This window comes from Mesorhizobium sp. B3-1-6 (assembly GCF_006439555.1).
In the GTDB taxonomy this organism is placed as follows: Bacteria; Pseudomonadota; Alphaproteobacteria; order Rhizobiales; family Rhizobiaceae; genus Mesorhizobium.
The window spans coordinates 112,944-227,905 of record NZ_VFTM01000004.1; the positions used below are offsets into that span (position 1 = coordinate 112,944).

The window sequence follows — 114,962 nt, forward strand, 5'->3', positions numbered from 1 at the left end:
GCCGGTCGCGCAGCAGCACTTCCTTCTCGGCATCGAGCAGCGATATCTTTATGCCCTCGACCTTGTCGGCGTGCCGCTCGATGATGGCGACGACCGTGTCGAGCGCGGCGTCGAAGTCGTTGCTGCCCCAGTAGCCCTTGAGCGCCGGATCGAACATGTCGCCCAGCCAGTGCAGGATGACCTTGCCCGACGCCTGGGAGAGCATGCGGTCGTAGACGCGGGCATAATCGTCGGGCCCCTTGGCCACCGCCGCCAGAGCGCGGCTCGCCATCATGATCGCCTTGCCGCCCTCGCCTTCGATGAAGGCGAATTGGTCTTCATAGGCGCGGATGACGTCGTCGAGCGTCTTGGCCGCAGCCGGCGCAAGGTGATCTGTCCCCGCCCCCGATGCGAGGTCGGCGCCCGGCACCGTTTTAGCCTCCGCGATCGAGCGTCGGATCAGTTCCTTCGCGCTCGCCCAGTCGAAACCCATGCCGCGCTGGGACGTGTCCATGGCCTCGGCGATGCGGAAGCCGAGCCGCCACAGATGATGGCGAAACGCCATCGTCCTGTCCCAGTCGACCGCTGGCCGAGACCAGGGATTGGTCATGGCGATGGGATCGGCAACGACATGGGCGGCGGCATAGGCGATGCGTGAAAACCGCGCGCCCATGCTCGGTTCGACCGGTTTGCCGACGAGGCGGTAGCTGACCCGGCCGCAGTTTGCCGCAGGCAAGATGATGTCCATGGAACTCTCCCGTTGCGGCCGCTATAAATGGAACGTTCCAATAAATCAAGAACCTTTATGATTCAAGGCGCCCCAGCCGGTGAAGCATCGTGTCTCTAGAGGATAATCCTTGCATTCATTGAGATTTTGAACCGCTCCAATCAATTTTTTGAATCTTATCGGAATCGCAATTGACTCTGATTTCGAACGATGATTAGAACGTTCCAATAAATTCGTTCAAAAAACACGGAGGACGGGACGAGGATGGCCAGCCGGGCCAAGGCAACGATCCTGGACATCGCCCGCGAGGCCGGCGTGTCCAAATCGACGGTGTCGCTCGTGCTGCAGGGCAGCGGGCTGATCCGGCCTGAAACCGCGACCAAGGTGCGCAAGGCGATCGAGGATGTCGGCTATGTCTACAACCGCGGCGCCGCCAATCTGCGCAAGGCCCATTCCAACGTCATCGGCATGGTGATCAACGATCTCACCAACCCCTTCTTCGCCGAGCTTGCCGTTGGCATGGAGCGCGTCTTCCAGGCGGCGGGCGTCGTCCCCTTCATTGCCAACACGGCGGAAAACCCGGTGCGCCAGGAAGAGGTGCTGAAATCGCTGATGGAGCAGGGTGTCGCCGGACTGATCGTCTCGCCGGCGCGCGGCACCACGCCGGGCGCCTTCCGCCGCATCGAGACGGCCGGAGTGCCGATCGTCTTTGCCATGCGCCGCCTGCCCGACAGCCGCATCCCGGTGATCGCGCCGGACAATCATCGCGGCGCGGTGCTTGCCACCGAGCATCTGATCCGCAAGGGCCATCGCCGCCTGGCGTTCTTCGGCGGCTCGTCCGATCTCGTCGTCTATCACGAGCGCCTGGGCGGCTTCCTCGAGGCTTGCGAAACGATCGGCATTCCGGCCTCCGACCGGCTGATCGTCGAGGGCGAGACCAGCCGCAAGGGAGGCATGGCCTGCCTGGAGACTGCGCTCGCCGCGGCCGAACCGCCAACTGCGGCACTCTGCTTCAACGACGCGGTCGCCTTCGGCGCCATGCTGGCGCTGCGTCGTCGCAATCTGGAAGCAGGAGCGGACTTTGCCGTCGTCGGCTTCGACGACGTCGCCGAGGCCGAGCACTACAGTCCGGCGCTGACCAGCGTTGCCGTCGACACAGCGGGTCTCGGCGAACGCGCGGCCCACGTCATGCTGAAGATGATTCAGTCGCGCACCACGCGCGCCGAGGACCATATCGGCGCCGTCAGCCTGGTCGTGCGGGAAAGCAGCGGCCCGGAACGCAACAGCCAGGTGGGAGACGCGGCATGAGAGTGCGATGGGGATTGATCGGCGCGAGCACGATCGCCAGACAGTTCGTGATCGATGCCATCCGCGCGCAGGCCGATGGCGAGGTCGCCGCCGTGATGAGCTCGAATCCCGAGCGCGCCAAGACCTATGCCGGTGAGAACGGCATTGCGGCCGCCGTCTCGACCCTCGACGCGCTGCTCGACGCCGACATCGACGTCGTCTACATCTCGACCACCAACGAACTGCATCTCGAGCAGGGTCTTGCTGCAATCAAGGCCGGCAAGCATGTGCTGTGCGAAAAGCCGCTGGCGCTGACCAGCGCCGATGCCCGCAAGATGGTTGCGGCAGCCAAGGCCGCCGGCATCGTCTTCGGCACCAACCACCATTTGCGCAATGCCGGCGCTCATCGCGCCATGCGCGAGGCGATTGCCGCCGGCCGCATCGGCAAGCCAGTCGCGGCGCGCGTCTTCCACTCCGTCTACCTGCCGGAGAACCTGCAGGGCTGGCGCATCGCCAAACCCGAGGCCGGCGGCGGCGTGGTGCTCGACATCACCGTGCATGATGCCGACACGCTGCGCTTCGTGCTCGGCGACGATCCTGTCGAGATTTCGGCCTTCACGCAGTCGGCAGGCATGGCCGGCGGCGGCCTGGAGGACGGTGCAATGTGCATCTGGCGCTTCAAGTCGGGCGTCATCGCGCAGTCGCATGAAGGCTTCACGACAAAATTCGCCGGCACCGGCTTCGAGGTGCATGGCTCGGAAGGCTCGCTGATCGCCACCAATGTGATGACGCAGAAGCCGGTCGGCTCGGTGCTGCTGCGCACGGCCAAGGGCGAAGAAGAATTGAGCTTCGACCGCGAGGACCTCTACGCCCGCTCGCTGCGCCAGTTCCATGCCGCGATCCGCGGCGAAGGCCAGCCTTCGGCCACTGGCGAGGACGGCATCTGGTCGCTGGCCTCCGCCGAAGCGGCTTTGCAGTCGGCGAAGACCGGCAAGACTGTTTCGATCGATCCGAAACTCGGGAGCGGAAATTGAGCAAGGTTGTTTCCGCGGCCCAGGTCGCCAGCCTGATCAAGGACGGCATGGTCGTCTCTGTGTCGTCGTCGAGCGGCCTTGGCTGCCCGGACGCCGTGCTTGCCGCGATCGGCGAGCGTTTCGACGCGGAGGGCCATCCGAAGGCGATCACCACGCTGCACCCGATCGCCGCCGGCGACATGTACGGCATCAAGGGCATCGACCATCTCGCCAAGCCGGGTCTGTTGAAACGCACGCTTTGCGGCTCCTATCCGTCCGGCCCCTCCTCCGCCGAGCCGCCGCGGATCTGGAAGATGATCGGCGACAATTCCGTCGCCGCCTACAACGTGCCATCCGGCATCCTGTTCGACATGCATCGCGAGGCCGCCGCCAAGCGCCCCGGCGTGCTGACCAAGGTCGGCCTCGACACGTTCGCCGATCCGCGTCACCAGGGCTGCGCCATGAATGCGGCGGCCAGCGAGCCGATCGTTTCGGTTGAGCAGTTCGACGGCGAGGAATGGCTCTATTTCCGCGCCATCGTCCCCAACATCTCGATCATTCGCGCCACCACGGCCGACGAGCGCGGCAACCTGACCTACGAGCATGAGGGCGCCTATCTCGGCGGCCTGGAGCAGGCGCTGGCGGCCCGCAACAATGGCGGCATCGTCATCGCGCAGGTCAAGCGCGTGGTCGAGAACGGCACGCTGAAACCGCATGACGTGCGCGTGCCCGGCGTCCTGGTCGACCACATCGTGGTGGCGCCCGACCAGCTGCAGACGACGCAGACCCCTTACGATCCGGCGATCTCGGGCGAAATCTTCCGGCCGCTGTCGAGCTTCCGCAATGCCGAGATGAACGTGCAGAAGGTGATCGCGCGCCGCGTCGCCATGGAATTGCGCGACGGTATGGCCGTCAACATCGGCTTCGGCATCTCGGCCAACGTGCCGCGCATCCTTCTCGAAGAAGGCCAGCACGGCAAGGTCACCTGGGTGATCGAGCAGGGCGCGGTCGGCGGCGTGCCGCTGCTCGACTTCAAGTTCGGCTGCGCCTCCAACGCCGAGGCGATCATGCCTTCGCCGCACCAGTTCATTTACTTCCAGGCCGGCGGCTTCGACGCCTCGCTGCTCTCCTTCCTGCAGATCGACCGCCACGGCTCGGTTAACGTCTCGAAGCTTTCGGCGCGGCCGCATGTGACGGCCGGCGCCGGCGGCTTCGTCGACATCACGGCGCGGGCGAAGAAGATCGTCTTTTCCGGCTTCTTCAATGCCGGCGCCAAGCTCTCTCTGGCTGACGGTGCCATCCGCATCGATCAGGAAGGCAAGGTCAAGAAGGTTGTCGAGGAGGTCGAGCACATCTCCTTCTCGGGAAAACGCGCCGTCGCGCAAGGCCAGGACATCACCTATGTCACCGAACGCTGCGTGATGAAGCTGACCCCCGACGGCCTGATGGTGACGGAGTTGGCGCCCGGCATCGACCTCGAGCGCGACGTGCTGGCGCAGGCCGAGATCCCGCTTGGCGTCGCCAATGACCTCAAGATGACGCCTGCGGCGCTCTATCAGGACCGGACGATCGGCCTGACGCTCAATGGCGGCGCCTCGCTCGGAGGCGCGCATGGCTGAGCGTCTCGTCACCTTCGAACAGGACGGCGCCGTCGGCATCATCACACTGCGGCGGCCGGATAAATTCAACGCGCTCGACATCCCGATGCTGCGTGCGCTCGAAGCAGCGCTTGACGAAGCGGAATTGGCCGAGGGCGTTCGCGCCGTGCTCATCGGTGGCGATGGCAAGGGCTTTTGCGCCGGCGGCGACGTCGAGGCCTGGGGGACGATGAGCGCGGCCGATTTCCAGGTGCAATGGGTCCGCTACGGCCACCGCGTCTTCGACCGGCTGGCGCGCCTGCGGCAACCGACAATCGCGGTGCTGTCCGGCCATGCGCTGGGCGGCGGGCTGGAACTGGCGGCGGCCTGCGATTTCCGCGTCGCCGAAACCCAGGTGAAGCTGGGCTTCCCGGAAACCTCCATCGGCGTCGTGCCCGGCTGGTCCGGCACGCAGCGCGCCGTGCGCCGCTTTGGCGCGCAAGTGGTGCGGCGCATGGCGCTGGGTGGCGAGATTTTGCTGGCCTCTGACGCGCTTGCGCTCGGCGTCGTAGACCGTGTCGTAGAAACCGGCAAGGCGTTCGACGAAGCGAAAGCTTGGGGAGAAAAAATCGCCGAGCGCGGGCCGCTGGCAACCGAGGCCGCCAAGCTGATGATCGGCATTGCCGAGGGCGAGGAAAACGCCGCCGCGACCGAGGCGCTGGCCAGTGGTTTCATAGCGCTCACCGCCGACCTGAAAACCGGCGTTAGCGCCTTCAAGGCCAAGCAGAAACCGGCCTTTTCGAGATCCTAGAGAAGAGACGATGAACGCACCGCTCAACATTGTCATGCCGGCCGAGGCGTCCCAGGCGCCCAAGACCTACAAGCTCCTGATCGACGGCAAGCATATCGAAGCGCGCGATGGCCGCGCGATCGAGCGCGCCAGCCCCGGCCATGGCTTTGTCGTGTCCCGCTATGCGCAAGCAGGCGCAGCGGACGTCGAGGCTGCGGTTCGGGCGGTGCACAAGGCTTTCGAGACCGGCCCGTGGCCACGCATGAAAGCATCGGAACGCGCGGCGGTTCTGCTGAAGACGGCCGACCTGATCGAGACTCGGCTGGAAGAGATCGCCCGCCTCGATGCGCTGGAATCCGGCAAGCCGATCGCCCAGGCGCGCGGCGAGATCGGCGGCGCGATCGACATCTGGCGCTATGCCGCCTCGCTCGCCCGCACGCTACATGGCGAAAGCTACGCCAATCTCGGCGACGATATGCTGGGCGTCGTGCTGCGCGAGCCGATCGGCGTCGTCTCGATCATCACGCCGTGGAATTTCCCCTTCCTGATCGTCAGCCAGAAGCTGCCCTTCGCGCTCGCCGCCGGCTGCACGGCGGTGGTGAAGCCGAGCGAGATGACGTCGGCCTCGACCTTCGTGCTCGGCGACATCCTGCTCGAGGCAGGGCTTCCTGCAGGCGTCGTCAACATCCTTGCCGGCTTCGGCGCCGATGTCGGCGCGCCGATGGTCAGCCATCCGCTGGTCGAGATGGTGTCCTTCACCGGCTCGACCCGCGTTGGCAAGATGACCATGGCCGCCGCTTCCGATTCCTTGAAGAAGGTCTCGATGGAACTCGGCGGCAAGAACGGCCAGATCGTCTTCCCCGACGCCGACCTCGAAGCCGCGGCGGATGCCGCGGTGTTCGGGGGCTTCTTCAACGCCGGCGAATGCTGCAATGCCGGCAGCCGCCTGATCGTGCATGAGGCGATTGCCGACGACTTCCTCAACGCGGTCAAGACGCTGTCCCAGAAGGTCCGCGTCGGCGATCCGCTCGACGACCGCACCAAGGTCGGCGCGATGATCTCGGCCGATCATGTGGAAAAGGTAGCCGGCTATGTAACGGCGGCGAAAACAGACGGCGGCAACGTTTTCACCGGCGGCGCCCGGCTTGCATCCAATGCCGGCCAATATCTCGATCCGACCATCATCCGTAACGTTACAGAGGATATGGCGATCGCGCGCGAGGAAGTGTTCGGACCGGTGCTGTCCGTGCTCACTTTTGAAACGATTGAAAAGGCATTGCACATTGCCAACAACACGCCCTATGGTTTGTCTGCAGGGGTGTGGAGCGCCGGCGTCGACACGTGCATGTCGGTGGCGCGCGGTGTGCGTTCGGGGACGGTTTGGGTGAATACGTTCATGGAAGGTTATCCCGAACTGCCCTTCGGCGGCTACAAGCAGTCCGGTCTGGGACGCGAACTCGGCAAGCGCGCAGTCGAGGACTATACCGAGGAAAAGACCATCCAGTTTCATCGCGGCCAGCGCACCGGGTGGTGGGTCGGCTGAGTTGGGAGACCCCGGCGGACACCCGCCGGTTATGTGTATGCAACAAGGGAGGTAGTACATGTTGCGCAAACTGCTTATCGGAACGGCTCTTGCGACGAGCTTTGCGTTCTCGGCGCATGCCGCGGACGTCAAGGAAGTGCAGATGCTGCATTGGTGGACGTCGGGCGGCGAAGCGGCTGCTCTGAACGTGCTGAAGCAGGATCTGGCCAAGGAAGGCTATGCCTGGAAGGACGTGCCGGTGGCCGGCGGCGGCGGCGACGCCGCCATGACCGCGCTGAAGGCGATGGTCGCGGCCGGCAACTATCCGACCGCATCGCAGATGCTCGGCTACACCGTGCTCGACTACGCCGCCGCCGGCGTCATGGGCGACCTGACCGAGACCGCCAAGAAGGAAGGCTGGGACAAGTCGGTTCCGGCCGCCCTGCAGAAGTTCTCCGTCTATGACGGCAAGTGGGTCGCGGCTCCGGTCAACGTCCACTCGGTCAACTGGCTGTGGATCAACAAGGCGGTGATGGACAAGATCGGCGGCACCGAGCCGAAGACATTCGACGACTTCGTGGCCCTGCTCGACAAGGCCAAGGCGGCCGGCGTCACCCCGCTGGCACTCGGTGGCCAGAACTGGCAGGAAGCCACCATGTTCGACTCCGTCGTGCTGTCGACCGGCGGTCCGGAGTTCTACAAGAAGGCGATGAACGACCTCGATGAAGAGTCGCTCAAGTCCGACACGATGAAGAAGTCGTTCGACAACCTCGCCAAGCTGGTCACCTATGTCGACCCGAACTTCTCGGGCCGCGACTGGAACCTCGCCACCGCCATGGTCATCAAGGGCGACGCGCTGGTTCAGGTCATGGGCGACTGGGCCAAGGGCGAGTTCCACGCCGCCAACAAGACCCCGGGCACCGACTTCCTCTGCTATCGCTTCCCCGGCACCGACGGCTCGGTGATCTACAACTCCGACATGTTCGGCATGTTCAACGTTCCGGACGACCGCAAGGCCGCCCAGGTCGCTCTGGCCACTGCCACCCTGTCGAAGAGCTTCCAGTCGGCCTTCAACGTGGTGAAGGGTTCTGTCCCGGCCCGCACCGACGTGCCGGACACCGACTTCGATGCTTGCGGCAAGAAGGGCATCGCCGACCTGAAGAAGGCCAATGAAGGCGGCACATTGTTCGGCTCGCTGGCGCAGGGCTACGGCGCCCCGCCGGCCGTCGCCAACGCCTACAAGGATGTCGTGTCGAAGTTCGTCCATGGTCAGATCAAGACCTCCGACGAAGCCGTGACCGAGTTGGTCAAGGCGATCGACGACGCAAAGTAAGCGCGCCTTGAACTGAGCCTCCCCTGCCCTGGCGGGGGAGGTCTCCTACCGAAGCAAGGTCCGGGATTGCTCGGGCTGGCGCGGTTCGCGCCGGTCGGTCCCGTGACAAACCGGTACTGGACAAGCGGATGAGCACAGTTGCCGAAACCCAGATCAAGCTGACACCGGAGCACGACGCCCGCCCTGGCGCGTCGGTCCGTTCGCGGCTGCAGGACCTGCTGCCGAAGATCGTGTTGGCGCCAAGCTTCGCGGCGACGATCGTCTTCGTCTACGGTTTCATCCTGTGGACGATCTATCTGTCCTTCACCAATTCCAAGACCTTCCCGTCCTATGCCATCACCGGCCCCCGCGCCTATCAGCGGCTATGGCGCTGGACCTTCGAGAGCGACCCGCCGTCGAGCTGGTACACCTCGATCACCAATATGGGCATCTTCGGCTTCCTTTATATCGGAATCTGCCTGGCGCTCGGCCTGTTCCTGGCCATTCTGCTCGACCAGAAGATCCGCGGCGAAGGTGTCTTGAGGCCGATCTACCTCTACCCGATGGCGCTCTCCTTCATCGTCACCGGCGTCGCCTGGAAATGGTTCCTCGACCCCGGCCTCGGGCTGGAACAGACGCTGCATCAATGGGGCTGGACGAGCTTCCATTTCGACTGGATCAAGAACAAGGATTTCGTCATCTACACGGTGGTGATCGCCGGCGTCTGGCAGGCTTCCGGCTTCGTCATGGCGATGTTCCTGGCCGGGCTTCGCGGCATCGACGGCGAGATCATGAAGGCGGCGCAGATCGACGGCGCATCCACCTTCCAGCTCTACCGCCGCATCGTCATCCCGCTGCTGCGGCCCGTCTTCCTGTCGGCCTTCATCGTGCTCGCGCACCTCGCCATCAAGTCCTATGACTTGGTGGTGGCGCTGACCAGCGGCGGCCCCGGCGGCTCGGCCTGGCTGCCCTCCAACTTCATGTATGAGTTCACCTTCAAGCGCAACGAAATGGCGGTCGGCTCGGCAAGCGCGGTGATCATGCTGATGACCATCACGGCCATCATCGTTCCGTATCTTTACTCCGAGCTCAGGGAGAAGTCGCGATGAGCGCCGTCACTTCACCCGCCCGCCAGGCCACAAGCGGCGTCCGTGCCAGAACGTTCAACCGCATCGTGATCTACGGGCTGCTCGCGCTGTTCGCGATCTTCTATTTGATGCCGCTCTTCGTCATGCTGGTCACCTCGTTCAAGACCATGGACGAGATCCAGAACGGCAACATGCTGTCGCTGCCGCATGCCCCGACCTTCGCACCATGGATAAAGGCATGGAGCGAAGTTTGCTCGGGCCTGACTTGCGTCGGCATGAAGGGCTACTTCTGGAACTCCATCAAGATGGTCGTGCCGGCGGTGCTGATCTCGACGCTGCTTGGCGCACTCAACGGTTATGTGCTGACCAAATGGCGCTTCCGCGGCCACACCCTGGTCTTCGCCATGATGCTGTTCGCCTGCTTCATTCCATTCCAGTCGGTGCTGTTGCCGATGGCAACGATTCTGGGCAGCCTTGGCCGCTTCGGTGTCACCCTGCAGAACGCCACCGGCTTTAATTTCGGCCTCGGCAATTCGACCGTCAATCTCGTCTTCGTCCACGTGGTCTACGGCCTCGGCTTCACCACGCTCTTCTTCCGCAACTACTACGAGGCCTTCCCAACCGAGTTGATCAAGGCGGCACAGGTCGACGGCGCCTCCTTCTTCCAGATATTTCGGCGCATCATGCTGCCCAATTCGCTGCCGATCATCGTTGTGACGGTGATCTACCAGTTCACCAACATCTGGAATGACTTCCTGTTCGCCTCAGCCTATGCCGGGTCCGGCGACGTGATGCCGATGACGGTGGCGCTGAACAATGTCGTCAATACTTCGACCGGCGTCGTCGAATACAACGTCAACATGGCGGCGGCGATGATTGCCGCGCTCCCCACACTGATCGTCTATGTCGTCGCCGGCCGCTATTTCGTGCGCGGGCTGATGGCGGGCGCGGTCAAGGGCTGACCCTATTTTCTGAAGGAACGATCATGGCTTTTCTTGAAATTGATGGGCTGAAGAAGCGCTTCGGGAATGTCGAGATCCTGAAGGGCATCGATGTCGAGCTCGAAAAGGGCGGCTTCCTCGTGCTGGTCGGCCCGTCCGGCTGCGGCAAGTCCACGCTGCTCAACACCATTGCCGGCCTGGAGCAGATCACCGAGGGCGAGATCCGCGTCGACGGCCGCGCCATCAACGACCTGCATCCCTCGAAGCGCGACATCGCCATGGTCTTCCAGAGCTACGCGCTCTATCCGAACATGACGGTGGCCGGCAACATCGCTTTCGGCATGGAGATGCGCGGCGTGCCGGTGACGGAGCGCCAGGCTGCGATCGACAAGGTGGCCAAGGTCCTGCAGATCGGCCACCTGCTCAACCGCAAGCCCAGCCAGCTTTCCGGTGGCCAGCGCCAGCGCGTCGCCATGGGCCGGGCGCTGGTGCGCGACCCGAAACTCTTCCTGTTCGACGAGCCGCTCTCCAACCTCGACGCCAAGCTGCGCGTCGACATGCGCATCGAGATCAAGCGCCTGCACGCCACGACCGGCACGACCATCGTCTATGTCACGCACGACCAGATCGAGGCGATGACGCTGGCGACCAAGATCGCCGTCATGCGCGACGGCGAGGTGCAGCAATTCGGCACGCCGGCCGAGATCTACAACAACCCGACCAACATCTTCGTCGCCGACTTCATGGGCTCGCCGGCGATGAACCTGATCCCGGCCAAGATCGACGCTAATGGCAGCGGGCTGTCGGTGGTGCTCGACCGCGAGGCGCGCCAGCCGATCGTGCTGCCCATGCCTGCCGCGCCTGCGGGTCTGTCGGCGTTCAAGGACAAGCAGGTGATCTTCGGCGTGCGCCCCGAGGCGCTGACCGACCCTGAAGGCGCCGAGCGCAACGGTTCGAACATCGCCACCGCCGACTGCCACATCGAAGTGGTGGAGCCGGCGGGATCGGATACTTTCGCCGTCACCAATCTGGGCGGCAAGGGCGTCGTGGCGCGGCTGCGGGCCGATGCCAGGATCCAGCCCGGCACCAGCACGCCTTTAGCCTTCAACCTCAGCAAGGCGGTGTTCTTCGACCCCGCGACCGAGAAGCGCATCCTCTGATGCCTGTCGCCCAAAAGTGGGTCCGGTTTTGGGGCAACGACATGCAGCAAAACAAAGATCTATGAAAAATCCGGATATCGTCATCATCGGCTCCGGCATCGGCGGCGCCACGATCGCCTCCGGCTTGGCCGGCAGCGGCGCCTCGATCCTGATCCTGGAGCGCGGCGAACCGCTGCCCGCGACACCGCATACGCGCTCGACGCGTTCCATCTTCGTCGACGAGCACTACCGCCCGAAGGAGATGTGGCGCGAGGCCGGCGGTGCTGCCTTCAACCCCGGCAACTACTACTATGTCGGCGGCAATTCGAAGTTCTTCGGCGCGGTGCTGATCCGCTACCGCAAGGAGGATTTTGCCGAGCTCGAGCATTTCGGCGGCGTCTCGCCGGCCTGGCCGTTTTCCTATGACGAATTCGAGCCCTGGTATTCGAAAGCCGAGCAGCTTTTTCGCGTGCGCGGCACGCTCGGCGAGGACCCGACCGAGCCGTTCCATTCGATCCCCTACGCCTTCAAGCCGGTGCCGGACGAGCCGCCGATCGCGCGCGCCCGCGCCGAGTTGAAGAGCCTCGGACTGCATCCGGCATCGCTGCCGCTCGGCGTCGACATCGAGACCTGGTTGAAAGACGGCAAGACGGGCTGGGATGCGTTCCCCAACACCGGCCAGGGCAAGATCGACGCGCAGACCGGTCCGCTGACCGAAGCGCTGAAGGATCCCAACATCCGGCTCGAAACCGGCGCCTATGTCGACTGGCTCGAAACCGCGCCGGACGGCAAGTCGATCGCCGCCATCCACTATACCCAAAACGGTGCGCAAAAGACCCTGTCGCCGAAGCTCGTCATCCTGTCGGCGGGTGCGATCAACTCGGCCGCCATCCTGCTGCGCTCGCCGTCGCCCAATACCAGCAAGAAAGGGGGCAAGGGGCTCGCCAACAGCTCCGACCAGGTCGGGCGCAATTTCATGAACCACAATTCGAGCGCGATGCTGGCGATCGATCCGCGCCGCCGCAACGATAGCGTCTACCAGAAGACGCTGATGCTCAACGACTACTATCTGTCCGACGGCAAGGGCGGCAAGCCGCTCGGCAATGTGCAACTGCTTGGCAAGATCGACGGCAACATGCTCAAGGCCAATGTGAAGACGATGCCGAAATTCGCGCTCGACTACATGGCCGGCCACGCCGTCGACTGGTACCTGATGTGCGAGGACCTTCCCGATCCGGAAAGCCGCATCATGGTCGACGGCAAGGAGATCGTCATGCAGTGGCGGCGCTCCAACATGCAGTCGCTGGAAGACCTGGCCAAGGTTATGCGCGAGAACCTTCGCGCCTGCGGCTATCCGATCGTGCTGTCGCGGCCCTTCGACAAGCGCACGCCCTCGCATCAGTGCGGCACGGTGAAGATGGGCAACGATCCAGCCACCTCGCCGCTCGATCCGCTCTGCCGCGCTTGGGACCATCAGAACCTCTACGTCGTCGATGGCGGCTTCCTGCCGACATCGGCCGCCGTCAATCCGGCGCTGTCGATCGCGGCGCAGGCGCTGCGCGTCGCCGACCATATCCGCCAGACGGAACTTTCTTCATGATCGGTCGGCGCCGCCCCTCATCCGCCTGCCGGCACCTTCTCCCCGTAAACGGGAAGAAGAGGGCTAGCCGCAACGCCGGCACTCATTCTGCAGCGCTGGCGATTGGCGAAAGCGCCGGCGACAGCATCCTTCTCCCCGTCACTATACGGGGAGAAGTGCCCGGCAGGGCGATGAGGGGCAGCGCCTGCGTCCACGAGGCTAGTCTCCAATGACCCGCCCCGCGGCCATTATCACCGGCGGCGCGCGCGGCATCGGCCTCGCTTGCGCCGAAGCGCTGGCGGATGCCGGATTCGACGTCCTTGTCGCCGACCTTGCCGAGAAGCCCGCCAAGGGCCTTGCCGAGAACATCGCCGCGCGCGGCGCGAAATTCGCCTATGCCCAATGTGACATTGCCGACATCGCTGGTCATTCGAGGCTGATCGAAGCCGCAACCAAAACCTTCGGCCGCATCGACTGCCTGGTCAACAATGCCGGCGTCGGCGCCGTGCTGCGCGGCGATCTGCTGGAGCTGAAGCCGGAGAATTTCGACCGCGCCTTAAACATCAACCTGCGCGGCACCGTGTTCCTCAGCCAGGCCGTCGCCAAGGCTATGCTTGCGGCGCCTGCCGGTTCAGTTAGGTCGATCATCACCATCACTTCGGTCAGCGCCGCCATGGCTTCGCCGGAACGCGCCGATTACTGCATCTCCAAGGCCGGGCTTTCGATGTGGGTGAAGAACCTGGCGCTGCGGCTCGCATCCGAAAATATCGGCGTGTTCGAGGTGCGGCCGGGCATCATCCGCACCGATATGACGGCGGGCGTTTCCACCAAATATGACGCGTTGATCGAAAGCGGCCTGGTGCCGGCAAAACGCTGGGGCGAAGGCGCCGATATCGGGGCCGTCGTGGCCGCGCTTGCCTCCGGAAAGTTCGGCTTTTCGACCGGATCGGTCATCGATGTCGACGGCGCGCTCTCCGTGCCACGCTTGTGAGGAACAATGGCTGATTACATCATTGTTGGCGCCGGTCCGGCCGGCTGCGTTCTCGCCAACCGGCTGAGCGAGGATCCGTCGAATTCCGTCCTGCTGCTCGAGGCCGGCGGCAAGGACTGGCATCCTTATATCCACATGCCGGCGGGCTTCGCCAAGATGACCAAGGGCATCGCCTCCTGGGGCTGGTCGACCGTGCCGCAGAAGCACATGAAGGATCGCGTCTTCTGGTACACCCAGGCCAAGGTGGTCGGCGGCGGCTCGTCGATTAACGCCCAGATCTACACGCGCGGCAACGCCCGCGACTACGACGCCTGGGAGAAGGAAGAGGGGCTCGCCGGCTGGGGCTATCGCGACGTGCTGCCCTATTTCAAGCGCGCCGAGAACAACCAGCGCTTCGCCAACGACTATCACGGCGACCAGGGCCCGCTCGGCGTCTCCAACCCGATCTCGCCGCTGCCGATCTGCGAGGCCTATTTCCGCGCCGGCCAGGAGATGGGCATACCCTTCAACCCGGATTTCAACGGCGCCAGCCAGGAGGGCGTCGGCTACTATCAGCTGACCCAAAAGAATGCGCGGCGCTCATCCGCCTCCGTCGCCTATCTGAAGCCGATCGGCGCCCGCAAGAACCTGACGGTCAGGACCGATGTGCTGGTCACCCGCGTCGTCGTCGAGCAAGGCCGCGCCATCGGCGTCGAGGTGGTTGATAAGCCCGGCGGCGAGAAGAAAATCCTGCGCGCCGAACGCGAAGTGATCGTCTCCTCCGGCGCCATCGGTTCGCCCAAGCTCCTCATGCAGTCGGGCATCGGCCCGGCCGACCATTTGAAATCGGTCGGCGTCACGCCCGTTCACGACCTGCCCGGCGTCGGCTCCAACATGCAGGACCATCTCGACCTGTTCGTGATCGCCGAATGCACCGGCGACCACACCTACGACAATTACGCCAAGCTGCACCGCACCCTATGGGCCGGTCTGCAGTACCTGCTGCTCAAGAAGGGTCCCGTCGCCTCGAGCCTGTTCGAGACCGGCGGCTTCTGGTACGCCGACCCGACGGCCGCCTCCCCCGACATCCAGTTCCATCTGGGCCTCGGCTCCGGCATCGAGGCCGGAGTGGAAAAACTGAAGAACCCTGGCGTGACGCTGAACTCGGCCTTCCTGCGTCCGCGCTCGCGCGGCACGGTGCGGCTGAAGAGCGCCGACCCGGCCGATCATCCGCTCATCGATCCGAACTACTGGTCCGATCCCTATGATCGCGACATGTCGATCAAGGGCCTTAGATTGGCGCGCGAGATCATGCGGCAGAAGGCGCTTGCCCCCTACGTATTTCGCGAGGTGCTGCCCGGGCCAAACCTGCAGAGCGACGCCGACCTCACCGACTATGCCTATCGCACCTCCAAGACCGATCATCACCCCGTCGGCACCTGCCGCATGGGCCATGATGCGATGGCCGTGGTGACGCCGGACCTGAGGCTGCGCGGCATCGAAGGTCTCCGGATCTGCGATGCATCGGTGATGCCGCGCGTGCCGTCCTCCAACACCAATGCGCCGACGATCATGGTCGGTGAAAAAGGTTCCGACCTCATTCTCGACCGCGAGCCGCTGCCGCCGGCCGTGTTCAAGGGCAACCAGGCGGCGTGAGGCACCGATAATGATCCGTCACTGCGTCTTTGTCCGCTTTCGCAACGACGTTCCTGAAACCGAGCGGGCGGCGATCCATACCGATCTCGAAGCGCTGCACGCCGTCATCGACGGCATGGGCAAGGTGGAATTCAGCGCCAATGTCAGCCCGGAGCCGTTCGCGCGTGGCTTCAGCCACGGCTTCACCATCGACTTTAAAAATGCCGCCGCGCGTGACGCCTATCTGGTGCACGAAGCGCATCAGCGCGCCGGCGCCCGTCTGGTCGCCGCCCTCGAAGGCGGCACCGAGGGGCTGATGGTCGTCGATCTCGAGGTGACGCAAATGTGACCGCTCGCCGGCTTAAAACCGGCAGCTGTCCGGTTCTCTTTTACCCGCCCTGGAACATATCGTTGCTTTTGGGGGATGCAAAAGGAGGACCGCCTTGAACCTCACCACCGAGCAGAAGAAAACCGTACTCGCGTCGTTCCTCGGCTGGACGCTCGACGCTTTTGATTTCTTCCTTCTGACTTTCCTGCTCACCGATATTGCAACGGAATTCCAGACCGACGTGCCGGCGGTCTCCAAAGCGCTGTTCCTGACCTTGGCGACGCGTTTCATCGGCGCGTTCTTCTTCGGCATGCTTGCCGACAGATACGGCCGCAAGCCCATTCTGATGCTCAACATCGTCAGCTATTCGGTGATCGGCGCTTTGGCCGCCTTCTCGCCCAATCTCGGCATATTCCTGGCGCTGCGCGCCCTGTTCGGCATCGCCATGGGCGGCGAATGGGGCCTCGGTAGCTCGCTTGCCATGGAGTCCATTCCGCCAAGCGCGCGCGGCATGGTCTCGGGCATCCTGCAATGCGGTTATCCGGCCGGCTACCTGCTGGCCGCGGTGGTCTACGGGCTGCTCTACGGCCAGAAGATCGGCGACTTCACCTTCGGCTGGCGCGCCATGTTCCTCCTGAGCTTCATACCGGCGCTGATCGTGCTCTTCATCCGCTCGCATGTGCCGGAATCGCCAGCCTTCGTCGAAGCGCGCCAGCGCGTGAAGCCAGGATTGCTCGAAACGCTGCGGAAGCACTGGGGCATCGCGCTCTATGCGGTGGTGCTGATGATGTTCTTCAACTTCTTCAGCCACGGCACGCAGGATCTCTATCCGACCTTCCTCAAGAAGCAGCATGGCTTCGACCCGCATACGGTGAGTTGGATCACCATCGTCGCCAACATCGGCGCCATCGTCGGCGGACTGGCCTTCGGCGCGCTGTCCGAGAAGATCGGCCGCGTCAACGCCATTACGCTCGCTTGCCTGATCGCCTTGCCGGCACTACCTCTATGGGCCTATTCGACCACGCCCTTTATGCTGGCCGTCGGCGCCTTCGTCATGCAGGTGGCGGTTCAGGGCGCCTGGGGTGTCATCCCGGTGCATCTCAACGAGCTCTCGCCAGGCGCCGTGCGCGCGACCTTGCCCGGCTTCATCTACCAGGCCGGCAATCTGGCGGCATCCTATGGCGGTCCGTATCAGGCGGGTATCGCCGAGGCGCCCGGCAGCAGCTATGGCTACGCGCTGGCGCTCTTCGCCGGTGTGGTCGCGGTCTGCATCATCATCGTCATCCGCTTCAGCCCTGAGAAGCGCGGCCAGGTGATGACCGTGTTGGACCATGAGGTTGGAGCAATTCCGGAAAAAGTGTGAAACGGTCAGGCTCGGCGACTTCGCCGCAGCCCGTCCGCAATTGCTAAAAACGAAGAGATAGAGGGCGCCGTTTCCGCGAGACGGCGCCCTCTATCCGAGCCTGAGCGCCGCGACGCCGGCAACGATGCCGAGCGCCGCGGCTGCGCGCCAGGCCGTCATCTTTTCACCCAGCGCCAGCACCGAGATCAGCATGGCGAACAGGATCGAGGTCTCGCGCAGCGACGCGACCGAGGCGATCGGCGCCTTGGTCATAGCCCACATCACGATCCAGTAGGCCGCGCCGCTGAGCACGCCGGTGAACAGGCCGGCTTTCCAGTCACGTGCCAGCACCGGAAGCGACTGCGGTCCGCGGACGACAATGCACAGCACGAGCGCCCACGCCGCATCGCAGACGAACAGCCAGGCCGCATAGCTTTGCGCGGTTGCCGCGAGCCGCGCGCCGCTGCCGTCGGAGAGTGTGTAGCTGGCGATGAAGATCGATGTGCCGAGCGCGAAGCCGACCGCGCGCAAATTGAGCTTCTCCAGATGCGCCCCGCCGCGGAACGACATGACCAGCGTGCCTGCCGACAGAAGCACGATGCCGACGATGGCGAACGGCGCCGGAACCTCACCGACCACGAAGATGCCGCCGAGCGCCGAGAGCAGCGGTGCGGTGCCACGCGCCAGCGGATAGGTCTGAGCGAAATCGCCCGCCTTGTAGGCGCCGACCAGAAAGGTGCGATAGCCCATGTGGAAGATCACCGAGGCGATGATATAGGGCCAGACTTCAGCCTTTGGCACCTCGACAAAGGGAAGTGCGAACAGCGCCGCAAATCCCATCCCGAGCGTCATCAGCGTGATCGACAGGAAGCGGTCGAGATGCACCTTGACCAGCGCGTTCCAGATCGCGTGCATGGCCGCCGCCGAGAGCACCGCCAGGAAGACGAACAGCGTCATGTCGGTTTCATCGACCTTGTCGAGCCGAAAGGCGTTTCCAGATCGATATCGACCCTGAGCGGAAAATGGTCGGAAGCCACCTCGCCGATATCGGCGGTTACCGAACGCACGCGATCGGCCAACCCGCCGCCGACGAAACAATGGTCGAGCCGTCGTTTCGCCAGCCTGCCATCGATGATCTTTTCGTGCGTGTGGAAGTCCGGCCCGGACTCGCCGGCGACCGCTACGGCATCGACGAATCCGTCGATGTAAGCGGCGCCTCGATGGTAGGGCGTGCTACCGACAATACGCCGGTATTCGGCGCTGCCCGGCTCCATGTTGAAGTCGCCCAGCCAGATCGCCGCCAACGGATTTTCCGGTTCCGTCTGGCCGTTCGTCCAGTTGCGCCGCGGCTCGTCGTCGACGCCGCTCCAAGGGCCGCCGTCGGACGGCGCGCGGCGATGCTCGGCATTAAGATAATCGATCTGCTCCAGCCGCTCCTCCGCCGCGATATGCGCCAGATGCAAGGAAAGCACCCGCACCGGTCCCGCCGGCGTGCGGATCATGCATTCCAGCGCCGCGTTGCGGGTGTTGAGCGGCCTCAGCGTGCGCCGTAGCGGCAGCGTGTGCAGCCGCGACCAGACGATCGGCAGCTTCGACAGCACCATCGTGCCGAACTGCCGCCTGCGGTTGACGACGCGGCCGTCGCGTCTCTCGCTGGCGTCCATATCGAAGGCCGGGCCGTAAGCCCAGTAATAGTCGGGCAGCAGGCTGGACAGGATCTCGGGCTGGTCGTCCTCATTGCTGCGCTGCCAGTGCCGCTCGACCTCCTGCAGCGCGATGATTTCGGCGCCGTTCACCAGCCTGGCGCAGCGGCTGAGGTCGTAGCGCCCATCGCTGCCGTAGCCGTACTGGATGTTGTAGCTGATCAGCTTCATTGATTAACCGGCTCACTTCTGGTGATCGCAGTAGCGCAATTCCAGGAAAAGTGTGAGCGGTTTTCCGTCCGGAATTGCGTCAAAACAAAGAGATAGAGTGGTTCGCGGTCTTCGGTGAACCGCTCTATCGCCCCGCCTCTTGCGTTGCAATGTGCCGCGAGGCCAAGCGGAATAGTCCAACGGAGACCAGCGAACCGCTGCGCCTAATAGGTCGTCAGTGGCTGGAAGCTTCCGGCGGGCGACGCCGCCAGTTCCGACCAGTCGATCTCCTCTTCCAGCCGGTGATAGGCCTCGTCGCCGATCGTGCCATTGCTGCGCAGTTCCTCCAACCTGTCGCGCTGCCGCTTGATGGCGTAAAGACGCAACCGGTCGTATTCCGTCGCGGCTTGTGCGTCCTCGGGATTTTCGGCAACCCGCCGCTGCGCCTCGTACTGCTCGCGCACGACGGCGGCAGCGGCCGACGTCTTGCGGCTCAGCACATCGAGCGCGGCCTGCATGATCGCCACCCGCGCCTCGGCCACCTCGCGGTCGATCGAGGTATCCCGCTCGAAGTTGAGCCGGCGCAGCAGCGGCTTGAGGCTCATGCCCTGCAGCACGAGCGTTCCGAGGACGACCGCGAAGGCGGCCAGCACGATCGGATCGCGACCGGGGAAGTCGGCCGGCAAGGCAATTGCCACCACCAGTGTCACCAGCCCGCGCATGCCGCACCAACCCACAAGCACGGCGCCGCGAAATGTCGGTGCATCGCGCCTTTCTTCCTCGCTGTCATAGCGGGCAAACCAGCGTATGACCGTGACATAGCCCGCCACCCAGACGAGACGCGCCACGATGACGACCGCAAGCACCGTTGCGGCGAAGAGAAAGGCTTCGCCTTGCCCGTCGCCGGAAAGCCGGCCGACAATCGAACGGGCCTGCAAGCCCATCAGCACGAAAGCCAGCACATTGAGTACGAATACGGCCGATTCCCAGACCGAATAGGTGCTGACGCGGCGTCGGGCCGACATGCGGCGTGGCGCGGTGCGCGCGATGGTGATGGCATAAACGACGATGGTGATGATGGCGGAAAGGCCGAGTCTGTCGGCAATGATCCAGACGGCGAAGGTTCCGGCGAACTGCACAACGGTGCTGCTGGCCGCATCCTCGATGCGCGTCAGCGTGAGCAGCGAGAAGCGGCCGAACAGATAGCCGGCGATAACGCTCCCGACCGTCGCAAGCAAGATGACGGGCACTGCGTCTTTCAGCATGAGCGTGCCGATGGCTGCCGCAACCGATATCCGGTAGATCAACAGCGCCGTGGCGTCGTTGAGCAGGCTCTCGCCCTGCAGGATCGCGGTGAGGCGGTGCGGCACCTTGAACTGATTGAGCACCGCGCTTGCCGCGACCGCGTCCGGTGGCGCGACGATGGCGCCGAGGGCGATCGCCGCCGCGATCGGCAGCCCGGCCATTTTCCAGCCGACGAAGGCAACCGCCACGGTGGTGAAGACGACGGCGCCGAGCGCCAAAAGCACCAGCGACAGGCGATAGCGCTTCAGGTCGCGCAGCGAGGTGTCATAGGCGGCATCGAGAAGCACCGGCGCGATGAACAGTGCAAGCGCCAGTTCCGGATCGATCTCGATCACCGGCGCGCCCGGCACGAAGGCAAGCCCGACCCCGGCAAGCGCCAGCAGCGACGGGTAAGGTACCTCCAGCCATCGCGATACCGCCGTCAGCGCGACGGCGATGAGAAGCAGGATCAGAGTAAGTTCGAACAGCGCCATGGCTTATCGTAACGGCGAAGCACGAAGCTTGGCAGTACCCTGAAGCAGGATACTGTTGATTTATCCGACAAGGCCTGTGGTGCCCGGCAGACCGCGCCCCGGCCGATCGACGGATTACCCTCGGCCGGCGCAAAGGCTTCGCCTGTCTTATCGGCGTCAAGACGGCCAGGCCGTCAGTGCAGGACCAGCATATCGCCCGACGAGAACGAAATATCCGCCTTGTCGCCAACGATCGGCGGCGGTGTCGTCGAGTTGTTGAAGGTGTCGAGCGACACCGTGTTGCCACCGATGCCGACGCGCACCCGGATGACCGAGCCGAGGAAATGCACTTCGGCGATCTCGCCCGAAAGGCTGGTGTCGTGCCCGGGCTGGCGCGCCAGCGAAATCGCTTCCGGCCGCAGCGCCAGCGACAGCGTATCGCCGGACTTCGAGCCATTGAGCTTGCCCTTGAGCGAGACTTCCTGGGCGTTGACCTGCACCTTGCCCGTTGAAGCGTCGGTGACCTTGCCTTCGAGCACGTTGAGCGTGCCGACGAAATTGGCGACGAACTTGGTCGCCGGCCGGTTGTAGATCTCGAATGGCGTGCCGACCTGTTCGGCCTTGCCGCCATACATCACCGCGATGCGGTCCGAGATCGACAGCGCCTCTTCCTGGTCATGGGTGACGAAGATGGTGGTGATGTCGAGCTTCTTCTGGATCGAGCGGATTTCCTCGCGCAGCGACACGCGCACCTTGGCGTCGAGCGCCGACAGCGGCTCGTCGAGCAAAAGCAGTTTGGGTTTCGGAGCAATTGCCCGCGCGAGCGCGATGCGCTGCTGCTGGCCGCCGGACAGCTGATAGGGATAGCGATCGGCCATCTGCGGCAGCTTGATCATGTCGAGCATCTCTGCAACGCGCTTGTCCGCGTCAGGCTTCGACATGCCGGCCACCTTCAGACCGAAGGCGATGTTTTGCGCCACCGTCAGGTTCGGGAACAGCGCGTAGGCCTGGAACACCATGCCGACATTGCGCTGATTGGGCTTCAGCCTGGTGATGTCCTTGCCGGCGACGACGATCTTGCCAGCCGAGGGCTCCTCGAACCCGGCGACCATGCGCAGCACAGTGGTTTTGCCGCAGCCGGATGGCCCCAGGAAGGAGACGAACTCGCCGGGCTCGACGTCGAGGCTGAAATCCTGCACCACGGTGTTGGCGCCGTAGGACTTTCGCACATGCTGGATAGACAGGAATGGCTCGGCCATGGCTTTTCTCTCAGGTCAATTCGGGCGGTTCGCCGATTTCGGCGCGAAACGGGACAGGATCTGGATCAGCGACATGCAGCCCCAGGTAATGGCGAAGGCGATGATGGCAAGTGCCGCCGGCTCGTAGGCGCGGTTGGCGCCGATGTTCTGAAGATAGGGGCCGAAGGCCGGACGGTTCAGCAGGCTGGCCATCGTGAACTCGCCGATGACGATGGCGAAGGTCAGGAAGGCGCCTGACAGAACGGCGATCAGTACATTGGGAAGAATGACCCGGGTAATGATCGTGGCCCAACCGGCGCCGAGGATTTGGGCGGCTTCCGTCAGCGTTCTGACATCGATGGTACGAAGACCGGTGTCGACGGCGCGGTACATATAGGGCAACGCCAGCGTCGCATAGCCGATCACCAGCAAGGCGCTGGCGCCGAGATCGCTGGCCAGGAAAGGCAGCGGCGAATTCGAGCCGTACATGCGGATATAGCCGAACACGATGACGATCGCCGGAATGACCAGCGGCAGCAACGTGATGAATTCGACGATCGGCCTGATTTGAGGCAAACGCAGACGGATCCAATAGGCGGCCGGCACCACGATCAGCACGCCGAGAATGATGGTGAAGATCGCGGCGACCACCGAATACAGGAACGTCGCCTGGAAGCGCGGATCGCCGAGCACGACTTGATAGGCGTCGAAGGAATGGACGCCGCGCCGCATGCGCAGCGAAAACTCGAACGTCGCCAGCAGCGGGATGAAGAAATAGGCCGTGCCGATTCCGAAGACGACCCAGGCCCAGAATTTGCCCGACTTCATTTCAGCCACCTCTCGGAACGGGTCCGGAACCAGATGTAGAAGACATTCGCCAGTCCGGTGATGACGATCATGCCGAAGGCGATCGCGTAGCCGAGCTGCGGGTTGTGCAGCACATCGCCGTTGATCTGCGAATAGAGCTTGATGGGAACGATGTTGAGCTGCGGGCCGGCGAACGCATAGGCCGTTGCGATGGCGCCGAAGGCGTTGGCGAACAGAAGGATGACGGTGCCGAGGAAGCTCGGAAACAGCACCGGTATCACCACCATACGCCAGTACTGCCACTGGGTGGCGCCAAGCGTGGCGGCGGCCTCGTTCCATTCCTTCTTCAAACCGTCGATCGCCGGCACGATGATGACCACCATCAGCGGGATCTGGAAGAAGAGATAGACCACGATCAGGCCCCACGTGGTCAGGAAATTGAAGCCCATCGCATAGATGTTGAGATTGAATATGTCGCGCAGCAGCACCGTCACGATGCCGACGCGGCCAAGCGTGGCGATGAACGCGAAGGCAAGCGGCAAGCCGGCAAAATTCGAGGCGACACCCGAGAAGGTCAGCGTCGCGGAGCGAACCCAGCTGGGCAGGCCGCCGCGCACGATGGCCACGGCGATCGCCAGTCCGGCAAATGCGCCGACGATGGCCGACCAGAAGCTGATCTTGATCGAGACCCAATAGGAATTGCTGATTGAAGGATCGCTCACCAATTGCAGAATGTTGTCGAGCGTGAACCCGCCTTCCCCGGTCTGAAACGCGCCGATGACGAGATAAAGCGTCGGCATGATCAGGAACATCAGGGTGAAGACGAAGAATGGCGCCACACCGATCCATTGCGTCGGCAGGCGAAAAGCGGTCGTCGCGTTCGGCGGCGCGGGCTTGGTGGCAACTGACTGATTTGAAAGCGATAGATCGGTCATGCGCCCGGCACCGTCTTCGAGGGAAAGCCGGGCGGCCAAGTGGCCGCCCGGTGCACTTCAAGTCTTACTTGACGTTGGCGCCAACGGTGGCGTCCCAGTTCTTGCTGATGGCTTCCTTGGCCTTGCCCTGCTCGTCGAGCGTCGGGAAAGCCGCCGAGGCATAGGACTCAGCCGGCGGCAGCTTGGCCAGCACGTCCGCCGGGATCTTGCCGTTCTTGGCGAGATCGTTGAAACGGATCGGGTGACAGTAGCCCTTCAGCCAGCCGATCTGGCCTTCGTCGGAATAGAGGTATTCCATCCACAGCTTCGCGGCATTCGGATGCGGCGCATAAGCGCTGATCGCCTGCACATAGACACCGGCGACAACGCCGGTCTTCGGCACGATCACGTCGACGGGCGGGTTGCCCTTCAGCGTGTCGCGGCCGGCAAGCGCGTTGTAGTCCCAGTTGATCAGGATCGGCGTCTGGCCCTGGGCCAGCGTCGCCGGCTTGCCGACGACCGGAACGAAATTGCCGGCGGCATTGAGCTTCTTGAAGAAGTCGAGACCAGCGGTGCCGGCGGCTTCACCAGCGGCGGCGCCCGACGACAGACCGGAGGCATAGACCGCCTGAATGGCCTGGTTCGAAGCGCGCGGATCACCGGCGAGCGCGACCGAATTGGCGAATTCCGGCTTCAGCAGGTCGGCCCAGTCGGCCGGCGATTCCTTGACCAGGTCCTTGTTCACCATGAACGACAGCACGCCGTAATAGTCGCCGTACCAGGCGCCATCGGCATCCTTGGCGCTGTCCGGAATCGAGTCCCAGGTCGACACCTTGTAAGGCATCAGCAGGCCGTCGGCCTTGGCGGTCGGGCCGAACGACAGACCGACGTCGATGACGTCGGGCGCTTGCGGGCCCTTGTTGTCCTTATTGGCCTTGATCGCCTCGACCTCGTCGCCCGAGCCGGCGTCCGGGTTGAGTTCGTTGATCTTGATTTCCGGATACTTAGCCTTGAAAGCGTCGATCACTGCCCCGTAGCCACACCAGTCATGCGGAAGCGCGATGGTGGTGAGCTGGCCTTCAGCCTTCGCGGCCTTGACGAGATCGTCCAGCGAATCCGCGGACGAAATCACCGTCGACGCAAAGAGCGCCGCGGCCGAGAGGGAAAGCACTTTCCCCGTGAACTTGAACATGTGTTCTCTCCGTTGAACTGGCGCGTTTAAGCGCCTGCGATGCGGGTATCGTTTTCGTGTGACAGCCAGATGAAGACTTTTTGAAACCCGAGCCCCGCGGCCAAAAAAGTTAACTCTTTTTAACAGACTGTAGCAATTAGCCCGCGCTTAATTTTCCGGCTAATGGTTAGTCGCCTTGCCTTTTGCCCTCCCCCTCCGCTCTGGAACGCCCCTTCATTCAACTCTTCGGCATTGAAAGCCGGCTCTCAGACGGAGCCGGCGATCGCATTTTCGAGCAGCGTCAGCGCCGCTTTCTTGGTGAGCTTGACCGGATTGCCGCCAGCGGTCGGATCGACCACCGCCATGCCGGCGATCAGTGCCTTGCGCTTCTTGTCCATTTCGAGGCCCTTGATCAGGCCCGGCAGCGCGTGCGGCACCTTCAATTCCTTGCGCAATTTGATGATCGCCTTGGCGAAGCCGTCGAAGCCGCCCTTGATGCCGCAATAGGCCGCGAGCCGGGCGATGCGCTCCTCGATGCTCTCCCTGTTGAAGGCGAGCACATAGGGCATGAACACGGCATTGGTCATGCCGTGATGGGTGTCGTAGAGCGCGCCGATCGGATGCGACAGCGAATGGATGGCGCCGAGCCCCTTCTGGAAGGCGGCGGCGCCCATGGCGGCGGCGCTCATCATATGGGCGCGGGCGAGCAGATCCTTGCCGTTGGCGAAAGCCTTGGGCAGGTTCTCGAACACCAGCCGGATGCCTTCCACCGCGATGCCGTCGGCCATCGGGTGATAGCTCGGCGCGCAATAGGCCTCCAGGCAATGGGCCAGCGCGTCCATGCCCGTGCCGGCGGTGATGAAGGCCGGCATGCCGACCGACAGCTCCGGATCGGCAATGACGATCGCCGGCAGAAGCTTCGGATGGAAGATGACCTTCTTGGTGTGGGTCGCCTCATTGGTGATGACGCCGGCGCGGCCGACCTCGGAGCCGGTTCCCGCCGTGGTCGGCACGGCGATGATCGGCGCGATCGCGTCCGAGTTGGCCCTGGTCCACCAGTCGCCGACGTCCTCGAAATCCCATACCGGCCGGGTCTGCCCGGCCTGGAAGGCGATCAGCTTGCCGAGGTCGAGCGCCGAGCCGCCGCCGAGGGCGATCACGCCGTCATGCTTGCCCTTCTTGAACACGGCGATGCCGGCGGTGAGGTTGGACTCGACCGGGTTCGGCTTCACCTCCGAAAACACGCCATAGGGAACCTTGGCGTCGTCGAGGATTTTCAGCGTCGAGGCGACAACCGGAAGCTTTGCCAGGCCGGGGTCGGTGACGAAGAGCGGGCGCTTGATACCCGCCGCAGCCAGTACGTCCGGCAGTTCCTTGATGCGGCCGGCGCCGAAGCGAACGGTGGTGGGATAGTTCCATTTGGAGATGAGCTTGGACATGTCTTGTCTTTCAAAAAGTCAGATCGCTTCACGCAGGTGATAGGATTTCGGCCTCGTCAAATTGTCGTAGCCGATGGCCGAAAGCGCCGCGCCCTTGCCGGTATCCTTGACGCCGGTCCAGACCAGCGCCGGGTCTAGATAGTCGCAGCGGTTCATGAACACGGTGCCGGTTTCGACACGGTCGCCGATGGCAATTGCGCGCCCCGTGTCGCGCGTCCAGATCGAGGCGGTCAGCCCATAGGGGCTGTCGTTCATCAGGGCGATCGCCTCCTCGTCGTTGCGCACCTTCATGATGCCGACGATCGGCCCGAAGCTCTCCTCGCGCATGACGCTCATCTGGTGATCGACTTCGGTCAGCACTTCCGGCGCCAGATAGGGCGAGCCCGGCTTGTCGTTCTCGACCTTCATGTTGATATGCGCCTTGGCCCCCTTGCGCAGCGCCTCTGCCTTCTGCTCGCGAATCAGATCGGCGAAGCGCGCCTGTGCCATCGGCCCCATCGTGGTCGCCTGGTCCAGAGGATTGCCGACGACATAATTCCTGGTCTCGGCGACAAAACCCTCGACGAACTCGTCATAGACCTTCTCATGCACATAGACGCGCTCGATGCCGCAGCAGCACTGGCCTGAATTGTAGAAGGCGCCGTCGACCAGATTGGCGACGGCATGGTCCATCTTGGCGTCGGGCAGCACATAGGCCGGGTCCTTGCCGCCGAGTTCGAGGCCGAGCGTCATGAAAGTGCCGGCGGCCGCCTTCTCGATGGCGCGGCCGCCGCCGACGGAGCCGGTGAAATTGACATGGTCGATCTTGCCCGAGCCGAGCAGCTTCTCGGTCTGGACGTGGTTCATGACCAGGTTCTGGAACAGTCCCTTCGGCAGGCCGGCCTTGTCGAAGGCTTGGCTGAAGCGTTCGCCGACCAGCAGCGTCTGCGCGGCATGCTTGAGGATGACGGCGCTTCCGGCCATCAGCGCCGGCACGATGGTGTTGACGGCGGTCAGATAGGGATAGTTCCACGGCGCGATCACCAGCACGACGCCGAGCGGCACCTTCTTGACATAGCGGCGGAAGCCGTCCTTCGTATTGGAGGCAAGCACCGGATTCAGCGCGGCTTCGGCGATCTCGACCATGTAGTTGGTGCGTTCCTTGACGCCGCCGAACTCGCCGCCATAGCGTACCGGCCGGCCCATCTGCCACGCGATCTCGGGCACGATCTCGTCGGTCATCGCAACCAGGGCTTCCAGCATCGCCAACATGTATTTGCCGCGCTCGACGACCGGCGTCTCGGCCCACTTCTCTTGCGCCGCCCTGGCGCGCTCGACGGCCGCGTTGATCGCCTGGTCGCTCGCGACCGGCCGCTCGGCATAGATCGAGCCGTCGATGGGGGATTTGAGTTTGACCGTTTCGGTCATTTCTTCCTCGCGGTTTTACAACAATCGAAATCACTTGGCTTGGCGCCGCCCCTCATCCGCCTGCCGGCACCTTCTCCCCGTATAGTGACGGGGGGAAGCTCCCGCGCTGGCGACCCGTCTCCCCGTTCTTCACGGAGAGGGTAAGGGTGAGGGGCAGCGCCGACGCTAACCCGGCCCCCTAGTACCGCTCAAAGCCCCTGTGCAGCTCCCAATCCGTGATGCGGCGGTCGTATTCGAACTGCTCCCAGCGGGCGGTGTGCACATAGTGCTCGATCACGTCGTCGCCGAAGGCCTGCTTCAGCATCTTCGACTTGGCCAGCGTCTCGGTGGCGTCGCGCAACGTCTTCGGAATCTCGGGCAGGCGCGAGGCCTGATAGGCGTCGCCGACGAAAGGCTTCTGCAGCTCCAGCTTCTCATCGATGCCGGCAAGGCCGGACGCGATCAGGGCGGCGAAGGCGAGATAGGGATTGAGATCGGCGCCGCCTATGCGGCATTCCATGCGGATGCCCTTGGTGCCCTCGCCGCACAGCCGGAAGCCGGCGGTTCGGTTGTCCTCGCTCCACATGATCTTGGTCGGCGCGAAGGTGCCGGCCTGGAAGCGCTTGTAGGAGTTGATGTAGGGCGCCAGGAACCAGGTGAACTCCTTGGCGTATTTGAGCTGCCCGGCCGCCCATTGCTGGCCGAGCGCGGACAGCGTCCAATCGGCCTTCTTGTCGAAGAACAGCGGCGTCTTGCCGTCCGCGCTCCACAGCGAATTGTGGATGTGGCTGGAATTGCCGGCGAGCCCGTAATTGTACTTAGCCATGAAGGAGATGGCCTTGCCCTCGGAATCGGCGATCTCCTTGGCGCCGTTCTTCAGGATGACGTGGCGGTCGGCCATGTCGAGCGCTTCGGCATAGCGCACATTGATCTCTTCCTGCCCAGGGCCCCACTCGCCCTTGGAATTCTCGATCGGGATACCCGCCGCTTCCATCTCGTTGCGAAGCCGGCGCATGACGCCTTCTTCCTTGCTGGTGATGCCGATCTGGTAGTCGCCGATATAGGGCGAGGCGCTGTCGAGCCCCTGCCAGTGCTTCTTGCGCGCGGAATCGTAGGTTTCGCTGAACAGGTAGAATTCGAGCTCGGAGGCGAAATAGCCGATATAGCCGCGCTCCTGCAGACGCTTGACCTGCTTCTTCAGGATGGCGCGCGGCGAGTGTGCCAAATCCTCATGGTCGTGATGGTCGAGCACGTCGCAGATGACCAGCGCCGTCTTCTCCAGCCACGGAATGCGCCGCAGCGTCGACAGGTCCGGCTTCATGACGAAGTCGCCATAGCCCTTCGACCAGCTCGCCGCCTTGTAGCCCGGCACCGGTTCCATATCGATGTCGCAGGCCAAGAGATAGTTGCAGCCATGCGTCTCGCCATGCGCGGAATCGACGAAATACTGGGCCAGGAAGCGTTTTCCCGAGAGCCGGCCCTGCATATCGACGATGCAGGCCAGCACCGTGTCGATCTCGCCGTTCGAGACCGCTTTCTTCAACTGATCGAACGAGAAATTCCCGGCCATTCCTTTGGCACTCCAGCGCTTGTCGATTGAGGGGAAACAAAACCATGGCCGGCGTTGCGCCGGCCATAGCCATGAGGCGAAGTATCAGTGGCCGGTCTCGCCGACCGCCTGTTCGGCCGCCTTGATCGCTGCCTGGCGCGCCGCGATGATGTCGCCAAGCGGCGGACCTTGGAAGCGGTTGCGCTCGAAGGCGAACCAGACGATCGCCGTCAGGATGAAGAAACCGACGGTGATATAGAGCGCCCAGTCGTTCGGCGGCTGGATGCCGATGACGAAGATCAGGATCATCGACAGGATCGAGAGAACGCCGAACAGCATGAAGACGGCGCGCCCCATGTTCCACGGGCCCATCTTGTCCCACTTTGGCGTTCCCCAGGCCATCATGCCGAGCACGATAGGCACAATGAAGGACAAAAACAGGAAGATGACCGTGCAGGATACAACGATCGTATAGGCCGAGGTGCCGGCGACCGAAACCAGGGTCGAACCCCACACGAACAGCACCGACAGGATCGAGGCCGTCCAGATCGCCGCCACCGGCGTGCGATAGGTCGGGCTGACCTTGGCAAGCGCTGCCGAGCCCGGCAGGCCGCCGTCACGCGAGAAGGCGAAGATCATGCGCGAGGCCGAGGTGACGGTGGCAAGACCGCACAGCAGCTGCGCGATGAACACGACGAGGTAGACGAACTCCTTGAGGCCGGGGCTGACGCGCTGGTCGAAAGCCCAGAAGAACACGTTCCAGCCCTGCTTGGCGGCGTCGTCCATGTTCGGGATCATCAGCACGAAGGCGGCCAGGAACAGGTAGCCGAACAGCGCCGACCAGACGACCGACATCACCATCGCGCGCGGCACCGAAGAGGCTGCCTTGATGGTCTCTTCCGACGTATGCGCCGAGGCGTCGTAGCCGGTGATCGTGTAGATCGGCAGCAGGAGGCCGAGCGCGAACACCCAGGCGTTCGAAACCGATGGCCACACACCGCCGCCGGCGTCGCCGGAGTAGTTATGGAAGGTGAAGAGGCGGCTGAAATCCCAGGTCTCGGCCGAAAGCAGGCAGACCACTGCGATCAGGATCGAGCCGAAGAAGATGAGATATCCCGAGAAATCGGTCAGTTTCGCTGTCAGCTTGATGCCGAGGTGGTTGATCAGCGCCTGGGCGCCGGTGATGACGACCAGGAAGATCATCTGGTTGGTCAGCGTGCCCTCGATGCCGAGCGCCGGTCCGAAGGCGCCGATGAAGAAGGTCCAGGTGCCGACATTGATGGCGCCCAGCACGGTGATCAGGCCGAGCAGGTTGAGCCAGGCCGTCACCCAGCCGGTGCCGCGATTGCCGAGGATCGAGCCCCAGTGATAGAGGCCGCCGGCCGTCGGATAGGCCGAGCTGATCTGCGACATGGCAACCGCGAAGGTGAGCGACACGAAGCAGCCGACCAGCCAGCCGATGCCGATGCCGATGCCGCCGGCGCCCGACGTGGCCTGGGCCAGCGAATTGATGCCGCCCGACAGGATGCAGATGATCGAGAACGAAACCGCGAAATTCGAGAAGCGGCTGAGCCGCCGCTCCAGTTCCTGGGCATAGCCCATGCTGTGGAGGGCTTTCACGTCCTCCGCCTTGTCGACGTCTGTATAACCCGGTGTCGTCATGTTGGAATTCCCCTATGGTTCTTGGCTGGCCGGTCCTGCACCTTGATGCCCGATCGACCTGAGCCGACCGGGCGATATTGCGTTTGCCGTTAGCCCGCTGTCTGGCCGACTGCTTTTTCCGCGGCCGCGATCTCCGCCGCGCGACGAGCAATGTCGGCACCGATCGGTGGCCCCTTGAAGCGCCGCGATTCGATACCGAACCACAGAACGGCCAGCAGAATGATCAATCCGATGGCGTAGTTGATCAGGATGTCGAAGGGCGGCTGGATGCCGGCATACATCAGCACCAGAACCCCGAGCACGGTGACGATGGCGAAAGGCTTTGACCAGACGCCGAGACGGAACGGGCCGAACTCCGTCCAAGTCTTGCCTTCCGCAAACAGGCCTGCCGCCACCGGCATGGCATAGGACACGTAAAGGAAGAGAGCGCAGCCTGCTGCCAACGCCGCGAAGGCCGGCGAATAGAGCGTGGCCGCGATCGACAGCACGACGCCAAGCCAGATGGCCGGGACGGGCGTGCGCCAGGTCGGCGAAACCTGCTTCCACAAAGACGACCCCGGCAGGCCTCCGTCACGCGAAAAGGCGAAGATCATACGCGAGGTCGACGTGAGCCCGGCCAGCGCGCACAGATAATTCGCCAGCACGATGCAGATGCCGAGCAGATCCTTCAGCCAGGTCGGCGCCGGCAGGTTGTTGAAGAGGTTGAACCAGGCATTGCCGCCGTCCTTTGCGGTCGCCACGAGATCGGGGCTCGCGAGGACGAAGGAGACCGCCATGACGAAGCCGAAGACGAGAGACCACAGGACTGCGTGGATCATGCCCCTGGGCACTGCGATGCGAGCATTGTGCGTCTCCTCGGCGGTGTGCGCCGAGGCGTCAAAGCCGGTGATTGTATAAAGTGGGTAAAGCAGGCCGATCAAGAAGGCCACCAGCGCCGTGCGGGCCGTCGGAACATAGCCACCGCCGGCATCGCCGGTCGTGTTGACGAAAGTCGTCAACCGCGAAAGATCGAAGCCATGCGCGCCCCAGATCAGGAAGGTCAGCGTCAGCACGACCGCGACAACGAGGATGAGGTAGCCCGAAAAGTCGGTCAACATCGTCGTCGTCTTGATGCCAAGGTGGTTGAACAGGCCTTGGGTGACGGTGATTATGACAACCGCCGTCGTCTGCTGCCAGAAACCCCAGGTCGATGTGTCCAGGCCAAGGATCGGTCCCGCGACAAGCCCGGAAAACAACAGGTAGACGCCGACATTCACCGAAGCGACGACGAAGATCAGGCCGAGCAGGTTGATCCAGGCCGTTGCCCAGCCCCAGCCGCGCCCGCCCAAGATCGACGACCAATGGTAAAGCCCGCCGGCGGTAGGATAGGCCGAACCGATTTGGCCGAGCGAAGCCGCGACCACAAGGGCGAACAGACCGCCTATAACCCAGCCGATGGTCGCCTCGAAACCGCTGCCGGTGCCCATCGCCAGCGGGAACGACGTGATGCCGCCGGCTAGAATGCAAATGATCGAGAAGGAAATGGCGAAGTTGGAGAAGCCGCTCATGCGGCGGGCCAATTCCTGGGCATAGCCCATGCTGTGAAGGATTTTTACGTCCTCCGATTTCTCTGCGTGATCTGTTGTCATGTTGGAGTTCCCCTATCGTTCTTGGCTGGCCGTTCCTACTGACTTTCCCATTGCGCGCGGTCGGAAGCCCCTGGCCTCGTCGGGCTCCAGATTCGAGAATATGCCTGTGAGCAGATCCGCCCATTTCCGCTGCCCAGCATCGCCGGCGATTTCGTCGTTGCGGATTTCGATCATCGCGCAGGCAAGGCCGCGCGAACGCGCGTGCCGTTCCAGCGTGAAATAGACGCGGTCGGCCGGCGAATAGGGTTCGTTGACGCCGACAGTGACGCCGGAGAGCCGCTGCAGCGCCGATATCAGCGGCGCCGCCAGGCGGCGATCCTCGTCATGGATGATGCCGATATGCCATGGCCGGCTCTTGCCCTTGTAGATCGGCGTGAAGGAGTGCACCGACACCAGCCGTGTCTCCTGGCCGCGCGCCAGCCGCTCGTCGATGATCCGGGCGATCGTGTCGTGGAACGGGCGCCAGGCAAGGTCGATCCGCGTGGCGCGGTCTTTGTCCGAAAGACCCGTGTTGCCCGGAATGGCTGTCGTCTCGCTGACCGGCGGAACGAGGTCCGGCGCGTCCAGCGGCCGGTTGCAATCGATGACGAGCCGCGACACACGGGTCTCGATCAAGGTCGCATCGAGCGCTTCGGCCATGCGGCGTGCGACGGGAAGCGCGCCCGGGTCCCAGGCGATATGGCGCGAAAGGTCCGCGGCCGGCAGGCCGAGCGTCCCGAACTCGGCGGGAAGGACGTTGGAAGCGTGGTCGCAAGTGATGACGAAGGGGCTAGAGCCGCCAGGGTTGGTCACCCTTACGGTTTCAGACGGTGCAAGGCTGACAGGCCGTGCTTTCTCCATGCTGCCGTCCCCTGGGGGAGCGCTGTATCGTATGTTACGTATTTTGTCTCATTGCGTCCCTGTGAATGATTTCATACAGTTTGACCGGCTTTGTCAAACGCGAATTCGGGAAAACGGCGGCGGGCGGCCAACAGGCGGGGGAAAACATGATTTCCAGCATTGCCGAACTGATCTCGGACCGCATCGGGACGATGCCGGCCGGCGAGCGCCGCGCGGCCCAGACGCTGATTGCCAACTATCCTTTGACCGGGCTGAAGACGGTCGCCGAATTCTCGGCCGCGGCCGGCGTGTCCTCGCCGACGATCTTGCGCTTCGTCGCCAGGCTCGGCTTCCAGAACTATCCTGAATTCCAGTCGGCGCTGCAGGATGAGTTGGCGGCGCAATTGCAGTCGCCCGCTTCGCGCACGCTCGATCCAAGCTCGGCCGGCGGCGCCGTCTCGCCGATGCTCGAGGCGACGCTCGACAACATGCGCGAGACCTTCCGGCACCTCACCGACAAACAGCTTGCCGACATAGCCGCACGGCTTGCCGAGCGGCGCGGCAAGACCTTCCTCATCGGCGGTCGCTTCACCGATCCGCTGGCCCGCTACATGGCCGCCCATCTCGCCATCATCCAGCCCGATGTCTATCACCTCGCCGGCCAGGAGAGCATCTGGCGTGACCGCCTGATCGACATGGGCAAGCGTGACGTTCTGGTGATCTTCGACATCCGCCGCTACCAGGAAAGTCTCGTCCGCTTCGCCGAGAAGGCGCATCACCGCGGCGTGCAGATCATTCTCTTTACCGACCAGTGGCTTTCGCCGATCGCCCGCTTCGCCCGCCACGTGATCGCCGGGCGCACCGCCGTGCCTTCGGCCTGGGATTCCTCCGCCGCCTTGTTCGTGGTCGCCGAAACCCTTATCGGCGCCGTGACCAGGCAATTGGAAGCGGCCGGCGCCAAGCGCATCCGCGATCTTGAAAGCCTCCGCTAGCGAGGCGGAAGCCGGCGGCGAAATGCAGCAAACGCAAGAGTCCGAACGGCGTCCGGACCTCACGTTACCGAGATTTAATGTGCACGATTGCGTGATAATTGCCATAAACCGCTGATATCGGGGTGTGGCGTGGCCGGTTTTCGCCCTCAGCCCGTACCGTCGAAGTGCCTGCTTCCGCTGGAATCCGGCAGACGAGTCCTGCCGCTGGAGTGTCGATGTCGAGCTGGAAACAGATTGTTGCAGCATTTGTGATTCTGGTCGCCGCCGTGGCCGCCTGGGCACGCTTTTATCCCGGCGCGCCTCAGATACTGGCGCGTTGGGGAATGGATTGGGCCATCGCCGCGACACCTCCCGCGACGGAAAGCGCCGCCGGCACCGGCCAGTCCGGACGCAACCGCGCCGGTCAGATCGTCACCATCGTCGCTTCGCCTGCCGGCACCGCCACCATCAACGACAGGCTGCAGGCGATCGGCACCGGCCGTGCCAACGCGACCGTCACCGTCAATCCATACTCGTCCGGGCGCCTCACCGAACTGCTGGTCCAGTCCGGCACGCATGTCGAAAAGGGCGATGTCATCGCCAGGCTCGATTCCGAGACGGAAGTGATCGCGCGCGACCGCGCCAAGGTGGCGATCGAGGATGCACAGTCCAAGCTCGACCGGGTAAAATCGCTCAGGGCGTCCAATGCGGCCACGCCTGTTGCCGTCGCCGACGCCCAGGTGACGCTCGCCAACGCCAGGCTGGCGCTGCGCGATGCCGAGCTCGCGCTCGAGCGCCGCTCGATCGTGGCGCCGATCGAAGGCACCGTCGGCATCCTACCGATCGCCGCCGGCAACTATGTCACCAATCAATCGGCGATCGCCACGCTGGACGACCGCTCCAGCATCCTGGTCGATTTCTGGGTACCGGAACGCTTCGCCGCCGCGGTCAAGGTTGGCGCTCAGCTGTCGGCCACGCCTCTGGCCAACCCCAACCAGGTCTATACCGGCACCGTCTCGGCCATCGATAACCATATCGACGAGAACAGCCGCACGCTGCTCGTGAAAGCGACGATCGCCAACCCAGCCGATTCGCTGCGCGCCGGCATGTCCTTCCAGATCGGCATGCGGTTCCCCGGCGATACCTATCCGGCAGTCAGCCCGCTCGCCATCCAGTGGGGGACCGACGGCGCCTATATCTGGGCCGTCGACAACGGCAAGGCCAAGCGCGTTCCGGTGCGCATCATCCAGCGCAACACCGAGACCGTGCTGATCGATGCTTCGGTCGTGAGCGGCGACATGGTGGTGACCGAAGGCACGCAGAGCGTCAGCGAAGGCGGCGATGTCCGCATCGCCGGCGAGGATCGCGCCGCCGGGACCGAGGGCTCATGAGCGGCGCCGGCGACGCCGCCGCGGGATCTGGCCTGACGGCGCTTTTCATCCGCAGGCCGGTCATGGCCTTCGTGCTCAACACGCTGATCGCGGTTGCCGGGCTTGCCGCCTTCTGGGGCGTCGAGATCCGCGAGTTGCCGGATGTCGACCGCCCCGTCATCACCGTCAACACCACCTTCGAGGGCGCGGCCGCCGAAACCGTCGACCGTGAGCTGACCGACGCGATCGAAGGCGCCGTCGCGCGCGTTTCGGGCGTCAAGTCGATCTCGTCCACCTCCTCCTTCGGCCAAAGCCGCGTCACCATCGAATTCAACGACGGCGTCGACCTCAACGTCGCGGCCTCCGACGTGCGCGATTCCGTCAGCCGGATCACCAATCAGTTGCCCGAGACTGCCGACGCGCCGCGCATCGTCAAGGCCGACGCGAATTCGGACCCGGTGATGCGGCTGGCCGTCACCTCCGACACCATGTCGGTGCAGGACATGACGGTGTTCGTGCAGGACCGCATCGAGGACGAGCTCGCCGCGGTGCCGGGTGTCGCCGACGTCCAGGTCTCCGGCGACCGCGACAAGATCTTCCGCATCGACGTCGACCAGAACAAGCTGGCGAGCCTGGGCTTCACCGTCGCCGACCTTCGAAAGGCTCTTGCCTCGGTCGCCTTCGATTCCCCGGCCGGCTCGATCACCACGACCAATCAGGACCTCATCGTTCGCACGACCGCCGACGTGACCACGCCGGAGGAGTTCGAGAACATCGTCATCGGCGGCGCGACCCGTATCCGCGACGTCGCCACCGTGACGCTCGGGCCCGATATCGGCCAGACCTCGCTGCGCTCCGACGGCAAGACCGGTATCGGCCTCGGCATCATACGCCAGGCGGAATCGAACACGCTCGACATCTCGACCGGCGTGAGGGCCGCCGTCGCCAAGCTGCAAGAGACGTTGCCCGCCGGCATGTCCATCAAGGTGACCAGCGACGACGCCGTCTTCGTCAATGGCGCCGTGCACGAAGTCGAGATCGCGCTGGCGCTGTCGGTCTCGATCGTGCTCGTCGTCATCTACGCTTTCCTGCTCGACTGGCGCGCCACGCTGATCCCCGGCCTGGCGATGCCGGTCGCCATGATCGGCACCATCGCCGCGATCTATCTCGCCGGCTTCTCAGTCAACATCCTGACGCTGCTGGCGCTGGTGCTGGCGACCGGCCTTGTCGTTGACGACGCCATCGTCGTGCTCGAAAACATCGTGCGCCGCCGCAACGAAGGCATGGGGCCCCGCGCGGCGGCGGTGCTTGGCACGCAGGAAGTGTTCTTCGCCGTCGTCGCCACAACGCTGACGCTGGTCGCCGTCTTCGTGCCGATCTCCTTCCTGCCGGGGCAGACCGGCGGCCTGTTCCGCGAATTCGGTTTCGTGCTGGCAATGTCGGTGCTGCTCTCCTGCGTGGTCGCGCTGACGCTCTGCCCCATGCTTGCCTCGCGCATGCTGACCAGCGCATCGCTTCACCATGAAGGCGGTACCGGCATCGGCGCGCGCATCGGCGGCGCCTTGCACGGGCTCTACAAGCATTGCCTGCGTCTTTGCCTCGACGCGCCCTGGATCGTTGTCCTGGCCGCGCTCATTTTCGCCGGCACCGCCTTTACGCTGTTCGGCACCATCCGCCAGGAACTGACGCCGACGGAAGATCGTGCCGTGGTGCTGTTGCGCATCAGCGCGCCGCAGGGCGTCAGCCTCGACTACACGACCGAGCAGATGCGCAAGATCGAGCGGCTGATCCAGCCGCTGCGCGATTCCGGCGAGATCCGCTCAACCTTCGAAAACGCCGGCAACAACGGCTCCTACAATTCGGGCTTCATGGTGATGACGCTGGCGCCCTGGGACGAGCGCAGCCGCAGCCAGCAGGAGATCATAGCCGACATCAGCCGCCTGACCAGGCAGGTGCCGAGCGTGCGCGTCTTTCCGGTGCAGCCGAACAGCCTCGGCATTCGCGGCGCCGGCAACGGCCTGCAATTCGCGCTGGTCGGCAACGACCGCAAGGCGCTGAGCGAGGCGGCGGTGAAGATCGTCGACGAGATGCGTCAGGACCCGCGCTTCCAGACGCCGCGCCTCTCCGTCGACCCGACGCAGCCGCAGCTTGCCGTGGCCATCGATCGCGAACGCGCCTCCGATCTCGGCATCGACATCACCGGGCTGGCCGACACGCTGCAGGCCATGCTCGACGGCAACGATGTTGTCGACGTCTACATCGCCGACCGCAGCTATGGCGTGAAGCTGGTCTCGACCACCAACCCGATCAACGACCCGACCGACCTGGAAAACATCTTCCTGAAGACGTCCGATGGCCGTTTCGTGCCGATGTCGACCATCGCCACGCTGACCGAGCGCGCCGTGCCGCCGTCGCTGACGCGCGAGCAGCAGCAGCCCTCGGTCGCGATCACCGCCAATCTCGGCAGCGGCTTCGCGCTCGGCGAGGCGCTGACCCGCGCCGATCAGATCGCGGCGCCGCTGCTGCCACCCGGCGCGCGCATCCTGCCGCTCGCCGAAGCCGCGACACTCGGCGAGAGCAACAACGCCATGATTGCCGTCTTCAGCTTCGCCCTGGTCATCATCCTGCTGGTGCTGGCCGCGCAGTTCGAAAGCTTCGTCAGCGCCCTCATCATCATGGCGACGGTGCCGCTCGGGCTCGCCTGCGCCATTTTCGCGCTGCTCCTGTCGGGCACCAGCCTCAATGCCTACAGCCAGATCGGACTGGTGCTTCTGGTCGGCGTCATGGCCAAGAACGGCATCTTGATCGTCGAGTTCGCCAACCAGCTGCGCGACCGCGGGCTCGGCGTGCGCGAGGCGATCGAACAGGCTTCGACCATCCGGCTGCGCCCGGTGATGATGACCATGATCTGCACCGTGCTCGGCGGCGTGCCGCTGGTGCTCGCCGCCGGCGCCGGCGCCGAGGCGCGCGTGGCGCTGGGCTGGGTCATCGTCGGCGGCCTTGGGCTCGCCACTGTCTCGACCCTGTTCCTCACCCCTGTCGCCTACTTGCTGCTTGGCCGCTTCGTCACACCCAAGGCGCATGAGGAAGCGAGGCTGAAGCGCGAGCTCGAGGAAGCCGTGTATGTCGACGCGGAGCCGGCCGAGTAGACTATCTCAACAGCCGACCCTCGATCGACCAGCGTGCCGCCAGGAAGTTCAGCACAGCGGCCACCACGACACCGATGATCTTGGCCGGCCACACGCCGATGGCCCCCGCGAGGGCGGCGATCGACAGGCTGGAAACGCCAAGCGAAATCAACGCGCCCAGCGAGACGAAGCGCAGGAAGGACTGGCGGAGCCGGATGCCCGGGTCGCGCTCGAACGACCAGAAGCCGTTCGCCGCGAAGGAGAAAAGGACCGCGACGAACCAGGCGCCGACATTGGCGGCCAGGGCCGGTATCGCGAGCTTGAGCAGCAGGAAGAATGCGGCGAGGTCGATGCCGCTGTTGACCAGCCCGACCAAGGCGAAACGAACGATCTTGTTGCCGGTCGAACGCTGCGGCTGGCCGGCGCTCATGTTTTGCCGTCCATGACGCGCATTCCGGCCCGTTCGAGGCTGGCGCCGAAATCCTCGGAACTCAGAACCGTGAACTCAGCCTCACGTGCGCCCTGCATCGGGTCTCGCGCCCGTAAAATGTCATCGACTTGACCCGGATGGCACATGAACACCCCTTGTTCGGGCAAGGTGTCGACCGCGGCGCGCAGCGTCGGAGCGAATTTTTGCGGCTGCCGCCAGTCATAGATGCCGCAGAGCGGCGTCATCACGCTGAAGCCGGCCCGCTGCATCGACCTGTTGAACCCCACGGCCAGCGTCGCGATCGCCGCGATCTTGGCCGCCGCCGCGTCCAGGCCGGGAAGTCCCGGCGCGCCTCGCAGCGCCGGCCTGCGCGCACTCTCCCCAAACCGGGCGAGCAGCCAATTCCGTACCACGGGAAGAAAATGCACGTGCTGGTGCCCGTCGATGTGATCGGGCGGGCCAACCAGCGCTTCGGTGAAGCGGTCGTACTGGGCGTCGAGCTCGGCATGAACGTCCCGCTCGTCGATACGCTCACGCCGCACCGGCAGCGCAAGAGAGGCAAGCCCGGGCAACTTGCCGTCCGGCGCCAGGCTGGACGATCCGGTCACGGCTATCTGATCGGTCAGGGTCAGGTGCAGCCCGACGGCCGCGCGTTGACGGAACGGCCTGATGCGCGCCGCCGCCTCTTCCCATTCGGGAAAGCCGGTCATGCAACTGGTCCCGGTCAGGCGGCCGCGCTCGATGAGGTCGAGGATCGCACCCGATACCCCCGGCGCCAGCCCGTAGTCGTCGGCGATCAGGCGGATCGACCTGGTCATCTCTCGGAAGCAACCTGCTCGGCGGCATTGCCATGCAACACGTCGCGCACGATGTAGACGGGCCGGTCCTTGCTTTCGCTGAGCGTGACCCAGACATACTCGCCGATCAGGCCGAGCAGCGCCAGGTTGAGGCCTCCAAAAAGCACGACGGCGACCATGATGCTGGGGTAGCCTGGCACGGCGATGCCGTAGAACAGCACCTCGAAGAGCACCTTCACGCCATAGGCGAGTCCTGCGAATGCCGCGAGCAATCCGATGAGGCTGATGACGCGCAGCGGGATCACGGAAAACGAGGTGAACCCTTCAAGCGAGAACGCGATCAGGTTGAACCTGGTCCATTTCGACGTGCCGCCGGAGCGGTTTTCCGGCGAGTAAAGCACCGCCTTCTGGCGGAAGCCGGCCCAGGCGAACAGGCCCTTGTTGAAACGCCGCTTGTCGCGCACGCTGGTCAAGGCACGTGCCACCGCGCCGCGCATGACGCGGAAGTCTCCGGCATTCTCGGGAATATCGAAGCGCTGGCTGCTGTTGATCAGCCTGTAGAAGAGCCGCGCCAGTTGGCTGCGCCGCCAGCTCCCCTCGCGCCGGTCGTTCTGGGCGTAGACGACATCGATTTCGGGATTCTCGACCAGCTCGCCGATCATCCTCAGGCTGATATCCATGGAATGCTGGAGGTCGGAGTCCATGATCAGGACCATGTCGCCGCGGGAATGATCGAGGCCGGCGAGCACCGCCGCTTCCTTACCGAAATTGCGGCTGAGCCGCACGATTTCCCACGAGCCCGACAACGCCGCGGCGAATGTCTCGGCGCTGCCGTCGCGGCTGCCATCGTCGACGAGTATCTTGCGGACGGTCATGCCGAAGCGCTCCGCCACGGCCACTTCCAGCCTGTCGAGCAACCCAACAAAGGCGATCGCGGATTCGGCCTCGTTGAAGAACGGCGCGATGACGTCGAGCATCTCAGCCATGCGCGACGGCTCCGGGGGTCGGCACTTTGTCCCCGCCTCGCCCCCAGAACCAGGCGACAAGCATGCAGGCGACTATGCTGGTGCTGATTGGCCACAGCCACAAGTGGAAAAGATCGTGCAGCCGGAGAGCGACACTGGTCAGTCCGGTAACGAAGAGGAGTATCGCCGGCAACCAGCGCATGGCCGCGTTTTCCTTCTTCCGCCACACCAGGGCGATGGAAAGGCCGGCTGGCACCGCCACCATGGCATAGGTGTTCTGCTCGACCCGCGGATTGAAGACGCACATGTAGAAGGCCGCAATGAGGAAGATGGCCAGTCCGCCGATGTTGGAGTCCAGCCTGCGGTCCAACTGGAGCACCGCCCAAAGCGCAAGCAACCCCACGACGACGCGCACGATCGTCGCCTCGGCTTCGGACAGCGGCATCCCAAACCGCGTGAAAGGCGCTGTGAAGTCGGCCGGAGTGAAGGGGCCGGTTGGGTCGACCGTCATCGACGTCAGCATGCGGAAGAAATCGTGGTACTGGGCGTTGATGTAGTCCGCGGGCGCAAAACCATAGGGGATGGCGAGCACGACGAGCACCGCCAGCACCAGCACCGGTATCAGCCGGGGACGCAGCGCTCCCACCAGAAGCAGCATGATGATCGCCGTGGGCTTGGCTATGACCGCAAGCGTGGCCCAGAAGAAGCTTTCAGCCCGGCGCCCCTCGAGCGCCGAGAGCGTGAGAAACCAGCACGCTCCGGTGAGCAGGATCGTCGCCTGGCCGTTGCGAAGCGCCGCCAGCGCCATCGGCAAGGCAAGGAACAGGCCGAAGGACAGCAGCCATGTCTGCTCCTGGCCGTCGATCTTGCGCACCTGACGCATTGCGGCGAAAGTCAGCGCGCCGAAGCCCAGCACGTGCCACAAAACGCTGCCCAGATGCGGCCCGAGCTTCACCAGGGGAACGTAAAGGGCGGCGAAGGCGGGCGCGTAGAGATACCCCATCGCGGCCTGGACGTGATATAGCGGTTCACGGCTCAGGAAAGCTTCGCTGCCATGTCTGTAGATATAGACCACCGAACGCGTATCGGGCGACCATAGCGCCAGGCCAAGCACAATCAGAAACGACCCGACCCACAGCCAAAACCCCAAACGGTCGAAAACCGGCTTGGTTACCGTCATAGCGCACCCCGCGTTCCGACCAGAATGGCGTTCCCATCGCCGCCTGGCCTTCAGCGCCGGCGAGATATCACATCGAAATGAAATAGAACATACGAGCGTGACTGTTACCGGCGCGGGGGCAAACGACGGCGCAACAGCGGCGTTTTTCCGCCGCCACCTTGTCGATCACAGATTTGTGTTCAAGGCGTCGGCCGTGGTCTGAACAGCTGCGATCGGCGCCCGGGGAGCTTACGGTTTGATGAACACCTTTCCGTTGGGCCCAGCGAGCTCGGCCGGCAGCCGCGCCATCGCCTCGTCCAGCGGCACCACTGCCGCGACGTCGGTCGACCAGCGTCCGTCGGAAAAGCGCTTCTGCGCTTCCAGCACCGCCGGGCCCAGCCTGTCGCGGAACTGGCGCATCCATTCGGCCAGCCAGAAACCTTCGACACGCTTGTGCTGGAAGATCAGTTGGCCGGGCTCGCGGATCACCGTCGGCTCGGCGTCGAGCCGGCCATAGACGATCCAGCGCGCGCGTTTCGGCATGGCGTTGAAAATGGTGGAAGCCAGCGGGCCGGTGACGGCGTCGAGGAAGATGCGCGGCTGCTCGGCCTTCATCACCTCGCGCAGCGCCGCCTCGAAATCCGCCGCCTTCTCGTTGAGCACATGGGCGGCGCCGAGCTCTTTCAAAAGCGGCATCTGCTCGTCGCGACGCACCGTGACGATCGGCCGGAAACCCGCCTCCTTCGCCAGCCCGATGATCAGCTTGCAGAGCTGGCTGGCGCCAGCGCTCATGACGAAGGCCTTTTCGCCCTCTTGCTTGACGATGTCGAACATGGCCAAGGCCGTCAGCGGATTGACGATCATCGCGGCGCCGTCCTCGTCGCGCACCGTGTCGAGGAGCGGAATGCATGACGCGGCCTCGGCAACCGCATAATCCGCCCACGCCCCCCAATTGGACACGCCGGTGGCAAAGGCGACGCGTTTCCCTGCGAGGCTCCTTGCATAGGGATCATCGCCCGTGGCGACGACAATGCCGACGCCCTCGAAACCCGCCGGACGGCCCTTGACCCGCGGCTGTCCGTACTGGCCCTTGATGAAGGCGATGTCGGACGGGTTGATCGAGGCGAGGCTGACCTTGATCAGCGCCTGTGTCGGCCCTGGCACCGGCACGGCTATGCGGCCGGGCTGGAGGTAAGGCTCCATCGCTTCGAGCGCAGCCGGCGAAGGCGTCCTGGTGTAACCGTCGCCGACAACCAGCAAGCCCCGCATTTGCGATGGAAGCGTCATGATCGTCAGACCTTCTCCTGCGTGTATTTCCTGAGTTCCGTGCGCGCCACCTGCCGCCGGTGCACCGCGTCCGGCCCGTCGGCCAGCCGCAGCGTCCTCAGATGCGTCCATGAGCGGGCGAGCGGGGTATCCTGGCTGATGCCTTGCGCGCCGAACATCTGCACCGCCTCGTCCGTGACTTTCAGCGCGACGCGCGGCGCCACCACCTTGATCTGGCTGATCCAGGGCGCGGCGGCGCGCGCGTCGCCCTGGTCGATCATCCAGGCGGCCTTGAGGCAGAGCAGCCGCGCCATCTCGATCTCCATCCGGCATTCGGCGATGATGTCGAAATTCGCGCCGAGCTTGGCCAGCGACTGACCGAAGGCCTCGCGCCGCACCGAGCGCTGGCACAGCATCTCCAGCGCCATCTCGGCCTGGCCGATGGCGCGCATGCAGTGATGGATGCGGCCAGGCCCCAGCCGCCCCTGCGCGATCTCGAAACCCCTGCCCTCGCCGAGGATCAGGTTCGCCGCCGGCACCCGCACATTCTCGAATCTCAGATGCATATGGCCGTGCGGGGCGTCATCGTCGCCATAGACCTGCATGGGCCGCAGCCTGGTGATGCCCTTGCTGTCGGAAGGCACCAGGATCATCGAATGCCGGCGATGCTGCGGCTCTTCGTCCGATCCGGTCCTGACCATGACGATATAGATGGCGCAGCGCGGATCGCCCGCGCCGGAAGCCCACCATTTCTCGCCGTTCAGCACATAGTCGTCGCCCTGCCGCTCGCAGCGCATCGAAATGTTGGTCGCGTCCGAAGAGGCGACGTCAGGCTCGGTCATCAGATAGGCCGAACGAATCTTGCCCTCGAGCAGCGGCTCCAGCCAGTCCCGCTTGTGCCCTTGCGAGCCGTAACGCTCCAGCACTTCCATGTTGCCGGTGTCGGGCGCCGAGCAGTTGAACGTCTCGGCGCCGAGATGCGCCTTGCCCATCTCCTCCGCCAGATAGGCGTATTCGACGGTGGAAAGGCCATAGCCGCGCTTGGAATCGGTCAGCCAGAAGTTCCACAGGCCGCGTTCGCGCGCAGTCTTCTTCAAGCCTTCGAGGATTTCCGTCTGCCTGGCCGTATAGGACCAGCGGTCGCCGCCCTTGCCGATCTCGGCGAGAAATTCTTCGCCGAGCGGCGCTATCTCGTCGCGCACCATCGCCGCCACGCGCTGGTGGATTGGCTTCAGCCGCTCGGTCATGCCGAGATTCATATCCGTCATCGCTTCCGGCCTTTCCGAAGATAAATCTTTACCCGTGGCAAGGATGACCGTACTTCGGCTAGCCTTGTCAACGCGAGTCCTTGGGCGAGTCCCCGGCTTGGCCGGATGCGGAGAAACACGATGAGCTATCTGGACAAGCTGTTCTCGGTCGCCGGCAAGACCGCGCTGGTGACGGGTGCTGCGACCGGCATCGGCCGCATGGTGGCGACCGGACTGGTACGCGCCGGCGCTCATGTGATGATCGTCTCGCGCAAGGGCGAGGATTGCGCCAAAGTCGCCAATGAATTGAACGCGCTCGGCGGCTCCGGCCATGCCGAGGGCTTTGCCGGCGACGTGTCCAGCGAAGCGGGCATCGCCGCTCTGGTCGCCGAGGTCAAGGCGCGCACGGAGCGCCTGCACATCCTGGTCAACAATGCCGGCATTTCCTGGGGTGCGCCGCTGCAGGATTTCCCCTACCACGCCTGGGCCAAGGTGTTCGGTGTCAACGTCACCGCCGTCTTTCACCTGACACGGGAGCTCTTGCCGTTGCTCGATGCCGCCGCGAGCGACGAGGATCCTGCCCGCGTCGTCAATCTCGGCTCGGTGATGGGCACCCAGCCGCTGGCCGACGACGCCTATTCCTACGCGGCATCGAAAGCGGCGGTGCATCATTTGACGCGCACGCTGGCGATCGAGTTCGCGGCCCGCCGCATCACCGTCAACGCCTTTGCGCCTGGTCCTTTCCAGAGCCGTATGACGGCGTTTGCCACCGCGACCGAGGAGCAGGCGAAACATGTTGGTAACCATGTTCCGCTCGGCCGCATCGGCGTGGCGGATGACATTGCCGGCGCAACGCTTTATTTGTGCAGCCGGGCCGGCAGCTATGTCACCGGCGCCATCCTGCCGATCGACGGCGGCCAGTCGGTGCAGCATGGAATGACTTTGTTCAAGGAATAAGGTGCCCGGTTCGAGGAATCGTAATCCGGGCGGGGGTGCGGAGGACATCAGCGTGGAACCGATCAGTCTCGATACGCTTGTGGCAAGCGTCGGCAAGGAGGTCGGCGTCTCGCCCTGGCGAACGGTGACGCAGCGCATGATCGACCAGTTCGCCGATGCGACCGACGACCACCAGTTCATCCATTGCGATCCGGAGCGCGCCGAACGCGAAACGCCCTTCGGCGGCACCATCGCTCATGGTTTCCTGTCGCTGTCGCTTCTGTCGGCAATGACCTTCGAGACGATGCCGCCGCTGGAAAACACCAAGATGGGCGTCAACCACGGCTTCGACACGCTGCGGTTCCTGGCGCCGGTGAAGACGGGCTCGCGCATCCGCACCCGCTTCGTGCTGGCGGACGTCAAGGTGCGGCCGTCCGGCTGGGTGCAGACGGCGCATGATGTGACCATCGAGATCGAAGGCTCGAAGAAGCCGGCGCTGACGGCGCGTTGGCTGACCTTGACGCTGATCGAGCGCCAGCCCGAAAACGCATGAGCGACGAGGCCGGTGCCATAGACCAGGCGGCGCTTGCGCCCTATCTCGAGGCGCATATCCCGGGTTTTACCGGCCTGTCCGCGATTGAAAAATTCAAATCTGGACAATCCAATCCGACCTATCTTTTGACCGCCGCCAGCGGCCGCTATGTGCTGCGCGCCAAGCCGCCGGGACAATTGCTGAAATCCGCGCATCAGGTCGACCGCGAATTCCGGGTCATGCAGGCGCTTGCCGGCACGGCTGTGCCGGTCCCGCGCATGCTGCACCTGTCGGGTGAAACCTCCCCGATCGGCCGCATGTTCTATGTCATGGAATATCTCGACGGCCGCATCTTCTGGGATCCGTCATTGCCGGACTTTTCCGGCAATGACGAGCGCGCCGCGATCTACGACGCGATGAACGCGACGCTTGCCGCCCTGCACGATGTCGATGTCGGCGCCGTCGGCCTTGGCGATTTCGGCAAGCCCGGCAGCTATTTCGAGCGCCAGCTCGCGCGCTGGACCGGCCAGTACCGCGCCTCCGAAACCGAAACCATAGCCGATATCGACAGGCTGATTGCGTGGCTCGAAACCCATATACCGGCCGATGACGGCCGCGTTTCGCTTGTCCATGGCGACTACCGGCTGGACAACATGATGTTCGCGCTCGATGCGCCGAAAGTCATCGCGCTGCTCGACTGGGAGCTGTCGACGCTCGGCCACCCCTTCGCCGACCTCGCCTATCAATGCATGCAATGGCGCCTGCCGCATGCCTCGGGCTTTCGCGGCCTGGGCGGCGTCGACCGCGCCGCTGCCGGCCTGCCGTCCGAGGAGGCCTATGTCGCAGCCTATTGCAAACGGCGCGGCATCGGGAAGATCGACAACTGGACCTTCTTCCTCGCCTTCTCCTTCTTCCGGCTGGCGGCGATCTGCCAGGGCGTCTATCGCCGCGCGCTGGACGGCAATGCCTCCAATCCGGAAAAGGCAAAGACCTATGGGCAAGCGGTTAAGCTGATCGCGATACTCGCGGCGGAGCTGAGCGGCGGGAAGAACTGAAGAAAGGAAGCTGAGCGATGGGCCGTTTCGATGGGATGACGGTGCTGGTCACCGGCGCGACGGGCGGCCTTGGCAGCGGCGCGGCAAAGGCTTTCGCAGCGGAAGGCGCGCGGCTCGTGCTCTCCGATCTCGACGAGGCGGCGCTCGGCGACTTTGCGGCAACGCTCGACGCCGAGACCGCTCATCTTGCCGGCAACATCGCCGACGAAAAGCTCTCGGAGTATCTGGTGCAACTGGCCGTCGAGAAATTCGGCCGGCTCGACATCGCCGTCAACAATGCCGGCATCGTACACAACTTCGTGCGCCTGCCGCAGGTCACCTCGGAGGAAGCGCGCCGCGTGGTCGAGGTCGACCTGCTCGGCGTCTTCTATGCCATGAAGCACCAGATTCCTCAGTTGGAACGGCAGTTCAGGGAAAGCGGCAAGGGCGGCGTCATCGTCAACATCGCCTCGGTCGCCGGTCTATCGGGCGCGCCGAAACTTTCGGTCTATGCCGCCGCCAAGCATGGCGTCGTCGGGCTGACGCGCTCTGCCGCCGTGGAATATGCCAGCAAAGGGATACGCATCAACGCCGTCTGCCCGGCCCACACCCGCACGGCGATGGTCGACGGCTTCGTGCGTTTCAGCGGAGCGCCCGAAGCCGAAGCGCTTGCCGAACTCACGCGCGGCGTGCCGATGAAGCGTGTCGGCGAGATCGACGAGATCACCACCGGCGTCCTGTTCCTTGCCGACCCTGCCAACTCCTTCATGACCGGTCACGCGCTGGCGCTCGACGGCGGCATTGGCGCCATTTGAGCATGCCGGGAACGGCTTGCGTCCGCAATCGCGTTAACCGAAGAGCTTGAGCGGACGTTGCGGAACCGGAACGCTCTCTTGTCCGTTTCCGTACAGCGTATATAATTTCGTCAGGCAACCAACGACAAAGGCAGCGGACATTGACGCTGAGCGTTCAGAAACGCCGCGAAAAACAGAAGGCGGAGCTTCGCTCCGAACTGGTCGCGGCGGCTCATAGGCTCGTGCAGGAAGAGGGCTACGAGGGCCTCACCATCCGCAAGCTCGCCAAGCGCGTCGGCTACGCGCCGATGTCGGTCTATTCCTATTTCGCCGACAAGCAGGACATCCTGTTCGCGCTCGCCGAAGACGCCTTCGAGACGCTCGCGCGGCGCATCGAGGAGCATCCCGCAGACGATCCGGTCGAGGCGCTCAAGGCGGTGATGACCGAATACGCGGCCTTCGGGCTCGGCAATCCCAACGAATACCGCACCGTCTTCATGACCGAGAAGACCAAGCTGCCCGAAGGACGCAGCTACGAGGACATGGAAGAGGGCAATCCGGCCATGAAGGTGCTGATCAAACGCGTCGAGGCCTGCGTTGCCGCCGGCAGGCTTAAGGGCGACCCGCGCGCCATCGCGACCATGCTGTGGACCGTGGGCCACGGCACGATTTCGCTCTTGATCACCTTTCCCTTTTATCCGTTCGGCGACGCCCAGGCCTATGTGAAGCGCATGTGCGATTTCACGCTTGTGGGGTTGCAGGCGCAGGATATTCCGCCGCTGACCACAACGCCCGTCAACTGCTGATCTCTTTGATCGTCGGCTCGCATCGCTTCGCCTGATTTGCGGCGGCGAATTCCTGTGTTCAAAAAAATTTGTCGTACACGTACAGATTCCTCCTTGAATTCCGACTCTATTAACCGTATTTGTACGCCGTATCGTACGTGTACGACGAGATTGACTGGAGACGGAAAATGAAGAAGACCCTCCTTGCGCTCGCCACCGTGCTGGCTTTCTCGGGTGCTGCTTTCGCTGGCGCGAGCCAGCCGGCCAAGCATGCCCCCGCGGCTTGCGCTCAGACCAACGCCAGCGTGAAGCTCGACTGCACGTCGACCGGTTCGGTCGAAAAGGCGGACGCCAACAAGACGACGAAGAGCCCGCGGCTCGGCATCGATGTCAGCCCGTGGTTCGTGCCCGGCCTCTAAGTGCCGGCCGGCTTTTAAGATCTCAACATCGAAACGGGCGGCATCCGGCCGCCCGTTTCGTATCCACCTGTATGGCGCCAACTGAAACGGTCGGCGACAGCACCTATTTCTTGCGCGGCTTGCTCCCGGGTACCGTCTTGGCCTTGCCGGTTTTGGCGGGAGCGCCGGGAATGGTGGTGCTGGTGATCGACACCGGATCGCTGGCTGGGAATGTGTCCTCGAGGCCTTCCTCGAGTTCCTCGTCCTCGACCTGGCGATGCTTCTCACGCTCGAGCGAGCGGACGGCCGAAGTCTTCCTGGGCGATTTCGGCGCGGATTTGGATGGCATCGGCTTCTCCCTCGCTAAGCAGTTCCAGGAAAAGTGCGCAGCGGTTTTCCGTCCGGAACTGCGGCAGAGCAAACATTTAGAGCGGTGGGCGTCATAAAACACCCAGCCGCTCTTGCCGCAAGAACGGGCTGGATCGGCGATGGTTCCTGCCACGCCGCATCCCTTCGGATAGCGTGGCGCAAAGATCAGTTCGCCGCGTCGCTCGCCGCTTCCGACAGCAGAGTAAAGACATAGTCCGCGAAGGAACGCCAGCACTCCACACGGAACGCGTCGGCCGCGGTGCGCAACAGCACGATCTCGGATTTGCCGAGAATGGTGCGCGAGGCAGCGCCCACCGGGAAAGCCTCGAGCGACAGGTCCTGCGGACAGCCCGAATTGACCGTCATCGAGGCCGCTGGCCCGGTGACCGAGATTGCGACATTGCGGTGCGAGATGCCGACCGCCGAATGCAGCGCCGTCACCTTGGCGCAGTCGGCGAACGGATCGTTGCCCGCCTCGTCGATGATCAGCCATTCGTCCGGCCCGAGCCAGAGCGCCATGCGTCCGTCCTTGGTCGCCGAGGTCTTCGGCTTGGCCGGCAGCGTCACACCGAGCGCCTTGGAAAGTGCTGCGACCGAAGCCTGCGGCGCGCGCAGCGAGATGCGTTCGGCCGGCGGCAGCATCTCCACTTTTACGCCCGGCGCCGAGACTGTGCGGCCGGCGAGTGCCGGCCGGCGCTCGACGGAAGGCGCGGCAGCAGCGGCTTTTGTCTTGGCGGCGGCCTTAGCCATTGAGGCGTTCTCCCTTCTCGTCGACGAACACCATGCCGGTGACCTCCACCTCGACCGTGCCGTTCGGCATCGGCACGTAGAGCGTCTGCCCCATGCGGTCGCGACCGCCGGCGACCAGCGCCAGGGCGATCGAGCGGCCGCAATTCTCCGACCAATAGCTGGAGGTGACGTGGCCGATCATCTTCATCGGGATCGGCTGCTTCGGGTCGGCGACGATCTGCGCGCCCTCTTCCAGCACGACCTTCGGATCCTTGGTCTTCAGGCCCACGAGTTGCTTGCGGCCCTTGGCCACGAGGTCCGGCCGGGTCAGGCCGCGAATGCCGACGAAATCGGTCTTCTTCTTGCCGACCGCCCAGTCGAGCCCGGCATCGTTCGGCGTCACCGTGCCGTCCGTGTCCTGGCCGACGATGATATAGCCCTTCTCGGCGCGCAGCACGTGCATCGCTTCGGTGCCGTAAGCAGTCGCGCCATGTTTCTGGCCTTCGGCCCACAGCGCTTCCCAGACCGCCTCGCCGTAATCGGCCGGCACGTTAACCTCGAAGCCGCGCTCGCCGGTGAAGGACATGCGGAACAGCCTTGTCGGCACGCCGCAGATCTTGCCCTCGCGCACCGACATATGCGGCATCGCCTCGTCCGACATGTCGATGCCTTCAACCAGCGGCGCGATGATGTCACGCGACTTCGGCCCTTGGACGGCTATGACCGCCCACTGTTCGGTGATCGAGGTCAGCCAGACATTGAGATGCGGGAACTCGGTCTGGAGGTAATCCTCCATGTGGTTCATGACGCGCGGCGCGCCGCCGGTCGTCGTCGTCACATGGAAGCGGTCGGGCGCCAGCCTGCCGACGACGCCGTCATCATAGATGAAGCCGTCCTCGCGCAGCATGATGCCGTAGCGGCAGCGGCCGGTTTCCAGCTTCTCCCACGGGTTGGTGTAGAGCAGCTCCATGAACTTCGCCGCATCCGGCCCGACCACCTCGATCTTGCCAAGCGTCGAGGCGTCGAACAGGCCGCCCACTTTTCGCACCGTCACGCATTCCCGGTCGACGGCGGCGTGCATGTCCTCGCCGGGCTTGGGGAAATACCAGGCGCGCTTCCAGTGGCCGACATCCTCGAACACAGCACCTTGCGAGGCAGCCCAGCCATGCGTTGCCGTGCGGCGGGTCGGGTCGAACAGCGCGCCACGCGCATGACCGACGATCGAGCCGAACGTCACCGGCGTATAGGGCGCGCGGAACGTGGTGAGGCCGACCTGCGGGATCGGCTTGCCGAGTTCCTCGGCGGCGATCGCCAGGCCATGCATGTTGGACGTCTTGCCCTGGTCGGTCGCCATGCCGTTGGTGGTGAAGCGCTTGACGTGCTCGATCGAGTGCATGCCTTCATGCACCGCCTGGCGGATGTCCTTGGCGGTGACGTCGTTCTGGAAATCGACGAAGGCCTTGACCGTTGTGCCCGACCCGGCGCCGGGCCCGGCGCCCAGCATGCCGCGCGACCAGCTCTCGCCGACATCGACCTTCGGCTTGGCGCTCTTCCTGGCGCTGCCGCCGGCGTCCTTCGCCGCCTTGGCGCCGGCCGCATAGGCCTCGTCGACCGTCGCGTCCAGCCCGTCCGTGCCGTTGCAGGCACCGACCGAGACGCAGTCCTGCGCATAGGTGCCGGGCACGAAGCGCTTGGTCTCGTCGTTGAAGGCGACCTTGCCGCGCGACTGCGAGAACAGATGCACCGACGGCGTCCAGCCTGCCGACATCAGGATCGCGTCGACCGGGATCGTTCGTTCGCCGCCGCCATTCTTCGGCTGCACCGTCATCGAGGACACGCGCAATTTGCCGCCGGCGCTGACCACGGCGCGGCCGAAATTGATCTCAATGCCGAGCGCCCTCGCCTCGTCGATCACCGGGCCGGCGGGATTGTCGCGCAGGTCGACGATCGCCGCGACATTGACGCCCGCCTTCTTGAGGTCGATCGCGGCGGCGTAAGCGGAATCGTTCGCCGTATAGACGCCGACATTCCTGCCGACCGCGACGCCATAATGGTTGAGGTAGGTGCGCGCCGCCGAAGCCAGCATGACGCCCGGACGGTCGTTGTTGGCGAACACCATGTGGCGCTCGATGGCGCCGGTGGCGATGACGACGCGCTTGGTGCGGACCTGCCACAAGCGCTCGCGCGCCAGCTCGCGTCCAGGGCTCTTGAGATGGTCGCTGACCCGCTCGACCAGGCCGACGAAGTTCTGCGCGTAGTACCCAAAAGCAGTCGTGCGCGACAGCACGCGCACATTGTCCATCGCCTTGAGCCTGGCGATCGCGCCTTGAGCCCATGCATAGCCGTCCTGGCCGTCGATCCTGGCGCCGCTCTCGAAACGCAGGCTGCCGCCGAATTCGGCCTGCTCGTCGGCGAGGATCACCCGCACGCCCGTTTCGGCGGCGGCAAGGGCAGCTACAATGCCGGCGGCGCCGCCGCCCAGCACCAGCACCTCGCAATGCGCGTAGCGGGCGGCATAATGGTCCGGATCCGGCTTCTCGGGAGAAACACCAAGGCCGGCGGCAGCGCGGATCTTCGGCTCGTAGAGATCCTTCCAGGCCCACTTCGGCCACATGAAGGTCTTGTAGTAGAAGCCCGCCGAGAACATCGGCGAGGCGATGTCGTTGACGGCGCCGACGTCGAAGGCAAGCGACGGCCAGCGGTTCTGCGAATTGGCCGTCAGCCCGTCATAGAGCTCCTGCACGGTGGCGCGCACATTCGGCGTCTTGCGCGCATCGTCCCGCACGATCTGCACCAGCGCGTTGGGCTCTTCCGCGCCGGCCGAGAGGAAGCCGCGCGGCCGGTGATATTTGAACGAGCGCCCGACCAGATGCACGCCGTTGGCAAGCAGCGCCGAGGCCAGCGTATCGCCCTCGATGCCGGAATAGGCCTGGCCGTCGAAGCTGAACGATGCGGTCTTCGCCTGGCTGAGGCGACCGGCGCCGGAGATACGGAATGCGGCGCTCATTTCGTGGCTCCAGGCAGTTTCGCCGGCTTCGGTTCGCCGGCCTTGTAGGTCATGACGAACTTGTCGGTGACGGTGTCACGGACGGCGTTGAAGAAGCGCGCGCAGCCATGGATGTGCCGCCAGCGCTCATAGATGACGCCCTTCGGATTGGCGCGGATGAAGAAGAATTTCTCGAAATCGTCGTCGCTCTCGCTGGCAATGTTGGCTGAGCGCACGACATGCGCCTCGCCGGCATTGCGGAACTCGAGTTCCGGGCGCTCTTCCTCGCAATAGGGACAGCGGATGAGAAGCATCTGGGTGATCCTAAAACTTGCCGTGACCGGCGCGCGCACCGGCCGAGTGAAAGCAAAGCGACTGAGCCATCATCAGTGCGCCACCGCGGCCGCGGCGGCCTCGTCGATGAGGCGGCCCGTGCGGAACCGCTCGAGCGTGAAGGGCGCGTTGATCGGATGCGGCTCGTCCTTGGCGATCGTGTGCGCGAAGACGTTGCCCGAGCCGGGCGTCGCCTTGAAGCCGCCCGTGCCCCAGCCGCAGTTGACGTAGAGGCCCTGGACCGGCGTCTTCGCCAGGATCGGCGAGCGGTCGGGCGTCACGTCGACGATGCCGCCCCAGGAGCGCAGCATCTTCATGCGGGTGAAAATCGGGAACATCTCGCAGATGGCGTCGAGCGTATGCTGCAATATGTGCAGGCCGCCGGTCTGCGAATAGGAGACGTACTGGTCGGTGCCGGCGCCGATCACCAGCTCGCCCTTGTCCGACTGCGAGATATAGGCGTGCACGGTGTTCGACATCACCACGCAGGGCACGACCGGCTTGATCGGCTCCGACACCAGCGCCTGCAGCGGATAGCTTTCGAGCGGCATGCGCACGCCGGCCATGTTCATGATAACGGAGGAATGACCGGCCGCGACCACGCCGACCTTCTTGGCGCCGATGAAGCCGCGCGTCGTCTCCACGCCGCTGACCGCGCCATTTGCCGCGCGCTTGATGCCGGTGACCTCGCAGTTCTGGATGATGTGCACGCCGCGCGCCGAGGCGCCGCGCGCATAGCCCCAGGCGACCGCATCGTGGCGCGCCGTGCCGCCGCGCCGCTGCAGCGCGGCACCCATCACCGGATAGCGCGCGTCCTTGGAGATGTTGAGCGGCGGACAGAATTCCTTCGCCTGCTCCGGCGTCAGCCATTCATTGTCGATGCCGTTGAGGCGGTTGGCATGGATGTGGCGCTTGAACACCTGGACGTCGTGGACGTTGTGCGCCAGCATCATCACGCCGCGCGCCGAATACATGACGTTGTAGTTGAGCTCCTGGCTCAGCCCATCCCACAGCTTCAGCGCATGATCGTAGATGCCGGCGCTTTCGTCATAGAGGTAGTTGGAGCGGATGATGGTGGTGTTGCGGCCGGTGTTGCCGCCGCCGAGCCAGCCCTTTTCCAGCACCGCGATATTGGTGATGCCGTGCTCGCTCGCCAGATAATAGGCCGTCGCCAGGCCATGCCCGCCGGCACCGACGATGATGACGTCGTATTCCTTCTTCGGCTCGGGCGACGTCCACTGCTCTTCCCAGCCCTTGTGACCGCGCATGGCCTCGCGGGCAATGGCGAATACCGAGTATTTCTTCACGTGTCAGGCCTCGCGCCAGTAGCTTTCGCGGATTTGCGGCCGGGCATCCCCGCCTCGGCGCGCGAGGTGTATCACTAGCGAAACCGCGCTGTCATCCTTGCGCTGTTTGCGACGGCACTTGCCGTTTTGCGCCCGTGCCGCGTAATGCCCGCGCGCCGATGGCAAGGCAGCTTTCGGGTGGCTGCATTCATACCGATTTGCGACCAAGCATCCAACCGCCGGCAAGCCAGGCACAAGGAAGGATGCAAGGACATGTTCACCCTGACAAACAAGGTCGCCATCGTGACGGGCGCCAGCTCTGGTATCGGCCGCGCCACAGCCAGACTGTTCGCCGACCAGGGCGCGAGCCTCGTCGTCGCGGCGCGCCGGCAGGCCGAACTCGACGCGCTCGTCGGCGAGATCGAGGATGCCGGCGGCACAGCGGTTAAGCTTGCCGGCGATGTGAGGGACGAGGCCCACGCGAAGGCGCTCGTCGACCTCGCGGTCGAAAGGTTCGGCGGCCTCGACATCGCCTTCAACAATGCCGGCGCCGTCGGCGTGATGGGACCGGTGACCGACATGGCGCCGGCCACCTGGCAGGAGACGATCGACACCAACCTGACCAGCGCTTATCTCGCCGCGAAGCATCAGATTCCGGCTATGCTGGAGCGCGGCGGCAGCTCGCTGATCTTCACCTCGAGCTTCGTCGGCTACACCGCCGGCATGCCTGGCATGGCGGCCTATGCCGCCGCCAAGGCCGGCCTGATCGGCCTGACGCAGGTGCTGGCCGCCGAATACGGGCCGAGGGGATTGCGCGTCAACGCGCTGCTGCCCGGCGGCACCGACACTCCCGGCGCCACGACCACGACACCGGAGGCCCGCGCCTTCGTCGAAGGCATCCATGCCTTGAAGCGCATGGCGCAACCGGGAGAGATTGCCCGCTCGGCGCTTTATCTCGCCTCGGATGCTTCGAGTTTCACCACCGGAACCGCGCTGTTTGCCGATGGCGGCGTGTCAATCAACCGGACGTGATCCGTTTGGCCGACGGCAGACATGCTCATCCGCTAAAATCTTGCGACTGCACCCTTGCATTCCGGTCTGTTTTGACGATTTTCGTTCCCGTCGAAAAACGGACCGGAACGATGCTGCTGATCAGAACCTATGTCGCCCAGAGCGCCATCGAAGGCGTCGGCGTTTTCGCCGCCGAGCCGATCAGGAGAGGCGCCTCGATCTGGCGGCTCGATCCCGATTTCGACCGGCTGGTCCCGATGGAGAAATACGAGACCGCTCCCGCGCATCTCAAGGAACTGCTCGACCGCTACGCCTATCCGAGCCCGGACAAGCCGGGCTTCATGGTCTACGAGGTCGACAATGGCCGCTTCATGAACCATTCCGAGCGGCCGAACACGGATTTCTCGCAATATGGCGGCGCCACCGCCATTCGCGACATTGCCGCCGGCGAGGAAATCACCTGCGATTACGGCGAGTTTTTCGAGGATTTCGCCCGCCTGCATCTGGCGACCGCATAGTGCTTCGGCCGTCACGCCGGGACACGCGGGATTTTGATCGCGGTTTCCTGCAATCAGCGGTGGACAGTGCAGCATGATTCTGCTATCAGCCGCCCACAATTCGCGGTGCAACCCGCCGCGGAGGCATGGCGGCTATGGCTGTATGCCTATCGATATCAAACCCGAAGACAGGATTGCCCGTGCAGGTACTCGTCCGCGACAACAACGTTGATCAGGCGCTTCGCGCGCTGAAGAAGAAAATGCAGCGCGAAGGTATTTTCCGCGAAATGAAGATGCGCGGTCACTACGAGAAGCCGTCCGAGAAGCGTGCCCGCGAGAAGGCCGAGGCCGTGCGCCGCGCCCGCAAGCTGGCCCGCAAGCGCGCCCAGCGCGAAGGCCTGCTGCCGATGACCCCGCGCCCGGCTCCGGCTGGTGCTGCCGGCGCATCGCGCTCGCCGCGCTCATAACGCCTATTTTTCGTCCTTTTCGAAGGATACCGAGGGTGGCGCGATGCGGAATCGCCGCCACCTTTTTGTTTATGCATAGGAGCCGGTTCGGAGAGGGAACGGACTGACGGCGCTGCGGCAGTGAGGACAAAGATGAACGCAATTTCCGTGGAGCGCAAAACCGCTTTTCGCGGCTTCGCCCTGACGGCGGCCCTGCTTTCGGGTCTGACGCTTGCAGCATGCCAGACGACCCCGACGGGTGAGTTCAACTCGATCGACAAGGCGCAAGGGTCGAGCGAGAACATCTCCTCGCTTTCGGCGGTCATCCAGCGCAATCCGCAGGATCCCGAGGGCTATAACGTGCGGGGCTCGGCCTATGGCCGCGGCGGCCAGTACCAGGCTGCGCTCAAGGACTTCAACCAGGCGATCCAGCTCAACCCGAACTTCTACCAGGCCTATTCGAACCGCGCGCTGATCCAGCGCTTCCTCGGCAATCAGGAAGCCGCTTTGGCCGACTACAACCGCTCGATCCAGATCAACGCCAACTACGACGCCGCCTATATCGGCCGCGGCAATCTCTACCGCAAGGCGGGCCGCACCCAGGATGCCTTCAACGACTTCCAGAAGGCGATCCAGCTCGACACCACCGATGCCCGCGCCTACCACAATCGCGGCCTGATCTATCAGAGCCAGGGCCAACACAAATTCGCCATCGAGGATTTCTCGACCGCCATCTCGCTGGCGCCCGACGCCGCCGAGCCGTACAACGGCCGCGGCCTCTCCTATCTGGCGACGGGCGACGAGGACAACGCCTTCTCCGACTTCAACATGGCCATCAAGCTCGACGGCAAGAACGCCGAGGCCTGGGCCAACCAGGCGCTGATCTACGAAAAGCGCGGCGAAAAGGGAAGGGCAGCCAAGTCCTACCGCGAGGCCATCCACCTCGACCCCAGCTATCAGCCGGCCAAGGACGGCCTGTCGCGCACCGGTGGCAACGCCAGCTGATCGGAAGCTGGCGCCGAAAATAAGGTATCTTGCACGACTTACGGGTCCGCCTGCGAGCGCAGTGTTGCGCCGCGCAGACGCCGATAGCGATCCGTTAACCGCCCAGTCCAATGCGTTAATCCTTGCCATGTTCGCGCCAAGTTTTCGGCGGAACGCTCCGTGCACCTCGATCGTTTAAGCCGGGGCCAAGATTTTCGCGAAAGGACCTTTCCAATGATCAAAACACTTGCCTGTGCCGCTGCCGCGCTTGCCGCCACGGTCCTCGCTTCTCCGGTCAGCGCCGGCACGCTCCGGCTCGGTACGCTCGATTGCACGATCGACGGCGGCGTCGGCTACGTCATCACGTCGAACAAGGGCGTCTCCTGCACCTTCCGCCCCTATCATCACGGTCCAGCCGAGCAGTACACCGGCATGATCTCCAAGCTCGGCGTCGACCTCGGCCAGACGCATCAGGGCCAGCTCGTCTGGGCGGTGCTTGCCGCCACGCGTCATCACGACGCGGGCGACCTCGCCGGCAGCTATTACGGCGTCAACGCCGAGGCGAGCGTCGTGACCGGCGGCGGCGCCAACCTCCTGGTCGGCGGCCTTGACGGCGCCTTCATGCTGGAGCCGCTCAGCGTCCAGGCACAGACCGGCCTCAACCTGGCCGTCGCGGTGGCCTCGCTGGATCTCGTCCACTCCTACAAATAGCCGCCGCAGAACCACGGCACTCCGCAGGCCGCGCCCCCTACAAAGGGCGCGGCCTTCGCATATAGGGAGCCCCCGAACATAGTTGGAAACACAAGCGCCCGCGAGAATGCCAATTGCGTGTGGCAGCTTTGCTTATGTTGTGTTATCAAGCCGAGGTGTTGGTGGCAATCGCCGGCAGAGGGGCAGCCTCCCAACAGATGCAAAGACATCGTTAACTGCAATTCTTGTTGCAGGCCGGGGAGGCTGTGGTGGATTTCATCGAGAAGTTATTCGGCTTTTCGCCTGACGGTGGTTCAGGATCTTTCGAACTTCTTTTGATCCTTGCTCCGTTCCTAGTCGCTGCGATCTGGTTCTATATGCGTCGGCAACGACGCTGACGGCCCGAGACAGGCCGTGACACCGGTCCCCAAAATACTGGAATTTCTGAAGGCGATCGTTGACGCCTTCAGGCATTGGCCAGTCAATCTGCGCCGGATAGCCGGGCAGATTTGCGCGCTCATCAGGTTGATGTGCGAAAGAGCCAAGCTTCCCAGCCGGCTCGATCGGAGCGGGCCGCAACGCTGCGTCAAGATCAGCGATCCCGCCTACAGGCGGCCAGACCCTTTGATCTACGCTCAGTATTATTTGATGGGCCAGGGCCTGGCTGTCACCTGGGACAATCCGGATATCGAGATCAAGCGCGGTGGCGTCACCGTACCGCCGCATATGCTGGAGCCAGATACCGAATATGAGGTCGTTGCGCGCATCTGGAACAACTCGACCGAGGCGCCGGTCGTCGACCTGCCAGTGAAGTTCTCCTATCTGAGTTTCGGCATCGGGACCACCTCGACCTGGATAGACGAGACAAAGACCGATCTCGGAGTCAAAGGCGGCGCAAATCATCCGGCCTTTGCTTCGGTCAAATGGCGCACGCCGGCCGAGCCGGGTCATTACTGCATCCAGGTGCTGCTCGACTGGCTGGACGACGTGAACCCCAACAACAACCTCGGGCAGGACAACACCACCGTCGGCGTCGCCCATTCCCCGGCAAAGTTCGAATTCCGTTTGCGCAACGGCGAACGGGAAAGGGCCGAGTTTCGGCTTGAAGCTGACACCTATGCATTGCCTGAAATGCCGGTCTGCGGCGAGCGGCCCCGCCCGAGGCCCTCCCGCCGGCCGTTGCGCACCTTTCCCGGCACCATAGCGGCAGTGCCTGCCGGCCATACCCGACGGGCACATCCCATCCCTGCCGGTTGGCTTGTCACCTTCGACCCGGCGCAAGCCGCCCTCGGTCCCGGGGAAGAGATTTCCGTCGCCGTCAATGTCGAGCCACCTGCCGGCTTCACCGGCCGCAAGGCGGTCAACGTCCATGCCTTCTCGGCGCGCGGACTTGCCGGCGGCGTGACGCTTTATGTCGAACGGTAGGAACCGTCATGGCTTACCGGCACCACACAAAATGCATTTCGGTCGGAAATCATATCGGCAAGCAATATGCACAGGTGATCATTGCCGCTGCCGTGGTTGCGCTTCCGCTGATCCTGGTCGGCGTCGTTGCCGGACCGGCGGTCATGCTGGTCGCGCTCGCGGCCATCCTCGCATACTGCCGCTGGTGGCTCTACGATCGGCTGATCTGCCTCGGCGGCGACGAGTGCGCAGTCGGCTGGCTGCTCAAGATCGATCCGTCCCAGGAGAAGTCCGGTCTCGATCGCTTCGACACCGACTACAGCCTCAATCTGGTTCCGGGAAACGTCTTCGAATTCACGCCGCAGGCCGAGGCCGAGAAGATCCCGCCGTTCGGGCGGCTGATCGCCAACACGCCCGCGATCAAGAATGCGGGCCTCGATTGGCAGGGACTGGAGGCTCGTCAGTGGGCCAACGACGACCCTACCGCGGTGCTTCACTGCGAATTCGAAGGAGCCGGCGTCTACGATCTGATGATCGCATGCCTTGCCGCGATCCCCGTGGCCACCGCCGCGGCGGTGGCTTGCGCCATTCCCTTCTTCGGTTGGATCGCATGTGCGATCCTGACGGTCATCGCGGCCGCGATTGTCCTGGTCGGGGGCATCGTGGGGATTCTCGACACAGCCAATCCAACCGATATCGACGAAAATCTCGGCGACCTTCACGTCAATGATCCGACAAGGCGAGGCGCCGACATCCTGTTCGTCAAGGGGACGTGGGTCTATGATTCCGCCCACGAAGGCTGGAATGAGATCCACCCGATCAAGCACTGTCAGAAGATCGGCACCTGGAACGGCAGTTGGAATGAATCTCCAGTTCCGGACGGCAGCTCTGCCCGCTGGTGCGAAGCCGTGAATTCGGCCGGCTCGCCGCTGACCGTCGCAGCCCAGCAGGATCCGGAAAACCAGTGGACCATCCACCCCGTCATCGATGGCTGCCGACGTGAATCCGAAACAACCGATCCGGACCCCATTCGCTGATTTCCCGGACATATCCGGTGTGCATTCACCGTGCTGTGGCGAAGGATCTGGCCACGGTCACGGCATGAAGAATTCGCTTGAGCTCAACCGCGGTTGAGGTCCTAGACAGCTTTCCGACGTCAATCGGGAGAGCGATTTTGAGTGCGGATTCGAACAACAGGGTGGATTGGCGGGCGCTGTGGGCGAGCGGCGATCTGGCGCGGTTCTGCTTCATCAATCTCGGCATCCTGCTTTACGCCACCAACGAGACGATGGTGGCGACGGTGATGCCGGCGATGGTCGGCGAACTCGACGGCGTGCAGCTCGTCGGCTGGTCGCTGGCGATCTACGAGCTTGGCGCCATCACCGCCGGCGCCGCGGCCGGACGGCTCGTCAGCTATGTCAGCCTGCGCAGCAACATGGCGGTCGCCGCTACGCTCTACGCGGCCGGCGCGCTGGTGAGCGCCGTCGCGCCCTCGATGACCCAGTTCCTCGCCGGGCGGCTGATCGAAGGCTTCGGCGGCGGCGCGCTGGTGTCGCTTGCCTTCGTCTCCGTCGAGCGGCTCTTTCCGCGCAGCATCTGGCCCCAGCTTTTCGGCGTGATGTCGGCGATCTGGGGCATCGCCGCCTTCAGCGGCCCGATGATCGGGGCGATCATGGTCGAGCTTCTGTCCTGGCGCTGGGCGGTCGGCATCTTCACGCTGGGCGGCATCGCGGTTGCGCTTGCCAGCCTCACCGTTCTCAACACCGCCGGCGCGTCGCGTCCACAGGCTTCGGCCGATGCCGCGCCGCCCTTCCCCTATGGCGCGCTCGCCTGCCTTGCCGTCAGCGTGGTGCTGATCGCGACCGCCGGCGTCGACATAGCCCTGCTGCGCTCGTCGCTGCTGCTTTGCCTTGGCCTGATCGGCCTGGCGCTGTTCGTCCGGGTCGATGGGCTGAGACCCCGGTCGCGCCTGTTCCCGTCAGATCTGTTTTCATGGCGCGCGCCGCTCGGCACCGGCATGACCATGGTCGCCGCCTTTTCGGTGGCGACCTGTTCCTTCGGCATATACGGGCCGCTGCTTCTGACCACGCTGCACGACATACCTCTGCTCACCAGCGGCTACATCATCGCCGCCGAGTCGATCTCATGGTCGATCCTGTCGATCCTCGTCGCCAATGCCCCGCCGGAACGTGAACGCTCGATCATCCTCGTCGGCGCGCTGATGATTGCATGCGGCATTGCCGGCTTCGCCTATACGATCCCTGCCGGCTCGATCCCGCTGATCCTGCTCTGCGCCCTTTTGCAGGGTGGCGGCTTCGGTATCGCGTGGCCGTTCCTGACCCGCATCATCGTGGCGTCGGCGGCGCCGGACGAGCAAACCATCGCCTCGGCCGCGGTGCCGACCATGCAGCGCATCGGCTATGCCGTCGGCGCCGCGCTTGCCGGCATCATCGCCAATGCCAGCGGCTTCTCCGAAGGGCTGAACCGGGAAGCGGCCGCTTCCGTCGCCAGTTGGCTGTACCTGGCCTTCGTGCCGCTCGGCGTGTTCGGCTGCCTGGCGGCGCTGAGGATCTTCTCCACAGCGAACCGGCCGCGACTTGCGGCGGGTTGATACCGGCAACGGCAACAACCGAAACGCGGGCTTGCCGCTCAGACCACGACAGTTTGCTGCAGCCGTTCCGCAATCAGCGCGGCGAGACGCGCCGCCACCTCGTCCTTGCCCATTTCCGGCCATTCCTCGACACCGGTCCTGGAGACGATGCGCACCTTGTTGCGGTCGCCGCCCATCACGCCGGTCGGCGCGATGCCGCTTTCATGCGAAACGTCGTTGGCGACGATGAAGTCCGCGCCCTTTTTCTTGAGCTTGGCCTCGGCATTGGCGATCAGATCCTGCGTCTCGGCGGCGAAGCCGACGACGAGGCCCGGCCGCTGCGCGTGATGGCCGATGCCGGCCAGGATGTCGGGGTTCTCGACCATCTGCAGCGAAGGCGGCCCCTCGCCAGCCACCTTCTTGATCTTCTCGCCGGCGGCGTTGGCGGTGCGCCAGTCGGCGACCGCCGCGACGAACACGGCGGCATCCGCCGGCAGCAGGCGCTCGACCGCGTCCTTCATCTGGGCAGCTGTTTCGACATGGGTGGTCGCGACGCCGGCCGGATCGGCGATGGTGACCGGACCGGAAACCAGCCGCACATCGGCGCCGAGCTTCGCCAGCGCGGCCGCTATCGCATGGCCCTGCTTGCCCGAGGAGCGATTGGCGATGTAGCGCACCGGGTCGATCGGCTCATGCGTCGGCCCGGAGGTGACGATGATCCTGCGGCCGGCAAGCGGCTTCGGCTTCTCGTCGAGCATGGCTTCGATCGCGGCGGCGATCTCCAGCGGTTCGGCCATGCGGCCCTCACCCGCTTCGTTGCTTTCCGCCATCTCGCCCTTGGCGGGACCGACAAAGGCGATGCCGTCCTTCAGCAAAGTCGCCCGGTTGCGGCGCGTGGCAGCATGCGCCCACATTTTCGGATTCATCGCCGGCGCCATCAGCACCTTCTTGTCGGTGGCAAGAAGCACCGTCGAGGCAAGGTCGTTGGCATGGCCATTGGCGAGCTTCGCCATCAAATCGGCGGTGGCCGGCGCCACCACCAGCAAATCGGCTTCGCGCGACAGCCTTATATGGCCGACATCGTGCTCGTCCTTGCGGTCGAACAGCTCGGTGAAGACATGATCGGCCGAAAGCGCGCCGACCGACAGCGTGGTGACGAATTCCTGCGCGGCCGACGTCATCACCACCCGCACCGACGCGCCACGCTCGCGCAGCCGCCGGATGAGGTCGAGCGCCTTGTAGGCGGCGATGCCGCCGCCGATGATGAGCAGGATGCGCTTGCCGGAGAGAGTCATGCTCCCTCCCAAGGATTGACTATGTTAATGCCACAATCAACAAAGTCGGCCACATTCCTTGTCACCACAGCAAAACTCCGACAGAGAGCAACCGAGGCGATCTGCGCGTCAAATTCACGAATAGGATGCCCCAGAACCCGTCTCTTCGAAACAATCTCTGCGTACGCCTCAGCCTCACGATCTCCGAACGCAAGCACAGGGGTCTTGAGCTTCATCGTGAAAAACGCCCCGATCACACTACCCAGAGCAGCCTTACGCTTCCCATCCGGCATATTTGCCAGGACTACGAGCAGTTCCGCTTTGGTCATCGCCGTGACGTAAGAGCGCCTCCCAAACGAACTTTCCATCCAAGCGGCTACTCCCGCATCTGGCTGCGGCTTGAAAGTTTCCGAAATAACGTTCGTATCCAGCACGAACATGGTCAATCGAATTTTGGCGGCTCGCGCGCGGGGCCACGCTCCGGCAGTTCAATATCGAAGCCGCCATGAGGCTCAACTAGCCGACGAATCGCTGCGTAAAGTGACTCGCCGTGCACATCATAACCCGACCCGTCCGACAAAACGCTCTTGGCGAGAACACTACGCGCTTCCTCCTCCATCGAGACTCCTCTTACTGCAGCTCGCTCACGTAGTTTTTGCTTCACGCTGTCATCGAGATTGCGGATCGTAAGTGTGCCCATATCTCTGCTCCTTACCCTGCAAGGTAGGACATAAAAGAGCTGCTTTCAATGACAGCAATGCTTGCATTGCTGTCATTTGATACGATCACAGCAATTTCCAGGCGATGTAGATCAGCGTCAGCGCGATCACCCATAGCGCCACGCGGCCGGAGCGGGTGTGGCGCGCTTCGGCCTTGCCGATGGCGCGGGCCGTCGCTTCGTCGAAGCGCAGGCCGTTCTCGGCCATCAGGTCGATCTCGCGCGACAGCCGGTCGGTACGGGCGGCAAGGTCCGGCGCCTGCCGTGCCAGCGTCAATAGCGCCTTGGCGCCGTCGCGCGCGTCGGTGAGCATGCCGCGCGGGCCGAGATTGCCCGCGATCCAGTCGCTGACCACAGGCTCGGAAGTCTTCCACATGTTGAAAGCCGGATCGAGCGTGCGGGCGACGCCTTCGACTACCACCATGGTCTTTTGCAAAAGCACCAACTCTGTCCGCGTCGCCATATCGAACAGCTCGGTGACTTCGAACAGCAGCGTCAGCAACTTCGCCATCGAAATGGTCTCGGCCGACTGGCCGTGGATCGGCTCGCCGATGGCGCGGATCGCCTGCGCGAAGGCCGAGACATTGTGCTGACGCGGTACATAGCCTGCCTCGAAATGCACCTCAGCGACGCGCTGATAGTCACGCACGATGAAGCCGTAGAGGATTTCGGCGAGGAAGCGCCGCTCCTTCTTGCCGAGCCGGCCTGCAATGCCGAGATCGACGGCGACGATGGTGCCGTTGGCTTCGACGAACAGGTTGCCCGGATGCATGTCGGCGTGAAAAAAGCCGTCGCGCAACGTGTGCCTGAGGAACGACTGGACCAGATTGGCGGCGATCGCCTTGAGGTTATGACCGGCATTGGCAAGGCCGGCGATGTCGTTCATCTTGGTGCCGTCGATCCACTCCATGGTGAGCACGTCGCGGCCGGTGCGCTCCCAATCAACCGCAGGCACGCGAAAGCCCGGATCGTCCTTGGTGTTCTCGCCGAGTTCCGAAAGTGCGGCCGCCTCGAGCCTCAAGTCCATCTCGACCTTGGTGGTCTGCGCCAGCGTCTGGGTCACCTCGACCGGACGCAGCCGGCGCGACGAGGGGATGTATCTCTCCTGCAGGTGGGCCGCGAGGAAATAGCTTTCGAGATCCTGGAAGAAGCGGCGCCGCACGCCGGGCCGGATCACCTTCACTGCGACGCGCGACGTCGTTCCGTCACGAGCCACGTCGGCGCCATGCACCTGCGCGATCGAGGCGGCGGCAACGGGATCCCCGAAGCTGGCATAGAGATCGTCGATCCTGCGCCCGAGCGAGGCTTCGATCGCATGGACCGCTTCTGCTTTCGGGAAGGTGTGCATCTTGTCCTGCAGCAGCGCGAGGTCGAGCGCCATGTCGTTGCCGACGACATCGGGCCGCGTCGCCAGGAACTGGCCGAGCTTGACGTAGGAGGGTCCAAGCCGCACCACCGCTCGCGCCAGCCGGTCGCCGCGCTGATAGCTCAGTGCCCGGCGGCGGGTAAAAAGCCGCGCCACGCGCCAGCCGAATTTCGGCATGCCGGACAGTTCTTCGCCAGGCAACGCCGCGACGACGCCCTCGCGGACCAGCACCCAGCCGGCCCTGGCGAGCCGAAAGGCGGCGGCGACGCTGCTCATAGCCCTGCCTGTGTCAAAGGGGCCTGCTGCAAGGGGCCGCGCCTCAAAGCTTCCAGCCGGAATGAAGGGCGGCGATGCCGCCCGAATAGTTGCGGAACGTGACGCGGTCGAAGCCGGCGCGGCTAATCATCGCCGCGAAGTTCTGCTGGTTGGGGAATTTGCGGATGGATTCGACAAGGTAGGAATAGGGCTCGTCATCGCCGGTGACCGCCTTGCCGATCTTGGGGATCGCATTGAACGACCAGGCTTCATAGGCCTTGTCGAGCAGCGGCATGTCGACCTCGGAGAATTCGAGGCACAGCAACCGCCCGCCCCGCTTCAGCACGCGATAGGCTTCACCAAGGGCGACTTCGATGCGCGGCACGTTGCGAATGCCGAACCCGATCGTATAGGCGTCGAAGGACCCATCCTCGAAAGGCAATTCCTCGGCATTGGCCTCGACAAAGTCGGTGTTTGCCGCAAGGCCCTGCTTCTCGGCGCGGTCGCGGCCGACGGCCAGCATCGAGCCATTGATGTCGAGCACTGTGGCATGGGCCTGTCGCTGACTGGCCTCGACGATGCGGAAGGCGATATCGCCGGTGCCCCCGGCGACGTCGAGCACCCTCCAACCCACCTTTTTGGGAGGGTTCAGCCAGGCGACCATCGCGTCCTTCCACAACCGATGCAACCCAGCCGACATCAGATCGTTCATCAGATCGTATCGATTGGCCACCTTGTGGAAGACGTCGTTGACGAGGGGCTGCTTCTCGCCTTCCCCGACCCTCCTGAAACCATAGGAGGTTTCCATGCCGCCCGCGGCCGTGGTTCTCTCAACTGACATTATTTTGATCCGTCATAAAACCGGCGGGACCATAGCCGATCGATGGTGCCGACGCTATTGTCCAAGGCGCGGTTTTCGGCCGCGCCTTCAAAACCCGGCAGGGAAAGGTCACGCATGATTTTCCGGCCAGAATCTGCGCGAGAGCAGCATATCGGACGAGATGACCGCATGATCTTGAAGGCCGAACTGCATTGCCACATCGAAGGGGCGGCGGCGCCCGAGCTCGTCGTCAGCCAGGCCCGCAAATATGGCAAGGACCCTTCCCCCTATATCCAGGAAGGCTCCTTCGTCTGGCACGATTTTACCTCGTTTCTGGCCGCCTACGATTTCGCTTCCGACCTGTTTCGCACCGAAGAGGACTATGCGCGCCTCGCCGACTATTACCTGACCAGCCTCGCCCGCGACGGCGCCATCTATTCCGAGGTTTTCACCTCGCCGGACCATGCCAAAAAGGCCGGGCTGTCGCCGAAAGCCTATACGGACGCGCTGGGCGAAGGCATGACGCGCGCCAAGGCCAAGACCGGTATCGAGGGCCGCATGATCGTCACCGGCGTGCGCCATGTCGGGGTCGAGGCGATCGAGCAGGCGGCGCGCTTCGCGGCGCGCTGCGGCCATCCGCTGGTGACCGGCTTCGGCGTCGCCGGCGACGAGCGCATCGGCGATTTCGAGGACTATGTGCGCGCCTTCGAGATCGCGCGCGAAGCGGGCCTCGGCATCACCATCCATGCCGGCGAGCTGATGGGCTGGGAAAGTGTCAAGGCGGCCCTCGACCACATCCGCCCGTCACGCATCGGCCATGGCGTTCGCGCCATCGAAAACCCGGATCTCGTCCGACGCATCGCCGCCGAGGGCGTGGTGCTGGAATGCTGCCCGGGCTCCAACATCGCGCTGAAGGTGTTCGGCAGCTTCGCCGACCATCCCTTTCCGGCGCTGCGCGCCGCCGGCTGCAAGGTGACGCTCAACTCCGACGACCCGCCCTATTTCTGGACCTCGCTGAAGCGCGAATACGATATCGCGGCCGAGCATTTCGCCATGAACGACAAGGCGCTCGCAGAGATCACCAGGACGGCCATCGAGGCGGCCTTCGTGGACAAGAAGACCAAGGTGATGCTGCTAGGCCGGTTGGACGTGAAGGTGCGGTGAGTGAGTAGGGAGTAGTCGGTAGTCAGTAGTTATGGATTTGGCCGAGCGCGCATAGATCGGTTGAAGGCCAGAGCTTTCCCCGAGGCGAGGACTCGCAAATCGGCTCACTATTCACTACTCACTACTGACTACTACCCCGAACCAGTCGGAGCACATCATGCAGGGCGTCACCGTCGTCGACCACCCCCTCGTCCAGCACAAGCTGACCATCATGCGCAAGAAGGAGACCTCGACGGCAGGTTTCCGGCGGCTGCTGCGCGAGATCTCGTTGCTGCTCGGCTATGAGGTGACCCGCAATCTCGAACTGACCACGACCATGATCGAGACGCCGATCGAGGAGATGGAGGCGCCGACGCTGGAAGGCAAGAAGCTGGTCTTCGCCTCGGTGCTGCGCGCCGGCAACGGCCTGCTCGAGGGCCTGCTCGACCTGGTGCCGGCGGCACGCGTCGCCCATATCGGCCTCTACCGCGACCATGAGACGCTGGAAGCGGTCGAGTATTTCTTCAAGGCGCCGAGCGATCTCGCCGACCGCCTGGTGATCGTCGTCGATCCGATGCTGGCGACCGCCAATTCCGCGATCGCCGCGATCGACAAGCTGAAGGGCCGCGGCGCCACCAACATCCGCTTCCTCTGCCTGCTTGCCGCCCCCGAAGGCATCGAGCGCTTCACCAAGGCGCATCCAGACGTGCCGATCTTCACCGCCTCGATAGACCGGCAGTTGAACGACAAGGGCTACATCATGCCCGGCCTCGGCGACGCAGGCGACCGCATGTACGGCACAAAATGAGCGCATCCGTTTACCACGCGTTTACACAACCGCGCGGTTCCGGCGCACGTTAAAGCGGAAAACACCATGTCGGCGTAAGGATGCGACCTCGATTTAAGGGGCATCCATGCTGCGCAAGCTTCTCATCCTTGGCATCTTTGCGGGAACCTCAGCCTCGATTCCGATCGTCTATCAGGCGAATCCGCATCTGGTGGACGGCTTGCTGAAATCGACCGTCGCCTCGCAGCCGGCTGCGCCGAAGGCAGAGCCGCAGGTCAATCTCGCTTCGGTTCCGGACAAGCCGGCGACGCCAATGCCGCTCGGCCGTCAGGTGCTGGTCAATGCCGACGGGCGCGGTCACTTCACGTCGCAGTTCAAGCTCAACGGCCGCCAGATCGACGGCATGATCGACACCGGCGCGACGCTGGTCGCCATCAACACCTCGACCGCCCGCAGGATCGGCATCTCGCTCAACCCGTCCGACTTCAATCGCCAGGTGAACACCGCCAACGGGGCGATCAAGGCCGCCGTGGTGACGGTCGACCGCCTGCAGATCGGCAAGATCTCCGTCGACAACGTCCAGGCAATGGTGCTCGACGACAGGGCGCTGCAGACCAACCTGATCGGCATGAGCTTCCTGCAGCGCCTGCAGAAATACCAGGTCCAGGACGGCTCGCTGCTGCTCGTTCAGTAAGGCCGATCAGCGAGGCAATATCCGCCTGAGCACGGTCTTGTCGGCGGGCGGCTTGGAGCCCCCGATCGTATAGGCGGCACGCACGGCGGCCGCTGCCGCCTCGGCCTGGGCGTCGGTGCGGGCATGCACCAACGCCAGGGCCTCGCCCGCGCGCGCCTCGGCGCCGACCGGCAACAGCCTGGTCAGACCGACGGCATGATCGATCTTGTCGTCGGGACGGGAACGCCCGCCACCGAGCGTGACGACGGCAAGCCCGATATCGCGCGTGGCGATGCCGGTCACGAACCCGTCCTGTTCCGCTTTCACGGCCAATTCGACCGGCGCTGTCGGCAGATACTTTTCCGGTTTCTCGATGAAATCGCCGGGACCGCCAAGCACCGCCACCATTCGCGCGAAGACGGCTGCCGCACGGCCTCCGGCAAGCGCCTCGGTGGCGCGCCTGATACCGTCCTGGTGAGACGAGACGAGCCCCGCCGACTGCAGCATCTCGGCCGCCAGCGCCAGCGTAACATCCTCCAGCCGGCGGTCGCGATATCGGCCGGTGAGGAAATCGACGGCATTTCGCACCTCGACCGCGTTGCCGGCCGCCGAAGCCAGCGGCTCGTTCATGCCCGTCACCAGCGCGGATGCATTCAGGCCGGCGCCATTGGCGACCTCGACCAGGCTGTTCGCCAGCGCGACCGCATCGCGCGACTTTTCCATGAAGGCGCCGTTGCCGACCTTGACGTCGAGCACCAGCGAGCCCAAGCCCGCGGCAAGCTTCTTCGACAGGATCGAGGCGGTGATCAGCGGGACCGATTCGACGGTTCCCGTCACGTCGCGGATCGTGTAGAGCCTGCGGTCGGCGGGTGCCAAATCGGCGGTCTGACCGATGATGGCGCAACCAGTCTCGAGCACCGTCTTGCGGAAAAGCGCCACGTCCGGCTGGCTGGCATAGCCAGGGATGGCATCCATCTTGTCCAGCGTGCCGCCGGTGTGGCCGAGGCCGCGCCCCGAGATCATCGGCACATAGGCGCCGCAGGCGGCGACGATCGGCGCCAGCATCAGCGAGACATTGTCGCCGACGCCGCCGGTCGAATGCTTGTCGGTGACCGGCCCCGGCAGGTCGGACCAGTCGAGCACGTCGCCGGAATCGCGCATGGCGAGCGTCAGCGCCACCGCCTCCTCGCGGCTCATGCCGTTGAGGAACACGGCCATGGCGAAAGCGCCGACCTGGCCCTCGGCGATGGTGCCGGCCGTCAGCCCTGCGACGAAGGCCGCGATCTCGTCGGCCGAGAGTCTGTGGCCGTCGCGCTTGCGGCGGATGATCTCCTGCGGCAGCATCAGTCGGGCAAGCCATCCTGGAAGACGCGCCGCAGGATCGTCGCCAGCCGCGCGCCACCGACCGGCGCCATGTCCTTGGTTTCCTGGTGCGAGAGCTCCGCCCCGGTCATGCCGGCCGCCAGGTTGGTGATCACCGAGCATGCAGCGACCTTGAGTCCGAGGAAGCGGGCGAGGATGACCTCCGGCACGGTCGACATGCCGACCGCCGTCGCGCCCATGACGCGCGCCATGCGGATCTCGGCCGGCGTCTCGAAGCAGGGTCCGGAAAACCACATATAGACGCCCTGGTGCAATGCCGTGCCGGTCGCCTTCGCCGCCTTCTCGATCGCGCCGCGCAAGCCGGCATCGTAGGCCTCGGTGAGACCGACGAAGCGGCGGTCGCTCGGCTCGCCGATCAACGGGTTGGAGCCGGAGAAATTGATGTGGTCGGTGATCAGCATCACCGAGCCCGGCCCCATTTCAGGATCGACGGAGCCGGCGGCATTGGTGAGGATCAAATGCGAGATGCCGATGCCAGCAAGCACCTCCAGCGCCGGCCGCATCGCCGCGGCATTGCCATGCTCGTAATAATGCGCGCGCCCCGACAGCATCAGCACCGGCGTGCCGGCGAAATACCCGGCAACCACCTCGCCGGCATGGCCGGAAACACCGCTGCGTGGGAAGCCCGGCAGTTCGGCATAGGAGATGCGCCTGGCATGCTTGACCTGGCCGACCAGACCGCCAAGGCCCGAGCCCAGCACAAGCGCGGCCGCGGGCGCCAGCCCGTCCAGCTTCTCGACCAGATGATCCAGCGCTTCCTTCATTTCAACCCGCTCTTCATTTCAAGATGTCGCCCCTGAAGCCGTAAGGCAGCATGTCGCCCATGGTCACGGTCTCGGCCACGCCGGCGTTGTCGCACAGATAGAGCTTCGTGTCCGGCCGGCAGAATTCCGCCAGCCGTTGCCGGCAGCCGCCGCAGGGCGAGCATTTGGCCATGCGTTCGGCGATCACCGCGATCTCGACGATCCTGCCGCCGCCGCCCATTATGTAGTGGCCGAGCGCCGTCGTCTCGGCGCACCAGCCTTCCGGATAGGACGCTACCTCGATGTTGGCGCCGGTGAAGACGCGCCCGTCCTCGGTGCGCAACGCCGCACCCACCGGGAATTTCGAATAGGGCGCGTAGGCCTTGGCCATCGCCGTCTTCGCCGCCTCGAACAGATCATGCGACATCCGGTTCTTCTCTCCCACGATCTTGTTCAAATGCCGGTCGCCGCCGGACGAAAATCCAGCCTCAGCGTTCCTTGACATAAGGCACGCCGCCGGCGCGCGGCGGGATGGCCTTGCCGATGAAGCCGGCGAGCAGGATGACGGTCAGCACATAGGGCAGCGCCTGCATGAACTGCGCCGGAACCTTGCCGACAATAGGCAGCGGCGAGCCCTGCAGGCGGATCGATGCCGCGTCGAGAAAGCCGAACAGAAGGCAGGCGAACATGGCGTTGACCGGCTTCCATTTGGCGAAGATCAGCGCGGCAAGCGCGATATAGCCCTTGCCCGCGGTCATGTCTTTCACGAAACCGCCATTCTGCACCATGGAAAGATAGGCGCCCGCGACGCCGGTAAGCACGCCGGTGCAGATCAGCGCCCTATAGCGCAGCCACGCGACCGAGATGCCGGCGGTGTCGACGGCGGCCGGATTTTCGCCGACGGCGCGCATCCTCAGCCCGAAGCGGGTGCGAAACAGCACCCACCAGGTGAACGGCACCATGGCGAAGGCGAAGTAGACCAGGATCGAGTGCCCGGAGATCAGCTCGGCATAGATCGGGCCGATGATCGGCACGTCCTTGATCGCGTCGGCGCCGGGCCAGGTGATCGCTGCGAAGCGTTCGCCCGGCTGCAGCGCCGGCGTGCGCCCGCCCTGCTGGAACCAGGCCTGGCCGAGGATGATGGTCGATCCGGCAGCGATGAAGTTGATGGCCACGCCGGACACGATCTGGTTGCCGCGATGCGTGATCGAGGCGAAGCCATGCACCAGGGCGAATGCAACCGAGATCAGCACCGCCATGCCGAGGCCGATCAGCGCCGAATGGAAGACGGCGGCGGCCGAAGCGCCGGCAAAGGCGCCGACCAGCATCTTGCCTTCCAGCCCGATGTCGAAGATGCCGGCCCGTTCCGAATAAAGGCCCGCCAGGCAGGCGAGCAGCAGCGGCACCGAAAGGCGGATGGTCGAATCCAGCACCTGGACGATGGCGTTGAAAATGTCCATCTCAGGCCCCCTTCCCGTTCACTGCCTGCATGCCGACCGATTTCGGGCTGACCGAGGCGAACAGAGCCTGGATGTAGGGCCTGAACATGTGTTCCAGCGCGCCGGCGAAGAGAATGACCAAACCCTGGATGATGACGATCATGTCGCGGCTGATCGCCGGCATCTCGAAGGCAAGCTCGGCGCCGCCCTGGTAGAGCATGCCGAACAGGATCGCCGCCAAGACGATGCCGACCGGATGCAGCCGGCCCATCAGCGCGACCGCGATGCCGACATAGCCGGCGCCGGACACGAAATCGATCGCGACATTGTGCTGGTCGCCCATCACAGGGTTGAGCGCCATCATGCCGGCCAGTGCGCCCGAGATCATCATCGCGGTGATGATGATGCGGGTTTCCGAAATGCCGGCGTAGCGCGCCGCCTTCGGGCTGTGGCCATAGGTGCGCATCTCGTAGCCGAGCCTCGTGCGCCAGATCAAAAGCCAGACCAGGAAAGCCATGACCAGCGCCAGCAGGAAGCAGATGTTGAGCGGCGCGGAACGGATCTTGGCACCGAACAATTCGATGATCCAGTTGAGCTTCGGCAGTTCGGCGCCGGCGAGGAAATTGCGCGTCTGCGGCGCCTGCGAGCCGGCCGGCTTCAGCGCGCCGACCAGCAGGTAGACCATCACCGAGGCGGCGATGAAGTTGAACATGATGGTGGTGATGACGATGTGTGAGCCGCGCTTGGCCTGCAGATAGGCCGGGATCAGCCCCCACAGCGCGCCGAACGCCGCCGCGGCGACGATCGCGATTGGAAAGATCACCCACCAGGGCAGCACGCTGTCGAGGCTCAGGCAAACAAGCGCGATGCCGAGGCCGCCTATATAGGCCTGGCCCTCGGTGCCGATGTTGAACAGGCTGCAATGCGCCGCCACCGCCACGGAAAGGCCGGTGAAGATGAAGGTCGTGGCGTAAAACAAAGTGAAGGCGATGCCCGTGCCCTTGCCGAAGGCGCCTTCGACCAGGATGACGGCGGCGCGGAACGGGTTTTCGCCGACCAGCATGACGACAAAGCCGGCGACGATGAAGGCGACCGACAGGTTGATCAACGGAATCAATCCATAATCGGCCCAGGCCGGCAATTTGGCGTAAGGCGTGCTCATTCGGCGGCCTCCTGGTGCTCGACGCCGGCCATCAACAGGCCAAGCTCGCCTTCGGTCGCGTCCGGGCCGCGCTCGCCGACGACACGGCCGGCAAACATCACCAGGATGCGGTCGGACAGCGAGCGGATCTCGTCGAGCTCGACCGAGACCACCAGCACCGCCTTGCCCTGGTCGCGCATGGCGATCAGCCGCTTGTGGATGAATTCGATGGCGCCGACATCGACGCCGCGCGTCGGCTGGCCGACGATCAGCACGCCGGGATCCTGCTCCATCTCCCGGGCCAGCACGATCTTCTGCTGGTTGCCGCCGGAGAAGTTCGCCGTCTTCAGCCGCGGATTGCCTGGACGGATGTCGTATTTTTCGATCTTGTGCTTGGCATCGGCCATGATGGCATCGATGTCGAGGAACGGCCCCTTCAAATAGCGCTCGTCGTCGTGATAGCCGAGGATCGAGTTCTCGTTTTCCTCGAAGGCGAGCACCAGTCCGACATGGTGACGGTCTTCCGGCACATGGGCGAGACCGCGGTCGCGTAGTTCGCCGGGATCGGCCTTGCCGGTGAGGTCGATCGGCTTGCCGTCGAGCATCACCTCGCCGGAGACCGCATGCCGGATGCCGGAGATCGCCTCGAGCAGCTCGGACTGGCCGTTGCCGGCAACGCCGGCGATGCCGACGATCTCGCCGCCGCGCACGTCGAAGGAGACATTGTCGACCATGGTGACGCCGCGCGAATCCTTGACCGTCAGGTTCTTGACCGAGAGTTTTACCGCGCCGGCTTCCGACTGGCCCTTCTCGACCCTGAGCAACACCCGCCGGCCGACCATCAGTTCGGCCAATTCGCCGACCGTGGTTTCCTTCGTCACCCGGGTCGCCACCATCGTGCCTTGGCGCATCACCGACACCGTGTCGGTGATCGCCATGATCTCGCGCAGCTTGTGCGTGATGAGCACGATGGTTTTGCCCTGCTCCTTCAATTGCTTGAGGATGCGGAAAAGGTGATCGGCCTCGGCCGGCGTCAACACGCCCGTCGGCTCGTCGAGGATCAGGATCTCGGCACCGCGATAGAGCGCCTTGAGGATTTCGACGCGCTGCTGCAGGCCGACCGGCAGCTCTTCGATGACGGCGTCGGGATCGACCTCGAGGCCGTACTCGCGCTCCAGCCGGTCAAGCTCGGAGCGCGCCTTGGCGATGCTGCTCTTCAACAGCGCATCGTTTTCGGCGCCGAGGATGATGTTCTCCAGCACCGTGAAATTGTCGACCAGCATGAAATGCTGGTGCACCATGCCGATGCCGAGCGCGATTGCGTCGTTGGAGGTGCTGATCGACACCGGCTTGCCGCCGACGCGGATCTCGCCGCTATCGGCCTGGTAGAAGCCGTAGAGGATCGACATCAGCGTCGACTTGCCGGCGCCGTTCTCGCCGACAATGCCGTGGATCGTGCCGCGCGCGACTTCCAGGTTGATGTCGCGGTTGGCGCGCACCGCGCCAAAGCTCTTGTTGATGCCTATGAGCTCGATTGCGGCTTGCGCCATGCAGCCTGTTCCCACTGTTATTTTTTTATCGCTTGGTCAAAATGCCTAGCATGATGCCCCGCTTATGCCAATCGGCCGTTCACTCTCGACAAATCCCCGCGTCCTTGTCAATTTCGAACCTGAGCAGGTTCCGCAAAAGTGTCCCACGGTTTTGCGATCTGAACCTGCGAAAACCAACAGAGCTAAGCAGATATTCGTGGGGCATCCCACGAATATCTGCTTAGCTGGAGACTTCACATTCGCAAGGATCGGTTTTGCATGGCCATGCCTGACGATCGGCTGACGACGTTGGAAATCCGCGCCGCCGAACAGGAGAAGACCATCGAGGAGCTGTCCGGCCAGATCGCCGAACAGTGGAAAGTGATCGAGCGTATGGAGCGCAAGCTCGCAGCCCTGACCGACCGCTTCCTCGAATTGGAGGAGCAGTCCGCCTCCGATGTGCCGGTGACCAAGCCGCCGCATTGGTGAGGAGCCATGGGGAAAGACGGCCATGTCCAGTGAAAGCGACCGCGTCGCTCGAGCCGGCGATTATGTCTTTGGCTTGATGAACGACAGGGAACGCGCCCGCGCCGAACGCGACCTTGAGATCGATCCCGCCTTTCGCGACACGGTGCTGCGGCTGGCCGAACGCCTGCGCGCCTTCGATCCCGCGGGACCTGAAGCGCGCGGCGATCGCTGGGAACTGGTCACGCAACGCCTTGCCGAACTGCCGCAGATGCAGACGCGGCTGGCTGGCGTCGGCGTCCCGGAGACGGAACCGCCGCCACCGATGATCCACCGGCTCGAGCGCAAGCCCTACGGCGTCGGCCTGCATTCGCTTGGCGGCAGGCTGGGCTTCGTCATCGCGCTTGCCCTGGTGGCGGCCTTTGCGCTCGGCTATCTCGCCGGCACGCTATAAAAGCAACTCCAGGAAAGTGCGGGCGGTTGGGCTCGGTGCCTTCGTCGTAGCCTTCCGTCCGGAATTGCGTCAAAGCAGAGACTTCGACATCAGAAGCATCGGCGCGCCGTCCTGCTCGAAGGTCTCGACCGCCGTCCATCCAAGCGCCTCGTAGAAGCCGCGCGCCTGCCAGGTATAAAGGTAGAGCGTGCCGATACCGGCAGACGCCGCATGAGACTCGACGGTTCTGACTAGCGCCGTGCCGACGCCGCCGCCTCGATAGGCTTCCTCGACGATCAATCCGGCCAGCCATGGCGTCAGATCGTGCGGCGAACTGATTTCGTCGCGGACGAGCAGGCAGCTACCGATCGGCCGGCCGCGGTCGCGGGCGACAAAGGCCGCCTCGAAGCCGTCGCCGGCGATCAGCCCGCGCAGCCCGGCCATGTCCTCGTCGAATGTCCGATCCGTATCCTCAAAGAAAGCCTTGAGCCGAAGCCGCGCCATTGGCTCGACGTCGCCTTCGGCCATGGCTTCGATTGCCGGTCGCATCGTACCGTCTCCAGAACAAAACCGCCGGGCATTGGCCCGGCGGTTCGAACCCCAGAGCAATTCCAGGAAAAGTGCGTAGCGGTTTTCCGCCCGGAATTGCGTGAAAACAAAAGCTAGAGCGGTTCAATCACTGAACCGCTCCGGCTCAGCTGCCGATCAATAGGGGCAGGCGTTGTCGGCGGTGTAGTCGTGCACCTGGACCTTGCCAGCGATGATGTCGGCCTTGGCCTTTTCGACGGCCGCTTTCATCTCATCGGTCACCAGCGCCTTGTTGTTGTCGTCCATGGCGTAGTCCACGCCGCCTTCCTTGAGGCCGAGATTCTCCAGACCACCCTTGAAGGTGCCGTTCTTGCCGTCCATGAAGGTGTTGTAGACGGCGACGTCGACGCGCTTCATCATCGAGGTCAGCACCTTGCCGGGCTGCAGGCCGTTCTGGTTGGAATCGACGCCGATGCCGAGCTTGCCGGCATCCGCCGCCGCCTGCAGCACGCCGACGCCGGTGCCGCCGGCAGCGGCATAGACCACGTCGGCGCCCTGGTCGATCTGCGTCTTGGCGATCTCGCCGCCCTTGGCCGGGTCGTTCCAGGCGGCCGGCGTATCGCCGGTCATGTTCTGGATGACATCGGTCGCGCCGGCCGACTTGGCGCCGCCGACATAGCCGCATTCGAACTTGCGGATCAGCGGGATATCCATGCCGCCGATGAAGCCCACCTTCTTCGACTTCGACGCCATCGCCGCCAGGATGCCGACGAGGTAGGAGCCTTCGTTCTCCTTGAACACCAGCGAGCGGACATTGGGAAGGTCGATGGCATCGTCAATGATGGCGAAGTTGAGGTCGGGATAATCTTTCGCGACCGCTTTCAGCGCGTCCTCCCAGGCAAAGCCCGCCATGACGATCGGATTGCGGCCGTCCTCGGCGAAGCGGCGCAGCGCCTGTTCGCGCTGCGAGGCGTTGGAGACTTCGAATTCGACATAGGCGACGCCGGTTTCCTTCTTGAACTTCTCGGCGCCGTTATAGGCGGCCTCGTTGAAGGATTTGTCGAACTTGCCGCCCAGATCGTAGAGGATGGCCGGCTGCACGTCCGCGGCGAAAGCCGGAAGAACCATTGCGGTTGCGGCCAGAAGGCCGAGAACGATACGTTTCATGTGATCCACACCCTGTCGGTTATTTTTCCGTTTTTGCACCGCCTGCTCGCCCGGTTCTCCGGCGGGCTGGCGAGGCCAGGCAGGAAGTGTTTGACCCCTCCCGCTCGCGGTCAATCTGGCACGGCGCGAAACAAAATTCACGTGGAATTTTGACCTGTTGGAAAAAGCGGTTACCGGCGATCCGGCACGTCTTTTAAAAGCAATTCCACGAAAAAGTGTGTTGCGGCTTGCATGCGGAATCGCGCCAGAACAAAAATCTTCAAGGGCTTGGAGCGAATTCCGCGCCGCGGCGCTTGCGCCGGTAGCCGATGGCGTAGAGCAGGAAGGCAAGCACCGCGAACACCGCGAAACCGGGTTGCGCGAGCACCCAGGCGACCGCGCCGTCCCAGACCAGAGGGTTTGCCTTGGCGCGCACGAAAGTCTCGAAAGCCGCGCGGGTATCGGGCGAGACCGCGAGCCAGCTTGCGTTGAGCGGCGTCATCACCAGCGACGACGCTGCGACCGAGCGTGTCGTGTCGATCACCGCCATGATGACGGCGATCGACAGCGCAACCATGGCTGCCAGCCGAAAGATGAAACGCAACATCGACGCTCTCCCCGGGAAAGCTCCCGTCTACCCCGCAATCGACATAGAGCGTGCGTGGTTCCCGCGCAATCGCGGCCCGTGAAATTAGCGAGCCCGCGCCGGCCCGCGCCGGTTCACCCGCCAGACGGCGAAAATACCGCCGGCGATCGCGCCGACGATCAGGCCGCCCAGGCCGACAAAAGCCGCGAAAAATCCGCAGGCGCCCTCGAAGCAGCTCATATGCGTCAGGTCCGCGATCAGCGAACCGGCGAAGAACCCGGCGCAGGCGCCGATCGCGCCGCCAAGGATGATGCCGAGCAGCGCGGCAAGGATCGAGACAAAGACCGGCGGCCGCTCGGTCTCCGGATTGGCGTAGATCGTGTCCGCGCCGGCCCCGTTGCGCAGGAGATAGATGCACAGCAGGCCGATGGCGATCTCGGCCACGGTGAAGCCCAGCGCTTCGACCGAGAAGGCGAAGCTGTAAAACACATAGGCCTGGCGCACGAGGAGCCAGACGATGATGGCGATCTGCCAGATCGTGTAATGGCGCGGGAAGCGGGCCGACCGGTTGAAGGCAAGGCCAAGCAGGTACAGCCCCCACAGGATGGTGATGACGCCGCCGGTCAAGCCGCCATAGACCAGGAAGAACACGCTGTCGGGCAGGCTGAAGTCGCCGATCAGCCGCCAGGAGGAGATCAGCCCGTAGGCCGACAGCCCCATGACGATGACGAGCCACGCCACCGGGATGAAGGACAGGCCGCCGTCCGGCCGCCCCGCGGGTTGCTGGTCGATCGATGCCATGTCGGAACGACGCCCCTCGCCCAAGCAATTCCAGGAAGGCCGCCTGCCGGCTTTCGTCGGGATTGCAAAACCGAACCCGCAATTCCAGGAAAGCCCGCAACCGTTCACCGGGATTGCATGATTAACGGCAGTCGACAGCCGGGCGCAGGCGAAGTCAAGCGTTGCCGGAGGGGGCGATCGGCCTGTACACATCATTCGAACGCATCGCCCTTCCCCGCCTTTGCGCCATACACGGCAAAAGCCGCGGCAACGCCAATATGGCTTGGCATTCGCTTTCGGATCGACTAGATGAGCCCCGCGCCTGTTTGCCTAGACGGCTAGCGGTGCCGGGAAGGTTGCCCGCCGGTTGAAGGCACCAGATGTCCGTTGAGGACTTCCCACGGGAGCATCTCCCCAACCCGCGCGGCGAAACCGGCCGACGCGAGATGCTAAGACGGAGAGGTGGCCGAGTGGTTGAAGGCGCACGCCTGGAAAGTGTGTTTACGGGAAACCGTAACGCGGGTTCGAATCCCGCTCTCTCCGCCATAATTTTCCTAATAAATTTAACGATTTCAATAATTTAGATAATTTCTGAGAGCACCCACACGGGAGTATGTGCTTCCTTCAGGGAAAATCGAGCAAGGTCGGCAGGATTCGACGCTCAGCGTCGATGTGATCAGCGTCCTGTCTGGGGCCGCAGAATGGAACGTACGCTTTTCGGGAGATTGGATTAGAGGGCAGACATTGCATCCAGCGTGGTGACGATCGTTTGATCCAAACAGACGCGCCATAAAGCAAAGTCTTCGCGCGTGGCAAACATCGCGGACGGCAATATCATGACCACTTTTTCCAGGCGTTCTGCTGGTCCGACAGCGAGGCGCCGAGGGCCCGAAGTACCGACTCGACAGTCTGTTGTGTCAATTCAGGCTTGCCGCCACGATCAAGGATGCCCCGCGTCACCTGCAGCCATATGCCCATCACGATATCTACCGCCAGCTCTGCGTCGCGTATGCTCACACGCTCCTGGACTATCGCCTGGGCGATATCCGCCTTGAGGTTCGTCCGGATACCCCGCGCATACGGGGCGCGCGATTGAGAACTTTGAACGACCAGACGTGCCCAATTCGGGTCCGAGATCGCCTTTTCCAAGAACTTCGTGAAAGCGAAGCATAAACGTTTGACTGGATCGTCCAGTGCGAGGCGCGCGTCCCTCAGCACCGCGTCGAAGCTCTCCCCGAGTTTCTCCCCAACGGCCGCAGCCAGTTCGTCGATGCTTTGGAAGTGGTAGTAGAACGTACCCTTCGCGACGCCGGCTGCCTCCACGACGGCATCGATTGTAATCGACTCGCGGGGCCGTTCGGCCATGAGCATCGTCCCGACGTCCAAGATCAGGGTACGCGTTCTTTCTCGCTTCTCCCGTCCGATTTCCGCCCTGCGCGCCAAATCAATCTTTGCCATCCATTCTGCCTTTTCTTTTTCGTTCGGTCCCAGCATATCAAAGGAGCGGACCGGCAACTGCCGTTCGACTGCATTTCCCGGGACGTACCGGGAACTCGGCCTGTGGCGCTCGGCACAATAGGCCGCATCCTCGCTCCGATCCTGCGGCTAACTCGCTTCTCCACTCGCCATGCCTTTTTGCATGGCACGATTGCGCGCATCTCATATTGACTATATAGTCGATTTGACTTAATCGTTCAAGTCGAAATGCCACTCGGTTCGACCTGTGGCTTGCCCTTTAGTTCCCTGCAACCCCGATCTTTCGAGCGGAGGCTTCCATGCGCCTGTCGTCGCGTCATTTCCTGTTGGCCGGTATCGCCGGCCTTTGTCTTGCCGGTTGTTCACAAAAGGAGGCCGAGGCGCCGGCAGCGCCACGAACGGCCCGCGTGGTGGTGGTAACGCCCCACAAGTTCAAGCTGGTAACGCAAGGCGCCGGCCGCATCCAATCGCGCTATGTCAGCCAGGTTGGCTTCGAGGTCGGCGGCCGGCTCATCTCACGCGACGTCGACGCCGGCGCAACAGTCAAGAAGGGCCAGAAGCTCGCGGCACTGAGCGCGGTGGATTACCAGAACAAGGTGACCGCCACGGCGGCAGACCTCGACGCGGCCAAGGCCGCTCTCGCTCAGGCTGCCGCGCAGGAAGAGAGATTTCGGCTCCTGCTCGGCAAGGGCTTCGCTACGCATTCGCAGTATGATGAAGCGCTGAAGTCACTGCGGAGCGCGCAAGCGCAGGTTCAGGCGACTGAGGCCAATCTGCGTATCGCGCAGAACCAGCTCGCCTATACGGAGCTCCAAGCGCCCGACGATGGCATCGTGACCGCGACCGGGGCGGATCCCGGCCAAGTGGTGGCCGCCGGACAGATGGTGATTGAAATCTCGCGCAATGACGAGCGCGAAGCCGTCTTTGCCGTCGCGAGCGAGGACATCGTCAGGGCCAGCCTTGGCATGCCGGTGAACGTTGCGCTTCAGGCCCACCCCGAAATCGCGGTGACCGGCACGGTCCGCGAGATTTCGCCCGAGGCTGACAGCGCCACCGGCACCTATCAGGTGAAGGTTGCTATACCTGCTCCGCTGCCGCAAATGCGGCTGGGAGCAATCGTCGTCGGTCGGGTCGAAAGCGACCAGGGTCACATGGTTGCGACACTTCCCCCGAGCGCGCTGCTGCAGTCGGGAAGCCAGCCGCAGGTTTGGGTGGTTGGCAAAGACGACAAGGTGGAGCGGCGCAAGGTCCAACTGCTGGAGTTCGATGCAAATTCCGTCACCGTGAGCCAAGGACTGGCCGCGGGCGACAAGGTGGTGGTCGCTGGCGTGAACTCGCTCGCCGACGGCGAATTGGTCAAGCCCAGCGCGGAGGTCGAGTGATGGCCAGCTTCAACCTTTCCGAATGGGCCGTCCACAACCGTTCGATCGTCGTCTTCCTGATGCTCGTCTGCGTTGCGGCCGGCATTACCTCTTATGAGCGCCTCGGTCGTCAGGAAGACCCGGATTTCACCGTGCAGACCATGGTGGTCCAGGCAAACTGGCCGGGAGCAACCGCCGCCGACACGCTGCAGCAGGTGACGGACCGCATCGAAAAGAAGCTCGAGGAAACCCCGAACCTCGACTACCTCAAGAGCTACACCAAGCCAGGCCAGGCGACGATTTTCGTCTACCTTAAGGAGTCGACCAAGAAACGCGACCTCGACGGCATCTGGTATCAGGTCCGCAAGAAAGTGAACGACATAAGGCAGACACTGCCGCAAGGCGTGGTCGGCCCCTTCTTCAACGACGAGTTTGGCGACGTCTTCGGCACAATCTACGGCATAACCTATGACGGTTTCAGCCCGCGCCAGGCACGCGACTTCGCCGAGACCGCACGGGCCGAATTCCTGCGTGCTCCCGATGTGGGCAAGGTCGACATCTACGGCGACCAGGATGAGAAGGTCTATCTGAATTTCTCGCCGCAGAAGCTTGCCAATCTGAAGCTCAGTCTCGACGACGTGCTGACGGCTATCGCCCGCCAGAATGCCGTGGTGCCTTCCGGCATCATCAACACGCCCAGCGAGAACGTGCTGGTCGACATGACCGGCTCGCTGTTGGCACCTGGCGACATAGCCAAGCTCAATTTCTCGGTGGAAGGGCGTTTCTACAAGCTTTCCGACATCGCCGAGGTGCAGCGCGGCTATAGCGATCCGCCCAGCAAGATGTTTCGCGTCAACGGCAAGCCGGCCATCGGGATCGGCATCAACATGCGCGACGGCGGCAACAACCTCGACTTCGGCAAGGGACTTCATGCGGTGGCGGAGCGGCTGAAACAGCGCTTCCCGGTCGGCATCGAACTCAATCTGGTATCGGACCAGCCTGAGGTCGTGCGTGAGGCGATCGGCGAATTCACCAAGGCGCTTCTCGAAGCGGTCGCAATCGTGCTCGTCGTGAGCTTCCTCAGCCTCGGTCTGCGCGCCGGCCTGGTGGTCGCGCTGTCCATCCCGCTTGTCCTTGCCATCGTCTTCGCATTCATGGAAGCGTCGGGCATCAGCCTGCAGCGCATTTCGCTTGGTGCGCTCATCATCGCGCTCGGCCTTCTGGTCGATGACGCTATGATCACGATCGAGATGATGATCTCCAAGATCGAAGAAGGCATGCCGAAGATCAAGGCAGCGACCTTTGCCTACACGTCCACCGCCTTCCCGATGCTGACCGGAACACTGATCACGCTACTCGGCTTCCTGCCGATCGGGTTCGCGGACAACAATACCGGGCAATACACCTTCTCGCTGTTTGCCGTCATAGGCGTGGCGCTCATCGCTTCATGGTTTGTGGCGGTCATCTTCGCGCCAGTGCTCGGGCTGACCCTCTTGCCCGCACACATGAAAGCGCACGGGACGGCGGAGCCAGGGCCACTCATGCGGCTGTTCCGGCGTCTGCTGGCGTTCACCATGCGGCACCGTTTTCTCACCATCGCCGCATCCCTCATTGCCTTTGGCCTCTCGCTTTATGGCATGGGCTTCGTCCAGCAACAGTTCTTCCCGGCCTCCAACCGGCCTGAGCTGCTGGTGACGATGACGCTGCCCAAGAATGCCTCGATCACCGCTACGGAGACACAAACGGAACGGCTGGAGAAGGCACTTGCTGGCGACGCCGATATCGAGCGCTTCTCCTCTTATGTCGGTGGCGGCGCCATCCGGTTCTACCTGCCTCTGGATGTCCAGCTCGACAACGACTTCATGGCCGAGACAGTGGTCGTCGCCAAGGATCTTCAGGCGCGCGATCGTGTGCAGGCCAAACTGCAGGCGCTGTTCGCCGATAATTTTCCGGACGTGACCGTGCGCATTTCGCGCCTGGAACTGGGCCCGCCGGTCGGCTGGCCAGTGCAGTACCGGGTGAGCGCGCCTACTCCCGAGGATGCCAGGAAGTATGGCGAGCAGGTTGCCGATATCCTGCGGGCTTCCGGGCTCGTCCAGACCATCAACTTCGACTGGGGCGAGAAGAACAAGACGCTGCGCATCGTCGTCGACCAGGACCGCGTTCGGCAGGCGGGGCTAAGCTCCGAACAGCTCTCCCAGGCGCTCAACCGGGTGCTCAACGGCTCGACGGTCACGCAACTGCGCGATTCCATCTACCTGGTCGACGTGGTCGCACGCGCCCAGAACGACGAGCGTTCCACTATCGAGGCGCTGCGCCACCTTCAGATCACCACGCCGACCGGCGCATCCGTTCCGTTGCGCGAGCTCGCCGATTTCAAATACGAACTCGATGAAGGATATGTCTGGAGGCGCCAACGCCTGCCCACGATCACAGTGCAGGCACAGCCGCAGCCGGGGCTGCAGCCGGCCTTCGTTCACCAGCACGTTGCCGCTGCGCTGGACACGCTTTCCAAGTCGATGCCGGCGGAAACATCGATCGAGACCGGCGGCACAGTGGAAAAGACCGCGCTCAGCAACGCCGCCCTGCTGGCCCAGTTCCCGCTGATGATCACGCTGATGCTTACAGTTTTGATGGTCCAGCTCGGGAGCTTCCGACAGGTGGCCATGGTCATCAGCGTGGCGCCTCTCGGGCTCATCGGAGTTGCCATCGCGCTGCTGACAACCAGCACGCCGATGGGCTTCATCGCCACGCTTGGCATCATTGCGCTCGCCGGCATGATCATCCGCAACTCAGTAATCCTGGTGCACCAGATCGAGCATGAGCGGGCCCAGGGGATCGAACCATGGAAGGCGGTGATCGACGCGACCGTCCACCGGTTCCGGCCGATCATGCTCACCGCGGCCGCAGCAATCCTCGGCATGATCCCGATCATGCATGACGTCTTCTGGGGGCCGATGGCCTACGCCATCGTCGGCGGACTCGCCGTCGCAACCATGCTGACGCTGGTTTTCCTGCCGGCTCTTTATGTGGCGGTGAACCGGATCCGGGAAAGCGACGAGCCATCGGCAGCACCTGAGCCAAGCGTCGGTGCAATCCCGATCCTGGCCCTGTCGGACTGAGAAAGGAGACAGCCATGCTGGAAACACGCCCCACTCTCCTTGACCGCTTTCTTGCGACCGACGCCGCCATGTGCGCAGAACCCGACGGGACCACGCGCCAATATGTCGACAAAATGCTCGCCGCAGCGCTGCAGGAGGCGCAGTCGGTCGCGCGTTCCTACGACACCAAGGCTCAGATCGTGGGCGTGGGCTACATCCTCGCCCTCAACCTGATCCTGCGATTTGGTGATCTGCTGCCGTCGCATGCTCCACTCGGACCGCTGTTCTACGTCGCGGTCTGGGGGATTGTCATCATGCCGATCATGCAGTTCGGACAAGTGCTCTATCCGAGCCGAAAGCGAGCGGACAAGGAACTCAACCGCAAAATAGCCGGTGCCTGCGCTATCCCGCCCGTCTACCATGTGGACCCCAAATTTTTCGCCGATGTGCGCGAACTGGTTCACTTGGCCCTGCAATCCGACTGGACCTCGGTGGTATCGGCTGAATTGCTGAAAACCTCACGCGTGAGGGAGATCAAACAGGCGCGCTTCCATCGTGCCCTTCTGATGACCGTCGTCTCCTTCGCCGTCCTTGGAGGCGAACAGCTTTTCCGCAGCTTCGCCTTAGCTTGAAAAGAAACCGAGTCAGGAGCTTGAAAGCTATGCTGAGGATCACCCTGCTTGGCTTGTGCGCAATTCAGCTTACAGGCTGCATCGCTGCCTATCCACGTGACGGCGTGCCGACGGAACGCATGGCTGCGGCCCAAGTGAGTGGCTATCCCAGCGACATACGCGTCTGGGGCGATTCCGACGAAAGTTTTCCGCCCGATCGTCTCATCGCATTCCGCGACGAGAGAATTCAGGCGGCAAAGGCCGATCCGTCGGTCAAGCTGCGGGAACTCGACGCGCTTACGATTTCAGGCGGTGGCAGCAGCGGCGCCTTCGGCGCCGGAATTCTCGCCGGCTGGACCAAGGCTGGGACCAGGCCAAAGTTCGACATCGTCACCGGAATCAGCACCGGATCGTTGATCGCGCCCTTCGCATTCCTTGGCCCGACCTATGACGATCGCTTGAAGCATGCCTTCACTACAATCAAGGACGCCAACATCTATACCGAGCACAGCTTCCTCGGCGTGCTGTCGAGTGCATCGTTCACCAGCAACGCCCCCCTTGCCAAAATGCTGGACGAAGAAGTCACCGAGGAAATGCTCGATCAGATCGCCCGAGAAACCGGCAAGGGACGGCGCCTCTTCATCGGAACGACCAATCTTGATGCGGATCGGCCGGTGATTTGGGATATGGGCGCGATCGCGGCGAGCCATCGGCCGGACCGGCTGAAGCTCTTCAAGCAGGTTATCCTGGCCTCCACCGCCATTCCCGGCATTTTCCCTCCGGTCGAGCTGAAAGTGACCGCTGGGGGCAAGTCTTACCACGAAATGCACGTCGATGGCGGCACCACCAATCAGGTGTTTCTCATGCCTGCTGGCTTGAGCCTGCGAGAGCTCGATCACGCGTTCCATGCACGGGTCAAGGCTCGCATCTATATCATCCGCAACGGCAGGACGACGCCGGAACCATCTGTGGTGAAGGCCACGCTGCCAGATATCGCGGAAAAGGCAGTCTCCTCCCTTATCAAGACGCAAGGGATCGGCGATCTCTACCGGCTCTACGCCATCTCCAAGCGCGACGGCATCGCCTACAACTTCATAGACGTTCCGGTAGACTTCACTGATGAGCCAAAAACTCCGTTCGAGAACAAATACATGCGGGCGCTGTTCGAGAAAGGCTACGAAATGGGCCGCAAAGGCGTGCCTTGGAAAAACATGCCGCCCGGATTTTCGAGATGAGCTGATCGAGCCGTTGACCCGTCGGTCGGTCCGGAAAGTCGGCCTGAATCTCTACCACGAGCTATTTCTTCGTCCTCTATCCGTCCAAGTGGCGGACGCTCCACAAGCATAATGCATCCGGAGGATCTCCAACCGACTGTGGAAGTCGTGCGAGGGCCGGACGGCAGCTTGTGGGGACCGGCATGCGGGGCGTTGAATGGTGGATACGAGGCGCAAAGCTGACCTTCCCTACGCGCCCCGTCCGTGCAACAAACTGTGTAACAAAGCAAACAAAAAGATCAATATTTTCAATGGCATAGGTCTTAAATCGAAAGACGCTCTCTCCGCCGCGGAGGCAATCTGGCCATTGTTGGCAGGACAAATCCGACGCGCCCGAATATTCCAAGTCTGTTCATTCCGTCGGTAACGGCATCAGGTCGGGCCGCAGGACAAATTCCTCCAACCCGTCGTCGAGTAATGGCGGTTCCTCCTCAGCCTCCTGCTTCGGCTCGACCATCAGAAGACCAACGACGATCAGCGCCAGGGAGACCCAGGTGAGCGCCGGTATGGCTTCACCCAACAACAGCATGCTCCAGCCTATGCCGGCTGTGGTGACCGCGTAGGCGTTCTGGCTTGCGAATACGGCGCCTGTGCTGGAGATCAGCGCGATGAAAAGCAGCATTGCCAGATTGCCGGCAACCGCCATTAGAACGACGATCACGCCAAGCTTTCCGGTCAATAGATCAAACGGGATAAAGTCCCGATAGAAGGCCGCCAGCGGCATCAGCATCAAAACCGAAGCAACAAGGGTGATGCCGAACAGAGCGACGTTATCGATAGCAGCAGGCTTGCGCTCCGAGAGGTAGATATCCTCGGTCGCGTAAGTGATCGGGATGACGAGTGCAATGGCAAGCCACAACCAGCTGGTAGCCATTTCCGCCGGCTCTCCATAGAGGAGTATGATGAAGATGCCGACGAGACCCAATCCAAGTCCCAAAAACCGCTTCAGGTTAGGCGCTTCCGTCCGCATCAAGGCAGCGAACAGGAATACGGCGAATCCCTCCAGGACGATGACAATGGAGACGATGAAGGCGGGAAGCTTGCTTGCCAACCAATAGACCAGCACCTGATTGATCACCGAACTGATGAACGCAAGGATGAGGATGAACTTCCAATCCGAGCGCGTAAGATCAGCCAGGCGCGGCATTGTCCCGCGCTTGATGCTTATCCCGACGCAGAATACTGCCCCAATGACGTCAATAAGGATCGCCAGCCCTATCGGATGAGCTTCAACGAGTGAAGCCATCTTCGAGAGTGGCACGACAAGGCCCCACAGTCCTCCGCAGGCCAACAGCAGCAATGCGCCACGGAATGTGCGGATATTCTGCCGCATCTTGCGTTCGCGCTCATAGACCTTCTGGGCCATCGTAGCGAAAACCGTGGCGAGCTTGCCTAGGCCATCCGGGCGGCCTGCCACATCGCGGATGCCGAGCTTTGAAGGGTTGAACCTCCCGCTTTCCAAGGTCGCGGCCGCCTTCGTCAGCTTGGCCACCTGCCGCAAGTATTCTTTCTCGATGTCGCGCAGTCTCTTCTTCTCGATGCAGGTGGAAACCCGTGCCTTGAGAAGCGCGAGTTCAAAATCCTTGGGCAGGAAATCCTCGGCGCCCAATTCGATCGCCTTGACGACGCTGCTCATCTCATCGTCGAGCGCGGAAATCACGATGATCGGCACATCCCGCGTTCTGGACGACGCCTTGAGACTCTTCAGCACCTCGAAGCCGTCCATCACCGGCATCATGATATCGAGAAGGATGAGGTCGAAATTATCGGTGGCGAGCAAATCGAGCGCCGCCCGGCCGCCCTCCACCGCCTCGGCTTCGTGTCCGAGAGCCTCGACCGATTTCTTGAGCTTGATCCTTGTGGTCCGGGAGTCGTCAACAATGAGGATCCTACCAGGGCTGCTCACGCTATTCTCCCAGCTTGAAGATTTTTCGGAGCTCCGTGACGGCGGCGTCGAAGGCGCGCTGCGCGTTGTCGATTTCCGCCAAATCCGCCGGCTCCCCACTTGCGCACCGCGCCTCCACCTGGGCGCAGATTTGGCTGAGTTCGGCCGCCCCCATATCCCGCGCGTTGGATTTCAGGGAATGGGCAGCCCGCCGAGTGACTGCCAGGTCGGAAGCCCGAGCCGACGACCACATGTCCAGCATGATGGATGGCCCCTCTTCGAGAAAGGACTCCACGAGCTCTACAAGGTCAGCCTCTTCGCCACCGACAAGCTCGCGCAGCTTGTCCAGTGCCCCTTTGTCGATCGCCACGACATCCCCGATGTGCGTTTCTTCCGACTATAACCAGTGACCGCGAGTTTCTTCCGGTACTGGCGAAGTAAGACCGAAATCGAACCCCCTGATTGGATTTGTGAGAGTTCCATCGCGTTCAAAAGGCAGACTATCGCAGACGTACTAAATTAGCGATAGCACATGGTTCTCGATCAATACCGCCACGGCGCCGGTGGCGATTGCGCCAAGGTGCACCCTTCGTATTTAAACCCTTGGTACGCCAGGTTCCTCGAAATCTCGCGCTGCGACGGCAGGCCTGTGCCCGCCTGCCAGCACCGCCTTGTTCAGCGAAGCGATAAGGTCTTCGACGCGCAGCGGCTTGCTGAGATAGTCATCCATCCCTGCATCCAGATACCTCTCGCGATCTCCGGCCATCGCGTTGGCGGTCAGGGCAATGATGAACGGCTGACGCGCATATCGGGGGCCGGGCGCGCGGATCAATCTTGTCGCTTCGAGACCGTCCATATCAGGCATTTCGATATCCATCAGGATAACGTCATGGCTGCCCTGGGTATAAGCGGCGACCGCCGACTGCCCGTCGACCGCCAGTTGCGGCTTGTAACCCAGACGCTCGAGCACCTTGGAGCCAAGCTTCCGGTTGGTGGCATTGTCATCGACCAGGAGGATGTGAAGCGGAAACTTCTGCGCCATCGTACTATCGAGAGCCGTCCCCTTCGGCTGATCTGATCGGATGGAGCGTGTCGGAGTTCCGACGAAGATCGACAGCAACGTATTGAGCAATGGCGATGGCTTGATCGGCTTGGAGAGCGTGGCCGCGAACTTAATGCCTTCCATCTCCTTCTTCTTGTCTTCAGGCATGGGCACCATTGAACTGAGCAGCACCAACGGAACGCTGCCGTTGCCTTCGAGCGCGCGTATTTGCCTGGCCAGTTCGATCCCATCCATGCCGGGCATGTTCATGTCGAGAACGATGACATCGAAGACCTCGCCTCCCGCAAGCCTTCGAAGCGCGTCGGCGGGATGTTCGATTGCTGATGCAGCCATGTTCCAGGAGTGCGCCTGCAGCGACATGATGCGCCGGTTTGTTGCGTTGTCGTCGACGAACAGCAGCCGTTTACCGGCCAACTCGTCCTTTGACGGCGCTGCCTGAGCCGTTTTTCGACTCGAGGCAACCGGAGCGCGGATCGTAAAGGAGAATGTCGTGCCTTTTCCTTCGGCGCTCTCCACCCAAACCTCACCGCCCATCAATTCCACCAGGCGCCTGCTGATCGCCAGACCGAGGCCGGTTCCGCCATAGCGTCTGGTCGTGGAGGCATCGACCTGGCTAAATGACCTGAACAGGCGATCCATCCGGTCCTTGGCTATGCCGATGCCGGTGTCGCGCACCGCGAACTGGAGCGTACAAATTTTCCGCTCGCCTTCGCCCTGTGGACTTGTGTCCGCGGCTGCGGACGGCACCTCCATCACGGAAAGCACGACCTCTCCTCGCTCGGTGAATTTGACGGCGTTGTTGAGCAGATTGATCAGAACCTGGCGTAGACGGTTGCCGTCGGCGACAATCGTTTCCGGCGTGCCGGGCTCGACCACGTAGCCGAGATCCAGTCCCTTCTCTGCCGTCCTCGGCGCGATCAGGTCTATCGCGCTTTCGAGACATTCGCGCAGTTCGAACTGCCGAGGATCAAGGTCGAGCTTACCCGCCTCGACCTTTGAGAAGTCGAGTATGTCGTTGATGATGGTCAGCAGCGCTTCCGCACTATTGTTTATCGTCTCGCCGATTTCCCGCTGCTCATCGTCAAGTTTGGTGGCCAGCATCAGGTTGGCCATGCCGATAACGCCGTTCATCGGCGTGCGGATTTCATGGCTCATGGTGGCGAGGAACGTGCTTTTGGCTTCGTTGGCGGCCTCCGCCGCTTCCTTGGCCTCCGTCAAGGCCAGCGAAAGCTCCTTGAGCTCGGTGAACAGTTGTGCGTTGTGAAGCGCCGCACCCGCATTGGCGGCGATGGTTGAAAGCAGCCGCAGCGAATTTTCGTTGAACATGCCCTCCCGTGTCGTGCTCTGCACGCTGATCACGCCGACATTGCCCTGCGCCGTCTTGATTGGAACGCCAAGGTAAGACAGCGCATCCTTGCCAACTGGAGTTGCTCCGATTTCCGCGCCGCGTTCCGCGACATCCTGATTGATGAGCAACGGCTCGCCGGTTTCTATGATCTTGCTTGTAAGGCCTTCCCCGAGCCGGAGCGTAGTGAAGGCCTCGCCGAACTGATACGGGAAATGGATGAGCTTGGTCTTTGGATCGAGCAGCGCGACATAGACGATGTCGGCGCTGAAAATCTCCTGCATCTGATCGCCTATCAGCTGGATCGTATTGCCGAGTTCAGCTTCACCTATGAGGGCTTGGCTAACCTTGCTGATCGCGCCCAGTTCAGCGGCGCGATGCTCGGTTTCCTTGAGAAGCCTCTGTGTCTCGTCGAACAAGCGGGCATTGGCGATCGCGACTCCCATGCTGGAGGCTATCGTCTGCAACAGGCGCACGTGGTTTTCGTCGAAGGCATCTGACTCGTAGCTTTGCACACTGACCACTCCGAGCGTTCTCTCGCCTGAATTGATAGGCACGCCAATGTATGAAGAGGTCCTGTCGTCTTCGTCTGGAAAATAGGCACCGCGCCTTTTTCCTTCCTCCATGGTGTTGAAAACCAACGGCTTTCCAGTGGAGATAATTTCCGATGTAAGTCCTATCCCCAAAGGGAACGGCTCGATGGTCTTGTAGCCCCTGTAGTAAGCGTAAGGAACTCGAACTAAACCGGATTGACTATCATGCAACAGAATCTCGCTGACCTCGGTGCCGAACGCCTCCCTCACTTTATCGCCCACCAGTCGGATGACGGTGTCAACATTCAGCGACTTCGTCATCGCTTCGCCGACGCTGTTGAGAATGGCCAATTCCTTTGCGCGGTCTTGCGCCATTTTCAGGAGCCGCTGCGTCTCGTCAAAGAGATACGCGTTGGCAATGGCAATGCCCATGCTGGACGACAGCCCTTGCAGCAGGCGCACGTGATCTTCGTTAAAGACATTCTTTTGGTAGCTCTGCACGCTGACCACACCGAGCGTTCTGTCTCCGGCAATGATCGGCACGCCCAGGTATGATTCGGTTCTATCCTCCTCCGTCGGCATCAGGGCACCCAGAGCAATGTGCTCGTCAATATTTCCCAACAGCAGCGGCTTGCCTGACAATATGACCTTCGAAGTCAGGCCTTCACCTATAACAAACGGTTCAGGATCCTGGTAATCGCCATAGAACGCGTAAGGGATCCTGATTAGATCCGACATCTCATCGCGCAATAGGATTTCGGTTACTTCAGTGCCGAATATCTCGCGAACCTTGTCGCCGACGATACGGGTCACTGTCTTCACATTCAGCGTTTTCGCCATCGCTTCGCCGACGCTATTGAGAATGGCGAGTTCCTTTGCGCGGTCCTCTGATATTTTCAGCAGCCGCTGGGTTTCGTCGAAAAGGCGTGCGTTAGCAATCGCCACGCCCATGCTGGAGGATAACCCTTGCAGCAGGCGCATATGATCTTCGTTGAAGGCGTTTTTTCTGTAGCTCTGCACGCTAACCACGCCCAGCGTCCTATTCCCGGCAATAATAGGCACACCGAGATAGGTTTCAGTCTCGTCCTCTTCCTTGGGCATCAGGGCGCCCAACCCGATGGCTTCGTCGGCGGTCCCCAGCAATAGTGGCTTACCCGACAATATAACTCTCGAGGTAAGTCCTTCGCCCATCGCAAAAGGTTCAGGATACTGGTAATTGCCGTCGAATGCATAGGAGACGTTGATCAAATTGGACGTCTCGTCGTGCAGCAGGATTTCCGTCAAATCCGCGCCGAACATCTCGCGAACCTTGTCGCCAACAATACGGGTCACTGTTTCGACATTCAGCGTCTTGGCGGTCGCTTCGCCGACGCTGTTGAGGATGGCCAATTCCTTGGTGCGTTCCTCGGTGAATTGAATCAATCGCTTGTTTTCAACGGAAAGACGGTCAAGCTCGATCGTCGCGACTGCGTTGATATGTTCCAGTTCGGCAATACGCCGGTCGGCGGATGCCAGGCGACTGGCAAGGTCGCTTTCGACTGAGCCCTGCATATTGGCTTCTCCCAAAGGGACCTTCCGCCAGGTTCAGCGGAATGCTTTCCCCACCCGCATATTAGCAAGTAGTGTTACATGCCAGACGACTGATTGACAGTACCGTCGAGGGGTGGCTTTGGGACAAGCTAGACTCTGCGGCCCGGACCCTGTCTGCTTCCGGCCAGTGGCAAGATTGCTCCAGCGGCCGAGATGCGGCGCAGAGCTGCCGTTCCGAGGCTAGCCCTCCAACCCAATCCCGGAAGCACTTAAATCTCGGAGCCACTTAGGAGTGCTGGCAGGCGGGTGGATTCGGTCGGCCCCTAATCGAGAGACGCTCTCTCCGCCATTTAACTTGATTGATTTCTATATTTTTTCGGAGCAAGCCGAGCCTTCATGCTCGACCAGGTGATATCTGAAACGATCGCGCACGAATTCGTTGAAGAACTGTCCTTTTGAGAAAGCCGCCTTGAAAGCCGTGTAGACCTCGGGTCCTACGTCCTCATAGTCATAGCGCTTGCCGGTCGGGACGAACCATACCGAAAGGACCCGCTTCGACGGATCGTAGTGGATATTCCGGATCGCGGTGGAAGGCACGTGCAGGCTCCTGCTTCCAACTCTTAATTCGTCGTGCGCCGCGCGGTTCCGCCGCGCCGGCTTGCACAGGGGCTCCGACTGCCTATCTGAGCCGCATGACTTCATTGAAAAGCCGAGCCGACGACGACGATTTCCAGGGCGATCTCTTCGGTGCGCCCGCAAGCCTGCCGCCCGCGCCCGAAGGCTTCTCCTACCAGCCAGGCCTGATTACCCGCGACGAAGAACACGAGCTGGTCCGTCATATCCAGGGCCTGCCTTTCAAGCCGTTCGATTTTCACGGCCATCTTGCCAACAGGCAGGTCGTCGGCTTCGGCCTGCGCTACGACTATGAGCGCCGCCAGGTGCTCGAAGCGCCGCCGATTCCGGACTTCCTGCTGCCGCTTCGCGCCAAGGTTGCCGCCTTCGCGGCGGTCCCGGCCACTGAATTCGCGCAGGTGCTGATCAACGAGTATCGCCCGGGTGCCGGCATAGGCTGGCACCGGGACAAGCCGCATTTCGAACTGGTCGCCGGCGTTTCGCTGCTCGCGCCCTGCAGCTTCCGGCTGCGCCGCAAGAACGGCGCGGCATGGGATCGTGAAACGATCGAGGTTGAGCCCAGGTCTGTCTATCTCATGGCCGGCCCGTCGCGAAACGAATGGGAGCACAGCATCCCGCCTGTTGAGCAACACCGCTATTCCGTCACCTTCCGGACAATGCGCGCTTCGTAAGTTGCCGCGCCGGCGAATGTCCGGAACCATCGTCCGGCCCCGGGGTTGTGTCGTCAGGTTTCCCGATGGAAAGGAAAGACGATGCGCATGTTGACGATAGTCCTGACCCTGTCGGCAATGGCATTGGCGCTGCCCGCTTCCGCTCAACGCGCCGATCCGCAGCCGCCGCAAGTCCTGCCTCCGGCCCAGCAGCCCGCCCCCGACCAGGCCCAGCCTGGCGAGGACAATGCCGGCCAGAACGTCACCAACATTGTCGTGGTCGCATTCGAGGATTTGCCTTCGGAAGTGAAAGCTCAGGCCGAGGCCATCGTCGCTAGGACGACGGCCAAGGAACTGGCCAAGCTGCAGAGCTCGGTCGACGCCTCGCCCGAGGCGACGTCGGTTCTGCATGCCAACGGACTGAATTCCTCGCAAGTCGTCGCCGCCAACATCGACGGTGACGGCACGCTGACCCTGATCATCCAGACGACGGCATGACCCGGCTGGACGGCGGCTGACGGGCCGCGGTCTGCCTTCGATACTCACCCTTGCGAGGTCGTCATGACCGAAGCCGCGGTCCGTAACTTCACGCTCAACTTCGGGCCGCAGCACCCGTCGGCGCATGGCGTGCTCAGGCTGGTGTTGGAGCTAGACGGCGAAATCGTCGACCGTGCCGATCCGCATATCGGCCTGCTCCACCGCGGCACCGAAAAGCTGATCGAATACAAGAACTATCTGCAGGCTCTGCCTTATTTTGATCGGCTCGACTATGTCGCGCCGATGAACCAGGAGCACGCCTTCTGCCTTGCCGCCGAAAAGCTGCTCGAACTGTCCGCCCCCCGGCGCGGCCAACTGATCCGCGTGCTGTTTTGCGAGATCGGGCGGCTCTTGTCGCATCTTCTCAACGTCACCACGCAGGCCATGGATATCGGCGCGCTGACGCCGCCGCTATGGGGTTTCGCCGAACGCGAGAAGCTGATGGTGTTCTATGAACGCGCCTCCGGCGCCCGTATGCACGCGAACTATTTCCGCGTCGGCGGCGTCCACCAGGATCTGCCGGGGCAGCTCTTGGATGACATCTGGGATTTCTGCGATCCGTTCCTGCAGGCCTGCGACAATCTCGAGGGCCTGCTCACCGACAACCGCATCTTCAAGCAGCGCAATGTCGATGTCGGCGCGATCTCGCTCGACGACGCCTGGGGCCTGGGCTTCTCCGGCGTCATGGTGCGCGGCTCGGGTGCCGCCTGGGACCTGCGCAAGGCGCAGCCCTATGAATGCTATTCCGAAATGGATTTCGACATCCCCATCGGTAAGCACGGCGACTGCTACGATCGCTATCTGGTACGCATGGAAGAGATGCGCCAGTCGGTGCGGATCATGCGGCAGTGCCTGGAAAAGCTGCGCTCATCGGATGGCCAAGGTCCTGTCGCCGTGCCGAACCAGAAGATCACGCCGCCGCCGCGCGCCACCATGAAGCGCTCGATGGAAGCGACCATCCATCATTTCAAGCTTTATACCGAAGGCCACCGCGTGCCGCCCGGAGAGGTCTATGCCGCGGTCGAGGCGCCGAAAGGCGAGTTCGGCGTCTATCTGGTTTCGGACGGCAGCAACGTTCCCTATCGTTGTAAGATACGCGCACCGTCCTTCGCCCATCTCCAGGCCATGGATTTCCTGTCGCGCGGGCACATGGTGGCCGATGTCGCGGCGATCATCGGCTCGCTCGACATCGTGTTCGGCGAGATCGATCGCTGAACAAAAGGGAGCGCGGAGAGCCCGCCACGTCTCCGTCGTTCCCATGGAGGTCTTGAACGGTCGCGATCGTGGGCATCGCGGCCAGCGCTAGAGCAATTCCAGAGACAGTGCCCGCGTTTTTCCGTCCGGAATAGCGTCGGACAAAGCGGTGGAGCGGAAAGCCGTTTCCATGAAACGGTGAACCGCTTTAACGCATGAACACCGCTCTCAGCCAGGCGAGAATGCCCGCACCCGGCGAGATCGCCGCCCGCACGCGCGATGCCGCCCAGCGGGCCGGCATGTTGGCGCCGACATGGCAATGGCAGACGACCTCATGCAGCTGCCAGTCGCTCATCTCGAAAAAGCGCTTGGCTTCGCCGTAAGTGTCGTCGCGCAAGCCTTGCGCGCGAAAGATCGGGTCCTCGAAAGCGATGGTGATCGCCGATCCGTCTGTGCGCATTCTTTCACGCACGTCGGGTGCGGCGTATTCGGTGCCTGCCAGCGCCGTGAGGCGGCGGCTCGGACTATCCTCCAGAAGTTGCGCCCAGCGTTCAAGGCGCTGGCCGCGATTGGCGATGAGAGCCGGTGCTTCGGCATGAACGTCGGCAACGGCATTGATCTGGTCAAGGGTTTGGTGCTTCACGGCCGTCTCCTGTGTCGGCAGATGGCCCCCGTCCACAACGGGATTTAAGGCGCCGACAGACGCCGGCAAGAGCCGAAACAGCCACGTAGAATCATTTGATCATTATCTGCCGCCATCGCGCGGCCCGATCGTGTTGGAACCATCCGCAGGCGCGACCGTTCTGCCAGCTTGTGCCGCCGATTACTCCCGACGAAGCGTCCGAGTGCGGCGATCACCTCCATCATTTCAGGTCGGGCAGGGCATCCCGCTTGTTGGGATCGCAGCAGAGCACCGGCGGAAGGAAAACGCGATGGCCATTCTCCCCAATCCGGACCCGGCTCCCACGCCGGTGCCCACGCCGCCCATCCCCGAGCCGAAGCCGGTGCGCGAGCCGGATCCGGATCGGCTGCCTGACGAGGAGCCGATCCCCAATCCCGACGAGAACGACACGCCGCCGAAGCATTCCACGCCGAGGCGGCGCCGGCCTTGAATGGCTCATGGGCGGGTGCTTCCAGCGCCGCCCATGGCAATCACTCACGCATGGTCGCCTGGAAGGTCGGCAGGTGCTTCTTCTGCGCCTCGATCATGCGTTCGCGGTAGACGCCGTAGATGACGTCGGTGTCGTGCAGCGTCACGGGCTCGGCGATCAAGAGGTAATCACCCGAACCGCGCCGCCGTCCAAGCCCCTCCCGCCGCGTTCGACGCCACCGCCGCGGCGACGAACTTCACGCCGCGCGCGCCGTCGACGACATCGGGCACTTGCGCCGCCCGCCCGGCGTCTACGGCAGCACCCGAGCGATGCGCGCGAATAATGTCGGTGGCGTCGCGGTAGAAATTGGCGAAGGCCTCGATATAGCCTTCCGGATGCGCCGCCGGCATGCGCGAGACGCGCCGGGCTTCCGCCGTCGAGCCATGGCCGCCACGCACCAGCGTGCGCGTTTCCTCGCCATAGGGCGAGAAGCGCAACTCCTCCGGCCGCGATCCAGACCATTCGAGCCCAGCCTTCTCGCCATAGATGCGCACCGAGACATCGTTGTAGTGGCCGGGCGAGGTCTGGCTGGCGAGGATCGTGCCGCGCGCCCCGCCCGTCCAGCGCAGCAGCACATGCGCGTTGTCGTCGAGCCGCCGTCCCGGCACGGCGGTGAACAGGTCTGCGGAAACCGCCTCGGCCTCGAAACCGGAAATGAAGCTCGCCAGGCTGAAGGCATGCACGCCGATATCGGCGAGCACCGCCGACTGGCCGGCGCGCACCGGATCGGTGCGCCATTCGGCCTGCTTCTGGCCCTCGGCATCGATCGGCTTGGTCAGCCAGTCCTGGATATAGGCGCCGTGCACCGACACGATGCGGCCGAGTTCGCCCGCCGCCACCATCTCGCGCGCCTGGCGCACCATGGCGTAACCGGTGTTGTTGAGCGTGACGACGAAGCGGCGCTTCCTGGCTTTGGTCAGCGCAACCAGCGCTTCGGCCTCGGCAAGCGTCGTCGACAGCGGCTTGTCGCAGATCACGTCGATGCCGGCTTCGAGGAAGGCGGTGGCGACCGGCGCGTGCAGATGGTTGGGCGTGACGATGACCACCGCCTCGATGCCGTCCGGTCGAGCCGCTTCGGTCTTCGCCATGGCGCGGTAGTCGGCATAGCTGCGCTCAGGCGCGATGCCGATCTCCGCGGCGGAGGCCGCGGCATTCTCCGGATCGGAGGACAAAGCGCCCGCGACCAGTGCGATCTGGTCGTCGAGCCGCATGGCCAGCCGATGCACGGCGCCGATGAAGGCGTTGTGGCCGCCTCCGACCATGCCGACCCGAAGACGTTGACGCGACGTACCATCGGCGGTTGCATAGACCATGATTGCGATTATTCTCCCAAGTTCGATGTGCCGGCCGGCGCGAATGTTCGTCGTAACGGACCGCCGTTGTTCTCGAATGATATTTCTATTTTTCGTTTTGTAAAACGATTGTGCCGCGTTAGCTTTTGATCCAAGTCCAGCTAGCATGATCCCGAAAGTTGAGAACCGGTTTTCGGAAAAAGATCATGTTTCAACAACGAGCTGGATCAGGAGGGCAGGGATCGGATGACGCATCCGATGGTTGGGGTCACGATGAGGCATATCCTATGAGCGGCCGCAGCAAGGCGGCCGACGAGCCGTCCGCCCACAGCCTGGAGACGGCGGCGAGAAAGCGGAGCCGGTCGCTGGCAGCACTTGGCTACACCAAGCCGCAAACCTATGAAGAGCTGCGGGCGGTGCTCTCGTCAGGCACCGTGCATTTTCCGAAGCGGCTTCGCCAGGTCGCGATCTTCCTCTGGCAGCATCCGAGCGAGGTGGCTCTGGGCACGATCGCGCAAGTGGCGGACCAGGCCGGCGTGCAGCCCTCGACCCTGGTGCGCTTCGCGCAGATCTTCGGCTATTCCGGCTTTTCCGATTTCCAGCTCCTGTTCAAGGACCGCATGAAGGGCTCCTGGCCGGACATGCAAGGCAGCCCGGACAAGGCCGAGGAACCGAATGCAAATCTGCATTTCCTCAATGGCATGGTCGGTGCCTGCCAGGCCTCGCTCGGCCGCATCGGCAATAATTTCGATATCGCCGCTTTCGAGACGATGGTCGATCATCTGGCGGCCGCCGAGCTGATCTATGTGATCGGCAGCAAACGCGCCTTCCCGGTCACCACCTATCTGTCGCTGACGCTCTCGCAGCAGGGCGTGCGCAACGTGCTGGTCGACAATGTCGGCTCGACCGCGCTCGACCAGGTCGGTTGCATCACGCCGCGCGACGCGGTGCTCGCTGTCTCCTTCAGCCCCTACAATTCGATCACGCCCGACCTCGTCGCCGTCGCGCATGAGCGCAAGGCGCGCATCGTCGCCATCACCGACAGCACCTTTTCGCCGCTGGTAAAACTCTCCGACACCTGGCTGGAAGTGGTCGAGCAGGATTTCGGCGGCTTCCGTTCGCTCGCCGCTTCGCTCGCGGTCGGCATGGCCTTGGTCCACGGCGTCGTCGCGCAACGGACAGGTTGACAAGAGCAATTCCAGGAAAAGCGTGAGCGGCTTTCCGTCCGGAATTGCGAAAGACAAGGAGATAGAGCGGTTCACCGGTTCCATGAAAACGGCGAACCGCTCTAGCACGATTGACTAAAGAGAACCATCGTTCCATATTTGAAAAAATGGAAACTTTGTTCCGGGAGGAGGAATGGAGGTTCGTCTCGACGGCAAGGTGGTGCTGGTTACCGGCGCGACGCAAGGCATCGGCCGGGCGATCGCCGAGATCGCCGCGCGCTCCGGCGCCGCCGGACTGCTGATCACTGGCCGTGACCAGGAACGTGGCGACGCTGCCGTGGCAGAGCTCTCGGCCATGGGCACCGCTGCCGCCTTCGCTTCCGCCGACCTCGGTGATCCGCAAACCCCGGCGCGGCTGGCGCAGGCCTGCATCGAACGCTTCGGCCGCATCGACGGCCTGGTCAATGCCGCCGGGCTGACCGATCGCGCCTCTTTCGTCGACGCCACGCTCGACGATTGGGCATCGCTGTTTGCCGTCAACGCCCGCGCGCCCTTCTTCCTGATGCAGGCGGCGATCGCCGACATGAAGAAGCGCGGACAGGGCGGCTCGATCGTCAACATCCTGTCGATCAACGCGCATTGCGGCTCGCCGGAGCTTGCCGTCTATTCCGCCACCAAGGGCGCGCTGGCGACGCTGACCAAGAACGCCGCCAACGCCCACCGCTTCGACCGCATCCGCGTCAACGGCATCAATGTCGGCTGGACCGACACGCCGGCCGAGCGCGTCATGCAAGCCGCGACGCTCGGCCAGGGGCCGGGCTGGCTCGACGCGGCCAATGCGACGCAGCCCTTCGGCCGGCTGTTCGCCGTGACCGATATAGCCAACCTTGCCGTCTTCCTGCTTTCCGATGCTGCCGGCCCGATGACCGGCGCGCTGATCGACCAGGAACAATGGGTGATCGGAGCCAACCGGTGAGCGTGTCGTCGCCCGATAACCTCGGCCCTGCCCTGCTCGGCCGATTACCGTCGGAGGTCCGCAAGCCGGCTTACAATCGCGCCGCTCTGAAGCCCGGGATCGCCCATATCGGTGTCGGCGCCTTCCACCGCTGCCATCAGGCCGAATACACCGACGACCTGCTGGCGAAGGATTTCGACCACTGGGGACTGGTCGGCATCAATATCCGATCTCCCCTGCTGGCCGACACGCTGGGGCGCCAGGACGGCCTCTACACGCGGCTGATCCGTCAGAACGACGAGGTCGAAGCGCGCATCATCGGCAGCATCGTTAGCGTCGTCGACAGCCAGGAAAGTGCGGCGCCGGCGCTGGACGTGCTCGCCTCGCCCGACATCGAGATGGTCACCATGACGGTGACCGAGAAAGGCTATTGCCACATTCCGTCGAGCGGCGCGCTCGACCCCGACCATCCCGACATCGCGCACGATCTCGCCAATCCCGAGACGCCGGGCAGCGTGCCAGGCATCCTGGCAAGGGCGCTGGAGCTGCGCATGGCCACGCATGGCCGGCCGGTGACGCTGCTGTCCTGCGACAACATCCCCACCAACGGCATTATCCTCGGCAATGTCGTGCGCACATTCGCCGAGCGGCGCGGCAGGAGGCTGGCGGACTGGATCGAGGCCAATGTCGCCTTCCCCTCGGCCATGGTCGACCGCATCGCGCCGGCGACGACCGAAGCCGATATCGACACCGTCGAGAAGCGCTTCGGCTACCGCGACGGCGCCGTGGTGGTGGGCGAGCGCTTCCGCCAATGGGTGATCGAGAACCGCTTCGCCGGCCGCGTCCCGCGTTGGGACCGCGTCGGCGCGACCTTCGTCGACGATGTCACACCGTTCGAGCATCTTAAGATGCGCGTCCTGAACGGCGCCCAGACGACGCTCAGCTATCTCGGCGTTTTGGGCGGCTTCGAGCACACGTTCGAGACCATCGCCGACCCGCTTCTGGCAGGCTTTGTCCGCCGCATGCTGACCGAGGAAACGCTGCCGACGCTGATGCCCGTGCCCGGCATAGCGCCGACAGCCTATGTCGAGCAGAGCCTGTCGCGCCTCGCCAACACCGCGATTCGCCATCGCAACCACCAGATCGCCACCGACGGCTCGCAGAAGATCGTGCAGCGCCTGCTCAACCCGATCCGCGACCGCCTGGCGAAGGGCGAGAGCATTGCGCTGCTGTCGGTTCCGGTCGCCGGCTGGATGGCCTATCTGATCAAGGCGTCCGTGCGTTTCGGCCGCGCCTGGCAGGTTTCCGACCCCTTTGCCGAGAAAATTGCGGCGATCGCCGACCGCATCGGTGCGGACAGCGGCGCGCTTGCCGATTCGATCCTTGCCATCGACGCTATCTTCGACCCGTCCTTGGCCGCCAACGCCACATTCCGGGCGCATGTCGTCGCCGGGCTCGACGGCTTGCTTTCAGGCGATCCGATGGGCTTTGTCGGACAAGTCCGCGCTGGGCCAACCGATGCGCGGTTGAAGCAGCCGGCGCGATCTGCATAGTTAGCAACTGGGAGGGAACATGAAGCTTGGACTGCTGACAGCACCGTTTCCGGATACGCCGCTCGGCGAAGTTGCCGACTGGGCGCGCTCTGTCGGCTTCGAGGCGCTGGAAATCGCCTGCTGGCCGAAGACGTCCGGCGCCAGCCGCCGCTACGCTGGCACCAGCCATATCGACGTGGACGTCTCGGCCGCGCAGGCCAAGGACATAGCCGCCGAGCTAGCCGGCAAGGCCCTGGCCATCTCGGGCCTCGGCTTCTACCCCAATCCGCTCCATCCCGACCGGGCGCATCGCGAAGCGGTGATCGATCATCTGAAGAAAGTGATCGTGCTGGCGAGCCACATGGGGGTCCCGCTCGTCAACACCTTCTGCGGCGGCGACGCTTCGAAGACTATCGATGCCAACTGGGAGGATGCGCAGAAGGTCTGGCCGGCGATCATCGCCCATGCCCGCGAGCACGGTGTAAAACTCGCCTTCGAGAACTGCCCGATGATCTTCAGCTACGACGAATGGCCGGGCGGGCACAACATCGCCTATTCGCCCTATGTCTGGCGCCGCATTCTCGAAGTCTGGGGCGGCGACGTCGGCATGAACTTCGACCCTTCGCATCTCGTCTGGCAGATGATCGACAAGGAGCGCTTCATCCGCGAGTTCGGCAAGAGCATGCTGCATGTGCACGCCAAGGATCTGATGATTGATCATGATGGCTTGTACGAGCGCGGAATCCTTTCGGCTGGCATAGGCTGGCAGGTGCCGCGCATGCCGGGGCTTGGGGACATCGACTGGAGCAGGATTTTTTCGGGCCTCTACCGGGCCGGATATGACGGGCCGGTCATCATCGAGCATGAGGACCGGCGCTTCGAGGGGACGGATGAAAAGGTCAAGCGCGGCTTCCTGCTTGCCCGCGATGTGCTGCGCCCCTTCATCAAATGACGAAAAGCTTGGCTCCGACCGCGTCGGAGCCCTGGAACTGAACTGAAAAGATCAATGTGGAGGAGTACTGAAATGAAAAGACATCTGACCGTGGCCTCGCTCCTTGCCGGCGCCGCCTTGCTTGCCTCGGTGGGCGTTTCGGCCGCCGCCGGCAAGTATACGATCGGCATTTCCAACACCGTGCAGGGCAATGGCTGGCGCGAGGAAATGATCTGCGCGATGAAGGCGCAGGCGCTCGCATCCGGCGAAGTGACGAAGCTCAACATCGCCCATCGCAACACCGACGCCGCCGGCCAGCTCGAGGACATCCGCAACCTGATCAGCGCCAAGGTCGACGCCATTGTCGTCAACCCGGCCGACCCGGCCGGCATCAAGGCCGGCCTCGAGGAAGCCACCAAGGCCGGCATCGTCGTCGTCGCCGTCGACCAGGCGGTGACTGAGCCGTCCGCCTACATCATCTCCAACAACCAGGAACAATATGCCTATCTCGGCGCCAAGTGGCTGTTCCAGCAGATGGGCGGCAAGGGCGAGGTGTTCTACATGCGCGGCGCCGCCGGCGCTTCGGCCGACTCAGATCGCGACAAAGGCTTCAAGAAGGCGCTCGCCGAATTCCCCGACGTGAAGGTCGCGCAGGAAGTCTTCACCGGCTGGCAGCAGGACCAGGCCAAGCAGCAGATCCTGTCCTTCCTCGCCACCGGCACCCCGATCAACGGCATCTGGACCTCTGGCATCGACAACGTGATTGTCGACGCGCTGGTCGAGCAGCAGGCGCCGATGGTGCCTGTGGTCGGCGCCGACAATGCCGGCTTCGTTGGACAGCTCAGCTCGGTCAAGGGCCTGGTCGGTGCTGCGGTCACCAATCCCGGCTCGATCGGCGGCGCCGGCGTGACGCTCGCTTTGCAGATCCTCGACGGCAAGAAGCCGGCGCAGCAGACCGTGCTGGTCGAGCCGCAGCTCTGGGAAAACGCCACCGACGAAGGCAAGGCCAAGCTGAAAAGCGTCGTCGACCCATCGCTCAGCCCCGAATGGCCGGTCTCGATCTCGATCCCGGACTGGACGACCTACACCAAGGAGCAGATCGTAGCCTGCAAGGGCCCGGGCGAATAAGCGCCTGATCCGGACGCAAGCGCGAGGACGCTGGACCAAGGTCTGGCGTCCTTGCCATTTGATTTGGCACGCATAATTTGAGCCTTCGAGCAATTCCAGGAAAAGTGTGAGCGGTTTCCGTCCGGAATTGCGTAAAACAAAAGGATAGAGCGGTTCGCCGTTTCCATGAAACGGTGGAACACTCTGAATCGAGAAAGCTTTGACCACCAACCTCCTCGACGCCACAGGCGTAGCGAAGAACTACGGTGCGGTTGCCGCGCTGCGCAACGCCTCGCTTTCCGTATTGCCGGGCGAGGTGCATGCGCTGATGGGCGCCAACGGCGCCGGCAAGTCGACCTTGGTGAATATCCTGACCGGCGCGATCAAGGCGGACGCCGGGCGCATCCTGATCCGCGGCCAGCAGCTCGATGTCCGCTCGCCCGCCGACGCCCGCCGCGCCGGGCTGCTGCCGGTCTACCAGGAACCGGCGCTGATCCCCGATCTCGATGTCCTGTCCAATCTGCGGCTGACCGGCACGCCGGTCGAGCCGTTCCGCGCCTGGGTGCGCGAGCTCGGCATTCCCGACCTCGATATCCGCGAGACGGCGCGTCATATCCCCTTGGCCATCCTGCGCGTGCTCGATCTGGCGCGCGCGCTTGCCGTCGAACCCGACGTGCTTCTCCTCGACGAGATGACCGCGGCTCTGCCCGCGAACCTTGCCGAGAAGGTGCTGGAAGTCGTGCGGCGCCAGGGCGACGCCGGCCGCTCCGTCATCTTCATCTCGCACCGTTTCGTCGAGATCTCCGCGCTCTGCGACCGCGCCACCGTGCTGCGCGACGGCTCCACGGTCGGTGTCGTCGACATCGAGCCGGGCGTCGAAGAAAGAATAGTCGAGATGATGCTCGGCACCCGCATCGAGAAGACACACGTCACCGCGCGCGCGGCAAATGATGTGGCGGTTGCCGGCGGCCGCCGCCCGCGATTGTCGGTCCGCAACCTGCAGCTCGGCACCAAGCTCAACGACGTCTCCTTCGATCTCGCCAATGGCGAGGTCGCCGGCGTGTTTGCGCTCGAGGGCCAGGGCCAGGACGAGCTCTTCGCAGCGCTTGCCGGCTCGATCCGTCCGACCGGCGGCACCATCGACGTCGACGGCGCGCCGGTGAAATTCTCGCATCCGAGCGACGCCATCCAGGCCGGCATCGCCTATGTGCCGGGCGACCGCGCCGAGGCCTTGGCCATGCAGCGCTCGGTGCGCGAGAACATCGCGCTGCCCTTCAGCGCGGCGTTGCGCAAATGGGGCCCAATCCGCATGCGCCGCGAGCAGGTGGTGGTTTCCAGCGCCATCGCCAGATTGCAGATCGACACCCGCGCCCAGGGCGAGGTGCAGCGCCTTTCCGGCGGCAACCAGCAGAAGGTGACCATCGCCCGCTGGATCGCAGCCAACGCCCGCACCATCCTTTGCTTCGACCCTACCCGCGGCATCGATGTCGGCACCAAGCAGGAAATCTACAAGCTGCTGCGCGAGCTCGCCGGCCAGGGCAAGTCGGTGCTGTTCTACACATCCGAAATGGAAGAGGTGCAGCGTGTCTGCGACCGCGTCATCGTCATCTTCGGCGGCCGCGTCGTCGACACTTTCCCGGTCGAGCAAGCCGATGAAGCGGCATTGATGCGCGCAGCCTACGGCCTGCCGCGCGGCGCCAAGGCGGATGTCGGTATCCTTGCCGAGGTCAAACCCGGTTCCAGCGCGGAGACCGCGTCATGAGCCGCTTTCTCCGCAACCAGGGTTGGGTCGCGGGTCTGTTCGCCCTGCTGATCTTTCTCTTCGTCGTCACCAAGCTGATCCAGCCGGGCTATGGCAGCGGCGACTTCGGTTCGCTGGCGCGCGCGGTTCTGCCTTATGCCTTTGCCGTCGCGGCCCAGACCGTCGTCGTCATCGCCGGCGGCATCGACCTGTCGGTCGCCGCCATGATGGCGCTGACCAGCGTCACCGCCGCCTCGATGATGAACGGCGCCAGCGAGGAATATGCCTTGTTCGTCGTGCCCTTTGTGCTGGCCATGGGGCTGGTGCTCGGCGCGCTGAACGGCCTCCTCATCGTCGTCACCCGGGTGCCCGACATCGTCGTCACCCTGGCCATGCTGTTCGTGCTCCAGGGCGCGGCGCTGCTTGTGCTGGGCGCCCCCGGCGGCGCCGCCGCGGAATGGCTGAAGGCAAGCGTCATCGGCACCGTGCCGATCCCCGGCCTGCCGGATTGGGCTGACGCCTGGGTGCCGAAGGCGCTGGTGCTGCTCGTCGTCTGCCTGTGCATCGTGTGGATTCCGCTCAGGCGCTCACGCCTCGGCCTCTCCATCTACGCCATCGGCAGCAACGAGCTCGCCGCCTTCCGCAGCGGCGTGCCGGTGGCGCGCACCAGGATCATCGCCTATGCGCTGTCCGGCCTGTTCGCAGCGCTTGGCGGCCTGTCGCTCACCGTCAGCACCGGCATCGGCGCGCCCATCCCCGGGCCCTATCTGCTCGCCAGCGTCGCCGCGGTGGTGCTGGGCGGCGTCGCGCTCGGCGGCGGCAAGGGCGGCCTGCTCGGGCCGATCATCGCCGTCTTCGTGCTGAGGCTGGTGCGCACCGACCTGACGCTTCTGGCCATCGATCCGAACGTCACCGCGATCATCGAGGGCGCGATCATGGTCGCGGTCGTCATGTTTGGCGCCTTCATCACCATGCGGAGCCGCCCGGCAGGAGCAACGCCATGACCGACATCGCGACCATGCCCCAGCCGGTCTCGTTCGGCCGCCGGATCAAGCGCTTCATGGCGGACCGGCCGCTCGTCCCGCTGATCATCCTTTTGATCATCCTCGTGGCGATCCTGCAGGTGCTGCGCCCCGGCATCGTCAACGAGCGCTGGCTCGCCAACACGGCGAAATTCGCCATCCCGCTGGCGATCCTCGCCGGCTGCCAGACTATGACCATGCTGACCGGCGGCATAGACCTTTCCGTCGGCACGGTGGCGACGATGGGCGCCTTCATCATGGCGACGCAGATCGTCAACCAGGATCCGGCGGTGGCGTTCCCGCTGGCCATGCTGCCCGCCGTGCTGATCGGCCTCGTCAACGGCATCGGCGTCGGCGTGTTCCGGGTGCATCCTCTGATCATGACGCTCGGCACCAGCCTGATCGGCACCGGCTTCCTGCAGGTCTACCAGCGCACCGTGATCGCCTCCGGCGCCAAGATTCCCGATTTCCTCAGCTGGCTGGGCACCGGCGTCACCTACGGCTTTCCCAACGCGCTTCTGCTGTTCGTGCCGGTGGCGGTGCTGATCGTCTTCATGCTGAACCGCACCGGCTTCGGCCGCCTGCTCTATGCCGTCGGCGACAATGAACGCGCGGCCAGACTGTCGGGCGTGCGCTACTGGCAGGTGATCACCGCGCTCTACGTCCTCTCCAGCCTGCTCGCCGGCATCACCGGCCTGCTCTATATCGGCCTGATCAAGGCGCCCTCGCTGTCGCTCGCCGAACCGCTGGTGCTGCCATCCGTGGCCGCCGCCGTCATCGGCGGCACCTCGATCTTCGGCGGCCGCGGCGGCTACACCGGCACCATCATCGGCGCGCTGATCCTGACCGTGCTGACGACGCTGCTCACCATCCTGCAAATGCCCGAAGGCGGCCGCCGCATCCTGTTCGGCTTCATCGTGCTGTTCGTGACGGCGGCGTATTTGCGGATCATCGAGGACCGATAGAACCAAGCGACGTGGCCGTGACAGGCGCGGCTCACTCCGCCGCCTGTACATGGCGGGCATCGATGATCGCCCTGATCTCCGAGCGGCATGAGCCGCAATTGGTGCCAGCGCGCAGCGACGAGCCGATCGCTTCCAAACTGTCGCAACCGGCGGCGACCGCCGAAGCGAGCTGGTTGGCGCCGACATGGAAGCACGCGCACACGACCCGCCCGATGGCAGGCATGGGCACCGGCGAGCGTCCCGACAAAAGCGCATGGCGATCGGTCGCCGACAGCGGCTGGCGCGCTGCGAGCAGCGACACCAGCCAGTCACGTGCCGGCAACTGATCCGGGGCGGCGACCAGCAAGGCTTCCGCCATGGCGCCGCCATCGTCAATGGCCGCCGCGCGATAGGCGAGCCCGCGCCGGTCAGTATATTCCAGAAGCTGATCTCGCCGTTGGACGCCAAGCAGCTTGCGCGCCAGGAGAATGCCCTGGTCCGGCGGCTCTGTTCCTGTGAGCTCGTAAACCCAGCCGCCCTCGACAGCATGCCGGCTCCAATGGACGAAACCTGTCGGCCTGAGATCGCGGCGTGTAATGAGCACGCCCGCCCATCCGATGTCTTCCCGCACGATCATTGCCGGAACATGCTTGAGCTCTGGCTGGCCGGAATGCGGATCGGTGATCGGCGAGGACAGCAGACCGGCCGCGGACTTCGCCGCGAAATGGCCACTCCAATGCATGGGCAGGAAGGCCTGGCCGCGTCGCTGTGCTTCCGACACCCGCACCCGTGCACGGACGAAGCCGAAGCGGGTCGAAAGATGGGCGAGGTCGCCGTCCTTGAGACGGTGCGCGGCCGCATCCGCCGGATGGATGTCGACCGCGGGCTCCGGCGCGCTCGCCATCAAACGCGGCACGGTCCCGGTGCGCGTCATGGTATGCCACTGGTCGCGCAGCCGGCCGGTGTTCAGGGCCAGCGGATAATCGGCATCGACGGTGAAGGCCGTTGCCTCCTGCCGCACCGGCACGAATCGCGCACGGCCGTCGGGCGTCGGGAAACGGCCGTCGCCGAACAATCGCATCTGCTGCTCGCCTCGCACCGATGCGGGCCAGTGACGCGACGCAAAGGCGGCATAGTCCGTGTCGCTGAGGTCAGCCATGCCGCCGAGATCGAACAGGCGCTCCCCGCTGTTCTCGAAGGCGGACAGCGCCGCGTGCTCGCGGAAGATGTCGGCCGGCGCCTGGTAGGCGAAGGCATCGCCAAAGCCCATGCGGGCGGCGACATCACAGATGATGCGCCAGTCGGCTCTCGCCTCGCCCGGCGGCGGCAGGAACGACCGCTGACGCGAGAGGCGCCGCTCCGAATTGGTGACCGTGCCGTCCTTCTCGCCCCAGGCGGCGGCCGGCAGCAGCACGTCGGCATGGCGCGTGGTGTCGGTGCGGGTCACATCCGAGACGACGACGAAATCGCATTTGGACAAGGCGGCGCGCACGCGCGACGCATCCGGCATGCTGACGGCCGGATTGGTGCCTATCACCCACAGCGCCCTAATGCGGCCGTCGGCGACCGCCTGGAACATATCCACCGCCTTCAGGCCGCCGCGCCGCGCGACGCTTGGCGCCTTCCAGAAGCGCGAGACCCGGTCGACGTTGGCCTCATCCGCAAAATCCATATGCGCGGCGAGCTGGTTGGCGAGGCCGCCTACCTCGCGGCCGCCCATGGCGTTCGGCTGACCGGTGACCGAGAACGGCCCCATGCCGGGTCGCCCGATGCGGCCGGTGGCGAGATGGCAGTTGATGATGGCGTTGACCTTGTCGGTCCCATGCGCCGACTGATTGACGCCCTGGCTGTAGACGGTGACCGTTCGCTCGGTCTCGGCAAAGAGATCGTAGAAGGCCTGGACGTCGGCGACCGCCAATCCGCAGCCTTTCGCGACGCGTGCGATCGACGGCGCATCGGCGCCGGCGAGCGAAGCTGCCGCATCGAAGCCTGATGTATGGTCGCGGATGAAACCGGTATCGGTCTTTCCGGCTTGCGCGAGATGCGCGAGCAGGCCGTTGAACAACAGCACGTCCGTGCCCGGATCGAGCGCCAGATGCAGGTCGCACTCGTCGGCCGTGGCAGTGCGGCGCGGATCGATGACGACGATCCTGGTTCCGCGTTCCCTTCGCGCCGCAAGCATGCGCTGATAGAGCACCGGGTGACACCATGCGGTGTTGGAGCCGGTGAGCACGATGAGATCGGCGCGCTCGAAATCCTCATAGACGCCGGGAACGATGTCCTCGCCAAAGGCGCGGCGGTGGCCGGCGACGGACGAGGCCATGCAGAGCCGCGAATTGGTGTCGATGTTGCCGGAGCCGATGAAGCCCTTCATCAGCTTGTTGGCGACGTAGTAGTCCTCGGTCAGCAATTGGCCGGAGACATAGAAGGCGACCGAGTCCGGTCCATGCTCGGCAATCGCCCGCGAGAATTTGTCGGCAACGAGGTCGAGCGCTTCGTCCCAGCTCGCCCGCCTGCCGCCGATTTCCGGCAACAGCACGCGGCCTTCGAGGCCAAGCGTCTCGCCAAGCGCAGCACCCTTCGAGCAAAGCTTGCCTAGATTGGCCGGATGATCGGGATCGCCGCGAACGGTCGTCGGGCCGTCCGCGGCGACCTCGGCCAGCACGCCGCAACCCACCCCGCAATAGGGACAGGTGGTCCTCACCTCGCGTGCTTCTTCCATGCCTCAGGCCGCTTTCGAGGCCAGCGCTGCAAGCGCGATGAAGAGCCGCTCGCCCTCTATCCTGACCGGGATCGTCCTCACCGAGCCCTCATCGGCGCCGAGCGCCTTGCCGGTCTCCAGCGAGATCACCCAGTTGTGCAGCGGGCAAGTCACCGCCGCGCCATGGACGATGCCCTGGCTGAGCGGTCCGCCCTTGTGCGGGCAATGGTCGTCGATGGCGAAGACCTGGTCGTCCGCCGTGCGGAAGACGGCAATCTTGCCTTGCGGTGTGACGACGCAACGCGCGCCGCGCGGCGGAATGTCGGCGATGGAACCGATGGCGATCCAGTTCATATTGATCACTCCGCCGCCTCCGCGAAACCGACCGATGCCATCGGCCGGAACTCATGCTTGTCCTTGCCGGAGACGCGCTCCGACCACGGATCGACCTGCGCGAATTTCTGGCTGAAGACGAAGCGGTCGAAGAGCGTCCTGCGGCGCTCTGCATCGTCCAGGATCTGCTTCTTGATCTCGGCGGTGCCGACGCGTTTGGCCCATTTGTAGATGCGCTCCAGATAGCGGGCCTGCTCGCGATACATCTGGACAAGCGCCACGATCACCTCCAGCGCCTCGTCCTCGGTCTTGACCAGACCGAGCACTTCGGTGCCCTTGATATCGAGGCCGGCGGCCCCGGCGAAATGGATCTCGTAGCCGGAGTCGACGCAGACCACGCCGACATCCTTGCAGGTCGCTTCCGCGCAGTTGCGCGGGCATCCCGACACCGCCATCTTCACCTTGGCCGGTGTCCACGAGCCCCACATGAATTTTTCGATGCGGATGCCGAGGCCGGTCGAATCCTGCGTGCCGAAACGGCACCAGTCGGAACCGACACAGGTCTTCACGGTGCGCAGGCCCTTGGCGTAGGCATGGCCGGAGACGAAGCCGGCCTTGCCGAGATCGGCCCATACCGCCGGCAGGTCTTCCTTGCGGATGCCAAGCATATCGATGCGCTGGCCGCCGGTGACCTTGACCATCGGGATATCGAACTTGTCGACCACGTCGGCGATGGCGCGCAATTCGCCGGCGCTGGTGACGCCGCCCCACATGCGCGGCACCACCGAATAGGTGCCGTCCTTCTGGATGTTGGCGTGCACGCGCTCGTTGATGAAGCGCGACTGGTAGTCGTCGGCATATTGGTCAGGCCAGTCGCAGACGAGATAGTAGTTCAGCGCCGGTCGGCACTTGGCGCAGCCGCAGGAGGTCTTCCATTCGAGCTCCTGCATGACGGCGGGGATCGTCTTCAGTCCCTTTGCCTTGATCAGGCGCCGCACATCGTCATGGCCGAGGCTAGTGCAGCCGCACATGGGCTGCACCGCCGCCGGATTGTAGGCCTCGCCCAGCGTGAGCTTCAGCAATTGCTCGACGAGACCCGTGCACGAGCCGCACGAGGCCGAGGCCTTGGTGTGGGCGCGCACGTCGTCGAGACCGGTCAGTCCTTTGCCGGTGATCGCGCCGGTGATCTTGCCTTTGCAGACGCCGTTGCAGCCGCAGATTTCCGCATCATCCGCCAGTGCCGCAACGGCCGCCAAAGGGTCCGAGGAAACGCCTCCCTGGAACGCTTGGCCGAAGATCAGCGTGTCGCGCATCTCCGAAATGTCGGTCGCCTTCTTCTTGAGGTCGTTGAACCAGGCGCCGTCGCCCGTCTCGCCGAACAGCACCGTGCCGATGATGCGGTTGTCCTGCAGCACGACGCGCTTGTAGATGCCGGCGGATGCGTCGCGCAGGATGATCTCCTCGCGATCCTCGCCATCGGCGAAGTCGCCCAGCGAATAGAGGTCGATGCCGGTGACCTTGAGCTTGGTTGGCGTATCGGAGTGAACGAAGCGCCTGTCCTCGCCATCCGCCAGCCCGGCGGCCGCGACGCGGGCCATTTCGTAGAGCGGCGCGACCAGCCCGTAGACATGGCCGCCGACTTCGGCGCATTCGCCGAGCGCCATGATGGCGGGATCGGAAGTCCGCATGCGGTCGTCGACGACGATGCCGCGATTGACCTCCAGCCCGGTCTCCTTGGCGAGCGTGGTGCTGGGCCGGATGCCGACCGCCATCACAACCAGCGTTGCCGGGATGACCGTGCCATCCATCAGTTCTACGCCCTCGACCTTGCCGTTGCCGACGATGGCCTTGGTGTTGGCCTTGGTCATGACCTTGATGCCGCGCGCCTCGACGGCCTTCTGCAGCAGGTAGCCGGCGGCCGGATCGAGCTGGCGCTCCATCAGCGTCGGCATGACGTGCAGCACGGTGACGTCCATGCCGCGTTCTTTAAGCCCGGCAGCGGCTTCCAGCCCAAGCAGGCCGCCGCCGATGACGATTGCCTTGGCACGCGACTGCGCGGCAAGCAGCATGGCATTGACGTCGTCGAGGTCGCGATAGCTGAGCACGCCCGGTAATTCCTTGCCGGGCACCGGAATGATGAAGGGCACCGAGCCGGTAGCGATGACCAGCCGGTCATAGCTTTCGGTCACGCCGTGGTCCGAGGTGACGGTCTTGGCCTCACGGTCGATGGCGACAATCTTGTGGCCCTTGTAGAGCGTGATGCCGTGCTTGATGTACCAGCCGTCGCCATGGATGACGATCTCCTCGAACGCCTTCTCGCCCGAGAGCACCGGCGACAGCATGATGCGGTCGTAGTTCACGCGCGGCTCGGCGTTGAAGATGGTGACGGCGTAGCGGTCCGGCGCTGCCTCCAGCAGGTGCTCCAGCATCCTGCCGGGCGCCATGCCATTGCCGATGATGACGAGTTTTTCGCTCATGTCCGGTCTGCTCCGATCTATTCGGCGGCGTAGGAAAGGGATGATGTCTTGACGGCGGCCGCGCGCTCCATCCGGCGGATGGTGACGTGCATCCAGAGCAGGCACGAGCTGACGATCAGGAACAGGAGCATGAAGCAGCTCGACCAGACGCCGGTGAGGTCGTTCAGCGCGCCGAAAGCGATCGGCAGGATGAAACCGCCGAGCCCGCCGATCATGCCGACCACGCCGCCGACCGCGCCGACGCTCTGCGGATAATAGGCCGGGATGTGCTTGTAGACGGCGGCCTTGCCGAGGCTCATGAAGAAGCCGAGCACGGAAGCGACGGCGATGAAGGCGAGCGGGCCGATCTCGAAGTGGAAGGGGATCGGCCCGCTGATGCCGCGCACGACATAGTCTGCCGAGGGGAGAGACAGAACGAGCGTCGCGACGGCACAAACGCTGAAGGTCCAGTAGAGCACGGTGCGGGCGCCGATGCGGTCGGAAAGCACGCCACCATAGGCGCGGAAGATGCTGGCGGGGATCGAATAGGCGGCGCCGATCATGCCGGCGGTGGCGATGCCGAAGCCGTAGACGCCGATCAGGTAACGTGGCAGCCAGAGCGACAGCGCCACGAACGCGC

Annotated in this window: 103 protein-coding genes and 1 tRNA gene (2 of these 104 cut by a window edge); 53 read left to right on the forward strand and 51 right to left on the reverse strand. The window is 63.7% G+C overall.

What is annotated here, in order from left to right; genetic code table 11:
- On the reverse strand, positions 1–727 hold the 5' portion of the coding sequence (locus tag FJ414_RS05920) for a dihydrodipicolinate synthase family protein (protein ID WP_140642296.1). It extends 428 nt beyond the left edge of the window; only the first 727 of its 1,155 coding nucleotides appear in the window; it begins with the start codon at positions 725–727; its stop codon lies beyond the left edge, outside the window.
- 243 nt (positions 728–970) lie between these two features.
- Here FJ414_RS05920 and FJ414_RS05925 point away from each other — a divergent pair, with 243 nt between their 5' ends.
- The 14 genes from FJ414_RS05925 (at position 971) to FJ414_RS06000 (ending at position 17,250) form a co-directional block, all read left to right on the forward strand.
- Complete coding sequence (locus FJ414_RS05925) at positions 971–2,014, forward strand: LacI family DNA-binding transcriptional regulator (protein WP_140642298.1); 1,044 nt, start codon at positions 971–973, stop codon at positions 2,012–2,014.
- The gene (locus FJ414_RS05930) at positions 2,011–3,027 is read left to right on the forward strand and encodes a Gfo/Idh/MocA family oxidoreductase (RefSeq protein WP_140642301.1); all 1,017 of its coding nucleotides are present in this window, start codon (positions 2,011–2,013) and stop codon (positions 3,025–3,027) included. Before FJ414_RS05925 ends, FJ414_RS05930 begins: the two co-directional genes overlap by 4 nt.
- Positions 3,024–4,625 (forward strand): acyl CoA:acetate/3-ketoacid CoA transferase, encoded by a 1,602-nt coding sequence (locus FJ414_RS05935; protein ID WP_140642303.1) that lies wholly within the window; start codon positions 3,024–3,026, stop codon positions 4,623–4,625. The genes FJ414_RS05930 and FJ414_RS05935 overlap by 4 nt, the downstream gene beginning before the upstream one ends.
- On the forward strand, positions 4,618–5,394 hold the full coding sequence (locus tag FJ414_RS05940) for an enoyl-CoA hydratase/isomerase family protein (RefSeq protein WP_140642306.1): 777 nt from the start codon (positions 4,618–4,620) through the stop codon (positions 5,392–5,394). The genes FJ414_RS05935 and FJ414_RS05940 overlap by 8 nt, the downstream gene beginning before the upstream one ends.
- Positions 5,395–5,404: 10 nt before the next feature.
- Positions 5,405–6,916: an aldehyde dehydrogenase family protein gene (locus FJ414_RS05945; protein ID WP_140642308.1), complete on the forward strand. Its 1,512-nt coding sequence runs from the start codon at positions 5,405–5,407 to the stop codon at positions 6,914–6,916.
- 58 nt (positions 6,917–6,974) lie between these two features.
- A complete protein-coding gene (locus FJ414_RS05950) occupies positions 6,975–8,228 on the forward strand; it encodes an ABC transporter substrate-binding protein (protein WP_140642310.1) in 1,254 nt (417 codons plus the stop codon).
- Between the two features lie 128 nt (positions 8,229–8,356).
- Positions 8,357–9,316: a sugar ABC transporter permease gene (locus FJ414_RS05955; RefSeq protein WP_140642312.1), complete on the forward strand. Its 960-nt coding sequence runs from the start codon at positions 8,357–8,359 to the stop codon at positions 9,314–9,316.
- Complete coding sequence (locus FJ414_RS05960) at positions 9,313–10,257, forward strand: carbohydrate ABC transporter permease (RefSeq protein ID WP_140642314.1); 945 nt, start codon at positions 9,313–9,315, stop codon at positions 10,255–10,257. The genes FJ414_RS05955 and FJ414_RS05960 overlap by 4 nt, the downstream gene beginning before the upstream one ends.
- Before the next feature lie 23 nt (positions 10,258–10,280).
- A complete protein-coding gene (locus FJ414_RS05965) occupies positions 10,281–11,396 on the forward strand; it encodes an ABC transporter ATP-binding protein (protein ID WP_140642317.1) in 1,116 nt (371 codons plus the stop codon).
- Between the two features lie 61 nt (positions 11,397–11,457).
- Entirely contained in the window at positions 11,458–12,975 is a 1,518-nt protein-coding gene (locus tag FJ414_RS05975; protein WP_140642319.1) for a GMC family oxidoreductase, read from the forward strand.
- A 208-nt stretch (positions 12,976–13,183) separates the two neighbouring features.
- Positions 13,184–13,945, forward strand: a complete 762-nt coding sequence (locus tag FJ414_RS05985) for a 3-ketoacyl-ACP reductase (protein ID WP_140642322.1) — start codon at positions 13,184–13,186, stop codon at positions 13,943–13,945.
- A 6-nt stretch (positions 13,946–13,951) separates the two neighbouring features.
- On the forward strand, positions 13,952–15,580 hold the full coding sequence (locus FJ414_RS05990) for a choline dehydrogenase (RefSeq protein WP_140642324.1): 1,629 nt from the start codon (positions 13,952–13,954) through the stop codon (positions 15,578–15,580).
- 10 nt (positions 15,581–15,590) lie between these two features.
- Complete coding sequence (locus FJ414_RS05995; RefSeq protein WP_140642326.1) at positions 15,591–15,908, forward strand: Dabb family protein; 318 nt, start codon at positions 15,591–15,593, stop codon at positions 15,906–15,908.
- A 94-nt stretch (positions 15,909–16,002) separates the two neighbouring features.
- Complete coding sequence (locus FJ414_RS06000) at positions 16,003–17,250, forward strand: MFS transporter (protein ID WP_140642329.1); 1,248 nt, start codon at positions 16,003–16,005, stop codon at positions 17,248–17,250.
- A gap of 90 nt (positions 17,251–17,340) precedes the next feature.
- On the opposite strand, the gene FJ414_RS06005 is transcribed toward FJ414_RS06000, so the two are convergent.
- The 13 genes from FJ414_RS06005 to FJ414_RS06065 form a co-directional block, all read right to left on the reverse strand.
- The gene (locus FJ414_RS06005) at positions 17,341–18,186 is read right to left on the reverse strand and encodes an EamA family transporter (protein ID WP_140642331.1); all 846 of its coding nucleotides are present in this window, start codon (positions 18,184–18,186) and stop codon (positions 17,341–17,343) included.
- A complete protein-coding gene (locus FJ414_RS06010) occupies positions 18,183–19,103 on the reverse strand; it encodes an endonuclease/exonuclease/phosphatase family protein (protein WP_140642334.1) in 921 nt (306 codons plus the stop codon). The genes FJ414_RS06005 and FJ414_RS06010 overlap by 4 nt, the downstream gene beginning before the upstream one ends.
- 203 nt (positions 19,104–19,306) lie before the next feature.
- Complete coding sequence (locus tag FJ414_RS06015; RefSeq protein ID WP_140642336.1) at positions 19,307–20,860, reverse strand: sodium:proton antiporter; 1,554 nt, start codon at positions 20,858–20,860, stop codon at positions 19,307–19,309.
- A gap of 173 nt (positions 20,861–21,033) precedes the next feature.
- Positions 21,034–22,098: an ABC transporter ATP-binding protein gene (locus FJ414_RS06020; RefSeq protein WP_140642338.1), complete on the reverse strand. Its 1,065-nt coding sequence runs from the start codon at positions 22,096–22,098 to the stop codon at positions 21,034–21,036.
- A gap of 15 nt (positions 22,099–22,113) precedes the next feature.
- Positions 22,114–22,905: an ABC transporter permease gene (locus tag FJ414_RS06025; RefSeq protein WP_140642340.1), complete on the reverse strand. Its 792-nt coding sequence runs from the start codon at positions 22,903–22,905 to the stop codon at positions 22,114–22,116.
- Positions 22,902–23,696 (reverse strand): ABC transporter permease subunit, encoded by a 795-nt coding sequence (locus FJ414_RS06030; RefSeq protein ID WP_226892226.1) that lies wholly within the window; start codon positions 23,694–23,696, stop codon positions 22,902–22,904. The genes FJ414_RS06025 and FJ414_RS06030 overlap by 4 nt, the downstream gene beginning before the upstream one ends.
- Positions 23,697–23,883: 187 nt before the next feature.
- Positions 23,884–24,990 (reverse strand): ABC transporter substrate-binding protein, encoded by a 1,107-nt coding sequence (locus FJ414_RS06035; RefSeq protein ID WP_140642344.1) that lies wholly within the window; start codon positions 24,988–24,990, stop codon positions 23,884–23,886.
- A gap of 245 nt (positions 24,991–25,235) precedes the next feature.
- Entirely contained in the window at positions 25,236–26,408 is a 1,173-nt protein-coding gene (locus FJ414_RS06040) for an iron-containing alcohol dehydrogenase (protein ID WP_140642347.1), read from the reverse strand.
- Between the two features lie 18 nt (positions 26,409–26,426).
- Positions 26,427–27,815, reverse strand: a complete 1,389-nt coding sequence (locus tag FJ414_RS06045) for an aldehyde dehydrogenase family protein (RefSeq protein WP_140642349.1) — start codon at positions 27,813–27,815, stop codon at positions 26,427–26,429.
- Between the two features lie 178 nt (positions 27,816–27,993).
- A complete protein-coding gene (locus FJ414_RS06050) occupies positions 27,994–29,364 on the reverse strand; it encodes a glutamine synthetase family protein (RefSeq protein WP_140642351.1) in 1,371 nt (456 codons plus the stop codon).
- 84 nt (positions 29,365–29,448) lie between these two features.
- Complete coding sequence (locus FJ414_RS06055) at positions 29,449–31,005, reverse strand: amino acid permease (protein ID WP_140642353.1); 1,557 nt, start codon at positions 31,003–31,005, stop codon at positions 29,449–29,451.
- A gap of 89 nt (positions 31,006–31,094) precedes the next feature.
- A complete protein-coding gene (locus tag FJ414_RS06060; RefSeq protein ID WP_140642355.1) occupies positions 31,095–32,633 on the reverse strand; it encodes an amino acid permease in 1,539 nt (512 codons plus the stop codon).
- A gap of 12 nt (positions 32,634–32,645) precedes the next feature.
- Complete coding sequence (locus tag FJ414_RS06065) at positions 32,646–33,473, reverse strand: N-formylglutamate amidohydrolase (protein ID WP_140642357.1); 828 nt, start codon at positions 33,471–33,473, stop codon at positions 32,646–32,648.
- Between the two features lie 146 nt (positions 33,474–33,619).
- Here FJ414_RS06065 and FJ414_RS06070 point away from each other — a divergent pair, with 146 nt between their 5' ends.
- The 3 genes from FJ414_RS06070 (at position 33,620) to FJ414_RS06080 (ending at position 38,942) form a co-directional block, all read left to right on the forward strand.
- A complete protein-coding gene (locus FJ414_RS06070; protein ID WP_140642359.1) occupies positions 33,620–34,444 on the forward strand; it encodes a MurR/RpiR family transcriptional regulator in 825 nt (274 codons plus the stop codon).
- A 215-nt stretch (positions 34,445–34,659) separates the two neighbouring features.
- Positions 34,660–35,814 carry an efflux RND transporter periplasmic adaptor subunit gene (locus FJ414_RS06075; protein WP_140642361.1) on the forward strand — a complete coding sequence of 385 codons (1,155 nt, stop codon included), beginning with the start codon at positions 34,660–34,662 and terminating at the stop codon, positions 35,812–35,814.
- The gene (locus FJ414_RS06080) at positions 35,811–38,942 is read left to right on the forward strand and encodes an efflux RND transporter permease subunit (protein ID WP_140642363.1); all 3,132 of its coding nucleotides are present in this window, start codon (positions 35,811–35,813) and stop codon (positions 38,940–38,942) included. The genes FJ414_RS06075 and FJ414_RS06080 overlap by 4 nt, the downstream gene beginning before the upstream one ends.
- Before the next feature lies 1 nt (position 38,943).
- Here FJ414_RS06080 and FJ414_RS06085 read toward each other — a convergent pair whose 3' ends face one another.
- The 6 genes from FJ414_RS06085 to FJ414_RS06110 form a co-directional block, all read right to left on the reverse strand.
- Positions 38,944–39,351: a GtrA family protein gene (locus FJ414_RS06085; RefSeq protein ID WP_140642365.1), complete on the reverse strand. Its 408-nt coding sequence runs from the start codon at positions 39,349–39,351 to the stop codon at positions 38,944–38,946.
- On the reverse strand, positions 39,348–40,169 hold the full coding sequence (locus FJ414_RS06090) for a ChbG/HpnK family deacetylase (protein WP_140642367.1): 822 nt from the start codon (positions 40,167–40,169) through the stop codon (positions 39,348–39,350). Before FJ414_RS06090 ends, FJ414_RS06085 begins: the two co-directional genes overlap by 4 nt.
- Entirely contained in the window at positions 40,166–41,134 is a 969-nt protein-coding gene (locus tag FJ414_RS06095) for a glycosyltransferase family 2 protein (RefSeq protein WP_140642370.1), read from the reverse strand. The genes FJ414_RS06090 and FJ414_RS06095 overlap by 4 nt, the downstream gene beginning before the upstream one ends.
- Positions 41,127–42,293 (reverse strand): glycosyltransferase 87 family protein, encoded by a 1,167-nt coding sequence (locus FJ414_RS06100; protein ID WP_140642372.1) that lies wholly within the window; start codon positions 42,291–42,293, stop codon positions 41,127–41,129. Before FJ414_RS06100 ends, FJ414_RS06095 begins: the two co-directional genes overlap by 8 nt.
- A gap of 228 nt (positions 42,294–42,521) precedes the next feature.
- Positions 42,522–43,559 (reverse strand): zinc-binding dehydrogenase, encoded by a 1,038-nt coding sequence (locus FJ414_RS06105; protein ID WP_140642375.1) that lies wholly within the window; start codon positions 43,557–43,559, stop codon positions 42,522–42,524.
- Between the two features lie 5 nt (positions 43,560–43,564).
- The gene (locus tag FJ414_RS06110; protein ID WP_140642377.1) at positions 43,565–44,806 is read right to left on the reverse strand and encodes an acyl-CoA dehydrogenase family protein; all 1,242 of its coding nucleotides are present in this window, start codon (positions 44,804–44,806) and stop codon (positions 43,565–43,567) included.
- A gap of 120 nt (positions 44,807–44,926) precedes the next feature.
- Here FJ414_RS06110 and FJ414_RS06115 point away from each other — a divergent pair, with 120 nt between their 5' ends.
- From FJ414_RS06115 to FJ414_RS06140, 6 genes are all read left to right on the forward strand, one after another.
- Positions 44,927–45,742, forward strand: a complete 816-nt coding sequence (locus tag FJ414_RS06115) for an SDR family oxidoreductase (RefSeq protein WP_140642379.1) — start codon at positions 44,927–44,929, stop codon at positions 45,740–45,742.
- A 46-nt stretch (positions 45,743–45,788) separates the two neighbouring features.
- Positions 45,789–46,274, forward strand: coding sequence for a MaoC family dehydratase (locus tag FJ414_RS06120; RefSeq protein WP_281405136.1), 486 nt, complete (start codon positions 45,789–45,791; stop codon positions 46,272–46,274).
- The gene (locus tag FJ414_RS06125) at positions 46,271–47,308 is read left to right on the forward strand and encodes a phosphotransferase family protein (protein ID WP_140642383.1); all 1,038 of its coding nucleotides are present in this window, start codon (positions 46,271–46,273) and stop codon (positions 47,306–47,308) included. Before FJ414_RS06120 ends, FJ414_RS06125 begins: the two co-directional genes overlap by 4 nt.
- Positions 47,309–47,325: 17 nt before the next feature.
- Positions 47,326–48,102 carry an SDR family oxidoreductase gene (locus tag FJ414_RS06130; RefSeq protein WP_140642385.1) on the forward strand — a complete coding sequence of 259 codons (777 nt, stop codon included), beginning with the start codon at positions 47,326–47,328 and terminating at the stop codon, positions 48,100–48,102.
- A 140-nt stretch (positions 48,103–48,242) separates the two neighbouring features.
- Entirely contained in the window at positions 48,243–48,887 is a 645-nt protein-coding gene (locus tag FJ414_RS06135) for a TetR/AcrR family transcriptional regulator (RefSeq protein WP_140642388.1), read from the forward strand.
- 167 nt (positions 48,888–49,054) lie between these two features.
- Positions 49,055–49,285, forward strand: a complete 231-nt coding sequence (locus tag FJ414_RS06140) for a DUF680 domain-containing protein (RefSeq protein ID WP_140642390.1) — start codon at positions 49,055–49,057, stop codon at positions 49,283–49,285.
- Positions 49,286–49,388: 103 nt separating this feature from the next.
- Here the strand turns inward: FJ414_RS06140 and FJ414_RS06145 are convergent, their stop codons facing one another.
- The 5 genes from FJ414_RS06145 to FJ414_RS06165 all read right to left on the reverse strand — a co-directional run bounded on the left by FJ414_RS06145 (position 49,389) and on the right by FJ414_RS06165 (position 54,988).
- Complete coding sequence (locus tag FJ414_RS06145) at positions 49,389–49,613, reverse strand: hypothetical protein (protein WP_140642392.1); 225 nt, start codon at positions 49,611–49,613, stop codon at positions 49,389–49,391.
- 185 nt (positions 49,614–49,798) lie between these two features.
- Positions 49,799–50,383 (reverse strand): sarcosine oxidase subunit gamma, encoded by a 585-nt coding sequence (locus tag FJ414_RS06150; protein WP_140642394.1) that lies wholly within the window; start codon positions 50,381–50,383, stop codon positions 49,799–49,801.
- Entirely contained in the window at positions 50,376–53,369 is a 2,994-nt protein-coding gene (locus tag FJ414_RS06155) for a sarcosine oxidase subunit alpha (RefSeq protein ID WP_140642396.1), read from the reverse strand. Before FJ414_RS06155 ends, FJ414_RS06150 begins: the two co-directional genes overlap by 8 nt.
- The gene (locus tag FJ414_RS06160) at positions 53,366–53,662 is read right to left on the reverse strand and encodes a sarcosine oxidase subunit delta (protein WP_140642398.1); all 297 of its coding nucleotides are present in this window, start codon (positions 53,660–53,662) and stop codon (positions 53,366–53,368) included. The genes FJ414_RS06155 and FJ414_RS06160 overlap by 4 nt, the downstream gene beginning before the upstream one ends.
- Positions 53,663–53,734: 72 nt before the next feature.
- Entirely contained in the window at positions 53,735–54,988 is a 1,254-nt protein-coding gene (locus FJ414_RS06165) for a sarcosine oxidase subunit beta (RefSeq protein WP_140642400.1), read from the reverse strand.
- Between the two features lie 252 nt (positions 54,989–55,240).
- On the opposite strand from FJ414_RS06165, the gene FJ414_RS06170 reads away from it, so the two are divergent.
- The 8 genes from FJ414_RS06170 (at position 55,241) to FJ414_RS06205 (ending at position 62,610) form a co-directional block, all read left to right on the forward strand.
- Complete coding sequence (locus FJ414_RS06170; RefSeq protein WP_140642402.1) at positions 55,241–55,999, forward strand: SDR family oxidoreductase; 759 nt, start codon at positions 55,241–55,243, stop codon at positions 55,997–55,999.
- A gap of 110 nt (positions 56,000–56,109) precedes the next feature.
- Positions 56,110–56,496 carry an SET domain-containing protein-lysine N-methyltransferase gene (locus FJ414_RS06175; protein WP_140642404.1) on the forward strand — a complete coding sequence of 129 codons (387 nt, stop codon included), beginning with the start codon at positions 56,110–56,112 and terminating at the stop codon, positions 56,494–56,496.
- Positions 56,497–56,675: 179 nt separating this feature from the next.
- Positions 56,676–56,942 carry a 30S ribosomal protein S21 gene (gene rpsU, locus FJ414_RS06180; protein ID WP_027165252.1) on the forward strand — a complete coding sequence of 89 codons (267 nt, stop codon included), beginning with the start codon at positions 56,676–56,678 and terminating at the stop codon, positions 56,940–56,942.
- Between the two features lie 132 nt (positions 56,943–57,074).
- Complete coding sequence (locus tag FJ414_RS06185; protein WP_140642406.1) at positions 57,075–57,926, forward strand: tetratricopeptide repeat protein; 852 nt, start codon at positions 57,075–57,077, stop codon at positions 57,924–57,926.
- Positions 57,927–58,139: 213 nt separating this feature from the next.
- Positions 58,140–58,616, forward strand: a complete 477-nt coding sequence (locus FJ414_RS06190) for a DUF992 domain-containing protein (RefSeq protein WP_140642408.1) — start codon at positions 58,140–58,142, stop codon at positions 58,614–58,616.
- A 603-nt stretch (positions 58,617–59,219) separates the two neighbouring features.
- On the forward strand, positions 59,220–60,020 hold the full coding sequence (locus FJ414_RS06195) for a hypothetical protein (RefSeq protein WP_140642410.1): 801 nt from the start codon (positions 59,220–59,222) through the stop codon (positions 60,018–60,020).
- A gap of 143 nt (positions 60,021–60,163) precedes the next feature.
- A complete protein-coding gene (locus FJ414_RS06200; protein ID WP_181181539.1) occupies positions 60,164–61,036 on the forward strand; it encodes a hypothetical protein in 873 nt (290 codons plus the stop codon).
- Positions 61,037–61,173: 137 nt separating this feature from the next.
- Positions 61,174–62,610 (forward strand): MFS transporter, encoded by a 1,437-nt coding sequence (locus tag FJ414_RS06205; protein WP_140642414.1) that lies wholly within the window; start codon positions 61,174–61,176, stop codon positions 62,608–62,610.
- A gap of 38 nt (positions 62,611–62,648) precedes the next feature.
- Here FJ414_RS06205 and coaBC read toward each other — a convergent pair whose 3' ends face one another.
- The 5 genes from coaBC to ubiE all read right to left on the reverse strand — a co-directional run bounded on the left by coaBC (position 62,649) and on the right by ubiE (position 67,043).
- Complete coding sequence (coaBC, locus tag FJ414_RS06210; RefSeq protein WP_140642416.1) at positions 62,649–63,884, reverse strand: bifunctional phosphopantothenoylcysteine decarboxylase/phosphopantothenate--cysteine ligase CoaBC; 1,236 nt, start codon at positions 63,882–63,884, stop codon at positions 62,649–62,651.
- Positions 63,881–64,303 (reverse strand): type II toxin-antitoxin system VapC family toxin, encoded by a 423-nt coding sequence (locus FJ414_RS06215; protein WP_140642418.1) that lies wholly within the window; start codon positions 64,301–64,303, stop codon positions 63,881–63,883. The genes coaBC and FJ414_RS06215 overlap by 4 nt, the downstream gene beginning before the upstream one ends.
- A gap of 2 nt (positions 64,304–64,305) precedes the next feature.
- A complete protein-coding gene (locus FJ414_RS06220; protein WP_140642420.1) occupies positions 64,306–64,563 on the reverse strand; it encodes a plasmid stabilization protein in 258 nt (85 codons plus the stop codon).
- 85 nt (positions 64,564–64,648) lie between these two features.
- Entirely contained in the window at positions 64,649–66,223 is a 1,575-nt protein-coding gene (gene ubiB, locus FJ414_RS06225; RefSeq protein ID WP_140642422.1) for a 2-polyprenylphenol 6-hydroxylase, read from the reverse strand.
- Positions 66,224–66,266: 43 nt separating this feature from the next.
- Complete coding sequence (gene ubiE / locus FJ414_RS06230; protein WP_140642424.1) at positions 66,267–67,043, reverse strand: bifunctional demethylmenaquinone methyltransferase/2-methoxy-6-polyprenyl-1,4-benzoquinol methylase UbiE; 777 nt, start codon at positions 67,041–67,043, stop codon at positions 66,267–66,269.
- A gap of 168 nt (positions 67,044–67,211) precedes the next feature.
- Here ubiE and FJ414_RS06235 point away from each other — a divergent pair, with 168 nt between their 5' ends.
- The 3 genes from FJ414_RS06235 to FJ414_RS06245 all read left to right on the forward strand — a co-directional run bounded on the left by FJ414_RS06235 (position 67,212) and on the right by FJ414_RS06245 (position 69,646).
- Positions 67,212–68,186 (forward strand): adenosine deaminase, encoded by a 975-nt coding sequence (locus tag FJ414_RS06235; RefSeq protein ID WP_140642426.1) that lies wholly within the window; start codon positions 67,212–67,214, stop codon positions 68,184–68,186.
- Between the two features lie 157 nt (positions 68,187–68,343).
- Positions 68,344–68,973, forward strand: a complete 630-nt coding sequence (gene upp / locus FJ414_RS06240) for a uracil phosphoribosyltransferase (RefSeq protein ID WP_027165262.1) — start codon at positions 68,344–68,346, stop codon at positions 68,971–68,973.
- Positions 68,974–69,079: 106 nt separating this feature from the next.
- Positions 69,080–69,646, forward strand: a complete 567-nt coding sequence (locus FJ414_RS06245) for a TIGR02281 family clan AA aspartic protease (protein WP_140642428.1) — start codon at positions 69,080–69,082, stop codon at positions 69,644–69,646.
- Between the two features lie 6 nt (positions 69,647–69,652).
- Here the strand turns inward: FJ414_RS06245 and deoA are convergent, their stop codons facing one another.
- From deoA to FJ414_RS06275, 6 genes are all read right to left on the reverse strand, one after another.
- Complete coding sequence (gene deoA / locus FJ414_RS06250; RefSeq protein ID WP_140642430.1) at positions 69,653–70,969, reverse strand: thymidine phosphorylase; 1,317 nt, start codon at positions 70,967–70,969, stop codon at positions 69,653–69,655.
- On the reverse strand, positions 70,969–71,772 hold the full coding sequence (locus tag FJ414_RS06255) for a purine-nucleoside phosphorylase (protein ID WP_140642433.1): 804 nt from the start codon (positions 71,770–71,772) through the stop codon (positions 70,969–70,971). Before FJ414_RS06255 ends, deoA begins: the two co-directional genes overlap by 1 nt.
- A gap of 13 nt (positions 71,773–71,785) precedes the next feature.
- Positions 71,786–72,178 carry a cytidine deaminase gene (cdd, locus tag FJ414_RS06260; protein ID WP_095766692.1) on the reverse strand — a complete coding sequence of 131 codons (393 nt, stop codon included), beginning with the start codon at positions 72,176–72,178 and terminating at the stop codon, positions 71,786–71,788.
- A 61-nt stretch (positions 72,179–72,239) separates the two neighbouring features.
- Positions 72,240–73,211 (reverse strand): ABC transporter permease, encoded by a 972-nt coding sequence (locus FJ414_RS06265; RefSeq protein WP_140642435.1) that lies wholly within the window; start codon positions 73,209–73,211, stop codon positions 72,240–72,242.
- Position 73,212: 1 nt separating this feature from the next.
- Positions 73,213–74,352 carry an ABC transporter permease gene (locus FJ414_RS06270; RefSeq protein WP_140642438.1) on the reverse strand — a complete coding sequence of 380 codons (1,140 nt, stop codon included), beginning with the start codon at positions 74,350–74,352 and terminating at the stop codon, positions 73,213–73,215.
- Positions 74,349–75,881, reverse strand: a complete 1,533-nt coding sequence (locus FJ414_RS06275; RefSeq protein ID WP_140642440.1) for an ABC transporter ATP-binding protein — start codon at positions 75,879–75,881, stop codon at positions 74,349–74,351. Before FJ414_RS06275 ends, FJ414_RS06270 begins: the two co-directional genes overlap by 4 nt.
- A 258-nt stretch (positions 75,882–76,139) precedes the next feature.
- On the opposite strand from FJ414_RS06275, the gene FJ414_RS06280 reads away from it, so the two are divergent.
- Positions 76,140–76,349: a SlyX family protein gene (locus tag FJ414_RS06280; protein ID WP_140642442.1), complete on the forward strand. Its 210-nt coding sequence runs from the start codon at positions 76,140–76,142 to the stop codon at positions 76,347–76,349.
- 22 nt (positions 76,350–76,371) lie between these two features.
- On the forward strand, positions 76,372–76,779 hold the full coding sequence (locus FJ414_RS06285; RefSeq protein ID WP_140642444.1) for a hypothetical protein: 408 nt from the start codon (positions 76,372–76,374) through the stop codon (positions 76,777–76,779).
- Positions 76,780–76,848: 69 nt separating this feature from the next.
- On the opposite strand, the gene FJ414_RS06290 is transcribed toward FJ414_RS06285, so the two are convergent.
- From FJ414_RS06290 to FJ414_RS06305, 4 genes are all read right to left on the reverse strand, one after another.
- Complete coding sequence (locus tag FJ414_RS06290) at positions 76,849–77,307, reverse strand: GNAT family N-acetyltransferase (RefSeq protein ID WP_140642446.1); 459 nt, start codon at positions 77,305–77,307, stop codon at positions 76,849–76,851.
- A 156-nt stretch (positions 77,308–77,463) separates the two neighbouring features.
- Entirely contained in the window at positions 77,464–78,453 is a 990-nt protein-coding gene (locus tag FJ414_RS06295; protein ID WP_140642447.1) for a BMP family ABC transporter substrate-binding protein, read from the reverse strand.
- 259 nt (positions 78,454–78,712) lie between these two features.
- On the reverse strand, positions 78,713–79,039 hold the full coding sequence (locus FJ414_RS06300) for a hypothetical protein (RefSeq protein WP_140642450.1): 327 nt from the start codon (positions 79,037–79,039) through the stop codon (positions 78,713–78,715).
- 84 nt (positions 79,040–79,123) lie between these two features.
- The gene (locus FJ414_RS06305) at positions 79,124–79,819 is read right to left on the reverse strand and encodes a DUF2569 family protein (protein WP_140642452.1); all 696 of its coding nucleotides are present in this window, start codon (positions 79,817–79,819) and stop codon (positions 79,124–79,126) included.
- 435 nt (positions 79,820–80,254) lie between these two features.
- Here FJ414_RS06305 and FJ414_RS06310 point away from each other — a divergent pair.
- Positions 80,255–80,344, forward strand: a tRNA-Ser gene (locus FJ414_RS06310).
- A gap of 288 nt (positions 80,345–80,632) precedes the next feature.
- Here the strand turns inward: FJ414_RS06310 and FJ414_RS06315 are convergent.
- A complete protein-coding gene (locus FJ414_RS06315; protein ID WP_140642455.1) occupies positions 80,633–81,256 on the reverse strand; it encodes a TetR/AcrR family transcriptional regulator in 624 nt (207 codons plus the stop codon).
- A 317-nt stretch (positions 81,257–81,573) separates the two neighbouring features.
- Here FJ414_RS06315 and FJ414_RS06320 point away from each other — a divergent pair, with 317 nt between their 5' ends.
- Genes FJ414_RS06320 through FJ414_RS06335 form a run of 4 tightly spaced genes read left to right on the forward strand, consistent with a single transcriptional unit; the run spans position 81,574 to position 87,582 of the window.
- The gene (locus FJ414_RS06320) at positions 81,574–82,656 is read left to right on the forward strand and encodes an efflux RND transporter periplasmic adaptor subunit (RefSeq protein ID WP_140642457.1); all 1,083 of its coding nucleotides are present in this window, start codon (positions 81,574–81,576) and stop codon (positions 82,654–82,656) included.
- A complete protein-coding gene (locus tag FJ414_RS06325) occupies positions 82,656–85,757 on the forward strand; it encodes an efflux RND transporter permease subunit (protein WP_281405793.1) in 3,102 nt (1,033 codons plus the stop codon). The genes FJ414_RS06320 and FJ414_RS06325 overlap by 1 nt, the downstream gene beginning before the upstream one ends.
- A 14-nt stretch (positions 85,758–85,771) precedes the next feature.
- Positions 85,772–86,368 carry a hypothetical protein gene (locus tag FJ414_RS06330; protein ID WP_181181540.1) on the forward strand — a complete coding sequence of 199 codons (597 nt, stop codon included), beginning with the start codon at positions 85,772–85,774 and terminating at the stop codon, positions 86,366–86,368.
- A gap of 29 nt (positions 86,369–86,397) precedes the next feature.
- Positions 86,398–87,582, forward strand: a complete 1,185-nt coding sequence (locus tag FJ414_RS06335) for a patatin-like phospholipase family protein (protein ID WP_140642461.1) — start codon at positions 86,398–86,400, stop codon at positions 87,580–87,582.
- Positions 87,583–87,973: 391 nt separating this feature from the next.
- Here FJ414_RS06335 and FJ414_RS06340 read toward each other — a convergent pair whose 3' ends face one another.
- From FJ414_RS06340 to FJ414_RS06355, 4 genes are all read right to left on the reverse strand, one after another.
- On the reverse strand, positions 87,974–89,527 hold the full coding sequence (locus tag FJ414_RS06340; RefSeq protein WP_181175466.1) for a response regulator: 1,554 nt from the start codon (positions 89,525–89,527) through the stop codon (positions 87,974–87,976).
- 1 nt (position 89,528) lies between these two features.
- Positions 89,529–89,876: an Hpt domain-containing protein gene (locus tag FJ414_RS06345; RefSeq protein ID WP_140642465.1), complete on the reverse strand. Its 348-nt coding sequence runs from the start codon at positions 89,874–89,876 to the stop codon at positions 89,529–89,531.
- 225 nt (positions 89,877–90,101) lie between these two features.
- Entirely contained in the window at positions 90,102–93,998 is a 3,897-nt protein-coding gene (locus FJ414_RS06350; RefSeq protein ID WP_140642467.1) for a GAF domain-containing protein, read from the reverse strand.
- 345 nt (positions 93,999–94,343) lie between these two features.
- Positions 94,344–94,574, reverse strand: a complete 231-nt coding sequence (locus tag FJ414_RS06355) for a KTSC domain-containing protein (protein ID WP_140642469.1) — start codon at positions 94,572–94,574, stop codon at positions 94,344–94,346.
- A gap of 95 nt (positions 94,575–94,669) precedes the next feature.
- On the opposite strand from FJ414_RS06355, the gene FJ414_RS06360 reads away from it, so the two are divergent.
- From FJ414_RS06360 to FJ414_RS06370, 3 genes are all read left to right on the forward strand, one after another.
- On the forward strand, positions 94,670–95,281 hold the full coding sequence (locus tag FJ414_RS06360) for an alpha-ketoglutarate-dependent dioxygenase AlkB (protein WP_140642471.1): 612 nt from the start codon (positions 94,670–94,672) through the stop codon (positions 95,279–95,281).
- 87 nt (positions 95,282–95,368) lie between these two features.
- Positions 95,369–95,758 (forward strand): hypothetical protein, encoded by a 390-nt coding sequence (locus FJ414_RS06365; RefSeq protein ID WP_226892123.1) that lies wholly within the window; start codon positions 95,369–95,371, stop codon positions 95,756–95,758.
- Between the two features lie 63 nt (positions 95,759–95,821).
- Positions 95,822–97,012 carry an NADH-quinone oxidoreductase subunit D gene (locus FJ414_RS06370; protein ID WP_140642476.1) on the forward strand — a complete coding sequence of 397 codons (1,191 nt, stop codon included), beginning with the start codon at positions 95,822–95,824 and terminating at the stop codon, positions 97,010–97,012.
- Positions 97,013–97,199: 187 nt separating this feature from the next.
- Here the strand turns inward: FJ414_RS06370 and FJ414_RS06375 are convergent, their stop codons facing one another.
- Positions 97,200–97,634 (reverse strand): hypothetical protein, encoded by a 435-nt coding sequence (locus FJ414_RS06375; protein WP_140642478.1) that lies wholly within the window; start codon positions 97,632–97,634, stop codon positions 97,200–97,202.
- Between the two features lie 289 nt (positions 97,635–97,923).
- On the opposite strand from FJ414_RS06375, the gene FJ414_RS06380 reads away from it, so the two are divergent.
- On the forward strand, positions 97,924–98,103 hold the full coding sequence (locus tag FJ414_RS06380) for a hypothetical protein (RefSeq protein WP_140642480.1): 180 nt from the start codon (positions 97,924–97,926) through the stop codon (positions 98,101–98,103).
- Positions 98,104–98,270: 167 nt separating this feature from the next.
- Here the strand turns inward: FJ414_RS06380 and FJ414_RS06385 are convergent, their stop codons facing one another.
- Positions 98,271–99,455: a Gfo/Idh/MocA family oxidoreductase gene (locus FJ414_RS06385; protein WP_140642482.1), complete on the reverse strand. Its 1,185-nt coding sequence runs from the start codon at positions 99,453–99,455 to the stop codon at positions 98,271–98,273.
- Positions 99,456–99,721: 266 nt separating this feature from the next.
- Here FJ414_RS06385 and FJ414_RS06390 point away from each other — a divergent pair, with 266 nt between their 5' ends.
- The 8 genes from FJ414_RS06390 to FJ414_RS06425 all read left to right on the forward strand — a co-directional run bounded on the left by FJ414_RS06390 (position 99,722) and on the right by FJ414_RS06425 (position 108,853).
- Entirely contained in the window at positions 99,722–100,621 is a 900-nt protein-coding gene (locus FJ414_RS06390) for a MurR/RpiR family transcriptional regulator (RefSeq protein ID WP_140642484.1), read from the forward strand.
- 172 nt (positions 100,622–100,793) lie between these two features.
- Positions 100,794–101,576 (forward strand): SDR family oxidoreductase, encoded by a 783-nt coding sequence (locus FJ414_RS06395; RefSeq protein ID WP_140642486.1) that lies wholly within the window; start codon positions 100,794–100,796, stop codon positions 101,574–101,576.
- A 2-nt stretch (positions 101,577–101,578) separates the two neighbouring features.
- A complete protein-coding gene (locus FJ414_RS06400) occupies positions 101,579–103,108 on the forward strand; it encodes a mannitol dehydrogenase family protein (RefSeq protein ID WP_246672313.1) in 1,530 nt (509 codons plus the stop codon).
- Between the two features lie 19 nt (positions 103,109–103,127).
- Positions 103,128–104,039 (forward strand): sugar phosphate isomerase/epimerase, encoded by a 912-nt coding sequence (locus FJ414_RS06405; protein ID WP_140642491.1) that lies wholly within the window; start codon positions 103,128–103,130, stop codon positions 104,037–104,039.
- A 72-nt stretch (positions 104,040–104,111) separates the two neighbouring features.
- Complete coding sequence (locus FJ414_RS06410) at positions 104,112–105,146, forward strand: ABC transporter substrate-binding protein (protein WP_140642493.1); 1,035 nt, start codon at positions 104,112–104,114, stop codon at positions 105,144–105,146.
- Between the two features lie 199 nt (positions 105,147–105,345).
- Complete coding sequence (locus tag FJ414_RS06415; RefSeq protein ID WP_140642495.1) at positions 105,346–106,887, forward strand: sugar ABC transporter ATP-binding protein; 1,542 nt, start codon at positions 105,346–105,348, stop codon at positions 106,885–106,887.
- Complete coding sequence (locus FJ414_RS06420; protein WP_140642497.1) at positions 106,884–107,870, forward strand: ABC transporter permease; 987 nt, start codon at positions 106,884–106,886, stop codon at positions 107,868–107,870. The genes FJ414_RS06415 and FJ414_RS06420 overlap by 4 nt, the downstream gene beginning before the upstream one ends.
- Positions 107,867–108,853, forward strand: a complete 987-nt coding sequence (locus tag FJ414_RS06425; protein ID WP_140642499.1) for an ABC transporter permease — start codon at positions 107,867–107,869, stop codon at positions 108,851–108,853. The genes FJ414_RS06420 and FJ414_RS06425 overlap by 4 nt, the downstream gene beginning before the upstream one ends.
- A gap of 31 nt (positions 108,854–108,884) precedes the next feature.
- Here the strand turns inward: FJ414_RS06425 and FJ414_RS06430 are convergent, their stop codons facing one another.
- The 4 genes in view from FJ414_RS06430 to FJ414_RS06445 are tightly spaced (at most 17 nt apart) and all read right to left on the reverse strand, a layout consistent with a single transcriptional unit that may run on beyond the window.
- The gene (locus FJ414_RS06430) at positions 108,885–111,554 is read right to left on the reverse strand and encodes a nitrate reductase (RefSeq protein ID WP_140642501.1); all 2,670 of its coding nucleotides are present in this window, start codon (positions 111,552–111,554) and stop codon (positions 108,885–108,887) included.
- Between the two features lie 3 nt (positions 111,555–111,557).
- Positions 111,558–111,893 carry a nitrite reductase small subunit NirD gene (gene nirD / locus FJ414_RS06435; RefSeq protein ID WP_181181544.1) on the reverse strand — a complete coding sequence of 112 codons (336 nt, stop codon included), beginning with the start codon at positions 111,891–111,893 and terminating at the stop codon, positions 111,558–111,560.
- On the reverse strand, positions 111,893–114,343 hold the full coding sequence (nirB, locus tag FJ414_RS06440; RefSeq protein ID WP_140642505.1) for a nitrite reductase large subunit NirB: 2,451 nt from the start codon (positions 114,341–114,343) through the stop codon (positions 111,893–111,895). The genes nirD and nirB overlap by 1 nt, the downstream gene beginning before the upstream one ends.
- Before the next feature lie 17 nt (positions 114,344–114,360).
- Positions 114,361–114,962 carry the final stretch of a nitrate/nitrite transporter gene (locus tag FJ414_RS06445; protein WP_140642507.1) on the reverse strand. 700 nt of this gene lie beyond the right edge of the window, so the window shows 602 of its 1,302 coding nt (coding positions 701–1,302); the start codon falls outside the window, past its right edge; the stop codon is at positions 114,361–114,363.

Bases quoted from the DNA above. Each gene is read 5' to 3' on its own strand.
- FJ414_RS05925 (WP_140642298.1), top strand. From the start codon at position 971: ATGGCCAGCCGGGCCAAGGCAACGATCCTGGACATCGCCCGCGAGGCC.
- FJ414_RS05930 (WP_140642301.1), top strand. From the start codon at position 2,011: ATGAGAGTGCGATGGGGATTGATCGGCGCGAGCACGATCGCCAGACAG.
- FJ414_RS05940 (WP_140642306.1), top strand. From the start codon at position 4,618: ATGGCTGAGCGTCTCGTCACCTTCGAACAGGACGGCGCCGTCGGCATC.
- FJ414_RS05945 (WP_140642308.1), top strand. From the start codon at position 5,405: ATGAACGCACCGCTCAACATTGTCATGCCGGCCGAGGCGTCCCAGGCG.
- FJ414_RS05950 (WP_140642310.1), top strand. From the start codon at position 6,975: ATGTTGCGCAAACTGCTTATCGGAACGGCTCTTGCGACGAGCTTTGCG.
- FJ414_RS05955 (WP_140642312.1), top strand. From the start codon at position 8,357: ATGAGCACAGTTGCCGAAACCCAGATCAAGCTGACACCGGAGCACGAC.
- FJ414_RS05960 (WP_140642314.1), top strand. From the start codon at position 9,313: ATGAGCGCCGTCACTTCACCCGCCCGCCAGGCCACAAGCGGCGTCCGT.
- FJ414_RS05965 (WP_140642317.1), top strand. From the start codon at position 10,281: ATGGCTTTTCTTGAAATTGATGGGCTGAAGAAGCGCTTCGGGAATGTC.
- FJ414_RS05975 (WP_140642319.1), top strand. From the start codon at position 11,458: ATGAAAAATCCGGATATCGTCATCATCGGCTCCGGCATCGGCGGCGCC.
- FJ414_RS05985 (WP_140642322.1), top strand. From the start codon at position 13,184: ATGACCCGCCCCGCGGCCATTATCACCGGCGGCGCGCGCGGCATCGGC.
- FJ414_RS05990 (WP_140642324.1), top strand. From the start codon at position 13,952: ATGGCTGATTACATCATTGTTGGCGCCGGTCCGGCCGGCTGCGTTCTC.
- FJ414_RS05995 (WP_140642326.1), top strand. From the start codon at position 15,591: ATGATCCGTCACTGCGTCTTTGTCCGCTTTCGCAACGACGTTCCTGAA.
- FJ414_RS06005 (WP_140642331.1), bottom strand. From the start codon at position 18,186: ATGACGCTGTTCGTCTTCCTGGCGGTGCTCTCGGCGGCGGCCATGCAC.
- FJ414_RS06010 (WP_140642334.1), bottom strand. From the start codon at position 19,103: ATGAAGCTGATCAGCTACAACATCCAGTACGGCTACGGCAGCGATGGG.
- FJ414_RS06015 (WP_140642336.1), bottom strand. From the start codon at position 20,860: ATGGCGCTGTTCGAACTTACTCTGATCCTGCTTCTCATCGCCGTCGCG.
- FJ414_RS06020 (WP_140642338.1), bottom strand. From the start codon at position 22,098: ATGGCCGAGCCATTCCTGTCTATCCAGCATGTGCGAAAGTCCTACGGC.
- FJ414_RS06025 (WP_140642340.1), bottom strand. From the start codon at position 22,905: ATGAAGTCGGGCAAATTCTGGGCCTGGGTCGTCTTCGGAATCGGCACG.
- FJ414_RS06030 (WP_226892226.1), bottom strand. From the start codon at position 23,696: ATGTTCCTGATCATGCCGACGCTTTATCTCGTCATCGGCGCGTTTCAG.
- FJ414_RS06035 (WP_140642344.1), bottom strand. From the start codon at position 24,990: ATGTTCAAGTTCACGGGGAAAGTGCTTTCCCTCTCGGCCGCGGCGCTC.
- FJ414_RS06040 (WP_140642347.1), bottom strand. From the start codon at position 26,408: ATGTCCAAGCTCATCTCCAAATGGAACTATCCCACCACCGTTCGCTTC.
- FJ414_RS06045 (WP_140642349.1), bottom strand. From the start codon at position 27,815: ATGACCGAAACGGTCAAACTCAAATCCCCCATCGACGGCTCGATCTAT.
- FJ414_RS06050 (WP_140642351.1), bottom strand. From the start codon at position 29,364: ATGGCCGGGAATTTCTCGTTCGATCAGTTGAAGAAAGCGGTCTCGAAC.
- FJ414_RS06055 (WP_140642353.1), bottom strand. From the start codon at position 31,005: ATGACGACACCGGGTTATACAGACGTCGACAAGGCGGAGGACGTGAAA.
- FJ414_RS06060 (WP_140642355.1), bottom strand. From the start codon at position 32,633: ATGACAACAGATCACGCAGAGAAATCGGAGGACGTAAAAATCCTTCAC.
- FJ414_RS06065 (WP_140642357.1), bottom strand. From the start codon at position 33,473: ATGGAGAAAGCACGGCCTGTCAGCCTTGCACCGTCTGAAACCGTAAGG.
- FJ414_RS06070 (WP_140642359.1), top strand. From the start codon at position 33,620: ATGATTTCCAGCATTGCCGAACTGATCTCGGACCGCATCGGGACGATG.
- FJ414_RS06075 (WP_140642361.1), top strand. From the start codon at position 34,660: ATGTCGAGCTGGAAACAGATTGTTGCAGCATTTGTGATTCTGGTCGCC.
- FJ414_RS06080 (WP_140642363.1), top strand. From the start codon at position 35,811: ATGAGCGGCGCCGGCGACGCCGCCGCGGGATCTGGCCTGACGGCGCTT.
- FJ414_RS06085 (WP_140642365.1), bottom strand. From the start codon at position 39,351: ATGAGCGCCGGCCAGCCGCAGCGTTCGACCGGCAACAAGATCGTTCGT.
- FJ414_RS06090 (WP_140642367.1), bottom strand. From the start codon at position 40,169: ATGACCAGGTCGATCCGCCTGATCGCCGACGACTACGGGCTGGCGCCG.
- FJ414_RS06095 (WP_140642370.1), bottom strand. From the start codon at position 41,134: ATGGCTGAGATGCTCGACGTCATCGCGCCGTTCTTCAACGAGGCCGAA.
- FJ414_RS06100 (WP_140642372.1), bottom strand. From the start codon at position 42,293: ATGACGGTAACCAAGCCGGTTTTCGACCGTTTGGGGTTTTGGCTGTGG.
- FJ414_RS06105 (WP_140642375.1), bottom strand. From the start codon at position 43,559: ATGACGCTTCCATCGCAAATGCGGGGCTTGCTGGTTGTCGGCGACGGT.
- FJ414_RS06110 (WP_140642377.1), bottom strand. From the start codon at position 44,806: ATGACGGATATGAATCTCGGCATGACCGAGCGGCTGAAGCCAATCCAC.
- FJ414_RS06115 (WP_140642379.1), top strand. From the start codon at position 44,927: ATGAGCTATCTGGACAAGCTGTTCTCGGTCGCCGGCAAGACCGCGCTG.
- FJ414_RS06125 (WP_140642383.1), top strand. From the start codon at position 46,271: ATGAGCGACGAGGCCGGTGCCATAGACCAGGCGGCGCTTGCGCCCTAT.
- FJ414_RS06130 (WP_140642385.1), top strand. From the start codon at position 47,326: ATGGGCCGTTTCGATGGGATGACGGTGCTGGTCACCGGCGCGACGGGC.
- FJ414_RS06140 (WP_140642390.1), top strand. From the start codon at position 49,055: ATGAAGAAGACCCTCCTTGCGCTCGCCACCGTGCTGGCTTTCTCGGGT.
- FJ414_RS06145 (WP_140642392.1), bottom strand. From the start codon at position 49,613: ATGCCATCCAAATCCGCGCCGAAATCGCCCAGGAAGACTTCGGCCGTC.
- FJ414_RS06150 (WP_140642394.1), bottom strand. From the start codon at position 50,383: ATGGCTAAGGCCGCCGCCAAGACAAAAGCCGCTGCTGCCGCGCCTTCC.
- FJ414_RS06155 (WP_140642396.1), bottom strand. From the start codon at position 53,369: ATGAGCGCCGCATTCCGTATCTCCGGCGCCGGTCGCCTCAGCCAGGCG.
- FJ414_RS06160 (WP_140642398.1), bottom strand. From the start codon at position 53,662: ATGCTTCTCATCCGCTGTCCCTATTGCGAGGAAGAGCGCCCGGAACTC.
- FJ414_RS06170 (WP_140642402.1), top strand. From the start codon at position 55,241: ATGTTCACCCTGACAAACAAGGTCGCCATCGTGACGGGCGCCAGCTCT.
- FJ414_RS06175 (WP_140642404.1), top strand. From the start codon at position 56,110: ATGCTGCTGATCAGAACCTATGTCGCCCAGAGCGCCATCGAAGGCGTC.
- FJ414_RS06185 (WP_140642406.1), top strand. From the start codon at position 57,075: ATGAACGCAATTTCCGTGGAGCGCAAAACCGCTTTTCGCGGCTTCGCC.
- FJ414_RS06190 (WP_140642408.1), top strand. From the start codon at position 58,140: ATGATCAAAACACTTGCCTGTGCCGCTGCCGCGCTTGCCGCCACGGTC.
- FJ414_RS06200 (WP_181181539.1), top strand. From the start codon at position 60,164: ATGCTGGTCGCGCTCGCGGCCATCCTCGCATACTGCCGCTGGTGGCTC.
- coaBC (WP_140642416.1), bottom strand. From the start codon at position 63,884: ATGACTCTCTCCGGCAAGCGCATCCTGCTCATCATCGGCGGCGGCATC.
- FJ414_RS06215 (WP_140642418.1), bottom strand. From the start codon at position 64,303: ATGTTCGTGCTGGATACGAACGTTATTTCGGAAACTTTCAAGCCGCAG.
- FJ414_RS06220 (WP_140642420.1), bottom strand. From the start codon at position 64,563: ATGGGCACACTTACGATCCGCAATCTCGATGACAGCGTGAAGCAAAAA.
- ubiB (WP_140642422.1), bottom strand. From the start codon at position 66,223: ATGAGCAGCGTCGCCGCCGCCTTTCGGCTCGCCAGGGCCGGCTGGGTG.
- ubiE (WP_140642424.1), bottom strand. From the start codon at position 67,043: ATGTCAGTTGAGAGAACCACGGCCGCGGGCGGCATGGAAACCTCCTAT.
- FJ414_RS06235 (WP_140642426.1), top strand. From the start codon at position 67,212: ATGATCTTGAAGGCCGAACTGCATTGCCACATCGAAGGGGCGGCGGCG.
- upp (WP_027165262.1), top strand. From the start codon at position 68,344: ATGCAGGGCGTCACCGTCGTCGACCACCCCCTCGTCCAGCACAAGCTG.
- FJ414_RS06245 (WP_140642428.1), top strand. From the start codon at position 69,080: ATGCTGCGCAAGCTTCTCATCCTTGGCATCTTTGCGGGAACCTCAGCC.
- deoA (WP_140642430.1), bottom strand. From the start codon at position 70,969: ATGCTGCCGCAGGAGATCATCCGCCGCAAGCGCGACGGCCACAGACTC.
- FJ414_RS06255 (WP_140642433.1), bottom strand. From the start codon at position 71,772: ATGAAGGAAGCGCTGGATCATCTGGTCGAGAAGCTGGACGGGCTGGCG.
- cdd (WP_095766692.1), bottom strand. From the start codon at position 72,178: ATGTCGCATGATCTGTTCGAGGCGGCGAAGACGGCGATGGCCAAGGCC.
- FJ414_RS06265 (WP_140642435.1), bottom strand. From the start codon at position 73,211: ATGGACATTTTCAACGCCATCGTCCAGGTGCTGGATTCGACCATCCGC.
- FJ414_RS06270 (WP_140642438.1), bottom strand. From the start codon at position 74,352: ATGAGCACGCCTTACGCCAAATTGCCGGCCTGGGCCGATTATGGATTG.
- FJ414_RS06275 (WP_140642440.1), bottom strand. From the start codon at position 75,881: ATGGCGCAAGCCGCAATCGAGCTCATAGGCATCAACAAGAGCTTTGGC.
- FJ414_RS06280 (WP_140642442.1), top strand. From the start codon at position 76,140: ATGGCCATGCCTGACGATCGGCTGACGACGTTGGAAATCCGCGCCGCC.
- FJ414_RS06285 (WP_140642444.1), top strand. From the start codon at position 76,372: ATGTCCAGTGAAAGCGACCGCGTCGCTCGAGCCGGCGATTATGTCTTT.
- FJ414_RS06290 (WP_140642446.1), bottom strand. From the start codon at position 77,307: ATGCGACCGGCAATCGAAGCCATGGCCGAAGGCGACGTCGAGCCAATG.
- FJ414_RS06295 (WP_140642447.1), bottom strand. From the start codon at position 78,453: ATGAAACGTATCGTTCTCGGCCTTCTGGCCGCAACCGCAATGGTTCTT.
- FJ414_RS06300 (WP_140642450.1), bottom strand. From the start codon at position 79,039: ATGTTGCGTTTCATCTTTCGGCTGGCAGCCATGGTTGCGCTGTCGATC.
- FJ414_RS06305 (WP_140642452.1), bottom strand. From the start codon at position 79,819: ATGGCATCGATCGACCAGCAACCCGCGGGGCGGCCGGACGGCGGCCTG.
- FJ414_RS06315 (WP_140642455.1), bottom strand. From the start codon at position 81,256: ATGGCAAAGATTGATTTGGCGCGCAGGGCGGAAATCGGACGGGAGAAG.
- FJ414_RS06320 (WP_140642457.1), top strand. From the start codon at position 81,574: ATGCGCCTGTCGTCGCGTCATTTCCTGTTGGCCGGTATCGCCGGCCTT.
- FJ414_RS06325 (WP_281405793.1), top strand. From the start codon at position 82,656: ATGGCCAGCTTCAACCTTTCCGAATGGGCCGTCCACAACCGTTCGATC.
- FJ414_RS06330 (WP_181181540.1), top strand. From the start codon at position 85,772: ATGCTGGAAACACGCCCCACTCTCCTTGACCGCTTTCTTGCGACCGAC.
- FJ414_RS06335 (WP_140642461.1), top strand. From the start codon at position 86,398: ATGCTGAGGATCACCCTGCTTGGCTTGTGCGCAATTCAGCTTACAGGC.
- FJ414_RS06350 (WP_140642467.1), bottom strand. From the start codon at position 93,998: ATGCAGGGCTCAGTCGAAAGCGACCTTGCCAGTCGCCTGGCATCCGCC.
- FJ414_RS06360 (WP_140642471.1), top strand. From the start codon at position 94,670: ATGACTTCATTGAAAAGCCGAGCCGACGACGACGATTTCCAGGGCGAT.
- FJ414_RS06365 (WP_226892123.1), top strand. From the start codon at position 95,369: ATGTTGACGATAGTCCTGACCCTGTCGGCAATGGCATTGGCGCTGCCC.
- FJ414_RS06370 (WP_140642476.1), top strand. From the start codon at position 95,822: ATGACCGAAGCCGCGGTCCGTAACTTCACGCTCAACTTCGGGCCGCAG.
- FJ414_RS06380 (WP_140642480.1), top strand. From the start codon at position 97,924: ATGGCCATTCTCCCCAATCCGGACCCGGCTCCCACGCCGGTGCCCACG.
- FJ414_RS06385 (WP_140642482.1), bottom strand. From the start codon at position 99,455: ATGGTCTATGCAACCGCCGATGGTACGTCGCGTCAACGTCTTCGGGTC.
- FJ414_RS06390 (WP_140642484.1), top strand. From the start codon at position 99,722: ATGAGCGGCCGCAGCAAGGCGGCCGACGAGCCGTCCGCCCACAGCCTG.
- FJ414_RS06395 (WP_140642486.1), top strand. From the start codon at position 100,794: ATGGAGGTTCGTCTCGACGGCAAGGTGGTGCTGGTTACCGGCGCGACG.
- FJ414_RS06405 (WP_140642491.1), top strand. From the start codon at position 103,128: ATGAAGCTTGGACTGCTGACAGCACCGTTTCCGGATACGCCGCTCGGC.
- FJ414_RS06410 (WP_140642493.1), top strand. From the start codon at position 104,112: ATGAAAAGACATCTGACCGTGGCCTCGCTCCTTGCCGGCGCCGCCTTG.
- FJ414_RS06420 (WP_140642497.1), top strand. From the start codon at position 106,884: ATGAGCCGCTTTCTCCGCAACCAGGGTTGGGTCGCGGGTCTGTTCGCC.
- FJ414_RS06425 (WP_140642499.1), top strand. From the start codon at position 107,867: ATGACCGACATCGCGACCATGCCCCAGCCGGTCTCGTTCGGCCGCCGG.
- FJ414_RS06430 (WP_140642501.1), bottom strand. From the start codon at position 111,554: ATGGAAGAAGCACGCGAGGTGAGGACCACCTGTCCCTATTGCGGGGTG.
- nirB (WP_140642505.1), bottom strand. From the start codon at position 114,343: ATGAGCGAAAAACTCGTCATCATCGGCAATGGCATGGCGCCCGGCAGG.